Genomic DNA, 115,343 nt, shown 5'->3' with positions numbered 1-115,343 from the left:
GAGAGAATTCCGAAAGTTTAGACTGAATTTGTTCATTCGACAAGACCACTTCATTGCTTGTAACATCAGAAGTTTCTTCAGCAAAGGCGTTCGGGGCTAAAGACATGAATAACACTACAGTCATTAGTGACAATATGATTTTTTTCATCTTCCTAGCACCTCATATCTTTTTATTGTGAATGCTGGCCAGCAATTCAACCTTCTGTATAAAATACCTTAAATGGATACGGATATATTATATTGCCATAAAAATGAAGATACAAGAATATATATGTTAAAAAGATAGTTTTCTTTTTTGGCTAATTCGGTAACCTAAATTTAAAAGATCTAATCCCTAAAGCAAGTAAATCTCAAACGCTTGGGATTTTGAATTACAGATTGCCCCATCAGTGATAATCTATTATCGTCCGATAGCCATCGGCAAAAGCCCTGTCTACCTTAACTGGTGGGCGGGGCTTTTTTCTGTCTATACGATAAACCCTGTAAACACTGGACTCCGCAGCATGCCGGATTTGGTCCAGTTCCTCATTCGTACCCTCGCTCGCATCTGCGGCTCCAGGTAAACAAACTCTTTATCCTCGCTTTTAATCAACTGCCGAGCCATCCCGCGAAATGCCTGTCTATGGATCGTTGACGTTCCGTACTTAATAACCCCTGCAGGGCGCAGTCTACCGGACGGATCAGGTACTGCAGCAAGCCACCCAAATTCTTGCTTACGATAGCCTGTAATATACACCTCTGCATAGGTCCAGTTAATGATCTTCTGCCAGGCTGCAGATCGGCGGCCAGTTTCATATAAACTGTTCTTGCGCTTTGCGACTACACCTTCCATCGCACGGGCTTGCATTTGCGCAAATAACGCCTCGCCCATGCCCTCAACGTACGGGATCACGCCGAAATGGGCATTTGGAAGCGCCAGGCTTGCGAGGATCGCTTTGCGCTCCATCAGCGGCCTGTTGCGCAAGTCCTTGCCTTTATAGCGCAAGATATCAAAGACAACGTATGTTACCGGCAGCCTCTCCATAAGCCTGCGTATTTTATCCACGCGTTTTGTGTTTAATCGAGATGTGACAGCTTCGATATCTACCGCGCCGGTGACTGGATCAACGCATGCGATTTCGCCGTCAAGCGTTATATCGTGCGGGAAGAGTGCGCTTGTACTTCCATTTATTTCGGGGTACTGGCGTGTACATTCGTTGTTATGGCGCGTGTAAAGGTGGACGTGGCTGGCGTCAGGTTGATCATATATTAAACGATGGCCATCGATCTTTGGCTCATATATAAAAGCGTTTTGCGAAAACGGCCCTGGAGCCGTTTGCAGCAGCATAGGGGATATAAACATAGTTTCACCTCTACCTAATTATAAATGGCATTGGTAGAGGAAAGGACAGGGAAGTAATGGGTATAAAAATACCCGTCAACCTTCACCGGCGGGGTTTCTCCAATGTATTCAATTATTTCGGATATATCCCTGATCCCCAAAGCCACCATTACCTTTTAATAGAACCGCAGCATTGCCTGCATGAAAATGCTCTACTTCTGGGAGTAGTTACGACAGTTGTAAAATTACCAAGTTTAATACTAACTAAATTCCCTTATATTAACATTTTATATAAGGGAGTTTTTGATGATACTCAGTAATTTATCTACCTATTCATCTACCGCCTTACAAGTACTTTTAGAACCTTAGAGGGACTTATAGGCGTTTAAGTACTGATATATCCAACTTACAAGTACTTACAGAACCTTATAGAACCCTAGGAAACGCACTCGTAATGCGTAGGCGGGGGACAATTCACTAGCATCCTTAAGAAACCATACACAATGCGAAAAAGAGCCGTCGAGGATTGACCTGAAGCGGCTCTTTGTTGTTTTTAATTACCCACACTGTACCCACAAAATACCTTGTAGATTGATGTTTTTGGGTGTAGTTTGTACTCTTTGAGAAATCGCGGAAACCCTGATTCCATATAGGTTTATCTCGACTCTACTCGCATGGTGTAGGTGTCGAAATCTACATGTTCTATATATAGAGGGATTGTCGGGAACCCTTGGGGGACAAGGGCTTATTCAGACTGGATTGAAGCCTCTGCCTCATCCAACGAAAAATGGAAGCAAAAACAAAGCGGTAATGGCACCAAAGGGTATGCGTCTCGGAAAAAAGCGGCGGCGCGGATAGAAACCCGGATAGTACCCAAATTGCCTGTAAGTAGATGCATTGGCGGGCATTCCGTTCATTTGACCAATCATTTCGTTTGAGGGTACGGCCAGCGTAACGTAATCCTGGTCAACATGCGCAATAAACCCGTCATATTTCTGACCGTCAGTGGTAGTCACGCCAACATACTTGTTCATACAGTTCCAGGCGAGTTGTTGATAATTTGTATCCATGGATAACCTCCTCAAATGATATCTCCACAACAGTCTATGGACTTCAACCTATTGTGTTCACGGCGAATGCCTATATTTCAAAGATATCGGGATTATGGAGGTCTATTTATGGACTTTTTAGCCAGCGCTTTCATTCACCTCATCAACCAGTTCCTTAGCGTCATTCCGCACATTGCCCACCGCTGACGACACGGGATACGCGCGCATCTGCTCCGCGGCATAGGGCCGCAGCAGTTTCATCAGGTCCGGAACCTGACGGTTATTGCGGTCAAGCCACTCCGACTCTGCTTCGCGGCTGAGAATAACCGGCATCCGGTCATGGATATCCGCCATCAGACTGTTGGCCCCGGTGGTGATAATGGTGCAGGTGCTGAGCCTGTTGCCGCTGGCATCCATCCATATGTCGTACAGGCCGGCCATGGAAAAAAGCTCCCCGCTTTTCAGCGTAATCCGCATCGGCTGCTTCCTTCCGTTCTGCTGTTTCCATTCATAGAATCCGTCTGCCGGGATGATGCAGCGGCGCGTACTGATCAGGTTTCTGAAGGCAGGCTTGTCCTGGAGCGATTCACTGCGTGCATTGATCATTTTGCTGCCGATTTTGTCCTCTTTGGCCCAGGAGGGAACAAGCCCCCAGCGCAGCTCTCCGAGCCTGTTCTGTTTGCCGTCATGAATGACCGCCGGGATAGACTGCATCGGGGCCGCGTTGTATTTCGGCGCATAATGGACAATCGTGGTGTCCTCAATCAAATACCACAGCATCAATTCTTCCAAGCTTACGGTAATGGTATATCTTCCGCACATTTTGCAGTACCCCCTTGTGTCTCTGAAGGTTATATTGTTCTATTATAAATGAAGTTATGGAATAAATGCGAAGGAGAGAAATTCCATGATAATCGTGAGCTCCTGCCTGGCAGGAATGAAGGTAAGGTACAACAGTACAGATTGTTTGGATGAGACGATTCACCAGCTGCTGGATAATAACCGGGCGGTGGCGGTATGCCCCGAGCTTCTTGGCGGGTTCTCCACTCCGAGAGAGCCGGCGGAAATTGTTGGCGGTGATGGGGGAGCCGTGCTGGACGGAACTGCGAAGGTGATGGACCGGCTGGGTAACGATGTCTCCGAAATGTATATCCAAGGTGCCTATAAAACGCTGGAGCAGGCACGAAACGCAGGAGCGTCGATTGTAGTTCTCAAAGAAAACAGCCCTTCCTGCGGGAGCTCCATGATCTACAATGGCGCATTTGCGGGGCAGAAAATTCCGGGTGAGGGTGTGACCGCTGCGCTGCTCAGACGAAATGGCATCGAGGTGATTTCTGAGGAACAGCTCCCCGCCAGATTGGGAGAAATGGGATCCCTGGATAAATAACGAGCCGTTTCGTACTAAAAGGCTGTTTCAGGTGCACGTATGCTCGCAACAATTTTTAGGATATTGCTCCCGGCAGCCCCCGGCTACTTATTACAATATTGTGTTTATTGACAGGTGGTAAAAGAACAGGTTCAGCGTTATAATCGAGTAGTCCTGTATGAAAATCCTGAATAAAGAAGAAGCGGAGAACCATCGTCATGAAACCGATCTATTTGGACCACGCCGCCTCGACCCCGGTGCATCCGGAGGTGGCGAAGGTCATGTACAATATGCTGCTTGAGCAGTTTGGCAATGCATCCAGTGTGCATACATACGGGCGTTCTGCCAAAAAGATTATCAATAGCGCGCGCGACACTATTGCGGGCTTTTTGGGCTGTGCGCCGGATGAATGGGTATTCACCAGCGGCGGCACCGAGAGTGATAATCTCGCCCTTTTCGGTGCGGCTTCGGCTTCGGCCCACAAAGGGAAACATATCATTACGACAGCTGTAGAGCATCATGCGGTCCTGCACACCTGTGAAGCGCTGGAGAAGCAGGGCTTTTCGGTTACTTATCTGCCGGTCAATACGGAAGGGCGTGTATCTGCTGCCGATGTAGAAGCGGCTTTGCGGGAAGATACGGTGCTGATCAGTGTGATGTTTGCGAATAATGAGGTAGGAACTGTAGAACCTATACAAGAGATTGGCAGATTAGCCGCAGAGCGCGGCATCCTGTTCCATGTCGACGCCGTACAGGTTCTTGGTTTACTGCCTGTTACTCTTCACGAGCTTCCAGTGGATTATATGAGCTTCACCGCTCACAAGATCAATGGCCCTCAAGGGATCGGCGGTCTCTATGTCCGGCGCGGCGCTCCCTTGCAGCCAAGACAGCATGGCGGACTGCAGGAGCGCGGCAGACGGGCAGGGACCGAAAGCCTTGCAGGTGCTGCCGGATTTGCCAAGGCCGTAGAGCTTGCGGTTACGGGGCTGGAGCAGCGGAGGGAGAAGGCGGTAACGCTGAGGACAGTGCTGCTGCAGGAACTCGACCGCCGGATCGGCCGAGAGAGCTACGTCATCAACGGGGACAAGCAGCATTTTTTGCCGGGGATCCTGAATCTGAGCTTTCCTGGAGTGAGCACCGATGTAATGCTGATGAATCTGGATATGGAGGGGATTGCAGCCGCAAGCGGTTCGGCCTGTACTTCAGGCTCCCTGGAAATCTCACATGTGCTGCAGGCGATGAAGCTTCCGGATGAACTTTTGAATTCGGCGATTCGTTTCAGCACAGGTTTGGGTAATACTAATGAAGAAATGGAGTACGTGGCCCAAAAAGTTGAAACCATCCTGGAACGGCTGCGTAAGTAAGACTGGGCTGTTTTGCAGCCTTGTCGCCGTTTTAGGGTTTGAGTGTTCTTCAACTGTGAGGGAAACCGTAAGTACACTCAAAGTGAGGGGACATTAACAGCCATGAAACTTCAAGAAATGATCGGCTTGGCTGTATACGAGGTTGAAGAAGGTAACGAAATCGGCAAAATTGTCGACATATTACTGGATTCAAATTGGAATATTACGGGTATTGAACTGGAAAGCAAAGCTTTTTTCTCCAGTCATGTGAAAGTTGTGGCATGGGAAGATATTGTCGCTTACGGCGAGGATGCTGTCATGATCCGCAGTAAAGAGTCGATTGTCAAGGCCGATACTGACCATATACCCTATACATTCCTTCTGGGAAAAAAGAAATTGAAGGATCTTCAGGTGCTTACGGCATCCGGAACGATTCTTGGCCGGGTATCCGATGTTTATTTTGACCAGAAGTTGGGAAACACAATAGTAGCGCTGGAAATCAGTGACGGGCTAGTAACTGATTTGATCGAAGGCCGCAAATGGCTGCCTTGTTCTGAAGGAATGTCCATTGGGGAGAATTCGGTGCTGGTTCCCGCGATGAGCGAAGAACGGCTTCAAAAAGCCATTAATATTGTTAACGGATAGGTGGAATGTATTATATGAAGTGTCCAAACTGCAACTCCAAGGATATCGGCAAGATTGGTTCCCACCAGTTCTATTGCTGGGGCTGCTTCATCGAACTGACAGTCAACGGCGAGAAAATGTCGGTGTATCAGGTGGAAGAAGACGGTACACTCAGCTCGCTTGACGATCTGTTCTCCGGGAAGAGATTGCCCAGGATTATCCGCAGATCCATGCATCTTCCTGATCCTTAGCCTGGTTCATGCTCCAAATGAGTTACATAGACTCACCGCGCCCAATCCCTGGCGGCTGCTGCAGCCGCTTGAGGATTGGGCTTTTTGCTTTTTTTTACGGAAGTTGCATCTTTGTTATACGCCCTAAGGAATTGGTATGTTACCTGCAGGGAGCGGACCCTATACTGAAATCGACCGGCAGCAACGCCGGAATTCTATCAGGATCTTACCGTAAAGGAATATCCAAATTTCTAATTGCGGTTATGCTGCTGTAAGGGCTTCAGTTTCCGGGAAACACGGACCGGCACAAGCAGCAGCGGGGATGGACAGGTTTCCCGGATCAGCCGCAAGCGCAGGCGGCACTCCTGCAGCCGGAACGGCAGCGTTTGCCGATATGAACGGGCATTGGGCTGCGCCGGCGGTGGACAGGCTGGCAGCCACCGGGATTTTGCAAGGCGACGGCCAGGGACAATTTGGGCCGGGCAGTCTCCCGCGCAGAAATGGCAGTCATACTGAGCCGGGCTTTTCGGCTGGAGGCTGCCTCGCAGACGGTGCTGGCCGCGCAGGCGGACGGGACAGCGGTCAGGAATAGCCGTCGGCTTTTTGCCAGGTTACGGGATTGAAGTAGGTCAGAGGCTCATAGAAGACGGTGGCCGCCGAAACAGGCGGAGTTCCTGCCAGCATTCCGGCAAGCAGCAGAGTCAGAGCAACGCTGTACAATTTTTTCAGCATTTTCATAGAAAAACATCCCTCCTTAAAATGAAAGCGTTTTTACAATATGATTTTAGCCAGCGCCAGCTCCGTCCGCCATACCAATTTCCGAACCTGGATAACAAAAAAACAACTTTTGTTTGAAAAAAAGGTTATTTCGTCCCCCTCCCACACATACTGATATTGCATGCCTGTCTTAGGGTGAATACATCAGGAGGGATAATATGGAGGAGTGGTCCCACAGTAAATGGTTCCGCTGGATGATCGGAGTCCTGCTCGCCCTGATCATTTTATATTTTGTATGGCTGCTCCGTCCAATGCTGCAGGGAGTCTTCCAGTTTCTAAAAGCCATCCTTGCGCCGTTTCTGGCAGCTATGATCATTTCATATGTGCTGAACCCGGTAGTCAGTATGCTTGCCGGACGCAAAATGCCGCGCAGTGTGGCCGTGCTGCTGATCTATGCTGTATTTCTGACCTCGCTGGCGGTTATCCTCATCAATCTGATTCCCATGTTCATCGAGCAGCTTGAAGAATTGAACGAGCATTTGCCGGAAATAACGCTGCATGCGCAGGGCCTGATGCGGAACATGAATACCAGGCTGATTCCGCCGGGAGTCGAGATGGGTATGAACAACTGGTTCTTTAAGCTGGAAAGCCGTCTGGCCGGCGGCATCTCCCATTTTCTCGATAACATTGGTTCGACTATTGGCGTGCTGTTTGACGCCTTTATCGTGCCTTTTCTGGTGTTCTACATTTTGAAGGATTTTGATGTCTTCGAACGGACCGTGGTCTCCTGTCTGCCGCGCTCGCGCCGGAAATCGATTGTCAAGATGCTGAGGGATATCGATGACGCGCTTGGTAACTATATCCGCGGACAATTTCTGGTCTGCATCATCATCGGGGTGCTGGCCTATATCGGCTATGCGATCATCGGTATGCCCTATGCGCTGCTGTTCGCCTGTGTGGTGGCGGTGTTCAATATCGTTCCGTATATGGGACCGTTTCTGGGGGCGGCGCCCGCGATTGTGATGGCTTCCACCCTATCGCTGCGCCTGGTGCTGCTGGTTGCCGTCGTAAACACCCTGTGCCAGATGCTGGAGAGCAATGTCATATCGCCGCAGGTGGTGGGCCGCAGGCTGCATCTGCATCCGCTGCTGATTATTTTTGCGCTGCTGGTGGGTGGGGAGGTGGCCGGAATGATTGGCCTGATTCTGGCGGTGCCGGTTTTTGCGGCCGGAAAAGTCGTAATTCAGCACATAATGGCTTATTATATTAAGCGAAAGCCGGTTTAGGCGGAGAGGCTTTTGCTTGAAGACGAAGCGCCATTGCAGAGCTGTACAAGCCGTTGCGCAAGGACGTTATTGAGCGGGTGCGCGAGGCAGGCAGGATTCTGCAGCAGCGGATGGAGCAGCCCCCTTCTCTGCTGGAATTGTCCGGGCTGGCCGGAATCAGCGATTCCAAACTCAAATTCGGCTTCAGAGAACTGTACGGTACTACAGTCTTTTCTTTTTATTTCACCTGTATTACATAAAGCCGGCCTTTCCATTGCGCTTTCCATCAACATAGAAACGATAGTCTGGCTCACACCGGCCATGCTTGGGATTCTGCTCTATCAAGCCCGGAGGCAGACCGGTACATTTTCATTAAAGGGCATTATGTCATACCGTCAAAAGCTGCCTCTGCGGCATTATCTCATTCTCGTCCCCGTAGTCCCCATGTACCTCGTCGTATGGCGGACCAAAACATTTACACCGGCATAGTTGCCCATGTACTGCTCAACCTGATTTCCCCTCTGTCGCTATACAGCTTGTATTTCAGATAATTCCAACGTTGACTATAGTCAAAGCTTTTAGTTATAATGTTGTGTAATATTACAGTTAGCATTTGAATAGTTGTTCGAAGAAGAGGATTATTAATTCGCGGAACGTTATGGCAGAGAGCCGGTGCTGTGGTGCAAGCCGGTTAACGGAACGGATGAACTCACCTCCGAGTAACGGCGCAAGCCGCAGGCCCCGCAAGGCAAATGATGCGGAAGCCAGTGTGTGAACTGTCGTCGCCTCACCCCCGTTACAGGGTGTCAAAGTGAGTGGCAGGTAAAGTATACCCAGCCGCTAACTAGGGTGGTACCACGGGAATTCAAACCTCTCGTCCCTAGCGATCATACGCTAGGGATGGGAGGTTTTTTTGCAAGAATTTATATGTTTAGGAGGAAGGTTTACCCCTTATTTAATTGGAAAACTGAGGTTTCCTATTGTGGGGAGAGCTAGGGAAGGTGAAGTGGAATTAGTACACTTAAATGAAACAAAAAAGCCCCTAAAAGAGGGAATAGTGGGAAAAAGTAAACTTAAAATGAACAAATTTCCGGGTAAGCGTGCGAATGGGGCAAATTAGTTGTCCTTTTTCCACTTAACATTAGCGGGGAAGCGGGATGGAGGGATTTAAGTTTACTTTTTCCACTTGAATTAGTTACAGGCCCGGCCGGGAGAAGTGTGGGAGGTAATGTCTGGCTAGGCGGATTGCGCTTCAACACCAGCAGAAATGCCGTTGTTGAAGCGGCGAAGAAATTTTGGAGCTGGAGCAACATAGTGGCTGCCTGAAAGCTTTCCGCAGGAAAGCTCGCATCGGAAGCATACGCTATACTCGGATTTCAACCGCTTAGTGTGAGATCAGAAATCCGGGTATAACAGCGGGCGGAAGCCCAAACATTTCTGGTAGTGACCCTCCTCTACAATGTTTTTTAAAAATTTGCAGGTTTAACTAAGTAAGCAACACTCCAAGGAGGAGCATAAGATGAGCGACAACAACACAGCAAACACAGCCCCAGGCTACCGTGCCCAAACTATCGAGCCTAAATGGCAGAAGTTCTGGGATGAGAACAAGACTTTTAAGACAGGTGAAGATGCAGGCAAACCGAAATTCTACGCACTGGATATGTTCCCGTATCCATCAGGCGCAGGGCTGCATGTAGGACACCCGGAAGGCTACACGGCGACGGATATCGTCTCCCGCTACAAGAGGATGCGCGGCTACAACGTGCTGCACCCGATGGGCTGGGATGCCTTCGGACTTCCGGCTGAGCAATATGCGATGGATACCGGGCAGCATCCGCGCGAGATTACATTTAAGAACATCGATAATTTCCGCCGCCAGATCAAATCGCTGGGCTTCTCCTATGACTGGGACCGCGAGATCAGCACAACCGATCCGGAGTACTACAAATGGACACAGTGGATTTTTATTCAGCTGTATAACCGCGGACTGGCCTATGTGGCAGAGGTGTCGGTCAATTGGTGTGAGGCCCTGGGGACAGTGCTGGCAAATGAAGAGGTTATCGACGGCAAAAGCGAGCGCGGCGGCCATCCCGTGGTCCGCAGACCGATGCGCCAGTGGATTCTGAAAATTACAGAATACGCGGAACGCCTCCTGGAGGATCTGGAAGAGCTGGACTGGGAAGAAAGCATTAAGGATATGCAGCGCAATTGGATCGGCAAGTCAACCGGCGCTGAAGTAATCTTCGCCATTGCAGGCCATGATGCCAGCCTGGAGGTATTCACCACCCGCCCGGACACCTTGTTCGGCGCAAGCTACTGTGTGCTGGCACCCGAGCATAAGCTGGTAGATCTCATCACTACAGAAGAGCAGAAGGCGGCAGTCGCGGAATACCGCGATAAGGCTTCACGCAAAAGTGACCTTGAGCGTACGGATCTGGCCAAGGAAAAATCCGGTGTCTTCACGGGTGCCTACGCGGTTAATCCGGTAAACGGCGCCCAGGTGCCGATCTGGATCGCGGATTACGTGCTTGCCGGTTATGGAACGGGAGCCATTATGGCGGTGCCGGGACATGATTCCCGCGACTGGGAATTCGCCAAGCAGTTTGGCCTGAATATTCTTGAAGTGGTACAGGGCGGCAATGTTGAGGAAGAAGCTTACAGCGGCGACGGTCCGCATGTGAATTCCGGCTTCCTGAATGGCCTGGATAACAAAGAGGCCATTGCGAAGATGATCGCCTGGCTTGAAGAAAAGGGCAGCGGCAAAGGGAAAGTAACCTACCGCCTGCGCGACTGGCTGTTCAGCCGCCAGCGCTATTGGGGCGAGCCGATTCCGATTCTGCACCTGGAAGACGGCACGATGAAGACAGTCCCTGTAGATCAGCTCCCGCTGCTGCTGCCGGAAGTAGATTCGATCCGGCCTTCAGGCACGGGAGAATCCCCGCTGGCCAATGTGACGGAGTGGGTTGAAACGATTGATCCGGAGACCGGCATGAAAGCCCGCCGCGAGACGAACACCATGCCGCAATGGGCCGGCAGCTGCTGGTATTACCTGCGTTATATTGATCCCCGCAACGACAAGGAGCTGTGTTCGCCGGAGAAGCAGAAGGAATGGCTGCCCGTTGACCTGTATATCGGCGGAGCTGAGCATGCGGTATTGCATTTGCTCTATGCCCGTTTTTGGCACAAGGTGCTGTATGATATCGGTGTTGTGGATACGAAGGAGCCGTTCCACAAGCTGGTGAACCAGGGCATGATCCTGGGCAATAACAATGAAAAGATGAGTAAATCGCGCGGCAATGTCATCAATCCGGACGAAATTGTGGAAGCTTATGGCGCGGATACGCTGCGTGTCTATGAGATGTTCATGGGGCCATTGGAAGCAACAAAGCCATGGAATGAAAAAGGCGTCGAAGGCATCCACCGCTTCCTCTCCCGCGTATGGCGTCTGTTCGTGAATGAGGACGGCAGCATCAGCGCGAAGATTACCCAAGGCGGCGGCACCGACGAGTTCAAACGGACCTGGCACAAGACGCTCAAGAAGGTTACTGAGGATTTCGAGCAGCTGCGCTTCAATACGGCGATCAGCCAGCTGATGATCTTCATCAATGATGCCTATAAGCAGGAGACCTTGTCCACCGAAGCGGCAGAGCATTTCGTGCAGATGCTGTCGCCGCTTGCACCGCATATTGCGGAGGAACTGTGGCAGCTGCTGGGACATGAAGGCAGTATCAGCTATGTGGCTTGGCCGGCTTATGATGAAGCCTGGACAGTGGATGCTGAAGTGGAAATTGTTGTTCAGGTGAATGGAAAAATCGTGCAGCGCGCGCTGATCCCGCAGGACATGGGTCAGGAGGATATGCAGAACCATGCGCTGTCGCTTCCGAATGTGAAGACAGCCGTAGAGGGCAAAACCGTACGCAAAATCATTGCGGTTCCCGGCAAGCTGGTCAATATTGTAGTGGGTTAAGCGAAGAACGCATTTTTGCCCGCAGCAACGGAGTCATCCGTGCTGCGGGCTTTCTTGGTTTGGGGCGTTTTACTCTATCCTCCCCCCTTTAGTTAAGGTGGATTTTAGCGGTCCAGCGGAGCCTGAATGATGCCGCCACGGCCATATAATGCGTCCAGCTTTTCGACATCCTCATCATATTTATCATGTGTTGTGAGGATCAGCCGTTCAAAAACCCCCTCCAGACTGGTACGGAGATGGCTCAGCGCTTCCGCTGTAATGCCGCCGGGCACGGCGACCCTCTCCTGCAGCTCCTGCGGAGAGAATTCGCCTTCCGTCAGCAGCTTGCCTGTGCCGAGCAGCATCTCTCCCGCCAGCCGGGTGATCAGCTCTTCATCAATGCCCGTAGCTTCTACTGCGGCTTCAATCCACCGCTCAAGAAAAAAACTGATGAATGCGGGACCGCAGCTGGAGAAATCAGAGGCAATCCGGGTATGCATCTCCTGAATTTCTATTGGCACGCCTATAAAAGACAGCAGCCGCTGCAGCATGAGCCTGTCTTTTGTATTAAGCCTGCTGCCAAATATGCAAAGCGAAGTCCCGCTTTTGACACGGTGGGTGATACTGGGAATGACTTTGGCTATTTTGGATGGCAGAGCGGATTCCAGATGGTGGAGCATTACTGGGCTGGTGATAGACACGACAATCTGCTCGCTGCGTAAAGAAGATGAGATTTCATCCGTAAGAGTTTTGAATTCCAGCGGTTTTACACAGATGAAGACAATATCGCTTCCTTGTGCAGTCTCTTGGTTGCTGCCGATGGAGATGCCAGGATGGCGCTGTTGAAGCTGCAGAAGCCTGTTCGGGCTGCGGTTGCTGGCCAGCACATCACATGGCTCAAGCGCACCCGAAGACAGAAAGGCGTCAATGAGCAGACTGCCCATGCTGCCTGTTCCGATAAATCCCACCTTCATCTAGGGTACCCTCCTTTCTGGTGTGGCTGTAGCCTTGCAGGAATACTCTTCGTTAAATGTATGCGCCGGGGTCTTGGACAAATGACTGGTTTCAATCATAACTTTGTATAAAATTCCAGTATGGTATAGGGGGACAGGTTCATGAATGTAAAAAAGATAACTTCTATGATGGCTGCTGCACTGCTTGGCGGTGGATTGATCTGGGCGGCCGGCCGGGAAGAGGATAACGGCATTGCTGGCTGGGAGTCAATGAACGTCAGTATGGCCCAGGCGCTGGGGGTGGCGGACAAGCCAAATACAACAGTAGCCGCCGGGGCTGAAGGGGGAGAGGCAAGGAACACGAAGGAAGCTGCCGTGGACAAGGAAGCTGATGTGGACAAGGAAGCTGCCGTGGACAAGGGGGCTGCAGTTGGCGGAGGGGAGACGGGCTCCGGTTTGAAAGGAACACCCGATACAGCGGAGGCGGGGTCTGCGGGCGATATGGTGAACGGAAGTATAGCTGGAGCCGCTGGGGGCGGCGGCGCAGCGGCAACCGCAGCAGGGAATGCGTCGTCACCCATAGCGGAGGCCAGAGATGCAGCTGGGACCGTCTCCAGCAGTGCGGTTTCCACTAGCGCAGCTTCCACCAGCACAGCTTCCAATAGCACGACTTCTACCGGCCAGGCTTCTACTGACGGCAGAATCAACGTCAACACTGCGGATGCTGCAGCGCTGATGGATCTCCCTGGCATTGGCGGGAAGAAAGCGCAGGCGATAATAGATTACCGCAGCAGCAAAGGGGCTTTTCACAGCTTGTCGGATTTGGGTGAGGTGAAGGGGATCGGGCCGAAAATGCTGGAGAAGCTGGAGCCGCTGGTTAGTTTTTAAGCTGGACGGAGCAGCGCCCGGAGGGCAGCATTCATTCGTGAGACAGCTAAAGGATTAGCTTCGTAAGCAGGTTTTCCGTCTGTTTTTCCGTACCGGATGTCCTAGTGAAAGCCTGCTGCAATATGCTACAATAATGAACAACTATTGAAGAGAAAGTGGAGATTGCTGATGACTGTAGCCTACCGCAAGAATTGGGATACTTATTTCATGGATATTGCCTGCATGGTCTCCACACGCTCGCGCTGCCCCCGCCGGCATGTCGGCGCGGTCCTCGTACAGGGCAAGAAGCTGTTGGGTACGGCGTATAATGGAGCACCTATGGGTGTGCCGGATTGTTCCGAGGCGGGATGTATGGTTTCGGAGCAGTATGAACGCGAACTCGTTAACGGTGTGGAGACGATGGTGAAGAAGCAGCGCTGCATCCGCACCATTCACGCTGAGCAGAACCTGCTGCTGTTCACGGACCGGAGCGACCGGGAGGGCAGCACCGTCTATGTCACCGATGAACCCTGCTGGACCTGCGCCAATATGCTGGCCAACAGCGGGATTGTCGAGATCGTCTATCTGCGTCCTTACCGCAAGGACATGGAGAAGGTGGAAGCTATGCTGGCCTCCAAAGGCATTATTTTCCGTCAGTTGGAAAACTATGAACCGCCGAAGGAAACGATGATCACCGTATCGGAATAGCAGGCAGGCGACGTTAGCCGAAAGAATAAGCTGCAAGCTTCAGGGAAGAACCTCTGCGCACACGACTTTTGTGTATGCAGGGGTTCTTTTTGCTGTATTCGGACTTCGGCCTATGAGCATCTGTGTGAGATCGGCGGAAACAGTGGGAGCGGAATATAGCTTATGTGGGAAAAAGTACCACTAATTCGGTTAAAAGCAGCTGTATGGGAGGATTAGGCATGAATTAGGTAGGGAGGGATATACATGAAAAAAAGACCGTTGTTAAGCTTTACGGTGTGCTGGGTCATCGGAAGTGCGGCAGGCTGTCTGTTCTCTGGATATAAGCTGCTGATTTATTCAGCGGGTTGTCTGCTGCTGCTTGCAATCTGTGCTGTCAGCGGGAGAAGCGGCTGGAAAATCTCAGTTATGCTGGGGCTGTCACTCGTTGCTGCCACCCTGTATTGGGAATGGAACGAAGGAAGAAATGTCAGCCTGCTCCCGTTGGCATTCGGGCAATCCACGGCTGAGCTGAACGAATCTTATGTAACTGCAGAAGGGCAAATTGTCTCTCCCGTGGAACGGGATGGGGACCGGGTGGATTTTACTGTGAAGCTGTCGCGGATGGGGCTGGACCGGAAAAAAGTTGAAGGCGAGCTCATCGCTGTACAAATCACGCTCCAGGCTGAGTCGGAAATCGCTGTTGCCGCCGGATGGAAGAGGGGAGACCGGGTGGCCGTCCAGGGAGAACTGAAGCAGCCGGGGGAAGCGCGAAACTTCGGCGGGTTTGATTACCGCGCATATCTGCTGACGCAGAGAATTCACTGGCTGCTCAAGGGGGAGGGGACGGCAAGCGTACAGGCTGTTCCGCCGGATTCCTGGGGTCTCTCCAGCATTCTGCGCTGGAATGATGACGTGCGGGCCGCGCTTGGAGCCGGGATGGACCGTCTGTTTCATGAGCCGCATGCGGGGTACATGAAGGGGCTTGTCCTTGGCTTGCAGGACGATCTGGATGAAGAAACGTTCAAGCAGTTCTCGCAGCTGGGGCTGACGCATATACTGGCGATCTCGGGAATGCATGTGGCAGTGGTGGTCGGAGTGATTTTATTTATCCTAAGGAGATTACGTTTCACCAGAGAAACAGCACTGACTGTGACGATAGTATTGATACCTGTATATGTGCTGCTGTCCGGTGCCGGGCCGTCCATTGTGCGGGCAGGAATTATGAGCATGATTGCCCTGCTCGCTGCACGGTTTGGCATGCTGAAGGACGGAATGAATATTCTCGCGGCCGCAGCGCTGATGATGCTGGTCTGGAATTCGTATCTGCTGCTCAGCGTAAGCTTTCAGCTGTCTTTTCTGGTGACCGCAGGACTCATGGTGTATGTTCCCCTGATGAACCCGCTGCTGTGTAGGCTGCCCCGCTGGCTGAGCAGCACGGTTTCAGTCACACTGGTGGCACAGCTTGTGTCTTTTCCGCTGACCGTCTACTATTTCAACCAGTTTTCCTTGCTTTCCTTCGCCGCCAATCTGCTGTTTGTGCCCTTTATTACCTTTCTGGTACTGCCGCTCGGGACGGCAGCCCTGCTGCTTGTCTGCTTCTGGCAGGCTGGTGCAGGTGTGCTTGCACATGCTGTGGAACTGATGAATGATGCCACATTTAGCGCGGTGGGGTGGATGAACGGGTTTTCGGGCGGTGTGCTGATCTGGAGTTCACCCTCCTTGCTGTGGATCTGCAGCTATTATGGCCTGCTCTATGGAATTCTCTATGCCATGAAGCGGCGTGCCGAGGCCCGGCTGGCCCCGCAGGTCATGGAGGATGAGACCAAACCGTTGACGGAGCTGGATCAACTTCAAGACAGCAGAGGAAGAAGTGTACGGGATGCTGGGATATGGAGCGGAGCCGGAGGAAACCTGCAGCCTAACCCCTTCCAGATGCCAGAGTCCATGCGCTGGAGCGGGCCGTCAGCTCTCTTATGTGCAGTTGGATTAGCACTGCTGCTGTACAGGGGGTATCACTCGGAGCAGCTTGGAGGTGCCGGAGCCGTCAGCTACCTGGATGTGGGGCAGGGTGACAGTATTCTGATTACCACCCCCGGCGGAGCCCATATTCTGGTTGATGGCGGCGGCACGGTCAGCTTTGGCAAAAGGAAGCGTGGCGCGTCCGCCGCAGTCCGTTTGAGGTTGGAGCCAAAATCCTGCTGCCGCTGCTGAAGCAGCGGGGCATTCACCGCCTGGACGCCATCATCCTGACCCATGGCGACCAGGACCATGCCGGGGGACTCCAGGCAGTATTGGAGGGAATGCCTGTTTCGGCGCTGCTGTTCAATGGAACGCTCGCCAAGGGGGATTCCTACAGCAAGCTGATGAACACAGCGCTCGCCGCAGGTGTCCGGCTGTATCCGGTGAAGCAGGGACAGGCGCTTGCTCCGGATGATAAGACGGAGCTGATGTTCCTGTGGCCGGACCCGCACAAGGCAGGGGAGGCTAAGCTCCTGGAGGTGGGGGACCAGAATCACAAGTCGGTGGCCTTCCGGCTGGAGATGAACGGGCGGAGCTTTCTTTTTACAGGGGATATGGACAAGGCGGCAGAGGATGCGATCCTGCTGGACGGGAAGAAGGCCGGAGCTATACAAGGTGGTCCGATTGATGTACTGAAAGTGGCCCATCACGGCAGCAAAACCGCAACAGGTGCAGACTGGCTGGAATTCTGGAACCCCGGCGCAGCCGTAATTTCGGCAGGCGTTAACAATCTGTATGGGCATCCCAATGGCGATGTGCTTAGGCGCCTGGCTGACAGCAGCACTGCTGTATACCGGACCGATCTGCAGGGGGAGATCCAGATGGAGGTCCGGCTGGAGGGGATCGCGGTGCGTCATAAGCTGGAGCCGGGAAAAAGAGCCGCAGAATGACACCGCCAAGGTATATTGCGGCAGTGGATTTTGATGATAACACGGGCGTTGAAGAGTATTCGGGGCTGAATTGCAAAGAATCCCCTTCTGCTAGAGGGGGACCCGGATTTGTATTGCTGGTTATATTCGTTCTTATTGCGCCACGGAGACAGCTCAGACTTTCCGCACCCTGAGAAGATCCGGTTTGCTTTCTATGATTTCCAGCTGTTGCGGGGCGAGGCCGGGGGATTCATAGGAGACATGGATCACTTGATCCTTCGTTTGCTCCCATTCGCCCTTTATGATAGCTGGAGCCTCACTCCGGCGGGGGACAAGTCTGGAGAAGGTTCCGTCCTGTCTGATTTCTATCTCTTCACGATCTTGGAAAGAAGCAAACGAATTACCGGCTGGGCGATAGACTGCAATGCCATTGGCATCTTCCTCATAAGCATGCTGCCATGTTCCAAAAACCTCTAATGGGGGCTGTTCCATCATCGTATCCTCCTCATAGTTTTAATAATGGATGGTCTAATCTGGCTTCTGGGCATTGCTGCTATAATCATCGCCTTTATTCATCCCTTCCGGCCTGGAAAATATGCGGATTCCGGACCGGAAATTGACCTTCTATGGGGAGGCAACTTCTTCATTCACGAAGAATACACATGATCCCGGCTTTCCTGCAGCAGCTTCGCATAATACCCGCCGCGTTTATTTTGGTACATATATCTTTTCGTTTTGTTTACGTCGAAAATTTCGTTAATTATCCCTTAAATCCGAGGGAACCATTTGCGGCCTGAAGAGTCTTATTGGCAAGAGGTGAGAAAGATGCAGAGCAAAGAACTGCCCTATGCCGTGGCCTATGTGCCGATCATGACGCTGCGGGAGATGATGGAGACTTACGGGTCGGATGTGTGGCATTATGCTTTTTTTCTGACCCGCAGCCGGGAGCAGGCAAATGATATCAGCCAGGAGGTGTTCTTGAAGGCTTACAAAGGCATCGGCAAATACCGCGGCGAAGCTGCGCTAAAAACCTGGCTGCTGACGATTACACGCAATACGGCGTTCAGCTTCAGGCGGAACAGCTTCTGGCGCAGATTTATTCCGCTTGGCGACCGGCAAGGGCCTGGACAGGCCCCTTCCGCAGAAAAGGAAGCGATCGGCAACCAGTATGTCAGCCACATCTGGGAGATTATTATGATGCTGCCGGATAAGTACCGGGAGGTGCTGGTGCTGGATATCCAGCAGGATCTGTCCGTGGCAGAGATGTCTGCCCTGCTCGGCATTGCCCAGGGGACAGTCAAATCCCGGCTGGCCCGGGCCAGGGACAAGGTAAGAACGGCGATGAAGGAGGAGGACCTATGACCACAGGACATAAAGAGGAAGAGAACATGATAATGACCGGAGAAAAGGAATGGTATGCTCAAGCCGGCCGAAGTCCTTTTGCGGAGGATGGATTTACTCCGGAGCTGATGGCCCGGATTGAAGCAGCTGCGGACAGCAATGGGACGTCTAAGTCTAAATTCCGTTCCGGCAAAAGCCTCGGCCTCACCTGCCTGGCCGCTCTCCTGCTGTTCGGCGTTCTGATATGGCCTCTGGGCGAGTGGGACAAAGGGGACTACGTAGCGAAGCTTTCGTCGCTCTGGAACACTGCTACTGGCGCGGCGGTTCAGTCTACGGCGTCTCCACAGACGTATAACCCGCCCGTTGGCTCTGCGGAGTTTGAGATTAACGGGTTGAAGTACTACATGCCTCTGCCGCTGGACAGAAGCAAGGAGCGTGCTTTTGCTGTAGAAACATCCTTAGGCATTGTATGGTCACCGCCTCCGCCAAGGGTGGATTACCTCAAACCGAAATATACGCACAATACAGAACCCTACACACTTTATTTGACCCCTAAGGGCCATTCCGAGTTGTCGGCCAATTCGGCCAAAAGAATATATACATTCCCTCTGTATGCAGGAGGGGCGCAGACCTATTTTGATTTGGGATACATTTATGGGGCCGGAGATTATCTTTTGTTTTCCCACAACGCTTATACACTGGGAGCGGAGCGGAAGCCTAACACAGGCAAGTTTTCCGTTATAGATCTCAGAAAGGCTGAGGCAGGGGAGTTGATTGTTCCCAGAGAGCTCCTGACGGTTGACTCAGCTTATGGTTTGTACAAATCCTTCATGGCTATTGACCAGGACAGGGAGGAATTACTGCTTGTTGATTACACTGAGGATGGAAAAGGCGGATATACGCAGCATAATAAGCTGTATGATATTGCAACAGGCAATTTTCAGGTACTCACTGGGGACATTACTACGTTGAAGAACGAACGGCCTGCTAAGACTCATTACGGCGAAATCAGTACAGATAAGAAAGCGGATTATTTCGTGGCACATTATGAAGTAAACGGGGAGCAGCGTTCGGTGGAGATTAATATGTTAACCGGCCGGCAATGGTTCTACGACTGGTGGTACGAGGAATACGGTGAGAAGATAGATCCGTCTGTAATGTCTAATCAATAGCCCCATCCGCAACTTCTAATAATGATTACTAGATAATTTACTAAAAAAAAGCTATACTTTTTGATGAGTTCAGAAAGTATGGCTTTTCTGCGTAGTCGCTCTTGCCGGGCGGTTTGGGGAAGCCGGTGTTTTTTTATACAGAGTGGAGCGGAAAAGATGAAGAAGCTGACGATTGAAGATGTCGCCCAAAAGGCGGGAGTGTCGAAAAGCACGGTCTCGCAATTTTTGAATAAACGGTTCAAATATATGAGCGAAGCGACCAAAAACCGCATCGCCGAGGTCATTGAAGAGCTGAATTATCAGCCGAACGGCCTCGCACGCAGCCTCAAGCAGAACCGTACGCATATGGTTGGCATTATTGTGGCGAATATCGATTATTCGCTGTCGGTCCAGTGTATCCGGGCGATTGAGAATGAGCTGCAGCGCCATGGCATACAGGTGATTATCTGCAATAGCGACGAGAATGCGGACAAGGAGAACACTCACGTAGAGGCGCTGGTAGCCCGCCAGGTGGACGGGTTGATCATTTTTCCGGCCGGGGACAATCCGTCTCCCTATTCCCGTCTGATCGAAGCGGAGTATCCCCTTGTCTTTATGGACCGGCTGGTGGAGGGGATCACCACTCAGAGTCTGCTGCTCGATAACGAAATGGCCGTCAAAACAGCCATCAAAGAGCTGACGGGGAAGGGTCATGAGGCGATTGCTATTTTGTCGCTTCCCCTCGGCGAACATGCGATTACCCCCGCAAGGAGCGGATGAGCGGCTACAAAAAGGCCATGGAGGAAGCGGGCCTCGCGATGAATGACCGGTACGTGCGCAGTGTGCCCAGAGAGGCGATTGCTTCGGCGCTGGACGAGCTGCTGAGCCTGCCGCAGCCGCCGACGGCGCTGCTTGCAGCCAATGATCTGGTGCTGGGGGAGATCCTGAAATATGCAAACCGCCATTCCATAACGATTCCCGGCCAGTTGTCCGTGATCGGGATTGATGATGCCGAGTTTGCCCGGATCTACAATCCGGCGATCACAACGATCCGTCAGCCTGCCTATGAGATGGGGATGCAGGCTGCCAAAATCATGCTCTCCCTGATCGAGGCACAGGAGGCTGCTGTGCCGATTACCTACCGGTTTCCGCCTGCGCTGCAGCAGGGACAATCCGTGCAGGCTCCGCCGGGGACCAAGTAAAACATATGTTTCAAAGCTTCACAGTGTTCACCGCAACAAAAAGCCCTTCACAGCCTGGCTAAGACTGTGAAGGGCTTTTATCTGCGCACATAAACCATGAGGGAGATGTGGTTTGCTTATACGCTGGTCTTCATAAACTTTTCCAGGCTGTCCCGGTCCGGCAGCCCATCCATATCCCCAGGGGACATCACGGCGAGCGCGCCGATGGCGTTGCCGCGCTTCACAGCTTCCGCTACAGTCAGCTTCTCAAGCATAGCGCTGATCACGCCGACTGCGAATCCGTCTCCAGCTCCTACAGTATCGACTACAGTCTCAACCTTGAATCCGCCGACATACCCTTCTTCACCGGAGGAGGTCTTGTAATAAGCGCCCTCAGGTCCAAGCTTGATAACCACCAGGGATACGCCGCGTTCCAGATAATAGCCGGCAATTTCTTCCGGTGTATCCAGGCCGGTAAGGGTTTTGCCTTCGCTGTGGCCCGGCAGGAACCAGTCGCAGCGTGCTGCCAGATCGTTGATGGTGTTCACCATGGTTTCTGTATCCGGCCAGAGTACCGGGCGCAGATTCGGATCGAGAGAGACGGTTTTGCCGCTCTTTTTCATAAATTCCATAGCATGCAGGGAGAATTCATGGCAGGTCTTTGACAGTGCCGCAGAAATACTGGTCACATGCAGATGCCCGGCGGAAGCGAAATAGGACTCATCAAAATCGGACAAGCTCAGCTTGGAGGCAGCAGAATTTTTGCGGAAATATTCAACCTTGGGGTCTCCGGTAAGCACCTTGGATTTGACCAGCATACCTGTCGGGAATTCCTTGGTATAAGTGATGCTGTCGGTGTTAATCTGTTCTTTGTTCAGCGCACCGGCGATAAATTGGCCGAAGTTATCTTCGCCAAGCTTGGTTACATATCCGGTCTTGTGCCCCAGGCGGGATAATCCGGTTGCCACATTGCTCTCCGCCCCGGCCAGAGCTTTGGAAAAAGAAGTCACCTCGTTCAGCGGGCCCGCCTCATTGGCATAAAACATCGCCATCGGTTCCCCGAACGTAACTGCATCCAGCTGTTTGCTCATGAATAGTTCCTCCTCAGGGTAAAGATGCAACCCCTGTATAAATGAATTATGATTAGTAATTTGAAATTATCACATAAATCGGTTTTCTACAATAAGACATCCCTCATTTCGGTTAAATAAATTAGCCTTATGAAATCACGAGGAATGTGTTAATCCTTATTTCATAAGGAGATTTTCGTTTTTATCGAGATTTTACGGTCTGTTCACATAAATATATATTGACGGCAGGAGACATTATTATTACTATCTTCTTAGAGGATTTTGGCTTATGGTTAGTAAATTAGATAAAATAGTTTATCTAAATAAATATTCTTATTTCGGGGATTGACCAAGAAAGGGAGTTTATGATGAAGAAAATAAAAGTATTGCAGAACATTACATCCGTTGGTGTGGTAGCTGTAATCCGCGCCGACAATGCCGATGATGCTGTCAAGATGTCCGCTGCCTGTATTGAAGGCGGGCTGAACAACATTGAAGTTACCTTTACAACTCCGGATGCCGATGTGGCGATCAAACGCCTGGCAGCCGAATACGGCAGCCGTGCGGTGATCGGCGCAGGTACGGTACTTGATCCGCTTACTGCAAGAATCGCCATTCTGGCCGGTTCGGAATTTGTCGTCAGCCCTTCTTTTGAAGAAGAAACCGCCAAAATGTGCAATCTCTACGGTATCCCCTATATGCCGGGCTGCATGACATTAAATGAAATGAAGGAAGCGCTGAAGCTGGGCGTGGATGTGCTGAAGCTGTTCCCGGGCAGCGCCTTCGGACCGGATTATGTGAAGGCCGTCAAAGGGCCGATGCCGCATGTGAACATTATGCCTACCGGCGGTGTGGATCTGAACAACATGGAGAAATGGATCGCGAACGGCTGTATCGCTGTGGGCATCGGAGGCAACCTGACCGCTCCGGCCAAGGAAGGGCGCTACGATCAGATCACCGAGCTGGCCGCCAAATATGTGGCGAAGTTCAAGGAAATCAAAGGCGCTTAAAATTCAGCTTAAGTGACAAAAATTTTAAATGTTTGGTTGAACAACAGCCGGTTTTCACCTGAAAAAGGTGCAATCGGCTGTTTTGCGTGCTTTCTGATTTCATTATTGTAACCATCTTCACTAAAAGAGTATTTGAATGATTCGAGCTTCCCCTGTATGCTTAGTAAGGATTATGGATTAACAAAAATAATGATTACAGGCTTGCAACAATTTCGCAGTCTTGCGCGTCAGTAAGATTGCATAGAGAGGGGGAACCTTCGTGGTGGAGCAGGGACTCATCAGAGCCGCTCAATCGGGCGATCGCGACGCTCTAATCACCCTATTGCGAGAAATTGAAGGACATGTATATAAGACGGCCTTCTACATTCTTCATAATGAACAGGATGCTTTGGATGCTTCACAGGAGGCGCTTATCCGCGTGTATACCAAAATCGGTTCCTACGAGGAAAAAGCCCAGTTCAAAACATGGGTACAGCGGATTGTGACCAACATATGCATTGACAAGTTCAGAAGAACCAAACCTACAGTTTCCATTGATGAACATGAAATGGTGTTTCCGGATAAACATGATGTGGAACGTGAAGTGTTGTCCGGTTACCTGGCGGAGGATATACGAGAGGCGATTGACCAGCTTCCGGAACATCACCGGACAGTAATCGTTCTGCGGTATTTGCAGGATTTTTCTTACAACGAGATTGCAGACTCGCTGGATCTGCCTCTGAACACGGTAAAATCGTATTTGTTCCGGGCCAGGCAGCAGCTGCAGAACAGACTTCAGGAGTATCAGAAAGGTGGTGTATCAGGATGAAATGCGCGGAGGTGATGGAATGGATGCACCGCTATCTGGATCATGATTTGAGCCAAGAAGAAATAATTGAAATGTTCCGTCATATCGACAATTGTCCTTCGTGCGCGGATGTCTATGACCGTCTGAGCACGCTCTCCCGGCAGCTTGAGCAGTTGCCGGACGTGAAGCCCCCTTTCAGTCTCGTTGACTCGATCATGCCACGGCTCGATGAGCTGGACCGCGGCGTTCAGGAACCGGTCATGACGAGCACCGATGAATCCAATGTCGTTCCGCTCTCTCGCAAAAGCAGCCATAGCAAAATCCCGAAGGGATCTTCAATGGCGGCACGGACAGGCATTGGTGCAGTGGCGGCGGCAATTATCCTGCTGATTGCTATTTTCAACATGCCTGAGAACATGCCGGCGGCAGATGTCGAGCAGGCGCTTAATCAGAGTGCAGATACAGGTTCCTCTTTGCAAAAAAGTATAGTGTCCACTGAACCTTCCCAGGAGGCGGGCCAGGTGGGCAGTGCGGATGGTGCGACAGGCTCCGCAGGTCAGGAAGACCCGGCGCAGGACAACATGTTTTCAGCCGGCGGCAGCGGCGATAATACTTCCGGCGGGACTGAGGATCTGACTGCTCCATCCACGGCACCATCTCAAGATGCTCCGGCTGTGGCGCCTGAGACCACCAAGAAGCCGGACGCCTTGAAGAGACAGACGCAGAAGCCCGACAAGGCTGCAGCCACACCTGCTGCTACACCTGCGGCGAGGAATTATGTAATTAGCAGTCCTGATACCAACGGAGATACCAATGCACAGGACAGCGCGCCCAAGAAGGGCAAAATGGAGGCCGGCGATTCGGACTCCGGCAAAGATATCCAGCCTTCACCAACAGAATTCGGGATCATGAACATGATGCCCGCAATGGTTGCGGCTTCACCTGCAACATCGCCGGATGGACGTTTTGACGCCGAGCTTGCGGGACAGCAGCTTGTAATCTATTCCGTACCGGAGGGTGCTTCCAGAGACGAGAGGAAGGCGCTGACCTCCCTCCCCCTGGAGGGGAATGGGTTTCCGGTGAGTGGTCGGAGGACAGCCGTGAGTTCACCTATGTGACGACCCAGAACGGCAGCGAAATTAGGAAGACCTACACTGTGCCGGATTCGGCTGCGACCGGGGCTCCTTCTGCTTCGCAGACGGTTTCTCCTACTGCAACTACAACACCTGTGCCTACTCCGGACCCATCACCGTCTGCAAAATAATCGCAGAGTGGAACTTTTTATGCGGCAGTGGAATATGCTATGGTAAGAGGACAGGAGATACAGGGATCGTGAGAACCATCGGTATGACCGCCGGTCGGAAAGTTTCTAGAGCTTTTCCTTCCGTCGTTTATATAGATGCGCCGCGGGAACGGAGCAACTTTGGCCATAGCTGCCGGAGTTGCTCCGTTTTTGCGCAGAGATAAGACTTTGTATGCTTCACGCTTTTTGTTACAATAATCAGAGACGAAATGGAAAAGGAAGTGGCGGGATGGATGCCAAAGCGGCGGCCAAAGACATCAGACAAGGGAAAATTTCGCCGCTCTATGTGCTGTACGGGAGCGAGAAGTTCCGGATGAATGAATTTGCAGCCTTTCTGGAGGAGCACCTGATTGCCAAAGAGGACCGGGATTTTGCTGTCATCCCCTTTGATCTTTCCGAGACGCCGGTGCAGGCGGTCGTGGAGGAAGCGGAGACTGTGCCGTTCATGGTGGAGCGGAAGCTGCTGCTGGTGCGTGATGCCTCTCTGTTCACCGCAGGAAAGGACAATGCCAAGATAGAACACCGGGTGGAGGTTCTCAGCGATTATATGCAGCATCCGGCGGAGTTTAGCGTGATCGTCTTCATGGTCAACAGTGACAAGCTGGATGAGCGCAAAAAAATTGTCAAGACGGTCAAAACCGCAGGAACGGTGCTGGCTTTTAATCCGCTGGGAGCAGAGGAGCTGCTGCGCTGGGTCGAAAAGGGCGTGCGTGACCGCGGCTGCGAGCCGGCACAGGGAGCCGCTGCGGTTCTTGTAGCGAACGCCGGAACCGGACTGCAGGGGCTGTCGGCAGAGATGGACAAGCTGTGCCTGTTCGCCGGCAAGGGCGGAATTGTGGATGCCGCAGCCATAGAGAGCCTGGTGCACCGCGGGACGGAGCAGAATGTGTTCACACTGGTGGAGGATATCGCTAATCTGCGCCTCGACAAGGCGCTCAATACGCTCTATGAGCTGCTGAAGCAGCGGGAGGAGCCGATCAAGATTGCCGCGCTGATTGCCAGGCAGTTCCGGATTATTTTGCAGGTCAAGGATTTGTCTGCCCAGAGCTACTCGCAAGGCCAGATCGCTTCACAGCTGGGGCTGCATCCGTACGCCGTCAAGCTGGCGGGGGAGCAGGCCCGCAAGTTCGAGAGCCAGCGCCTGCGGCAGATCCTCAGCTTCCTGGCCGATCTGGATTACCAGATGAAGACCGGGGCCATCGACAAGGTGCTGGGCCTGGAGATGTTCATGCTGCGTTTGGGTGCCTAGCAGCATCTGTGGTCTGAGTGAATAGCATTGAGCCTGTCCGCAGCGCCGGTATGTGCTGCGGACAGGCTTTTGATCTTTTCTATTATAGATAAGATGTATGTAAACTTAGGGGAAATAGCATCGGCTAGTGTGCAGCGAAATAACAGCAGAATTGCTGTTGTTGGAGCGCCGGCGCACAAAAAAACCTAACCGTATGCAGCATAACGGTCAGGTTCTTAAAGTGCGCATTATTAATGTCGCCCTTGGCTTAGGCTTGAGCCTTAAGAGCGTTCAATTTCTTCGCCAAGCGGGATTTTTTGCGGGCAGCCGCATTTTTATGAACCAGGCCTTTGGTTACAGCCTTGTCCAGCTTTTTGGAAGCAGCTTGGAAAGCAGCTTGAGCAGTTTCCACTTCTGTACCAGTCAGAGCTACATCAGCAGTTTTCACGGCTGTACGAAGCGCGGATTTCTGGGAAGCGTTCAGTGCACGGCGTTTTTCGGTCGTCTTGACGCGTTTTACCGCGGATTTGATATTTGGCATTGCATTCACCTCCTGAAAGACATTCGAAATCATCAAATGATTCACAACTTAAAATAGTTTAGCATGACCTCTCATAAAATGCAAGACTAAAGCTTTGAAATTTAACCTTTCCGGGCTGTATAAACCATGGCCTTCTCTCGCACACTATCACCAATATGTAAAAGGAGGCTGAACTTATAATGGAACTGGATCTTCAGCTGTATTCGGTACGCACAGATTTGGCGCTGGAAGCAAAGGAAATGGCCCAGGGACCGCAAAAAACGCCCATTCCCGGTGTGAACGAAGAGGTGGAGGAGGCGGATGGCATCAAGGTTACCCGTCTTGCCGTGGCTAATGATGCGGGTTCGCAGGCCATCGGGCGTGCCATCGGAAATTACGTAACCCTGGAGGTTCCCGCGCTGCGCGGCGGTGATACCGGACTGCAGCAGAAGGTGTCCGTGGTTTTTGCCCGTGAATTTGAGCATTTCATGGACAGAATCGGCATTGACCGCAACTCTTCTGTTCTGATTGTTGGTCTAGGCAACTGGAACGTGACTCCCGATTCACTGGGACCGCTCGTTGTGGAGAATTCGCTGATTACCCGCCAGTTCTACGAATTGGTTCCCGATCAGGTCTCCCCGGGCTACCGCAATGTAAGCGCGATTGCGCCGGGCGTGCTGGGTCTTACCGGTATTGAATCCAGCGAAGTGGTTCAGGGGATCATCGACCGTACCAAGCCGGATGTGATAATTGCTATAGATGCGCTGGCATCCCGCTCACTGGAACGGATCAATACGACGATTCAAATCGCCGACATCGGCATCCATCCCGGATCAGGAATCGGCAATAAACGCCGGGGGCTGACTAAAGAGATACTGGGTATCCCCTGCATCGCTATCGGCGTTCCTACGGTCTGCTATGCTTCGACCATTGTGAACAACGTGCTGGAGATGATGAGCAGGCATTTTGGGCAGGCTGGAGCCGGGGCCACGCAAACTAAAGAAATCATGGGCATGCTGGACGACATCTCTGAGCACGAACGGCTGTCGCTGGTCAAAGAGGTGCTGGAGCCGCTTGGACATGATCTCATTGTGACCCCAAAGGAGATTGATGAGTTTATTGAAGAAATCGCTAATATCGTAGCCAGCGGACTGAACGCTGCGCTGCATGAGGCTGTTGATCCGGGGAATGTAGGGGCGTATACCCACTAACCAGCCTAACGGTTCAATCTTTCCTGCCCCCTGTCTGCCTTTTCCTGGTCCCCCCTGTCCGGGTCCGCAGTTCAAATCGGTCTGCCCCAGTCTGCCTATCCGCAGATTGAGGCGGGCTTTTTTACATATCAAGATGTATATATCGGGTTCCCCATCACATAGAGAGCGTCCGGCTCTTCTTTTTGTTCTCTCATTTCCGGTTCTAGCATTCCTTTTCCGCTCATAGATTGGGAGTATAAGAGATTACAGAGGGCTGGAGGAGGACATAACAATAATGAACAGAAAATGGTTTCAGCTATGGAATATCGGCCGGCTGCGGAGCAAGCTGCTGGATGTTCTGTCGCTGGGGAAAACGATGCTGCTGCTGGCCGGAGGTTCACTTGTATTTTTTATGCTGCTTGGCGCCGGCGGATTGGCCGGACAGAAGCTGAACTCTTCGCCCGTTCCTTCAATGAAGGGTCTGGCGGCTTCCTTATCAAGCGGGTTTTTTATGGAGCTGCTGGGCATGGAGGTTCCGCATCTGCCGAAAAGTGAAGAGCCGTCTGCATTTTCAGGCAGGAACGTAACCTCCTTCGTCTTTCGGATGCTGACCAGTGTGGACCCCGGGGACCCGAAAAGCCTGCTCTCCCGCGAGGTTCCGGGCCTGGCTGCCGATGATCCGTTTCTGCTGCGGCTTGGCTCAGGCGGTGCTAAAGATGCTCCTGCGGACTACCATCCGGGAACGGATGAATTGGCCGCCGGAGATTCAGAGGCCCATGGTACCGGAGACGATGCGGCAGGAGGGACCGGAACAGAACCTTCACATGGCGATGGGGTGGACGAGCCTGGCGGAGAAGAGACTGAACCTACTGCAGCACCGGACGCGGCAGGCGGCAACGGCAGTGCAGCTACACCCGGCAGCAGCAGACAGGAGGCTTCGACCAAACGGATTTTAATCTATCATTCCCACCCCGCGAGGCCTACAACCCGCTGCTGGGCGTTGAGAGTGACAACCCAAGTTCAGCTGTTCCTTCCAAAAATGTAATGCTGGTAGGCTCATATATTGCCAAAAGACTGGAGCAGCGCGGAATTGGTACAGTTCATGCGCAAGAGGATTACGCTACGACAGTGCCGGATTATAATTGGAACTTTTCCTATAAATATTCGCGCATGACTGTCAAGGCAGCGATGAGCACCCATCAGGAGATGACTGAAATGATTGATATTCACCGTGATTCACAGCGGCATGGCAAAACCACTGCCGTCATTAACGGAAAAAGTTACGCCCAGGTGTATTTTATCCTCGGACATGCGAATAAAAATTGGAAGAAGAACGAGGCGTTCGCCAATAAAATCCATCAGCTGCTGGAAAAAAGCTATCCCGGTGTTTCCCGCGGCATTTGGGGGAAATCTTCCGGCAACGGCAACAACGGGGAATACAATCAGACGCTTTCGCCTAACAGTGTATTAATTGAAGTGGGCGGGATCGATAATTCAGAGGATGAGCTGAAACGGACAGCGGATATCCTGGCCGATGCCATTGCCGATGTCTACTGGATCAGCCAGGATGCGGAAAAAGCGGCTGCGCCTGACACTGGTGCAGACACAGTGCAGCAGAGTAATTGATTACACGAGGCAAAGGAGGCGTATGAAATGACGCGGTTCGGTAAAAATCTGGTTATGGTCGGCTTGTGGGCCGGCATCGGCATATTGATAGGCATGCAGTTCGGCAGCAGTGGAGGTGGCAGCGGCGGGGGGAGCGGAAGCCCCAGGGCTTCTACAGTTTTGCCGGGCTGGAGCGGTGCAGCCGGGACGGCCCCGACTGCACCAGCCGGTCAGACGGCAGGTACCCGCACCGTTCCCCCGGCAGGTGCGGTACAAAGCGGGCAGGCTTATGTGTATGTTCCCGTGTCTGTTGATCCTGTAACGGGTGAATATACAGTTGTCCCGGTGCAGCCGCAAACCACGGCGGGACCTGCTGCGGGCGGGAATCTGCCGCAGCAGGAGGTTCCGGACTACAGCAGGATGAGTCCGGAGCAGATTCTTATCCCGGAAGAGCAAAAGCCGACAGTAGACAAGCTGGCTGACAAAACAGCAGGGCTGCTGCAAGAGGCCTCGCAGAAGAGCATCCGCTGGGTGGTCTCGCTGTTCGACTCCGCTGAGAAATAAGCTGCTTATACCGTACTGCGCAGTAATTTTTGGAAAACAATTGGCGGCTGCGTCTCCCCGGAGGGAGCAAGTCCGCTTTTTTCTGTGCTCCGGACCTTTTCTTTACGTGTCCGGCGCAGGCGGGATTGATGGGTGAAGCGCGTACTGTTATAATAAGTGGATTAACATTAGGCTGTCTGTGGGGTAAGGAATGACTGACGTTCAGAAAAGACAACAACAAATCCGCAATTTCTCGATTATTGCACATATAGACCATGGCAAATCGACACTGGCCGACCGCATTTTGGAATACACTGGTGCGCTTACTTCGCGCGAAATGCAAGAGCAGGTGCTTGACCAGATGGACCTGGAGCGCGAACGCGGTATCACCATCAAGCTTCAGGCTGTGCGCCTGACTTATCGTGCTGACGACGGTCAGGAGTACTTGCTGAACCTGATTGATACACCGGGGCACGTCGATTTCACCTATGAGGTTTCCCGCAGCCTTGCCGCCTGTGAAGGCGCGCTGCTCGTAGTGGATGCAGCCCAGGGAATCGAAGCACAGACACTGGCTAACGTATATCTGGCCTTGGATAACAATCTGGAAATTCTTCCGGTGATCAACAAAATCGATCTGCCGAGCGCTGACCCCGAACGGGTGAAGCAGGAGATTGAGGATGTGATCGGACTGGATGCCAGCGAAGCTGTGCTGGCTTCTGCCAAAGCAGGCATCGGGATTAAGGAGATACTGGAGCAGGTGGTCAAGCAGGTTCCGGCGCCTTCCGGCACCTCCGACGCTCCGCTGAAGGCGCTGATTTTTGACTCCCACTATGATCCGTACAAAGGTGTTATCGTCTATGTCCGCGTTATCGACGGCAAGATCCGTGCCGGCTCGAAGATTAAGATGATGGCCACCGATAAGGTATTTGACGTTATTGAGGTGGGCGCATTTATGCCGCGCATGAGCATCGTGGAAGAGCTGAACATTGGGGATGTCGGCTTCATCGTAGCCGGCATCAAGCATGTCGGCGACACACGGGTCGGGGATACGGTAACGGATGCCAAGAATCCGACACCGGAGCCGCTGCCGGGCTACCGCAAGATTAACCCGATGGTGTACTGCGGGCTGTATCCGATCGAAACCTCGGATTACAACGATCTGCGCGAAGCGCTGGAGAAGCTGCAGCTGAACGATGCTTCGCTCAGCTTTGAACCTGAAAGCTCAAGCGCGCTGGGTTTTGGCTTCCGCTGCGGCTTTCTGGGACTGCTGCACATGGAGATCATTCAGGAGCGTATTGAACGTGAATTCAATCTGCCGCTGATCACTACCGCGCCAAGCGTTATTTACCGCATCAAGCTGACTAATGGCGAAACACTCCAGATTGACAATCCGTCACACTATCCGGAGATCGGAACCATTGATTATGTGGAGGAGCCATACGTCAAGGCCGGGATTATTGTCCCGAACGACTACGTGGGTACCGTAATGGAGCTGTGCCAGAACAAACGCGGCGAATTCGTCAATATGGAGTACCTGGATTCCAACCGGGTTACCATCACTTATCAGATTCCGCTGTCGGAGATTGTGTATGACTTCTTTGACCAGTTGAAATCGGGTACGAAGGGCTATGCGTCCTTTGATTATGAAATTTCCGGCTACCGCCAGTCCAATCTGGTGAAGATGGACATTCTCCTGAACGGAGAACAGGTTGATGCCTTGTCGTTCATCGTCCACCGTGACCGCGCCTATAACCGCGGCCGCATCATCTGTGAGAAGCTGCGCGGAATCATCCCCCGGCAAATGTTCGAAGTGCCGATCCAGGCTTCTGTCGGCACGAAGATTGTGGCCCGCGAGACCGTTAAGGCGATGCGCAAGAACGTACTGGCCAAATGCTACGGCGGCGATATTTCGCGTAAGCGGAAGCTGCTGGAGAAGCAGAAGGAAGGCAAGAAGCGCATGAAGCAGGTCGGCAGCGTTGAGGTTCCGCAGGAAGCGTTCATGGCGGTGCTTAAGATTGATGAGTAAGTCAAGCTAAGCACCGGTGCCTGACGGCCGAATGCCGGAATGCCAGTGTTAACATGCTTGATGCAGATCTACCCATAAGCGAATGCCTAAAAGGGAAGCCGCCAGGCTTCCCTTTCCGGCTAGCTGTTTGCAAGGAATAAATAAATATAGAAGAGAAACAAACGGCACGGTCCAATATGTAAATCTAAAGTTCAACTTATATAGAACAAAGGAGACAGCTATGACAAACCCGATTAATGGCCGTCCCCCTGAGGCCGTATACATTCACATTCCATTTTGCACGAATAAATGCTTCTATTGTGATTTCAACTCCTATGTCCTGAAGGATCAGCCCGTCATGGATTACCTGCGTGCGCTGGACCGGGAGATGGAAATGACGGTAAAGCACACACCGCCTGGTGTGATCAAGACGATTTTTGTCGGCGGGGGAACACCTACGGTGCTTAAACCGGATGAGATGGCTTATTTTCTGAAATCGGTCCGCACGCACTTTCCCCAGTGGGATGAGAATATAGAGTTCTCGATGGAGGCCAATCCCGGCACCACAGATAAGGATAAGCTCGCAGTTATGAAAGAGGGCGGCGTCAACCGGGTCAGCTTCGGCGTGCAGGCATTCCAGAATGAACTGCTGAGCGGCATCGGACGCATCCACAATGTGGATGATGTCTACCGCAGTCTGGAGAATGCGCGCAGTGTCGGACTGCATAATCTGTCAGTGGATCTGATGTTCGGTCTCCCGAACCAGACTGTGGATATGCTGAGAGAGAGCGTCGGCAAAGCGCTGGAGCTTAATCTGCCGCACTATTCCATCTATAGCCTTAAGGTTGAGGAAAATACTTTGTTCCACACCCTGTTCAACAAGAACAAGCTTCCGCTGCCCAGTGAAGAGGATGAGCTGGAAATGTATCTTCTGCTAATGTCCACGATGGAGGCTGCGGGCTATGGGCAATACGAGATCAGCAATTTCGCCAAGCCGGGGATGGAGAGCCGTCACAATATTACGTACTGGCGCAATGAGGATTATTATGGCCTCGGTGCGGGAGCGCATGGATACGTGAAGCGGCAGCGGCATATGAATATCAAGGGTGTCAACCCGTATATCGAGGCTTCGCACAGCGGGCTGCCGCGTCTGGACACCTTCCGGATTTCCGAGCAGGAGGCGATGGAGGACTTCATGATGGTCGGGCTGCGGATGCGCGAGGGCGTGTCGGATCAGGCGTTCCGGGCACAGTTCGGGAAGTCTTTGCAGGATATTTTTGCGGGATCGCTGAAAAAAATGCTGGCCGCCGGCCTGATCGAGCAGGATGGAGATGCCTACCGTCTAAGCAAGCAGGGCATCCTGTTCGGGAATGATGTGTTCGGTGAATTTGTCGGAGTTCTGACGGAAGTTTAATTTTAAAATACCCCTTGAATTGTAATTCACCCTGTTGTATATTTATTCATATTAACAACAAGGGGTGAGTCAAAGTGCTTGTCAAAACGGATGGGGTCCGCCAGCCAGCTCCTGCGGGAGACCATAAGGTGATATGCAGAAATGCTACAGTGGAGGATGTAGAGCCGCTGTATTTAATGATAGAGGAATACGCCCAGCGCGGTATTATGCTTCCCCGTTCCAGGCAAGCACTGACCCGCCAGATCGACCAGTTCGTGATCGCGGAATTGGACGGCAAATTCATCGGCTGCGGATCGCTGTTCAGACTGGGCGCTGATCTCGTAGAGGTGCGTTCCATTGGATTGCGCGATGAGGGCAAAGGCAAAGGCGTAGGCTCGATGATTCTGGAGAAGCTGACGGAAGAGGCCAGACGCCAGAAGATTCCCAAGATCATGGCGCTGACCTATGCAGTGGATTTCTTCCTTAGAAACGGCTTTACCGTCGTGGAGAAGGAGATTTTCCCGGAGAAGGTCTGGACCGATTGCGTGAACTGCAAGAAGCAGCATGCCTGCGATGAGATCGCCGTGCTGAAGAAGCTGGATTAAGAACCGGAGCGGACATCAGGCCTGCGGAATGGACGATTCCTCCCAATTAACGGATTTCCTGTCCGCATCAGCCGCGGATCGGTCATGAAGATAGCTTATCGAGTCCGCAGAGAAACCCAAGCAAAATTGCCCAGTCAACCATACATGTTTTAACCACGGTATATCATCGAGAGTTATGCATGCTGCAAAACAATGTGAACTCTAAGCAAGTTAAAAGACGCTAATACAGCAACCACTTTTCAGCAGGGCATAAGCCCTTTGCGGAAAAGTGGTTTTTTTTAAAAGATAAGGATAGCGGACAGAGGAGACTTTATTTTGCCAAAAACCTTGCTTTTTCAGCGGATGCGGACTCAAGAGTCGTTATATCGTTCGATGGAGCCTGGAGTAAAGGGGAAAGGGACAAATAAAGGCATCTCAGTCCGCTCCCTGCAGAATGGAAGAATTCTCCGGAATAACGGCTTTCCTGTCCGTAATGGCTGCGGATAGATCATGAAGGCATACAACGATCAGTCTTCAGCATGCCCCCGTTGATTTTGGAGCGGTTGGGAATCCCTGGGGCCATAAGCCCCGTGTTATTGTGCATAAATCAGCTTGCGCTGCGCTTCCACCAGCCGGGCCAGCTCAGGTGTGGCATAGCCGGAAGGATGGAACGCCGCAAACATCGCGTTGTAGACCATTCTTCTGCTCGAACCGTCGTTCAGTTCCAATTCCAGCCAGTATTTATCTCCGACCCACTGTTTGGTTTCTTTGGCCAACTGGCGAAATGGAACATATTTCAGCTTAGGATATTCCCGGATGAATACGGCAGAGGCTTCCGGTGTAAAATCCTTCAGCGGACTCCCGTCCATACCGCTGACAAAACGTACTGTTTTGATTTTGCCTTCAATATCCAGCAGATCGTTAAGGGTCCGGGCAGAGGGATTATCAGTAGCCTCATACAGCCTGTCCCCTGCCATCAGCCGGGCTGCGGCTTTGTAGCCCTTCACCTCGTAGAGCTGCGTACCCACTTCCAGCAGCGTGGCATCCCCATCCTGCATGGGATCACGCGGACAAGTATGGTCTGCTTTGCGGTAGCGGATTTTGCCGACCTTATCCCCTGTTTTCAACCCGCTGATATCTCCATCGCTATTTTCCATATAGATAATGCCGTTCCACCGGAGGACAGAGGCGTAATCAACGTCTCCGTAATAGCACTTATATGGACCTGCCTTCTCCGGCATCCCACCCGGCCCCCGCTCCCGGATGCAGCCAGACAGCATAAGCACGGTCATCATTAGAATGAATGCAGCCAAGATCCGTTGCCTTGGTGACTTCATGGTACATCCCCCCTGAAAGAACAGACGAAGAAGCGGGGAATTGGTTGCATTATCCATCCGGGAAATATGGTTTTCTCTTGAATAAAATATAAAGCCGCTGTATTCTATTAATTAGGACGTTCGTTCAATTTCATCAAGGATGGTACGGCTATGAATAAAAGGCATTATGATAGTGAAGAAACAAGGTCACTCATCGCGGACAAGGCGGGAAGGCTTTTTGCACAAAAGGGTTTTGCCGGAACCTCGATTGCGGATATTTCCAGGGAGTCCGGCTGCAGCAAGGGGCATATTTATTATCATTTTGAAAATAAAGAAAAGCTTTTTGTTTATCTCGCGCTGGAAACGATGCGTTCCTGGAAAGAGCGCTGGGAGGCAGTATCCGTCAATTATGGCACGGCTGTGGAGAAGCTGTACGCCATGGCTTCCTTTGTTCAAAACAACTACAAAACGCCGCTGCTTCGGGCCGGACAGGAATTGGGCAGCAATCCGGCCACTTCACCGGAGACAGTGACACAGCTGAGAGGGCTCGCTTCAACACCCATGCAGGCTTATAATGAAATTTTCAGGCTGGGCATGGAGACAGGAGAGTTCGACCTTGGAGAAGAAGAACTGGAGTCCACAGGGTTCTTGTTTGGAACTTTACTGGGCGGACTGTGTCAATACCTGTATACAATGGAGAATGAGCCGCTGGAGGCGCTGTTTCAGCGCAGTGTGACTATTTTTGTAAACGGGATTAGCCGGAAAGGGTAAAGGGAAGCAGATTCCCTTCTGCTTGACTTGATTAGAACGAACGTACTATTTTGTTCCAATGTGATATAAAGTTTACCACCATACATAAGAATAGGGGAGATAATGAATGGATCAGATTCAGCGGGTTGGAATCGTTACCGGGGGTGCTTCAGGGATTGGCAAGGCTTTGTGCAAGGAACTCCTAAAAAGAAGGGTGTACATTGTCATTGCTGATCTGAATGCGGAGGAAGGGGTTAAGACGGTGGCTGAGCTTGAGGGCTTGGGCGGAGCATGCCGCTTTGTTCAGGTGGATGTCGCGGATGGTCCGGCGGTGGGGGAAATGGTCAGGGGCGTTTACCGGGAATTTGGGCGTTTGGATTATATGTTCAACAATGCGGGGATTGCGATGTACGGCGAGATCGGGGATATGACGCAGCAGAACTGGCAAAGGATTCTGGATGTCAATCTGTGGGGAGTAATCCACGGTGTGCAGGCAGCTTATCCTTTAATGAAGGAGCAAGGTTCCGGCTGTATAGCGAATACAGCATCTGCGGCGGGACTGGGGCCGGCTCCGGGCAGCGGTGCTTATTCGGCCGCGAAACATGCGGTGGTGGGGCTGACGGCATCCCTTCACTATGAAGCTGAAGCTTATGGGGTTAAGGTAAGCTGCTTGTGTCCGGCGTTTGTCGACACTCCGATTTTTGAACGCGGCGAGGCCGTGCATATGGATAAGAAGAAGGTCCTTGCCCAGGTAAAAAAGCAAAAGCTGATGACTCCTGAACATTTTGCCGGTATTGCTTTTAAAGGAATAGAGAGGAATGAAGCGCTTGTCAATCCGATGCCGCTGCGCCGGACGATGGATGTTGTGTTCACCCTTTTTCCTTCTCTTCACCGTAAAGTAATGCGGCTGGTCTGCCGTACAACACGGGAAGCCCGGCTAGGCTGAAATGGGCGCAGCCAAGATACTGAACTGACTTGACAATGTCAAGGTCAGTTTGGTATTTTTGTATTAGTGGTTAGCACTCATCTAACCAGAGTGCTAACGAATCAGGAGCCGGAGCCGACAGGAGGGGATTTTGCATGTTAACCGAACGCCAGAAAATGATATTGAATGCCATCGTAGATGATTACATTACTTCTGCCGAGCCGGTTGGTTCGCGAAGCATTTCCAAACGGGGAGATGTGGGCTACAGTCCTGCAACGATCCGCAACGAAATGGCCGACTTGGAGGATTTGGGCTACCTGGAACAGCCGCATACTTCAGCAGGACGAATTCCTTCCCATAAGGGCTACCGCTACTATGTGGATCATCTGGTCCCGTGGAATTCCGCTGAATCGGCTGAATTGGACACGATCCGCGCCTTTTTTGCTGAGAAGCTTAATGCAACGGAGCAGGTTATCCAGCATGCGGCGATGATTCTTTCCAATATGACGAATTACACTTCCATCCTTTTGGGGCCGGAGGTTTTTCATACTTCATTGCGCCATTTCCAGCTGCTGCCGCTGGATGACAGAACCGCTGTGGCGATCATTGTTACCAGTACCGGCCAGGTAGAGAATAAGACCGTAAGTATCCCGCCGGAGATTTCTCTGTCCGAGATGGAGAAAGTGGTTAATCTGCTGAACAGCAAGCTGGTGAATGTACCGCTCTACAAGCTGAAGAGCCAGCTCTATTCCGAGCTTGGGGAGGAAATGCAGCGCCATATCTCCCACTACGAAGAATTAATGAAGGTGCTGGATACAGCACTGGAGAGTGACCATGAACAGCGCATCTATCTCAGCGGAGCGACCAATATGCTTACCCAGCCGGAGTTCAAGGACGTCGACAAGGTGAAGGATATTCTCGATTTGCTGGAAGAAACACCTACTTTGCTCAAAATGCTTGCTCCCGCATCCGGAGGAACCGGCATGCAGGTGCGTATCGGCATGGAGAATAAGCATGAGGCTTTTGCCAACTGCAGTCTGATTACAGCCACATATTCGCTGGACGGCAAGGCGCTTGGAAGCATCGGCATCCTGGGTCCGACCCGGATGGAATATGCACGCGTAATGGGAATACTAGGGATTCTGTCCCGGGATTTGACAGCGATGCTGGCACACTGGTATAAGTGAACAGAGCGTAAATGTTTTCGTGACTGATATTAAGGAGGTGAAGACAACTTGAAAGAGGAAGAGATTCAGGATTCCAATGAAATTAAAGATCAGGTAATACATGAGAATCAGGCAGCCGATGAGGCTGAAGCAGTCCGCGAGGACGGTGCAGCAGCTTCAGAAGAGGCCATCGGGGAGGCTTCAGGCAAAGGTGAAGAGGCCAAACGCCTGCAGGAGCTGGCAGATGAATATCAAGGGCGTGTGCTGCGTGTGCAGGCTGATTTTGACAACTTCCGCCGCCGTACCCAGAAGGAAAAAGAGGAACTGGCGCAGTATGCCACCTCTAAGCTTGTAGGTGAGCTGCTTCCGGTGCTGGACAACTTCGAACGTGCCATTGCCACAGTTCCGGCTACTCCGGAATTCGAAGCTTTTAACAAAGGCGTGAATATGATTTTCCAACAGCTGGAAGGGGTATTGAAGTCTGAAGGCCTTGCAGCTATGGAAACGGTAGGACAGCCTTTCAACCCTGAATATCATCAGGCCATCATGCAGGTGGAGAGCGAGGAGCACGAGGAAGGCATCGTGACGGAGGAAGTCCAGAAGGGCTATCTCCTGAAGGATAAGGTGCTTCGTCCCGCCATGGTTAAAGTCAGCATGTAGTCCTGTCTATATATGCCGGATGTTAATGAAATGAACAAATTACTTAATCCAAAATCCAACTGGAGCCATGGCTCCATATCATTTTGAGGAGGCACTTACAGTGAGTAAAGTTATCGGTATTGACTTAGGAACCACCAACTCTTGCGTTGCCGTAATGGAAGGCGGCGAAGCTGTCGTTATTCCGAATCCGGAAGGCGCACGCACAACCCCATCGGTTGTCGGCTTCAAGAAGGACGGCGAACGTATTGTCGGCGAAACAGCCAAACGCCAGGCGATTACGAACCCTGACCGCACCATCGCTTCAATTAAGCGCCATATGGGCACGAACCACAAAGAAAGCATCGACGGCAAAGACTACTCGGCACAAGAGATCTCGGCCATGATTCTGCAAAAGCTGAAATCCGATGCCGAAGCATATCTGGGACAACCGGTTACGCAAGCGGTTATCACGGTTCCTGCGTATTTCAATGACAGCCAGCGTCAAGCTACCAAGGATGCGGGCAAAATTGCCGGTCTGGAAGTTCTGCGTATCGTCAACGAACCAACCGCAGCGGCGCTTGCTTACGGTCTGGAGAAATCCGAAGACCAAACGATCCTCGTCTATGACCTTGGCGGCGGTACGTTCGACGTATCCATCCTTGAGCTGGGCGACGGCTTCTTCGAAGTAAAAGCTACAAGCGGCGACAACCGTCTTGGCGGCGACGACTTCGACCAGGTGGTTATGGATTATCTCGTGGCCGAATTCAAAAAAGAGCAGGGCATCGACCTGAGCAAAGATAAAGCAGCAGTACAACGTCTGAAGGATGCTGCGGAAAAAGCGAAAAAGGAACTGTCCGGCGTACTGACCACGACAGTATCCCTTCCGTTCATCACGGTCGTTGATGGCGTGCCTCAGCACTTGGAAGTTAACCTGACCCGTGCCAAATTCGATGAGCTGACTGCAGGCCTGGTAGAACGCACGCTGGGACCTACCCGCCAAGCGTTGAGCGATGCAGGCATGACTCCGGCCGATCTGAACAGAATCGTGCTCGTGGGCGGTTCCACACGTATTCCAGCCGTACAGGATGCAATCAAGAAGCTTACCGGCAAAGAGCCTCACAAAGGCGTTAACCCGGATGAAGTGGTAGCCCTTGGTGCAGCCGTACAAGCGGGTGTATTGACCGGTGACGTAAAAGACGTGGTCTTGCTGGACGTAACTCCGCTGTCTCTGGGTATTGAAACTGCAGGCGGCGTGTTCACGAAGATGATCGAACGCAACACTACGATCCCTACAAGCAAATCACAGGTCTTCTCGACCTTTGCCGACAACCAGCCAAGCGTGGAAATTCACGTGCTGCAGGGTGAACGCCAGATGGCGAACGGCAACAAAACCCTGGGACGTTTCATGCTGAACGAGATTCCACCGGCACCGCGCGGCGTACCGCAAATCGAAGTAACCTTCGATATTGACGCCAACGGTATCGTAAATGTATCGGCAACCGATAAAGGCACTAACAAGAGCCAGAAGATCACCATCACTTCCTCCAGCGGCCTGAGCGACGCGGAAGTAGAACAGATGATGAAGGATGCCGAGCTGCATGCTGAGGAAGACCGCAAGCGCAAAGAATTGGTGGAAGCGAAAAACTCTGCGGACCAGCTCGTGTATTCTACAGACAAAGTAATCAAAGACCTGGGCGACAAAGCCGACGCTTCCGAAGTAGACAAAGCTAACGCTGCCAAGGATAAGCTGAAAGCAGCTCTGGAAACCGACAATCTGGAAGAAATCAACGCAGCTACAGAAGCGCTGACCGAGATTGTACAGCAATTGTCCGTGAAGCTGTATGAACAGGCTGCACAGGCAGAGCAAGGCGCAGAAGGCGGACAGGGAGCCGCTGAAGGCGCGAAGAAAGACAATGTCGTAGACGCTGACTACGAAGTTGTTGACGACGAGAAGAATCAAGGGTAACCTTAAACGATAAGTTTATTCTGTACAAAGGGAAGGTCAAGACCGGGCATCCCGTGTTTTGACTTTCCTTTTAACATGTTACAGGGAAACCTGAGTATTAGAGTATTGATGTACGGAGGTGAAAGCAGTGGCAGAAAAACGCGATTATTATGAGATTCTAGGGCTTAGCAGAGATGCGTCAGATGACGAAGTGAAGAAGGCATACCGCAAGCTGGCGCGCCAGTACCACCCGGACGTCAATAAGGCCAGCGATGCGGAGGAGAAATTCAAGGAAGTGAAGGAAGCCTACGATGTGCTCAGCGACGGCCAGCAGCGCGCGCGGTATGACCAGTATGGGCATATTGATCCTAACCAGGGTATGGGCGGCGGCTTTGGCGGCGGCGGAGACTTCGGCGGGCTTGGCGATATTTTCGATATGTTCTTCGGCGGCGGCGGACGCCGTGATCCGAACGCACCGCAGCGCGGCGGCGATTTGCAGTACACTATGACCATTGAGTTCAAGGAAGCGGTATTCGGCAAAGAGACCGATATCACCATTCCGCGCACCGAAACCTGCGACACCTGCTTTGGCTCCGGTGCCAAGCCTGGAACCAAACCGGAGACCTGTTCCGTATGCCACGGCAGCGGCCAACAGGAATTCGTGCAGAATACACCGCTTGGACAGATGCGTAACCGCAGACCTTGCTCCCATTGCTCCGGCACAGGCAAGATCATCAAGGAGAAATGCACAACTTGCGGCGGTCAAGGGAAAGTCAAGAAGCAGCGCAAGATCCATGTGCGTATCCCGGCCGGAGTCGATGACGGCGCTCAGCTGCGCATGACCGGCGAAGGCGAAGGCGGTACACGCGGCGGCCCTCCTGGGGACCTGTACATTGTGATCCGTGTGAAGTCGCATGATTTCTTCGTCCGCGAGAACGATGATATTATGTGTGAGGTTCCTCTGACCTTTGCCCAGGCGGCACTTGGCGACGAGATCGAGATTCCGACACTGACGGAAAAAGTGAAGCTCAAGATTCCGGCAGGCACTCAGACCGGAACCTTCTTCCGGCTGAAAGGCAAAGGTGTTCCCCGCCTGCGCGGCTCCGGAACAGGCGATCAGCATGTACGGGTGATCGTCGTGACGCCAAGCAAGCTCAGTGACGAGCAGAAAGACCTGCTCCGCCAGTTTGCCTCTTATGACGGTGAGAATACACATGAGCAGGAGCAATCCTTCTTTGACCGCGTGAAGCGTGCGTTCCGCGGAGACTGATGGGTGAGCATAGGCTTACCCGGCAATAAATATAGAATACAGCCAAAAGGCTGTGCATCCTGTTTCAGGACGCACAGCCTTTTGGCTTGATACAATGATTCACCATAGGTCTTGAAGCCTTCGGGATGCGCTTCAGGACTCTTTGTGTTGTATAAAGCGCCAGGGTTTCTCCGTTCAACCTGGAGAAACCCTGGGCTTATTTCAACTGCTAGATCAACCCAACTTTGCTCAGCAATGTGAAGAGAGCGGCAGCTGCCGTCTCGCGTGTTGCCGGAGCAGTAGGATTGAAGGAGTTGCCCACATCACTGCCGATGACGCCAGCTTGGGACAGGGTTTGCAGGCTGTCCTTCGCATAAGGTGCTACTTTGGCACTGTCGGTGTACGTAGTGAATGAAGGGTTAGCAGCCTTCAGTTCTGTTCCTGTCAGCTTGAGGGCTCTGTCCAGAATGACAGCAAGCTCTTGACGGGTTACTTTTTGAGTTGGAGCAAATTTACCTTTGCCAACGCCCAGGATCAGGCCTGCTTTGGAAGCAGCAGCAACATCTTTGGTGTACCAGTCAGATGATTTCACATCGGAGAAGGTTGCATTGGCATCGGTGCGCAGACCGAGTGCACGGGTCAACAGTGCTGTGAACTCAGCGCGTGTCAGATTGCTCTGCGGTGAGAATGTTGTGGCTGAAGTGCCTTGGATAATCAGCTTGTCGGCCAGAGTCTTAATGGCATCGGCCGATTTGGAAGAAGCGATATCCGTAAAGGCAGCAGCCGGCTTACTCACTGCAGCGTATACCGAGAAGCCTGGACGGCTTACGGTAACGATTGTGGTTCCATCCGTCTGAGGAGTGAAGACGGAACCAACCGGGGTAACCAGTCCATTGTCCTCAAATAGCACACCGGCAGTATTGTTTTGAATAGCACCAGGTACTGTAAAGGATCTCTTGATGAAAACATTATTTGGAACGTTCAAGTAAGTGCTGCTTGTAGCTGTAGACCATGAAGCTTCGAAGGATACTGGTGTTCCAATTACTTTTGAACCGGCAGTATTTGCCGTCAGCTTGCTTGCGGCGTCTGGCTCTTGCTTAATAACGAGCTTCAGGCTTTGGCCGGCAGGAGAAGCTGCCAGCAGGGATACCGGCAAGGATACTGCAGAACCGCTAATGCTTACAATAACCGAGCTGCCAGCTTGAATGCCGGCCAATAGTTTCACTTGATCTGCAGTCAGGCTCAGTTCAGCAGCTTTGTCAGTGATAGTGCCCACGGATATCACAACCGCTGTCTTGGAGGCAGCCGCTTTTGCCAGAGCGGTCTTCAGATCGCTGTCGCTAACGGTTACTGTCGTCACGCCATTCTTCGAGGAAGTTACAGGCGTTACAGTTACCTGTTGGGCTCCTGCTTCTACAAGGGATTTAACTGTGCCTGGGACCACAGGTGTGCTTGGCGTTACAACTGTACCGCCACCGCCACCGCCTCCACCGCCGCTGCCGCCACTGGAGACCGTTATATAGCGGAATGAGGTGTAGGTGCTGTAGTAAGTGTCATTGTTCAAATCAATCTTAATCGGCGTCTTCGTGTTGTCTTCCGCGGTGATTCCGAGAATTTCAAGCTTGTAGACCCCGTCCGTAATGTTTGCTACTGCAGGGTTGCCGTTGGCATCAACGATAGGATCACCATTGAGGTCATATGGATGGTAGGTGGCACCTATAACCGTGCTGTAGCTGCCAGGTGCAAAGAATTTATCTGGTGAACCCGTAGTGGATACCTGGAAGGAACCTTTCTTCACATCATCAAGACCAACCAGATTTACTTCATAGTAGTTAATATCTTTAGCTTTCAGTTTGTAGTTCAGAACAGCACTTGCATTGGAGTAGACGATCGGCTGGCTGATCACTGCCTCCTGTATGCCTGTGCCCCAATCCGGTTGTTCAGCCTTATCATTTACATGGACTGTAAATGGAAGGTGCAGCGTCGGCTGTCCTTCGGCTGTCAGAATAACATTACCTTGATAAGCCTGTTTTGAATTGGCGTCAGGTGCAACAGCGACATTCAAATTAAATCCGCTTGTGCCGTGTGCGGAAGCTGTTACGGTTGTTTTATCCAATGCAGCAGTAACCTTTCCATCTCCATAATTCCATTTAATGGAGGCGGTGTAAGCGACATCGCTGCTGCTGAGGTTCTTTAACTGCAGTGTTTTGCTGCTCTTCGAGCCTGGAGTCAACACCCCAAAACCTGTTGAAGGGTTGTAGTTGGTGACACTCTGGGCAACATAATTCTTGTCCAGAATAGTAATTGGCTCAACAGCTTCGAGCAGAGCCGGCGTCAAAATTGCATTCTCAACATTGGCCCGTCCAGGACCTTGAATGTACAGGTCTTCCGGAGCATTATCGTACAAGATAGGATCTGCAGTGTTTGCCAGAACGGCACGAATGTCAAACGGTGTATATTCCGGATGCGCCTGCTTGATCAGGAGGGACAAGCCCGCCACATGGGGGGTTGCCATGCTTGTACCGCTGATTCGGCTGTAAGCTTTGGAATAATCTCCGCCATATGCTGGCCATGTGGACAGCACTCCGTCACCAGGAGCAACAATGTCAGGTTTGATGCTCAGATTGCCATCAACATTTGGACCCCAGGAGGAGAAGCTGCTCATGGTATCGCCTGTTGTCATTTCATGGTTATATTCTGAACCAAAAGTGAAATAGGTAGGGTTGTTTCCATTTTCCTTAATCGCTCTGGCTAACTTGCGGCCTTTCAAGCCTTCAATGTCGAACGTCGGAATATTGTCGTATCCATTGCCCAGATTCACACCGATGAAGCCGGAACGCTCGGTGTAGCTTTCGTCCAGAATAGCTTCACTCTTACCGTCCACCTTCTTGGCATTGCCGTTGAAAATTACAATTGCTCTGGCATGATGCGCCTTTGCATTCGCAATTTTGTCTACAAAGCCCAGATCACCGCGGGATACCAAAACGATGGAACCGCTGATGTCTTCATCAGGATAATCTTCCTCTGCCCCGAGGTCTGCATACACCACGCGGACAGGCTTTGTGCCAATGATATTGGTGAAATCATCGTTTGCCAGCTCATATGCCATCATGTTAAACGGAAAATAGGTATCATAAGTAACGGAGGTTACCGAGTTTGCGATTTCCGCCTTGAATTCGCCAGAGTAAGCATCGATAGGACTGGTTACTGAACCTACAGAGATTGCCAGCTGGGAAGCTGCAGGGGAACCGAGTGAAAAATATCCGGCTTCACCATTGTTGCCATTGGCAATAACGGCTGTTACGCCTGAAAGTACAGCATTATTAATGGCGATGGAATCCGGGGAGTTCACATCTTTTTCGGAATCAGAACCCAGGGACAGGTTGATAACATCCATGCCATCCTTTACCGCATGCTCGATGCCGTCGATGACTTGGGCGGATGATCCGGAAGAAGTGCTCGGTTTCTCAAGATTGCGTCCCAGTACCTTGTACACATAAAGCTCGGCTCCTGGAGCTACGCCCTTTTGGGCAACATCGCCTTTGGCTGCATATTGTCCGATAATCGTACCGGATACATGCGTGCCGTGATAGGTACCGGCATACCCTACGCCGTATTCATCCTCCTCAGGGGTCAGAGGCACTTCTTCATAAGGATCATTGTCCTGATAAAAGGAGTCATAGCCGCCTTTATAGGCTGCTGCGATGTCCGGATGCTTATAGTCTACACCGGTATCGATAACACCGACTTTCAGCCCGGCACCGTTAAATCCCTTAGCTTCGGCCCAATCCGCATGGATTTGCTTAAGTGGAGCGTTGTCGTTTCTGTAAGTGGCTTCGGTAACTGTCTGATCAGGGAGGGCGTACCAGGTGCTGTTAGGATAAATGGAAGTAACGCCGGAAATCTTAGCCAGCTCCGGAATCTTGTCCGCCGGAACAGTGACTTCGAAACCGTTGAGTATAGTGTCATACTTGTAGTTGACGGTCAGGTCAATGCCTTTGGCTTCTGCCTGGTCAAGCACATCGGCCTGTTGGCTTTTCACCGCAGCTTCAGTAGCTGTTTTGGCTAGAGCCGAGATTCCCTGCTTGGCGGCATATTTGCCCACAGCAGCAGGCTGGCCGCTTAATTGGACAATGACACGAACATTACTTGAGGATTTGGTGTTGATCTGTGGAGAAATAAAAGTCTGGTTTGATGGATTCAAAGATGCAAGATGATTGCTGGTTGATGGTGTCTGCAAGCTGCTGGCGGCAAATGCCGCTCCCGGAATCATACCGGCTGTCACACCGAGTGACAATGCCAATATAGACAGCTTACGAGGTAGTCTTGTCCACTCCAAATGTAATCCCCTCCATGTTATGTTGTTGGTTCTGGCCACATCTCTCCTGCAACAGACAGCGGTTCGGATTCTCCTTTTCTATTGATCCATTTTATTTCCGTCTAATATACTAGGAAAAATATTAAGAAGATTTTACCACCGGTAAAATGTAAAATCTACATTAAATTTATAAAGTTTTTTGAGAGTGTTCTTTTTTGATGAAGCAAAATATGACATATAAATACTATATAGGACATTTGGGGGGCAGGAAAAGCCAAGAAAAGCAAAAAAACAACAAATAAATTGCGACTTAAGTCATAAAATATGACATAAATTAGGGATGTGAAACATTTGGAAAATGATATCGGGTGATACGGATTGAAAGCTGTATCTAGCGTTTATCATCCCCCTTGGCAGATTGAATGTCGGGGTAAAGATGTGGACTTCCCTGTTAAAAATTACATTTATTTTATAGTTCAGCGGCGGAATGTTATATACTACTTTTGTACCATATTCAGGCAGAAATGCAGCGGGAGCCTGCTGTTCCAAGTTCTTTTGCAGGAAAATTAAGATTTAGATGATGGCGCTTCATGGCCATGCGCATAATTTTCTCCCTTTGAATGCAAAATACAAAGACACATTTGTGTATGGCATTCCAGAAAGAAAGCAGGGGTAGAAATGTCCGAAAAAAGTATACTGGCTTATTTCAAAAGTCCCGAAGAAGCGGAGGCAGTATCCCGTAAGCTCCAGTCACTCCGGGTCATTGATATGTCGATTAACCGTTTCAGCAAATATCCGGGCGATGATCAATATTCCGGCAATAATCCGCTGACGGGGGATATTCCCAGTCTGGCAACCATGACGCTTAATTCAACACCCGATACCCGCTCGGCCGGGATTCTGGCGGCTGCGGATGCGAGTGCCAGCGGCATGAGCCATGGCGGGGAGGGCGGACCTACGGGACGGGACATTTTGCTGACGGTTGTATTAGATGCAGGGGTTTTTGATCAGGCCTTATCGCTGATTGAAGAGGCTGGCGGGATGATCTGATGCCTGAAGTAAACTTCTCATATAAATAAAGCATGGAGGCTGGAGCTCAAATGGACAGAGAAAACTCAAAAATCTTCTCCAAGACTGACAAGATGAAAATGCTCTATGAAGCAAAAGCGGAGGATGTAGTCTATTCTGCCGCAGATGCGGACGAGGATGATCTCGAGGCACAGGACCGCTCACTGGAAGCGGACAAACGCCAGCTTCATGAAATTATGAAGAAGGAATAGCCTGAAGAGGCTTATCGATGCGCCAAGCTTGAATTTTTCCGGGTCAATGTAAAAGTCGATATAATGAAAGCGCCCCACGCCTGTGGGGTATTTTTGTGCTTAAGGCTGAGATTTCTGCCTATCAAAGTTCACTGCCGCCGAAGCCGTTCTTGATGGAGGAAAAAGAAGCTGAAGTTTCTGCTTGCCTGACGCTTGGGCGTGTATAATTGAGCAGAGAGGTTAAGTGGAGGGATAAATATGGATAACATGATGTTATGGGTCGGACTGGCGCTGGTTGTGGCGCTGCTCACTTTTTTGAACCAGAAGCAGGTGTACTCCCCGGGAGTCAAACGGGCGTATCGTGAACTGCAGGAGCTTACGGGCAAGGTCCGCAGCGGGCAATCCGGGGACGCCGATGCGGACCGGTGGGAGAAGGCGCTTACCGAAATGGACAAGCATCCGAATGAATTCAATAAGCTGGAAGCGGAAATTGGCATAAGGCGGGCTTTTGTCACATATCTTGAGCAGCATTATCCGCAGGACCCGCGGCTTCCTGAACTCAGGGAAACGGCATCTTACCAGAAAGACTCTGTCTGGGGCATCAAAATCGGAGATTATGGCTCAAAAAAGTAAAGGAAATTCAGGAAATTATATAGTGTAAAAAAGTGTGTATATTTTGGAAGCTTGACTATGTTCACCCGCCAGGGTGATCCGACAATAACAGTGAGTGGTTTCACTTCCTGCCGATGAAGACAAGGAATCAAGAGCTACGCCGCAAACCGCTGAAAAGCGGTTTTTTTATGCTGGAGGCCCGCTTTGCTTAAAGTGTAAGAGTAAAAGATCATAGGGGACAAAAAGTATCCATATGCTTAGATGTAGGTGAATTAAAATGTCCGCGGGGAGGGATTGAATTGAATGAATTTGTTGCCCGGTCGCTAGATGAAATACGCTTTTGGTCCAGGATCATGAAGGAGCATTCATTATTTTTGGGTCTGGGGTTTAGAGCGGAGGATACGCAGCTAAAGAATGAAGCTAACCAGTTTTACGCTGTTTTTGAGGATATCGAGAGAAGAGCCTATGAATTTCAGCCCGATACTGACCCTCACATCATTCAGGCTTTTAACACAGAGGTTCGGGTTGCGGCTACTAACATTTGGGCATTCAAAAGAAAGGTGCTCGGCCTTATATTGCAATGCAAGCTTCCGGGACAAACCAACTTCCCTTTGCTGGTAGACCATGTGAGCCGGGAGGCTAATTATTTCCGTAACCGCTTGGAGGAGCTTAACTCAGGAACACTCGAACCGCTGCCTGATGCCATTATTGACGAGAATGTCTTTTTCCTGAAGATCATGGCCGATCATGCCAAATTTATCAGTCATTTGCTTGACCCGTCGGAACGGAAACTGGTGGATCAAGCGCGGGAATTCAGCAATGACTTTGATAAGCTGGTGTTTCAGGCAGTGGATTTGAGCCACATGCGTCCTCAGTCCCAGACGGTTCCGCTCCTCAGCCAATTCGTGGACGAAAACCGTGTCTCTGTAAAATCATTGCGTGACTTCAAGAAAACAGCACGTGACTTGATCGAGGAATGCCGGATAAAAAGCATCATCCATCCTTTGTTGGCGGACCACGTATTCCGGGAAGCCGAGCGGTTTCTCTTTATTCTTGATATGTTCGACCAATCCTTATCCGGGGTTAAAGTGAACAAGCGGGAAATTTTATTTTAGACATTCAGAAAGTGGATGAAACCGTCGGGGATAGTTAGATCAGGTGAAAATCGGGGAAGCCCCGGACGAGATGTTCAGACCCGTGGGACTCCCCTGACTTTTGGTTTCTTTATGCTTGGAACCTTGGAGCTGTACTCAATTCGGAGAACCGGAAATCAAGGTAATGTACTGCTCTTCCGAGAATACTTTGGCTGTTCCTGTTCCGTCAGCATCCGCTCTGTATTTAATCAAGTAAGTTCCGGCGGGGGGATATTCTTGCTTTGAAGCTCGAAGGAAATATCTGAAGTACCGGATGCGCTGCCCGTGAAAGTAAGTGTGTGCCCGTCATTGCTGATCTGATCTGCGGTCGGATGAACCCAGCCGCTGATGTTATAGTAATCATTGGTGCTGAAGGTCAGCCCCTCCAAGGTTACTTCTATAATCGCATTGGTGAATTTTTCACTGCTGAAAAAATCGAAGCGGATTGTAGATACTGTGCTTCCAGGTGTAAAATACTTCGTTTTGCTGCCACCGCCGCCATCAAATCCGTAGATTAGGGAAGGCAGGGTCGGAGCTGCCGATTTTTGCAGTGTGATTTCTATAACATGTTCCGCATCCTTCGCTGATTCGTTCCCGGACGCATCCGTGGCTGTAATCACAAAATGATAGTTGCCTGCCGGAAGGTCACCGATGTTCGCTGCAGCCACAGAGCCGTCTTCAGCGCTTGTGCCCACAGAAAGGGCAGCCCCTAATTCACCCTCGTCAACCTGACTGTTTTCGTTCACGTCATTCCAGCTGTACACTTTCACTTCTGCGTCTTGTTCACTAATTGCGGCAACGGCACCGGTAAGCTGGTCCTGCGTTCCGTTATAGTTATCAACAGCCGTAAACTTGAGTACATCCACTTTAGGAGCGGTTATATCAGGAACTTCATTTTTGGTCAATGAAAAGCTGAAAGCATGTTCCGCATCTTTGGTAGATTCATTTCCCTCCGAATCAGTAGCGGTAATTACGACAGTATAGTTTCCGGCTGAAAGATCACCGATGTCCGCAGCAGGCACGGAGCCATCAGCAAGGCTAACACCCAGTGGCATGGCTGTGTAAAGCTCATCTGCATCAACCAGACCATTTTCGTTAAAGTCATTCCATGGATAAGCTTGGACCACTGCTCCTTCTTCGCTCACGGCAGATTCAGCCCCGAATAATTGATCCAAGGTTCCGTTGTAGTTGTCAACGGCCGCGAATTTTGCTGTGTCGACTTCAGGCGCTGTTGTATCGGGAGTCGGCGTCGGCTCCGGCGTAGGAACAGGTGTCGGCTCCGGCGTAGGAACAGGCGTCGGCTCCGGCGTAGGAACAGGCGTCGGCTCTGGTGTAGGAACAGGTGTAGGAACAGGTGTCGGCTCCGGCGAAGGAGTGGCGGTCTGCTCCGGATAATAAACAGATGTGTACACTGTGGAAGGAGTGGCGGTCGGCTGTGGTGAAGCTGTAACGGTTGGTGTCGCAGTCACAGTAGGCGTAGCTTGGGTGCAGGAGTTGCAGCCGCCTCTTTGACCTTAATGAACTTGGAGGCAACCAGGGCTACGCTTTGGCGGTCCGCATTTGCGGCCGGGTTGAATAAATTGCCGCCCTCTCCCTGGATGAGGCCATATTCTAGTGCGGCAGCAACTGAAGCCTTGGCATAATCGGCGATTTTTGCGCTGTCGGCAAAGGGCAGGAGGGAGCTTTTGTCCGAAGCCTCAATACCCAGAGCCCTTACAAAAATTACGATCATATCTTGTCTGGACAGCGGGCTGCCGGCGGCGAACCGGCCATTTCCCGGACCATTAATCCATCCGGCCTGATAGACAGCCTCTACAGCATTGTAGGCATAGCTGCTCTTAGGCACATCGGTGAATGTGGGAACGGAAGGTACAGTTGTGGTATCGAGGCTTAGCGCTTTTGCCAGAATAATTGCAAAATCCTGCCGTTTAAGCTGGCCTGCGGGATCAAACCTGTTGTCCCCGATTCCGCTGATGATGCCTTTATCAAGCAGCTCCATAATGGCTTCCTTTGCATAGGAGTTGTTGATATCAGAGAACAGGGCTGCGGCATTCGCCTTTGGCGATGCCAGGGGGACCGCCAAAAGCGTGATGGCCAGCAAAGAACGTGCAATCTGTTGTTTGTTCAAAAAGCATCCTCCTCAGTAGTAGAAATAAAGTAGTAGAAATAAATAAGTAAGTGTAATCACTTTATCAGATGGCTCTAAACAAACTCTAAACAAATTTCGACAATGATAGACAAAAGTTTCGGCTGCTCGCACCCTTAAGAATCATGCTGGCTGTATCATCCGTCATTGGACAGGCTTAATACATACATCCAGGGGCTTTAGTTAGAGAATATTCTTACTTTTGTAAACCAATCGGTCGAATTTACCGTTAATATGGAATATAGCCTGATGATGTTAATAGGCGAACCGCAGTTATTTAAAATTGAGTTTACGGGGAGAAATCACAGATGGACAATGTATTAGCCCAGGAAGTTACAGATGCCCTCGTTGTTAAAGCCTTGGAGAAAAATCTCGCCCTGATCCGCTTCACTCTTGACCGCAGAGTGGCTTATGTCAATGAGGTGTTCGCCAGTACAATGAAATACAGATCGGAGGATATGTATGGGATGCAGCACCGGGATTTCTGCTTCCCGGCATTTGTGAACAGTCCGGACTATGAAAACTTCTGGCAGGACCTGCTTGCCGGCAAAAGCTTTCAGGATAAAATTGAGCGGATGGACTCGGAGGGCGGTTCGGTTTGGCTGGAAGCTACTTATATGCCCATTTTTGATGAGGCGGACAAGCAGATCATTGGTGTGACGAAGGTCGCTACCAATATTACCAATAGACAAACTAACATGAGCAATCTGGTGGAACGGATGCAGCAGATGGCCGACAGCCTGAATCAGCGCGCGGAACAAGGCATTGGCCGGAGCCGGGAGCTGCTGCTGAGCATTGACAAAATTGCCGGGGTCTCCAGTGAGAACAGCCTGACGCTGGCCAATCTGCAGAGTAAAGCCGGGGATATTCAAGGCGTGGTCCAAACGATCCGTGATATTGCCTCACAGACTCACCTGCTGGCTCTCAATGCTGCGATTGAAGCGGCCCACGCCGGAGAATTCGGCCGGGGATTTGATGTGGTGGCCAAGGAGGTCCGGAAGCTGTCGGCCATGGTGCAGGATTCCATCAGCGAGGTACGGGAAAGCGTCAAGGGGATCACAGAGGAGATCGGCAGAATGTCTACGGGAATGGACCAGGTCCAGGGTACAGTGGAAGAAAGCCAGCGGCAGATTGAAGTAGCTCTCCGCGAGTTTACAGAGATTGCCGCCTCCGCCCAGCAGCTGGACAATCAAGCGCGTGAAGTACTGGATATCATCTGATGCTTCCGCAATGTACTTAAATACCGGTTTTGAATACTACATAGGCAGCATGGGCCCTTTAACTGAAAGGAGGCCATGCTGCTTTTTTCGCAAGAAATGAACCTTTTTCCAAGCTTGTTTGTTAAATACTTAGGCAGACAAGAAAGGAGGGCCCGTGAATTGGAGAGCAACCGGGAATTGTTCGAAACCTACAATAAGGATGTGTACCGGACCTGCTATTACATGGTGCATGATGCGGCGGATGCCGAGGATCTGTGCCAGGAAATTTTCATTACGGTTTTTCGCAGCAACTGGCAGAGTGTCGAATATCTCAAGTCCTGGATGATGAAGATCACGGTAAATACCTGTCTGAATCATTTGAAGCGGCGGCGGAGCCTGCAGCAGAAGGTGGCGGCGAATCTTCATTTTTTTCAAGGGAAAAGTGTGGTGAACACAGTGGAAGGACTTATTGAGCAAAAGGAAACCTCCCAGGAGTGGATGATCCATCTCTCGCGGCTCCCGGTGAAAATCCGGGCGGTGCTGACCTTAAGGTACATGCATGACTTCAGCCTGGCTGAAGTATCTGAGGCGCTGTCCATTCCGCTCGGAACGGCCAAATCAAGGCTGCATAAGGGTCTGAAGCTGATGAAGAATGTGCTGCTGGAAACTGGAATCCCGGAACAGGAATGGAAAGGAGAACACTATGAACAAGCTGGAGCATGTACTCAAGCATCAATTAAATGAAGATAAGGCTGTCAAATATCCCGATTTCGAGGAAATGTGGACACGCATAGAACAAGCAGAGCGCAGCTCTTCCGGGCTCCGGGGCAGCAGCACATCTGCGGGCTCCCGCCGGACCCGAAGCTGGAGCAAAATTGCTGCGGCTGCTTCGCTTAGTGTGCTGGTGGTTGCGGCTCCTGTATATGCAGCGATTCATTATAATTGGGGCAGCCTTTTAAGCAGTAAAGAGGGAATTCAGACGGCATTGGACCAGAACCTGGGACAGCGGCTGGGTCAATCCATAACGAAGGACGGGGTAACGCTTACGCTTCAGACAGCCGTTGTGGATGAGAACCGCACGGTTATTCTTTATAGTCTGGATGTCGGAAAACATGTAAGCACCGATTTTTGGAGTGTAAAAGGCATGACCTTGAAGGGGACAAATGAGAATTCTAAGGAAGAAGAGTATAACTACGAGCAATGGGATGAGGAGAACCAGCGGTACAACGGCTATTTCGAAAGTGACTGGGTGCCCGGGCAGGATACAGAGCAGGTAACCTTGTCTGCGGAAGCGGTGACAGCCACAAGCACGCAGGATCTGGAGATTCCGCTGGATATCGGGTCCCTGGAGATGCAGAGCTTTCCAATAGGCAAGGAAGGCATGAAAAAAGTGGAAATCAGGCCCTTTGCCCAAAGCAAAGACAAGCTGCTGCTCTCCTCGGCGGTTACATTCGATGATCCTATGAACCCGAAAGGGATCTTTCCGCGGATTGTTGCCTACAACGGCACAACCAGGATAAAAGATTTGTCTGGCGGCACTTTCGGTGAACCGGGAGAGCACGGGGAATACAAGATGAATCAGTATTTAAAGACAGACGATATTGCTGCAGGGCAGACGGCCTTCAAGCTGGAGTACACTAAGCAGGAACAGAACATTTCCGGGCCATGGAACTTTGAGCTGGAATTAAGTAAAAAACAGATGGAAAGCGGAACGCATATACAGGCTCTGAAGCTTCCTCTGGAGACGGGCGACACCGATAACACCATCGAGAAATTGTCGGTTACTCCCACGCAAATCCGTCTCTCCATAAGAACAGAGGGCAAAAGCTTCAGACGGCAGATGCCATATCAAAAATATTATTTAGAGGTAAGCGGCAAAACCCTTGAGGGGAGATACTTTGGATATTCCAAGGAGGACTCCAAGCTGCTTAATCTTCGTTTTGAGCGTCCTCCAGGACTGTTGGTTAACGAGAGCACGCCGATTACTTTTGTCGGCAAATATAAAGTCACGATTCATACCGAAGATAAAGCCCCGACGCTTTTAACGAATATATCTACGGAGAAGCAGACCTTGATCCGCGAAGTTGGCGGTTATCCGGTGAAGTGGACGTATTACATGCAGGGAAAAGATCTGTACATCGAAACGGGCAGTGAAGATCCTCATTTTGGCGGGATCAACCAGACCCATCTGGGCGAGAGCTACGATAATCTTCCCGGCAGGCCTGTAACCCCCGGTTTCAGCGGGGACGGGAACAATAAATCCATTGATGTCTATAAAGACTTCAAAGACACAGAGGCTTCTGTCTATATGTACTATTACACGGCTGACGATCCCGATAAAGAGACGCGGGTTCAGCTGCAGCCTTAAATTCTCAGTGCTGATGAGGATAAGGAAGAAACTGTTTTTTAAAAGCTTGGAGGTGTCCAGAACCCGTGGCGGGTGCGGACGCCTCTTTTTTTGCCACGAATCGCTGCTGCGTGCGTATGGTAAGGGAGGCTTTTGAGCTGGTATTATTAATTTGATTCTGAGGCATATAGCTGAAAAAGGAGAGAGCCCAATTTTGCAGATTACACGCTGTGCCTGGGTCAATGAAGACCCGCTGTATATTGCTTATCATGATGAGGAATGGGGCAAGCCCCTGTACGACGACCGGAAGCTGTTCGAGCTGCTGATGCTGGAGGGCATGCAGGCCGGGCTGAGCTGGTATACGGTTTTGAAAAAACGGGAGCACTTCCGTGAAGTGTTCGACGGATTCGACCCCGGGAAGATTGTGCTGTATGACGAAGCCAAAATCGAAGCCTTAATGCAGGACACGGGAATTATCCGCAACCGGCTGAAGATTCAAGCGGTCATTCAAAATGCTGCGGTGTTTCAGGAGATTAGCCGGGAAGCGGGCGGTTTTGCAAAATATCTCTGGAGTTTTACGGGCGGAGAGCCGGTGATTAACCAGTGGAAGACAAGATCCGAGGTTCCGGCTACAAGTCCGCAGTCCGACCAGATGAGCAAGGCGCTGAAGAAAAAGGGGATGAAGTTTGTCGGCTCCACCATATGCTATGCGTTTATGCAGGCGTCCGGCATGGTGGATGACCATACGGCGGATTGCTTTTGCCGCAGCAGTCAACAGGGTCCGGGCAACTGAGGGGCAGTTTGGCGCTACCCGGGCAAGTAATGGTATACTGTTAAATGTTCAATGGTTACAAAACTTTTAGGAGGACCCACACACATGTTATGGCACGAACTGACGGTACATACAACAGAAGAAGCACAGGAGATGATATCCAATCTGCTGTATGAAGCCGGAGCAGGCGGTGTTTCCATTGAGGAATCGGGGACGCTGAACAAAGCACGGGACACCCGTTACGGTGAATTATACGACGAACCGCTCAATGATATCCCTGAAGGGGAAGCTGTGATTAAAGGCTATTTTGCCGAAGCTGTCTCCATGGATGATATTATAGAAGAACTTGCTCCGAGAGTTGCAGAGCTGCGCGGGTTCGGGATTGATCCCGGCAAGGCGCTGATTTCCTGGAAAACGGTGGATGAGGAGGATTGGGCGCATGCCTGGAAGCAGTATTTCAAGCCGCTGCGTGTATCGGACAGGCTGACGATTAAGCCGACCTGGGAAGAATATACCCCTGTAGACGCTGCTGAAAAGATTATTGAACTTGATCCCGGCATGGCCTTCGGAACCGGAACCCATCCGACCACGGCGCTGTGCCTGCGCGCACTGGAGCAGCATATCCAAGGCGGCGAAGAGGTGATCGACGTTGGCACGGGCTCCGGCATCCTTGCCGTAGGTGCAGTTCTGCTGGGGGCAAAGTCGGTGCTGGCGCTGGATCTGGACCCGGTGGCAGTGAACAGTGCGCGCGAGAATGTGGCGCTGAACCGGCTGCAGGATAAGATTGCCGTTAAGGAAAGCGACCTTCTGTCGCTGCTGGGCGGCGGCGAACGGGCGCTGGATACGGCGGCCGGAGAGATGTGGCCTTCGGCCAGACCTGGCCATCCGGTGGATACCGGGTTGGATTCATCCGGTTTGGCGGGCGAAGCGGCGTATGGCGTTACCCTCCCGGTGAAGATTGTGGTCGCCAATATTTTGGCGGAGATTATTGTACTGTTCACGGATGATGTCTACCGTGCCCTGCAGCCGGATGGAATCTATATTACCTCCGGTATTTATAAGGATAAGGAAGAGGTCGTGGCGAAAGCGCTGGTGTCTTCCGGTTTTGAGATTATGGAAGTATCCCGTGAAGAAGACTGGGTGGCGTTTACAGCCGGAAAGAGGTAAAGATGGATTCACTTGATCGAATTCTAGTATATCCCCTGCAGCAGCTTCCGTTTTTTCTGATTACGATTGTGATCGCATTTACTGTGCATGAGTTCGCCCACGCGTACTTTGCCAATAAGTTCGGCGATCCGACAGCTAGGCTGCTTGGCCGCATGACGCTGAACCCGGCCGTTCACTTTGATCTGTTCGGTATTATCCTGCTGCTCATTGCCGGATTCGGCTGGGCACGTCCGGTTCCGGTGAACCGCGACAACTTCAGCCGGCCCCGGCTGATGGGGGTTATTGTGTCCGCCGCCGGACCGCTCAGCAATTTTTTGCTGGGGATTATCGGTGCGCTGATCTATGCTGCACTTTATGCAACGGGGGTAATGGATTCCATTGCCAATGAACAATTGTTAAGAGCAGTTTACTGGTTCTTCGGCATGTTCATTCCGTTCAATTTCTTCTTGTTCCTGTTTAATCTGATTCCGCTGCCGCCTCTGGACGGCTACCGGATTGTAGAGGATATCGCACCGCGGCCGATCCGCGGCAAGCTGCAGCAGTATGAGCAGTGGACGGTCTTTATCTTTTTGCTTATTGTCTTTATTCCCGGATTAAGCGCTTATACGATCGGGCCATTGAATTCCTGGTCCCTGCAAATAGCAAATGATTTCATTAATATGTTTCTTAGCCTGTTTGGATATGGAAAGCTGTAACCGGGACTGTTCACAGCCAGGCAAACGTTGTATGATGTAACGTGGTATTTTTAGCGGGGAATTGATGTGTGCAGAGCGGCGGCAGGGAACCTGGGAAGCAGGAACGCTGCCGCTTTAATGCTGAACAAGGGACAGGATGATGAGTAGATGCAGCGTTATTTTGTAACACCGGAACAGTTTCATCCGGACATGGTAGTGATCGGCGGAGAGGATGCCCGCCATATCGCCAAGGTTATGCGCGGCAAGGCCGGAGACAAGCTCATCGTCAGCGACGGAGTCTCCCGGGAGGCGCTGGTGGAGATTGCCGGGATTGAACCCGGTGAAGTGACCGTAAATATCCTGGAACTGCTGGATATGACGCATGAGCCGCAGATCAAAATCACAGTGGCCCAGAGTCTGCCCAAAGGAGACAAGCTGGAGACGGTGATTCAAAAATGTACCGAAATCGGCGCGGTAGCCTTCGTTCCTTTTCTCTCGGAGCGTACGATTGTGCAGTATGACGAGCGCAAGGAGAGCAAACGGCTGGAGCGCTGGCGCAAAATCTGCAAAGAGGCCGCCGAGCAGGCACACCGGAACATCATTCCGGACGTGCACCCGCCGCTCAGCTGGAAGCTGCTGCTGAAGAGCTTCAGCGGGTATGACGCTGTGTATTTCTGTTATGAAAAAGAAGAAGGCCTGCAGCTCCGCAGCGCGGCTGCTCCCTGGTTGTCCGCCCTGCCGCCGCAGTCAACAGGCAAGGTCATGGTTGTTGTCGGCCCTGAGGGCGGCTTCAGTCCGGAGGAATGCCGTGCGGCTGAAGAGGCCGGGGCGGTGTCCGTCGGGCTTGGACGGCGCATTTTGCGCTGCGAGACGGCAGGCATGGTAGCCGCAGCCTGTATTTTATATGAATCCGGAGAAATGGGGGGAGCTTGAACAATGCCATCCGTAGCATTTTATACTTTAGGTTGTAAAGTGAATTTCTACGACACTGAAGCAATCTGGCAGCTTTTCAAAAATGAAGGTTACGAGCAGGTTGACTTCGAAGGGCCCGCCGATGTCTATTTGATCAACACCTGTACAGTAACCAACACCGGCGACAAAAAAAGCCGCCAAATGATCCGCCGCGCCGTGCGCCGCAATCCGGAGGCGATTGTGGCTGTAACGGGCTGCTATGCACAGACCTCGCCCGGTGAGATTCTGGATATTCCGGGGGTTGATCTCGTGATCGGGAACCAGGACCGCGAGCATATCATGACCCATGTGAAGAACATCCAGGAATCCCGCCAGCCGGTGAACGCTGTCCGCAACATTATGAAGACACGGGAGTTTGAGGAGCTGGATGTGCCGGGCTTTGCCGACCGGACGCGGGCTTTTATGAAAATCCAGGATGGCTGCAACAACTTCTGCACCTTCTGCATCATTCCCTGGTCGCGCGGCTTGTCGCGCAGCCGTGATCCGAAGTCGATTGTTGCCCAGGCGCATCAATTGGTGGAAGCCGGATACAAGGAATTCGTCCTGACCGGAATTCATACCGGAGGCTACGGGGATGATCTGGAGAATTACCGGCTTGCCGATCTGCTGTGGGAGCTGGATCAGGTAGACGGGCTGGAACGGGTGCGCATCAGCTCGATTGAAGCCAGCCAGATTGACGGGAAGCTGCTGGACGTGCTGAACCGCAGCTCCAAAATGTGCCGTCATCTGCATATTCCGCTGCAGGCCGGACATAACGAAGTGCTGAAGGCGATGCGCCGCAAATATACGACAGAAGAGTATTACGCCAAAATGGAGCTGATCCGGCAGGCGATGCCGGATGTAGGCATCACGACGGACGTTATTGTCGGCTTCCCGGGTGAAACCGAGGAAATGTTCCGCGCCGGCTACGATTTCATGAAGGCGGTCAACTACTCGGAGATGCATGTATTTCCGTATTCCAAGCGTACAGGGACTCCGGCAGCACGGATGCTGAACCAGGTGGATGAGGACATCAAGAACGCCCGCGTTCAGCAGCTGATTGACCTCTCCGAAGAAATGCAGCTGGCCTATGCCCGCAGGTTCGTCGGCAAAACGGTATCCGTCATTGCCGAGAGATCGGCCAAGAATGCTCCCGGACGCAGCATACAGCATGGCTTCAGCGATAACTATCTGCAGGTATTCTTCAACGGCGATGACTCCCTGCAGGGGGAGCTGTGCCAGGTGAAGATTACCGAAGCAGGAGTGAACGAATGCCGTGGTGAGCTGGTCAGCGTGAACCGGAGCGGGCTCCGCCGGATTGTGCAGTAGGGCTTCGTCCACAATCTTTGGTATAACTTTTTCCACTTCGCTGCGTGGTTTTACGAAACGCCCCACATTGTGGGGCTATTTTGTTATTAGGGTAATATATTCAAGAAGAGCATAAGCTTACGAAGCAAGTTTTGCCCGAAGTAAATCGATGATGCAACACAGGCAAAACCAAGCATAGGCTTACGAAGCAAGTTTTGCCTGAAGTAAATCAATGATGCAACACAGGCAAAACCAAGCATATGCTTACGAAGCAAGTTTTGCCTGAAGTAAATCAATGATGTAACACAGGCAAAACTTTTAGGAGGATGAATATGGCATATAAGCAGATTTCAGCGGGCGGAGTGGTCTACCGGCAAGGGGCGGACGGTCTGGAGGTTCAGCTCATTGTAGACCGGTATGGCAGAATTGCGCTGCCCAAAGGCAAGATGGAGCAGGGGGAAACTGTGGAGGAAACCGCACTGCGCGAAATCCGTGAGGAGACAGGGACAGTCGGGGCAATCAAAGCGCCGATTGATGTGATTAAATATACGTTTCAGCATCCGGTTCACGGCTTAGTGAATAAGGAGGTTCATTATTTTCTGGTGGAGTCTGTAGGCGGTGAGACTAAGGCACAGACTGAGGAGATAAACGCTGTGGAATGGCATGATCCGGCGGCTGCCTGGATACGGGGAACAGGCAACTCGTACTCGAATAATATCCAGGTTTTGCGAAAAGCTTTATCGCTGCTGGGAGTGAAGACGTCTATATAAAGCGAACTTGAAAAACTAACAAAAGGGAAAAGGGGTGTAGGGGAAGTTTGGAACTGTAGGAGCGTTAGCGACCGCCTTTGTATCCGGATTTCATCCGCTAAAAACAGCATGAATCAAGAAATCTGGATACAACAGCGGCCGGAAGTCCAAACATTCTCCGTAGTCCCGACTAAGCCCCTAATGTAAATATCTTAAGTTCACTCTATATAGTTAGAAAGTCCCGAATTTGGCTGCTGCTGAAAAAAATTTGGAAATAGGGTAAACACTCAGGCCGTAATTGTCGATATAGGTGGAAGAGTGTGGAAAATGAGCACCGACAATTTTAATGCCTAAGGAGAGAAACAATGACTGTGTACAGGAAAATGACGAAAATGATCCTCATTATGATATTGCTGACCTTTGCAGTTTTTCCGGTAAACGTCTTTGCAGCTACTGGCGACCTCAATTCCATTGAATTCGACAGCTCCGCAAAAGTAGAGCTTACCGTTGGACAGACACCCAAGCAGCTTAAGGTCTATGCCAGCCTGGAGGGGTCTTCTTCCAAAAGGGATATCACGGCTGCAGCGATCTGGACTTCTTCCAATACGAATGTTGTCAAAGTAGCCAACGGACTGCTAACAGCGGTAAACAGTGGTACTGCGATGATTACAGCAACGTACAACAATGCGATCGCTACCCTTGAGGTATCCGTAACTCATCCCTTCAAGGAATTAACATTGGAGCGCAGCTCCGATGGCAACTATAAACTCGGCGACAGTGAAGAGTCTCTGCGGGTCAAAGCCAAAGTCGTTGGCGGAGAATCAGCCACATCTGTAAAAGATGTGTCAGCCGATGCGGACTGGACCAGCTCCAATCCGAATGTACTGACGATTGAGGACGGCAAAATCACGCTTGTGGGTGAAGGGAAGTCGACAATTACGGCCAAATACAAAGGGTTGACTGCCACTTTCAAGGCCGTGGTGCAGCTCCCGTATTCAGCCATTGTGCTGAAGGATAAGGCGAAAGACACTGCCGTCAAGGAAATGGAACTGCTGGTCGGCGACTCACCTGTGCAATTGTCCGCAATGACCAAAGCAACCGAAAGCAGCCCGGAAAAGGATATTGCTGCGGATGCGAACTGGACAACCTCCAATGAGAGCATTGCCAAGGTGGATGCCGGTAAAATTACAATAGAAGGAACAGGCAAGGCTGTTATTACAGCGAGCTATCTTGGGGTTTCCAAATCAGTAGATATCTATGTGCGTGCGCCATATGAGGCGCTGCTGCTGAACCCTGAGGGCGATCAGACTCTTTTTCTTGGGGAAAGCCTTAGGGTTAAGTCTTTCGTCCGGGATGCCGTGAATTCGTCCCAAAATCAATCTGTACGTACGGTCTGGAGCTCTGACAATCAGCTGGCAGCGACAGTGACAGCCGATGCTGTGGCTTCAGAAGATGCCGCAGCTACCGTAATGGCCAAGGCAGTTGGGACTACAGTGATCAAAGGGGAGTATCTCGGTGTCAGCAAGTCATTCAAGCTTACGGTATTGCCGACCCTTACTGAATTAACTGCAGATAAAACCGAGCAGGAGCTCTTTACGGCGGACTCCGAGAGTCTGCCAAAAGTAACCGGAACAAAGTATGACGGCACCAAGCTTGAGATTAGTGATCAAATCGAGTGGACTTCCGCCGATGAAGAGATCGTCCGGATCAAGGACGGCAAGCTTGTCGGCGGCAAGGCAGGCACGGTTACCCTTACCGGTAAGATCAAGAATAGCACTGTTGCAGCATCCCCTTCGGCCATCCGCAGTAAAAGTGTGGAACTGAAAGTGACGGTTCTGAATAAAGTGCTTGTGCTGATCGGGCCTGAAGATCCGCAGAGTCTGGTCATTGGCGAAGAGAAGCCGCTGCCTGGTGTTAAAGCGGTGCTGGAGAACGGGGATGAGCTGGATGTCACCCCGACGATTAAATGGGAGTTCAGCGGCAGCAATGCAGTGGTCAAACAGACAGCCGCCGGCAAGACAATGAAGGGATTATCCAAAGGCTCGGCGACTCTGAAAGGTACGTATTCCAATAAGACCATCAGCATTCCGGTAACTATTGAGCAGAAGGTTGTGAAGCTGCTGGTAGAGCCAAGCGTGCTTGAAATGAACATTAAAGCCTCCAAATCGATCAAAGTGACAGGAACCTTCTCGAACGGTAAAACAGCGAATTTCTCCGGCGCTATGAACTGGGAGTCCTCCAATACAGCAGTGGCTACAGTTAGAGGAACTTCGGTAAAAGCGGTTGGTGAAGGTACAGCGACACTGACAGGGTCCTACCAGGGAATTACGGCAACGGTAAAGATTACTGTTGTGCCTAAGCTGACCAAGCTTACGGTCAGCGAAACCAGACTGAAGCTGGCGCCGGGCGCTTCGCAAGGAGTAGTGGTAACTGCTCTGTATGATACCGGCAATACAGCCACGGTCACAGGAAGCACGGTATGGACAAGCTCCAAGCCTTCCGTAGCCAAGATCAGCGCTTCCGGAATCATCACTGCTGTTGGTAAAGGCACAACCTCAATCAAGGGCAAATACAATAACAAAACGGTAACGGTATCTGTTACCGTGAAATAAATGGATTCTCCATTCGATCGGTGAATCTGTCCACAAGAAATTTCACAGACCCGCAGACCCGCCTTTAAGGGGGTGGCGGGTTTTTTCGTTCCCCTGGCTGCTTCTCTGAAGCGGTCAGGGGAGAATAGCATTAGAACTGCAGAGCGGATTGAAGTATAATGATACAGCATCATACAGCACCCGCATGCTGGCGGAAGCACAAGCAGTTACGGTTGCAGCCGTTCCTCCAGCCGGGTCCATACCGGCAGGTAGCACAGCGGCAGCACACCAAGGGAGCAGACGACATTGAAGATTGTCTGGGCATGGGCGAGCTGGGCGGCGGGACCGCCGCCCATCCAGGCGGACAAGACCTGCAGCTGCTGAATAAAGGGCAGGAACAGCAGGGCGCCGCCGACATTAAGCGCTACATGCGACCCGGCGACGAATTTGCCGGAAGCCGAGCCGCCGATTGCAGCGATTACGGCTGTGACGCAGGTGCCGATGTTGGCGCCAAGCACGATGGCGATGCCAAGTCCGGGCGGCATGACACCGGAGCTGGCAAGGCCCATAGCCATGCCGATGACCGCCGCGCTGCTGTGGAGCATCGCCGTCAGGCAGGCTCCGGCAGCCAGCCCCCAGAGCGCGCTGGTTGCGGCATGGTCCAGGAACCAGCGGAAGAGGCCGCTGGCCTGCAGGGCGGGACCGATCGACTGCATGACCGCGATGCCCCAGAGGACGAGCGAAAAGCCGGCTGCGGCCAGGCTGATGAACTGCAGCGGTGTGGCCAGCTTGCGGCAGGAGGCGGCTATCCGTGTGCTTGGGGCTGGCAGCTCGCCGAGCAGGACGGCCGCCGCCCACAGGCACAGCGACAAGACCAGCAGCGGCGCGGCCATCCGGCTGATCTGCAGGCCGATCAGCTCTGTGGTCAGGCAGGTGCCGATGTTGCTGCCAAGGATAATGCCCAGTGTCCGGGCATACGTCAGCAGTCCGGCATTAACCATGCCGATGGTCAGTACCGTTACGGCGGTGCTGCTCTGCAGCAGTGCCGACAGCAGGCTGCTGGCGATCAGGCCTTTTAACGGTGTGGAGGTTGCTTTATGCAGGGTCCGCGTGAGCAGGGGACCGGCGAGCTTCGCCAGCGCCGCTTCCATCAGCTTCATGCCGGCGAGGAAGATTACAAGACCATATATGACAGGGAACAGCACATCACGGATCATAAGGGCAGGCTCCTTTGAACGGGGTTGTACACCAATATATGAATGCAGCGAAGTGGACATGTATAGAATCCATCAACAAGAACAGGGAGTTGAAAGTATTGGCATCAGTTATCTTGGAACGCAGCCGTAAAAAAAGACTGGAGCAGGGCCATCCTTGGGTTTACGCCAGCGAGGTAGCCTCTGTAGACGGCGATCCGCAGCCTGGCGGATTAGTGGATGTGTTTAATCATCAAGGGAGATATCTGGGGACGGGTTATTACAATCCCGTTTCGCAGATCCGGGTGAGAATTCTCGCCCGGAGTCCGCTGGCGGCTATGGATACCGCTTTTTTTGCCGGGCGGTTGGCAAGCTGCCTGCGCCATAGACAGCGGTTTCTGCCGGGAGCGGATGCCTACCGCCTGGTATATGGCGAAGCGGATTTTCTGCCCGGCCTGATTATCGACCAGTTTGGCGAGGTCCTGGTAGTGCAGCTGTTGACGCTGGGAATGGACAAGTGCCGCGATCAGATTGTGCAGGCGCTGGTAGAAGTCGTTGCCCCGCGCGGCATATATGAGCGCAGCGATGTCAGCGTGCGCGAGCTGGAAGGGCTTGAACAGAGAACCGGAGTGCTGTACGGGGAGTGCCCGCGCCACATTACGATGAGTGAGAATGGCCTCAAGGTGATCGTTGATATAGAAGAGGGGCAGAAGACAGGATACTTTTTTGACCAGCGCGAGAACCGGGCTTCCATTGCTCCGCTGATCCAAGGCTGGGGCGGGCGCAGCGGGATCACGCTGCAGGAGGTGGCGGCAGAGGACGGAACCGTTCAGACGCTTCCGGTCAACAAAAGCGGCAAGCCGGTTACCTTCCCTTATTGGGACGGTGCGACGGTGCTGGAATGCTTTGCGCATACCGGCAGCTTCACTCTCCATGCCTGCAAATATGGGGCCAAGAAGGTGACCTGCCTGGACGTTTCCGCACATGCCATCGAAAGCGCCAAAGCCAACGTAGAGTTGAACGGCTTCAGCGACCGGGTGGAGTTTGTGGTAGACGATGCGTTTGCCTTCCTGCGCAATCAGGTAAAAGGCCTTGAAGAGCGCTCCGAGCGGGCCACCGGTACATTGGATGCCAAAACAGGCACCAAACCTGCCTCCAAAACAGATACAGCCAAGCCAATGACCGCCGGCGGCGGGCGCACCTGGGATGTTGTTATTCTCGACCCGCCTGCTTTTGCCAAGACCAAAAGTGCGGTGGCTGGAGCCTGCCGCGGCTACAAGGACATTAACCTGCACGGCATGAAGCTTGTCAATGAGGGCGGCTATCTCGTAACGGCAAGCTGCTCCTACCACATGCAGCCGCAGCTGTTCCTCGACACCATCGCCGAAGCGGCGAAGGATGCCGGCAAAGTGCTCCGCCTCATTGAGTGGCGGGCCGCCGGCAAAGACCACCCGCAAATTCTCGGTGTGGACGAAGGCCACTACTTGAAATTTGCCATTTTTGAGGTGCGCAGCAAATAAACGCCGTATTTTATGAGTTCAACTGGAAAACCTGAAAGCTTGGGGAACGTGAGTGAGGCTCATCAGGAACTAAATCTTAGTGGAAAAAGTAAAACTAATTCGCCGAAATTCGGCCTACAGCAGATTTAAGGGAAAAGGCTCTTTTGACGCTAAATCCCCGAAATCTGTTGTATGAAATGCAGCAGAATATTGTTTACTGCAGTATGCCAAGGAATTCTGTTGCAGATAATGCAATCAAGTCAGAACATCGGTGCAGTAAAAGCTTATTTATATCGACCGAGAAGATGAAATTACAGAGGAGGCCCGTGTTGATCATGGGGCTCTTCTTTTTTAACTCATATATGAAAAGAATGGCAAACATATGTTCTAGATGGGAGAGGTATGTTATACTATTGGGACGGATTCATATGAAAATTTTCGAAATTAGACCAGCAATATATTAATATAGTATAAGTGTTCTACTTCTGAATGCAGAGGATTAGCAGGGGCGGGCAGCGGCGGCGGAGTGAGCGGCAGAAATGCCGTTACATAGGCTCGAAGAAACTGCTGCGGTAAAAGCAAAAGCAGAAATACCGTTGAATAAACGAATAGCACACATAACGGTGAGAGCAAATGTAAAAGTACCTTTACATTAAGTTGATAGGCGTGGCCGCCAGATACGGCCTCCCAAAACTTGATTGTAGTTAAGATGCGCATATACCTACCTTACTCTCGTAAATAAATGCAAAGCCATTGTAGGGTTAACCAAATCGATTGGATAATTTCGGAAGGAGTCTACTGTGATGACGGTACACTTTTTGATTGGCCGCTCAGGCAGCGGAAAGACTACGAATATATGGAGGGAAGTAAACTCCGCTCTGGAGCGGGAGCCGCTGGGCCCCCCGATGATAGTGCTTGTTCCGGAGCAGGGCTCCTTTGGTGCGGAGCAAGGGCTGCTGAAGACGGGCAAGAGTAAGGGCAGCATCCGTGCCCAGACCCTGAGCTTCTCGCGGCTGGCCCACCGGGTGAAGCAGGAGACCGGCGGCAGCGCCAGCCTGCCGATCAGCGAGGAAGGCAAGAAGATGCTGATCTACAAGATTATCAGCCGCCGCAAGGAAGAGCTGAAGCTGTTCGGGGCATCAAGCGACAGACCGGGTTTTGTGGAACGGCTTAGCCAGCTGCATACGGAGCTGAAGCGCTGCTGCCTCGGCGCAGCTGATCTGGAGGAACAGTTGTCGGGGATGCGAGATTCCACGCTGCGGAGTCCTATTCTTGCCAGCAAGCTGGATGATTTACATATCGTGTTCAGCGAGCTGGAACAGGAAATGTCCCAGCTGTATATCGATGAAGAGGACCGCCTCGCCGAGCTGGCTGAGCATATTAAGGAATCCTCATATATTCGTGGTTCGGAAATCTGGGTCGACGGCTTTCACGGGTTCACCACACAGGAATTTGCTGTGCTGCGGGAGCTGATGCAGTATGCCGCCAAGGTTACGGTCTCATTGACACTGGACCGGATTTATCCTCCGGGATTGCAGCCGCATGAATTGGAGCTGTTCCATCCTGCCGCAGTAACCTACATCAAGCTGCGTGGAATGGCTGAGGAAATGGGGCTGACGGTATGGGACGAGCTGCTGGCGCCGCCGGTGCTGCCGCGTTTTGCCGGGAATCCTGTCCTTGCCCATTTGGAGCGGGGATTTGGACGCCGGAACCGCTGGACCGGTACAGCTTCTGCCGTTGCAGAGGCCATTACCCTTACAGCGGCCGCTTCGCGCAGAGCCGAGGTGGAAGGAAGCCTGCGGGAAATGCTCCGGCTGGCCCGTGAGGAAGGGGCCAAATACGGGGAGATGGCTGTATTCATGCGCAATATTGCCGATTATGAGCAGCTTGTGGCCCCCCTGTTCCAGGATTACGGGATTCCGTTCTTCCTTGACCAAAAAATGAATGAGCTGCATCATCCGCTGGTGGAATTTATCCGCTCTGCCTTTGATGTGGTGCGGCGCCGGTGGCGGTATGAGGATGTGTTCCGCTGTGTGAAGACAGAGCTGCTGCTGCCATTGGACCGCAGTGTGACCCGTGCGGATATGGATGCGCTGGAGAATTACGTGCTGGCCTGCGGCATTCAGGGCTACCGCTGGACGGATGGCCGGTCCTGGAAAGGAATTCCGAGCCTTTCGCTGGAGGGTGCCCGAGTTGTGGATGAAGAGCTGCTGGCGAAAATGGAGGCATGCCGTAGGGTTATTACGGGTCCGCTGCAGGCTTTTGAACAGCGGATCAAAAAAAGCCGCAGCGGTCTGGAGCTGTGCAAAGCGGTATATTTTTTATTGCAGGATATGGATGCCGCCCGCAAGCTGGAACAGTTGAGTGCCCGGGCTTTGGAGCTTGGACAGCCTGAGGCAGCCCGGGAGCACACGCAGCTGTGGGGTGCGGTGCTGGACCTTCTGGATCAGATTGCGGAGATGATGGGCAATGAAAGAATGGAGTTTGAAGTTTTCGCCGGGGTGCTGGAGACAGGTCTGGCTGAACTGAAGATGGGGCTTGTGCCTCCCGCACTGGATCAGGTGCTGGTAGGGAATATGGACCGCACCCGGGTATCGGGTGTCAAATATGCCTTTTTGCTGGGATTTAATGAAGGTGTTGTTCCTGCCCAGTTCAAGGAAGACGGCATTCTCTCGGAAGGGGAGCGTCTGCTGCTGGAGAATGCGGGAATGGAGCTTGCTCCCGGCTCTTCCCGCAAGCTGCTCGATGAGCGCTTTCTGATCTACAATACACTCACTACGGCGAGCCGCAAGCTCTGGATCAGTTACGCGACAGCGGATGAAGAGGGCAAGGCGCTGCTGCCATCGGAAATTATCCGCCAATTGCACGGCATGTTTCCTGGAGCACTGAAAGAGTATTTCGTTTCCGGATTTCCATCGTCTGCAGCTGGAGTTTCAGACGATGCAGAGACTCTAGAAGCGCTGCATCTGAGCTTTGTCAGCCAGCCGGAACAGACGCTGCGAATGCTCATTATGCAGCTTCGGCAGTATCGCCAGGGGGTGGAAATTCCCGCATTTTGGTGGGATGTCTATAACTGGTTTATCACCGATGCGGAGTATGGACCGAAGCTGGAACGGCTGCTCGGCTCCCTGTTCTACCGCAATGAAGGAATCCGGTTGAAGCGGGAGACCAGTCTGCGCCTGTACGGCGGGACAACGCTACGCGGAAGTGTGTCACGCATGGAGAAGTTCGTGGCCTGCGCCTTCTCGCATTTCGCTTCGTACGGACTGAGACTGAAGGAACGCCAGCTGTATAAGCTGAAGGCACCGGACATTGGACAACTGTTCCATGCCGCTCTCAGCGATATGGCTCTGCGGCTGCAGAAGCAGGGACGGAGCTGGGGAAGCATGTCTGCGGAGGAATGCCGCCGTGAAGCCGGCGAGACCGTGGACCGGCTCTCTCCGCTCCTGCAGGGCGAAATTCTAATGAGCAGCAAACGCTACGGATACATCTCCCGCAAGCTCAAAAACATTGTCGGCCGCGCCTCAGTCATCCTCGGTGAACACGCCAGGAGGGGCAGCTTTGAGCCGGTGGGGCTGGAACTGGACTTTGGCCCGGGCAAGGATCTCCCGCCGCTGAGGATTACACTGCCGAACGGCTGTGTGATGGAGGTAGTGGGCCGGATCGACCGTGTGGATATGGCTGAAGGCGAACAGGGCATCCTGCTGCGGGTCATCGACTACAAATCAAGCCAGAAGGATCTCAAACTGCATGAGGTCTATTACGGACTGTCCCTGCAAATGCTGACCTACCTCGATGTTCTGCTTACGTATTCGGAGCAGTGGCTCGGCCAAACCGCCCTGCCGGCCGGAACGCTCTATTTCCATGTGCATGATCCGCTGCTGACTTCAGCGAACGGCATGAACCGCGAGCAGGCAGAGCAGGAGCTGATGAAACGGTTCAAGATGAAGGGGCTGCTGACGGCGGACCGTGAAGTGGTCTCCCTGATGGATACCACTCTGGATAAGGGGTATTCCTCAATCGTGCCGGTGGCGCTGAAGAGCGACGGGAGCTTTTACAGCAGTGCTTCGGTAGCCACTCCCGAGCAATGGGGGCATTTGCTGTCCTCAGTGCGCAGCACCATCTCTGATATCGGGACACGCATTACTGAAGGGGATGTAGCGATCCAGCCTTACCGGATACAGCAGGAAACAGCTTGCACCTTCTGCTCTTTCCGGCCGGTATGCCAATTCGATGAGGCCGTGGAAGGCAATGCCTACAACAATCTCGGCAAGCCGGGCAAGGAAGTCATCTGGGACCTGCTGTCCCGCGAAGGAGGAGAGAAGCCATGATACGGAGAGCGGAAATAGAACCCAAGCCGGAAGGCAGCCTATGGAGCGATGACCAGTGGCGCGCCATTGCCGAGAGCGGTGACGATATCCTGGTCGCGGCGGCGGCGGGCTCCGGCAAAACAGCGGTGCTGGTGGAGCGGATTATCCGTAAAATCAGCAATGAGGAGAACGGGTTCAGTGTGGACAGGCTGCTGGTGGCTACCTTTACCAAAGCAGCGGCTGCCGAAATGCGGCAACGCATCCGCGAGGCACTGGAACGGAAGCTGGAGGAAGAAAGCTCCGGGAAAGAGGAAGAAAGCCATGGCAATGAGCATCTGCGCCGTCAGCTTGCCCTGCTTGGCAGAGCTTCGATTACGACGCTGCATTCCTTTTGCCTGGAGGTGATCCGGCGTTATTACCAGCTCATCCCCATTGATCCGGGCTTCCGGATTCTGAATGAGCATGAGGCGGAGATGATGCGCCAGGAGCTGCTTGAAGAGCTGCTGGAAGAGAAATATGGGGAGGTTGCCGGAGACGGGGAGGATACAGTGTTTGTGCGGCTGGCTGACTGGTTCAGCGGCGAGCGCAGCGATGATGCTGTCCATTCCCTGGTGCAGCGGCTGCATGATTTTGCGCGCAGCCATCCCTGGCCGGCACAGTGGCTGCGGGACACCGCAGCGGATTTCTCGCTGCCGGATACGGAGGCCCTGAGCCGCACGCCATGGGTGCAGAGCATCCTGGCGGAAGCGAAGCTCACGCTGGACGGCGCGGCGAGTCAGCTGCGCCAGGGCCGGGAAATTGCCCTGCAGCCCGGCGGCCCCGCTCCTTACGCAGACAATCTGGCTGCGGATCTGGAAATGGTGCAGGCGCTGCAGGAAGCGCTGGAATTCCGTCCGTGGGCCGAGCTGTATAATATTTTTATTGAAATATCGTTTGGGAAGCTGAAGGCCTGCAAGAAGGATTCGACCGACCCGGGGCTGCAGGAGCGGGTTAAGGAACTGCGTGACAATGTGAAGAAAAGCTTGCTGGAGCTGCAAAAATCGCTTTTTGGCCGCCCCGCTGAAGCCTTTTTGGCTGAACTGCATGAGGCCGCTCCGCTGATGCGGGAGCTGGCTGAGACGGTCATCGAATTCGGGGAACGCTACCGGATCGAGAAGGCAGGCCGGGGAATAGTCGATTTCAGCGACCTGGAGCATTATTGCCTGCAAATCCTGCGGCATGAAGATTCAGAACCCGGACATTCGCTGCCTTCGGATGCGGCGATGGAGTACCGGGACCAGTTCGACGAGGTACTGCTGGATGAATATCAGGATACGAACAGCGTGCAGGAGGAAATTGTGCGGCTGATTTCCCGGGAATCGCCGGGGAACCGGTTTATGGTCGGAGATATGAAGCAGAGCATTTACCGGTTCAGGCTGGCGGAGCCGGGATTGTTCCTGGATAAATATAAGAGCTTTGGTTCAGCCGCGGACCGCGGCAATGATGCCTTAACCGGCAGCCATGAGGCTGCCGGGGCTGTTGAAGCCCTTGAACCAAGCAAGCCCGGCGGCTCCGTTATTGATCTGGCCCGCAATTTCCGCAGCCGTCTGGAGGTCGTAAATGCCGTGAATATGATTTTCCGGCAGATTATGGACAGTACGGTTGCTGAAATAAGCTATGATGAGCGGGCGGAGCTGGTTTACGGAGCCCATTTTCCGGGTGCGGCGGAGAAGGGGCCGGACACTTATTTTGCCCCTGAGCTGCTGCTTATTGACCGGGGAGCATCATCGTCTTCACGTACAGAGGAATCTGCTGAGGACGGGGAGCTTCCTGCGCAAGAAAATGAAGCAATGGAGAGTGAAACCGCACAGCTTGAAGCAAGAGCTATCGTCCGGCGCATCTCCCAGATGACCGGCATGAGCGGCGGTGAGCCGCTGATGATCTATGATAAAGCCTTGAAGATCATGCGCCCGGTTGTTTACGGGGACATTGTGATTCTGCTGCGGTCTGCCCGGATCTGGACTCCGCTGATGGTCGAAGAGCTGCGCCTGGAGGGTATTCCGGCATACGGGGATCAGAACAAAGGCTATTTTCAGGCTACCGAGGTGGAAATTGCCCTTTCACTGCTGCAGATTGTGGACAATCCCCGGCAGGACATTCCTCTGGCCGGCGTCCTCCGGTCGCCTGTGGTGAATCTGCGCGAGGAAGAACTGGCAGCGGTGCGTCTCTGCAGCGATGGTTCATTTTTGGATGCAGTGCTGGCGGCTGCCGGAGAGCAGACTGAGACAGGGGATGCGCCTGGCGGCCATCATGCGCTCAAGTCAGGCGCTTCCAACTCTGATGATCCGGCTGCACCTAATGAAAGCCCGGCGGGAGACGGCCCGTCTGCAGACCATATGGCAGGAAAAGCGGCAATGCCGGAGATTTCCGGGAAGCTGCGGAAGAAGCTGCAAGTTTTCCTGAGGCAGCTTGAGGGCTGGAGAACTGCTGCCCGCCAGGGAAGCCTCAGCACATTGATCTGGCGTATCTACACAGAGAGCGGTTATCTGGAATGGGTCGGCGGTCTGCCTGGCGGCTTCCAGCGCCAGAATAATCTTACAGCGCTGTATGACCGGGCTGTTCAGTTTGAGAATGATACCAATGCACGCGGCTTGTTCCGCTTCCTGGTATTCATTAACCGGCTGAGAGAAAACGGCGGCGACCTGGGCGCAGCGGGAGGAACCGGCGAGGAAGCCGGGGGGGTCCGCATTATGACCATCCACAAGTCCAAAGGTCTGGAGTTTCCCGTGGTCTTCCTGGCAGGAATGGCCAAGCCGTTCAACCGCCAGGATTTGCATTCTCCTTTCCTGATGCATGAAGAGCTTGGATTCGGGCCGCGTTTTGTAGAGCCCAAAACCCGGGTCACTTATCCAACACTGCCTTATCTGGCGATTAGCCGCCGCTCCCGTCTGGAACTGCTGGCCGAGGAAATGCGTGTACTCTATGTCGGATTAACCCGGCCGCGCGACAAAATGATCCTGGTCGGCACCGTGCGGGATTTGCCCCGCACCCTTGCGGGCTGGAGCAGTGTGCAGGGCCGGGAGCAAATGCTGCTGGAAGACCATATGCTGGCCCGGGGCCGCAGCTATTTGGATTGGGTGGGGCCGGCGCTGATCCGCCATCCCCGCGCGGCTATCCTGCGCAAGCTGGCAGGTGCCGATGGGCCTGTATCTGCGGTGCTCCATGGCGATGCTTCCAATTGGAGCATCTCTGCGGTGAACGCGCAGGAGCTCAGTTCCGGGTCAGCTCTGGCTGGATCGGGTACTGCGGATCAGAATGAGGAACGGCAGGCTGCGCTTGAAGCCCTCCGGCACGGCCGCCGTGTTCCCAACGGGAGCGCTGCAAGAGAGGCCGAAGTAACCGGGCGCTTGAAATGGGTGTATCCTTATGCAGCCGCATCCGGGATTCCCGCTAAAACCTCAGTCACCGAACTGAAATCGATGCTGTCCATGCAGGAGCAGCCGTCATACGATTTGCTGGAAGAATCCCTGTATGGTGATGCAGGGCTCAGCCTGACGCGCGGGGCGGCAGGGACGGACAGTCTGCATCTGCAGCGTCCGAAGTTTATGGAGAAGCGGGGCTTGTCGCCTTCAGAGCGGGGGACGGCCTATCATACCGTGATGCAGCATATGCCGCTGGAGGGTGTGGTAGACCGGTCTGTTCTGGAAGCCACAATCGCACGCCTTACGCGGCTGGCCATACTTACCGGCGAGCAGGCTGAGGCTGTAGAAATTAGTGATATTGAGGCGTTTTATTCAGGGGAAATGGGCCGCAGACTGATCGGAGCCTCCTGGAAAAGAAGAGAGCAGCCGTTCAGTTATATGGTACCGGCCGGTGAAGCGTATCATGGCCTTGAGTATCTGAATGAAGCGGCAGCGGGGCTTGAAGCTCCTGCAGGAAACGAGGCCTTTGGTGAATCTGTCCTGATTCAAGGTGTTATCGACTGCCTGTTCCGGGAAGAGGGGCGGCTGATTCTGCTGGATTATAAGACCGATGCTGTGCTGGAGCATCAGGGCGGATTGGAAACCCTTAAGGAGAAGTACCGTTTTCAGCTGGAGCTGTACAGCAAGGCGCTGCTGGCCATTCTGGGGGAGCCGGTCTCCGAGATCTGGCTGTACTTTTTTGATGGCGGACATGCAGTGAAGCTATAAATCTATCCTTGGATATGACTGGAATCTATAAATCTATCTATTATATAAATCAATCTTATTAATCTATCAAAGCCGCATGACGGGCGGGGAAAAGAGGGCGTAAATGCGCATTTTGCATACGGGAGACTGGCATCTGGGGCGGACGCTGGAAGGAAGAAGCCGGCAGAAGGAGCAGGAGCAGTTCATCGATGAGCTGGTGGAGATTGCCGATGCATCCCAGGCAGATCTTATCTTGATGGCGGGGGATGTCTATGACTCTGTGAATCCGCCGGCAGCGGCGGAGCAGCTGTTCTACGATGCAGCCGCCCGGCTGACTGCGGATGGCAGGCCGCTTGTGGTCATCTCCGGCAATCACGATCAGCCGGAGCGTGTCGCGTCCGTATCCCCGCTTGTCCGCAGGCAAGGCATTACACTGGTAGGCATGCCTACCTCCGAACCGGTGACGGTTCATGCCGCACGTACAGGCGAGGTTGCCAAAATCGCTGCGCTCCCTTACCCCTCCGAAGCACGGCTTGGCGAGCTCCTTGCCGGGGATGCGGGAGAAGATGAGCTTCGCCTTGCCTATAGTGCCCGGGTCGGCAGGCTGATGAATCTGCTGGGCCGGGAATTCACGCCGCAGACCGTCAATCTGGCGATGAGCCATATCTATGTGCTGGGCGGAGTGGAGAGTGACTCCGAGCGGCCTATTCAGGTCGGCGGAGCGTACACTGTAGATCCTTCAGCGTTGTCATGCGGTGCACAGTATACAGCGTTGGGGCATCTGCACCGCGCCCAGCGCGTAAAAGGCGACAGCATGATCCGTTACAGCGGATCGCCGCTGGCCTACAGCTTCTCCGAAGCCGGCCAGGCGAAGTCCGTGGCATTGATAGAGGTTGTGCCCGGAGCCGAACCCTCTTTCGAGGAAATTTATCTCCGCTGCGGCCGTCCTCTGGTGAACTGGAAGTCCTCCGGAGGCTTGCAGGAGGTCTACGGCTGGCTGGATGAGGGCCGGGACGCCACAGCTTTTATTGACCTGGAGCTCCGCCTCACGGAAGCGATGTCGCTGAATGATATCCAGCGGCTGCGCAAATCCCGCGAGGGGATTATACATATCCGCCCGGTTTATCCGCAGATGGAGCAGGAGCTTGAGGAGATGGCCCGCTCGCGCATGCCGGTGCAGGAGCTGTTCCGCAGATTTTATCAGCGGCAGACCGGCGGGGCAGAGCCTGAGGACAGCCTGATCGAGCTGTTCCTGGAGCTGGCGGAAGAAGAGCGGCTCGAGTCTGCGGAAGGGGAGGAGAACTGAAGTGAAACCAATTCTACTAAAAGTAGCCGGACTCCAAAGCTATAGAGAGCAGCAGGAGATTGATTTTGGAAGTCTGACGGAGACGGGGCTGTTCGGTATTTTCGGACCGACGGGAAGCGGCAAATCCAGCGTGCTGGACGCGATAACCCTGGCAATGTACGGGAAGGTGGAACGTGCGGTCAATGGGACCCAGGGCATCATGAACCATTCCGAGGACCAGTTAAGCGTTGCTTTTACTTTTGAGCTCACTTCCTCTTCCGGTCCCCGCCGCTACAGGGTGGAACGGAAATTCAAACGGACCGGAGACCAGTCGGTGAGCAATACGATCAGCCGTTTCATTGAAGTTGCCGCAGACGGTGATCATGTGCTGGCCGACAAGCTCGCGGATGTTACCCGGTGCGTGGAAGAGCATATCGGGCTCAAAATGGATGACTTCACCCGTGCCGTTGTACTGCCGCAGGGGAAATTTGCCGAATTTCTGTCGCTGCGCGGCGTGGACCGCAGACAAATGCTGCAGCGTCTTTTTCATCTGGAGCAGTATGGCGACGGGCTGGCGCTGAAGCTCAGCCGCCGGGTCAAGGAGAATGAAGCCGCCCTGCGGGCGCTGGAAGCCGAGCAGCAGGGGCTGGGCAGTGCAGGCAAGGCGGATGTTGAGGCTGCCGCCGGACGGCTGCAGGAAGCGGTCCGGCAGGCGGCAGACTGCCGCAAGCGGCTGGATGAGGCGGTGCAGCGCGCGGAACGTTATGCCCGCATCCGCGAGCTGCAGGACGAGCGCGCCCGGCGCGAGGGGCAGCGCCAGGCTTTGCTCGCGCAGGAGGCAGACATTCTCCTGCTGGAGCAGAAGCTCGGCAAGTCTGACGAAGCCGAGAACATGCTGCCCGCGCTGAAAGCCTGGCGCAGCGCGGAAGAGGCCTGGAAGAGCCGCCTGGCCCGCGCGGAGGGCCAGGAGGTGCAGGCCGCCGCCGCCGAGCGGAAGGCGGCGGAGCTGGCCGCAGCTGAAGCGGCCGCGCAGGCCGCGCTGGCTGCGGAGGAACCCGCCCTCCGGCAGGGGGCGGATACGTACCGCCGCGCGCTCGAGCTGGAAGCTGAGCTCGGCGGGCTGCGGCGCGAGCGCGCGGCGGTGCTGGAGCGCCGCGACGAGGCCTCCCGCGGGCTGGCTGCCCGGCGGGAGAGCATGGCCCGGGAGCGTGAGCTTTTGGCCAAGGGCCAAAAGCGCCAGCACGAGCTGCAGCAGAGCCTGCAGCCGTTAGCGGTCCGCTCCCAGGAGCGGCAGTCGCTGCAGGAAGCCATGCAGCGGCTGCAAGGCCTGCGTTCCGCCTCCTCCCAGCGGGAGACGGCGGAACGTGAACGCGCCGAGCGCGCCGCGGTACTCGCGGCGGCAGAGGCGCGGCTGGCTGCCGCCGGGGATCGGCAGCGGTCGCTTGAGGCGCAGCGCGGCGGGGGAATCGCCGCCGCAGCGCTGCACCTGGAACAGCTGCGCGCCGGGGAGGCCGCAGCAGAGGCCGCCGCCGGTCAGCTGGAGCTTCATGGAAGCACGCTTGCGGCGGCGCTCAAAGGCCAAGAGCTGCACCGGCTCTCCCTGTCGCTCGCCAGTGAACTGCAGGACGGGCAGCCTTGTCCGGTCTGCGGCAGCCTCCACCACCCGCGCCGGCGCTGGCAGAGGACAGCGCCGGGCGGGAAGAGCTGGAACGTCAGCTCGAACAGTCCAGGACCCTGGGCAGACGGGCGCTTGAAGCGCGGCATTGGTTCCGGGGCCTGCTGGAGCAAGACATGGCCTGGCTGGAGCAGGTATACGGCGCAGAGGCGGCAGAATCCTTCGCAGCACCTGCGGCTGCAGGAATGGAGCAGCGCGGCGGTACCGCGGCTTCTGCGGCGCCTTCCAGCCTTGCAGCGGCTCGGAACTCTGATGACCCATCGCGTCCTGCGGCCCTTTCCAGCTTTGAAGCTGCCCAGGGCTCTTTTGACCTATCGCGTTCACCGGCCCCCTCCAGCCATGAAGCAGTCCAGGACTCTCTTGATCCATCGCAGGCAGCGGCTGCTTCGGGTCCCGATGCAGCTTCCGGTTCCCCCACAGTTCCTGATGAGCAGGCCCTGTCCCGCTTGGAAGCTGAATTTTCTGCGCTGAAGTCCCGTTCCGGTGAATTGCGCCGGGTTGCAGCAGAGTGGCAGCGTTCCTTGCAGGAGCAGCAGCAGCTGAGCCACAAGGAAACTGCGGCGGTGGAAGCCGAAGCAGTGTGGCTGCAAGGCCTGACAGCCAAGGCCGGAGATCTGGACCGGCAGCTGGAAGAGCTCCGGGAGGAATGGTCACGGCTGTTTCCGGAGCTGGCACCGGAAACAGCCGAACATGCCTACCGTGAAATGCTGAAGAAGGATGAGCAGGCTGAGGAGATCAGAGGACGGCTGGAGATCAGTGTCAAGTTTCTGGATGACAAGAGCACTTCCGTGCAGGCGCTGCAGGAGGAGATTGCAGCTTTGGACAGAGACTTGGCCCAGTGGAACGCGCAGCTTGAAGGCAAAGAAGCGCTGGAGCGGGAGAAGGAGCAGCGCCTGCTCCAGTGGACCGGCGGCCGGGCGGCCGCTGCATTGCTGGCAGAATGCGAGAAACGCCTGCAGGAGCTGCAGACAGGACTGGAGAGCAGCAGACAGCTTCACCGCTCGGCAGCAGAACAGGCACAGCATGCGGTGAAGGAAGCCGCTATCAGCCGTCAGGCGGCGGAGTCCGCCCGTGAGCATTCCGAGGCCGCAGTCTCGATTTGGCAGGATTGCCTCCAGACCTCAGCGTTTGAATCCGCCTCCGAGGTGGAGGGCGCTGCACTTGCGCCGGAGGAACGGGCAGAGGCTGCTGCCCGGGTGCGGGCTCACCGTGACGGTGAAGCTGAAGTTGCGCTCCAGCTGCGGAATATTGAAGAGAAGCTGGAAGGGGCTGTGCTCAGCGCAGAAGAGTGGCAGGAAAGTCAGGAGACTCTGCGCAGATGCAAGGAAGACGATGAGGCTGCACTGCAGGGCCGGGCCCGCGCTGAACGCGATCTGGAAGATCTGCAGCACCGGCATATCCGCTGGATGGAGCTGGAAGGCGAGCGTGCGGAGCATGCGGCCCTTCAGGACCGGCTGTCCAAGCTGCAAACTGTGCTGCGCGGAAATGCTTTTGTGGAGTATATTGCCGAGGAGCAGCTGATGCAGGTATGCCAGGCCGCTTCACAGCGGCTGCGTTTCCTGAGCAAGCAGCGTTATGCGCTTGAGGTTGATTCCGGGGGAGGGTTTGTGATTCGGGATGACGGGAATGGCGGCGTGCGGCGTCCTGTATCCACTTTGTCCGGCGGGAGACCTTCCTGACCTCTTTGTCCCTGGCGCTGGCGCTTTCGGCGCAGATTCAGCTTCGCGGGCAGTACCCGCTGCAGTTCTTTTTTCTGGATGAAGGCTTTGGCACACTGGACCCGGATCTGCTCGATACCGTTATCACTTCGCTCGAAAGATTGCATAATGATCAGCTCTCTGTAGGCATTATCAGCCACGTTCCCGAGCTCAGAGCACGCCTGCCCCGCAAGCTGGTTGTCATCCCGGCAGAGCAGGGAGGCGGGGGATCGCGGATTATACTGGAAAAAATGTGATGTCCGGCATTTAGTGTGATAACTGTCACAGATACAGCATCATCCCGTTGTTATAATACAGCTAAGCCGACATCATTTGAAACACCTCGGCGGACGTATGACCGGGAGCATTTCTCCTTTTCATACGTCCGCCGCCGAATCAGCTTTCTAAGCTGAGCAGGGTGTTTCTTTTTTTGTGCAAATAAACTTCTAGTTAAGCCATAAGCCGCTTAGCGAGGGCCTTCGGCGGCTGCTATATCTTCATTGAGTGAAGCAGCAGCTAAATCGGCTTTTAAATAATCATCATTGTGCGGTAGCTTCAACCGGAAATCCTCACTGCTGCAAATCGATATCGTGCAGTGCTCCACTATAAAGTCAAGAACATGTCCTCCTCCGTTGCGGGCATCGTTAATATAATGCAAATGATATCCTGAGACTCCGATCCCCTGGGCAAACGCTGGCATCCAGAAGCCGGCGATCACTCCGTCCTCATTAGAGAAATGGAACGGCGGCTCGTTCTCCGTCACCTCAACAAAGGGCTTGTAAGGCTTGTCTTGATGCGAAACAGTGCGTGTGTGCACCTCGCGGAAATGTCCGTCGATTCGGATCGCATAAAATATATTTGGACTCGGCAAGAGCGTATGGATCACCTGTTCAAGCTCGCTCCGGGCCAGGGGTGTGTGCACCAGCAGCGTCTGATCCTGCTCAAAGAAGGTCACGGTAGAGAAGGGGGTGCTCTCTTCCAGACTTGCTGGTCTGGCGCTGCCGTCCGGGTACAGATGATAGAAGCCTCCGTCGAAGGCAATCATTTCACCGTCCAGCTGATGGAAGGTCCCGATGCCGAAATCTCCGTATTCTTTCAGCTTGCCAAAACTCACTGATCCGTCATACTGGCCGCTCAGCAGGGCAATCATTGTGGAAACCTGATAAATCACATGATTTTTCATGAGGGAAAACTCCTTTTTGGAAGATGGAATCGGTTCATGGAATGAGGCAGCAGCTATTCACCGAGCTTGGTATTGTCCGAAAATAGCAGTATCTTCTGTTCCTGTACTCATTTCTTAACAACCCCCTTCTTTTTCTGGATTCAATATTTTTTCTTATTTTCATGGAGTTGTGGAAAAGAACGCCCCTTTATTTTATTACCATAAAAAGTAAAATCAATAGTTTTATTTTTGATTAACAAATGTAATTAATAACATATTATGGTTATTTTGAGGTTTGCAATAATAATCCGGACAAATTATAGGCCCAGAAGTGACTTATACAGTGCATGTTCCCCGGCGCCTTTCCCAATCCGGAATTATCCTGTATGATTATAGACATCAATTATGATGCCGCGAAGAAAGCCGTTCCCAAGCATAGCTTGCAGAGGCCAAATGAACTTGCTGGACTTTCACCAAAACTGACAGGAGGAAGCATTCCCATGGAAACCGTGTTTAGCAAAATTATTGAGGGTTCAATCCCTTCCAAGAAGGTCTTCGAGAATGAACGGATTCTGGCTTTCTATGATATAGAGCCTGCAGCCCCGGTTCATGTACTGATCATTCCTAAGAAGTTCATTGCTTCCATGAATGATGTTGCACCGGAGGACCTGCCGCTGATCGGGGAGATTCACGCTGTAGCACAGCAAATTGCTGTAGAGCTCGGGATTGCGGACAGCGGGTACCGTCTGATTAACAATTGTGGACCGGACAGCGGACAAGCCGTGCCTCATCTCCATTATCACTTGCTTGGCGGTACCAAATTAGGCGCGCTTGTCGGCAGCTCGACATCCCACGCTTAACAGAAATCAAATACGGAAGCACCCGGCCCAAAAAAAGAATGACACGAAGGTTGACACCTTATTTCGCTTTGACCTATAATGAAATTTGATGAACCGTGTTGTTATGCTCTTGGACGGTCTGGTCGGAGGGAGGGAAAACTGGTGTCTGAAACGAAAGTTCGCAAAAACGAGACAATTGATGCTGCACTTCGTCGCTTTAAACGTTCCATTGCTAAGGATGGTGTCTTGGCTGAGGTGAAGAAACGCAAGCATTATGAAAAGCCAAGCGTAAAGCGCAAGAAGAAGTCTGAGGCTGCTCGTAAGAGAAAGTTTTAGGAGGATTACCCACGCATGAATCTTAGCGAACGATTGAACGAAGATATGAAGCAAGCGATGAAGAGTAAGGACAAGTTCACACTCTCCACGATTCGAATGGTTCGTTCTACAATAAAGTATCTTGAAATAGATTTGAAGAGAACATTAGACGACAACGAAGTGCTTGATATCCTTAGTCGTGAAATCAAACAGCGCAAAGATGCCCTCCAAGAATTTGAATCAGCGGGTCGCGACGAGCTTGCCGCGAGTACGAAGGCAGAAATCGAGATTATCATGAAATACCTTCCAGATCAGCTTTCCGAAGAAGAAATTAAAGTAATTGTACAGCAGACCATCCAGGAAACCGGTGCTTCTTCGAAAAGTGAAATGGGTAAGGTGATGAGCGCACTGATGCCTAAGGTCAAAGGTCGCGCCGATGGTAAACTCGTGAACCAGGCGGTTCTGCAATTTCTGCAATAATATAACGCTAGCACCCCTTTGATAAGGGGTGTTTTTCATTTTATTGAGAAATAACTTGGAAGCTTCAGATGAACATGAGATATTTATGGATATGTTTATCGGATTATTTTAGGGATACAGTATATGATAGGCATAAACGGTATCCCTTTTTCCGCTGTTCTGTCTGGTTTCGTTTATGAAACGCTTATGCCTGCAGGGCGTACTATAGCATTATGGCTGGAAATTGGGGAGGAAGGGAGAGGAGTCCTTGAACGGATTTCGAAAAATGGCTGCAGCGGGTATTTCTATACTTTTACTGATGCTGTTTTTGATGCCTATGGCGGGGAGGGTCAGCGCCGATAACACTGCACCCCGCGCACCGGGAACGGGTCCGGCAGAACCTAAGAGCGGTCCGGTATTTATCATACCGGTTGATCAGGAGATCGAGCGGGGGCTGCAGAGCTTTCTTGCGCGCGGGTTTCAGGAGGCGGCGAACTACGGAGCTGTTCTGATTCTGCTGGAAATTGATACTCCAGGTGGGCTTGTGAGTTCGGCCGAGCAGATCGGCATGATGGTGCGAGACAGTACAATTCCGACGGCTGCCTTCATTAACGGCGATGCGGCTTCAGCAGGCAGTTACATAGCGCTGAATGCGGGCAGCATCATCATGAAGCCGGGCAGCATGATCGGCGCGGCTTCCCTGGTGGACGGCAAAGGCGGCAGTGTGGACGATGCCAAGCTGGTATCCTACTGGAAAGCAAAAATGGTCGGTGCCGCTGAGCTGAACGGGCGTGACCCGGAAATAGCCGCCGGAATGATGGATAAAAATATTGTGGTGAACAAGCCTGAGCTTGGTGTGAACAAGGCACAGGGCCAGATTATCGCACTTAGCAGCGATGAAGCGCTCAAAGCCGGTTACGCAGACAGCATCGCCAGTACACCTGAGGAGGCCATCACCTCGCTGGGCTATTCCACAGACGACATTTTTCGAGTAGAGCACACGGGTGCGGAAAAAATGTCGCATTTTCTGACAAATCCGATTGTGATGACGATTCTGCTCTTCGTCGGTATAGCGGGAATTGTCATCGAAATGCTGGTGCCGGGCTTCGGTGTTCCTGGGATCCTTGGCACATTGGCTTTTGCGCTGTATTTCTTCGGCAACTATGTGGCAGGGTTTGCCGGTTCCGAAACCTGGCTGCTGTTCATTCTGGGACTTGTCATGCTGGTTCTGGAGCTGTTTGTCCCGAGCTTTGGCATACTTGGACTGCTTGGTTCAGTATTCCTTGTTGCAGGCGTGGTAAGGGCTGCTTACAACTATACGCATGCATTATTCAGCCTGGGCATTGCTTTTGCCGCAGCGGCAGTGGTCATTGCAATAGTAGCCGTCACTTTTAAGGAGCGGGGGATCTGGAACAGGTTTATTTTACAGGACAGTCTCACTAAGGAGCAGGGATTCGTTCCTGTGCTGGAGAAGCTAAGTCTGGTCGGAGCCTCAGGCATCAGCATCACACCGCTCCGCCCGGCCGGCACAGCCAGTCTGAATGGTGAGCGGGTAGATGTGGTTACTGAGGGCTCTTTTATTGCCGCAGGAGCTTCGATTTCCGTGATCAAAGTCGAAGGCGGACGTGTGGTCGTGAAGGAAACTGCAGAGTAGGAGAACGGAATACAAATTGTAACGGAGGTCGGAAGAGGTATGATTGAAGCGTCAACAATTACTATTTTGCTGATCGCGGTTGTTGTGATTATCGTGCTGAGTGTGTTTTTCAGTTTTTTCCCGGTCATGCTGTGGGTTTCAGCTTGGGCTGCAGGTGTAAGAATCAGTATTATAACCCTGGTAGCGATGAGACTGCGGCGGGTTACGCCAAGCCGGATCGTCAATCCGCTGATCAAGGCCACCAAGGCGGGGCTGGGTGTGAACATCAATCAGCTTGAGAGCCATTATCTGGCGGGCGGGAACGTCGACCGGGTCGTCAATGCGCTGATCGCTGCGCAGCGTGCCGATATTCCCCTGGAGTTCACGCGGGCGGCTGCGATTGATCTGGCCGGACGCGATGTGCTGCTGGCTGTGCAGATGAGTGTTAATCCACGGGTCATTGAGACGCCGATTGTAGCCGCTGTTGCCAAAAACGGCATCGAGGTCAAGGTGAAGGCGAGAGTGACTGTACGGGCCAATATCGACCGTCTCGTCGGCGGTGCCGGTGAAGAAACGATTATCGCCCGTGTCGGCGAAGGGATTGTAACAACCGTAGGTTCGAGCAGCACCCATAAAGACGTGCTGGAGAATCCCGATTCTATCTCGCGGACCGTTTTGTCCAAAGGGCTTGATTCCGGAACCGCTTTTGAGATTCTTTCCATCGATATAGCTGACGTTGATGTGGGCAAGAATATCGGTGCTTACCTGCAAACGGAACAGGCTGAGGCAGACAAACGCATTGCCCAGGCCAAAGCTGAAGAGCGCAGAGCGATGGCGGTCGCGCATGAACAGGAAATGAAGGCCCGCGTCGTTGAGATGAAGGCGCTTGTCGTCGAGTCCGAATCTCAGGTGCCGCTGGCTATGGCGGAAGCGCTGCGCTCCGGCAAGCTTGGGGTCATGGATTACATGAACCTCAAAAATATTGAAGCCGACACCCAAATGCGCGGTTCGCTCGGCAAACTAAATGATGGTGACGACAGCAGCCGTCCAACCAATAAATAAGGGGATGTGAGTTCCCATGGGCAGCCTGATCTACGTAGCCGCGATTATCATCATCGCAATCATTTCCAGCCTGAACAAGGCGGGTAAAAATAAAGGGGGTTCCGCTCCGCGCGGGGGAATGCCAACCTTCGGCGGAGGGGAAGGGTATCCCCTGAACCCCGGCCGGCGTGCGAAGCGCGAGCCGGAATACGGGGACAGCACCAATAAGCGCAGCGGATTCCCTGTTCCCGGAGACAGTGCCCCGTACCCGGGGCAGCCTGCCGCTTCCCGCGCTGAGGCGGATTATGACGCATCTCCGGCTTGGCCGGAGTCTTCGGAGCGCCCCTCTCCCGACTATGAAACCGGCGAAGGCCTTTCGCTGGAGCAAGCCGGGGAAGAGGATGGGGTGCAGGCACGTGCCGAGCGGCTGCAGCGGGAATTGGAGCGGCTGCATCTGCATTTTGACGGGGCTGCAGCCGGTGCGGACTCGGGAGAAAAAGGGACCCGGCCTGATTCCAGTCCTGCCGGCAGCCGTGAATTTGCCGCTGACCGCAAAGCGCTGCGGGAGGGGCTCATATGGGCGGAAATACTGGGTCCGCCACGTTCCCGGCAGCCCCGTTCTAACCGTAGGCAGATCTGACCGGCCTGATGAGAGTTTTGTGGTTCTAAAGCCCCGGTTGACTCCGGGGATAAGGTTTCATTACAAGGGTGTCCCAAGCAGCCGTTACTTGCCGCTGCTTGGGGCACCTTTGTTGTTTTTGAACAAGGCTCCGATTAAAGTCACGAGTGTTCCCGCCTAATTCATAAACAATAGCGTTCCCGCATAAGGTGTACAGAAGGCAGGAAGGGGGAGAAGTCTACTTATGACCCGTATTGGCCGCAGGCTGCGGGGATGGACAAACGGGGTACTGGATCTTCCGCAGGATGTGCTGCAGGAGCTGCCCCGAATCACCCTGATCGGCAATAAAGAACTGTATATTGAGAACCACCGCGGCGTGCTGCATTTTTCTTCCGAGCAGCTGAGGCTTGCGTTAGTAAACGGCTCGCTGGAAATCTCCGGCGAGGGGCTTGTGATCCGGAATATTCTGGGCCAGGAGCTGGCAGTAGAGGGGATTATCGGGGAGATCAGATATAAGGGAAGCGAGGAGAACTCATGAAGCAGCCGCCTTTGGCATCACTGCGGGGGTTCGTTACACTGCATGTGACGGGACCGCAGGTGGAAAAGTTTATCAATGCTGTTACTGAAGCGGACATCGTCATCTGGGATGTGAGGCCTGCCGGGGACGGCGCTTCCCTGAACCTGCTGCTGGATGACTTTTTTGCCCTTCGGCCGCTTTTGAAAAAGACAGGCTGCCGCACCCGCGTCACGGCCAGAAACGGGCTGCCCTTTAATGCGGCCAAGCTGTGGAAACGGAAGTTTTTTGCTGCGGGATTGCTGTTGTTCGGCATTGGCCTGGTGCTGCTGTCTTCAATGATATGGACTGTCAAGATTGAAGGGAATGACCGGATTGCCTCCGAGGATATTCTGCAGGCTGCACGCCATGAGGGGGTATATCCTTTCCAGTGGATTTGGCGCATGGATGATCCGGACAAGCTCTCCAAAAAGCTGACCTCAACGCTTCCGGGTGTCTCCTGGGTGGGGGTGCAGCGGACGGGGACGAGCGTTAAAATTCATATTGTTGAATCCGACCAGCCGGAGAACAAGCCGCTGCTCAGCAAACGCCACCTGATCAGCAGGACGGATGCGGTGGTGACCGAAATCTACGCGGAGCAGGGCAGGCCGGTGGTAACCCGCAATACCCGGGTCAAAAAAGGGCAGATCCTGATCTCCGGTGCGATTGGGGATGAAGAAAATATGGAATATGTCGTTGCCAAAGGCGAGGTGAAAGGCCTGGTCTGGCATGAATACAATATTGAAGTGCCGTTGAACCGGACGAGAAGCTCATATACAGGAGAGCGGAAGGACCGCACCTATCTGGTGCTGGGCAAATGGGCGGTCCAGTTATGGGGTTACGGTAAAGCAGACTTTGCGGAATCGCGTACACTTACGGAGCATGATCCGCTGACCTGGCGTTCTTTTCAGCTGCCGCTGGGGCTGCTGACCGAGAAGGAAATGGAGGTCCTGGATACTGCCGAAACATTGACGCCCGAGGCTGCACGCGAGGAAGGGATTACGCAGGCGAAGAATGATATTTTGGCCCGTTACGGCACAGACAGCGCCATTAAAAGTCAAAAAATTTTGCATGAGAAGAAAGAGAATGGTAAAGTTTATATGAAAGTGCTCTTTGAAGTGGAAGAGAGAATTACGCAAGAACTTCCAATAGTAAACAACTGAGGAGAATGAGGCTACTTGTCAGAACAGACTGCAAGCATTCGTATATCTTTGCAAAATGCGGGAGAAGCGCAATCCCTGTTCGGCCCGCAGGATGGTTTTCTAAAAATAATCGAAAGTGAGATTCCGGCCGTAATCGACTCGCGTGAAGCTGAAATTACGATTCGCGGTGCGGAGCGGGAAGTGGACATGCTGGGGCAGCTCTTTGGTGTGCTGCTCTCCCTGATCCGCAGCGGCTATATACTCAGTGAGCGGGATATTCAGTATGCGGTGGAGCTGGCAAAGGATTTCCGGGCCGATCAGCTGCTTGATTTGTTCAAGGGTGAAATCACGACGACCTTCCGCGGCAAGCCCATCCGGGTCAAAACAATCGGCCAGAAGCATTATGTGACTACGATCAAAAAGCGGGACATCGTCTTCGGCATCGGGCCTGCCGGTACCGGCAAAACCTATCTTGCAGTGGTGCTGGCCGTTACGGCGCTGAAGGAAGGGTCCGTGAAACGAATCGTGCTTACGCGTCCGGCAGTGGAGGCGGGAGAGAGCCTGGGCTTCCTTCCAGGGGATCTGCAGGAAAAGGTAGATCCATATCTCCGTCCGCTCTACGACGCTTTATACGACGTTATGGGCCCCGATCAGGTCGCCAAAGCGCTGGAGCGCGGGCTGATTGAGATTGCTCCGCTTGCATACATGCGCGGGCGCACGCTGGATGATTCTTTTATCATTCTCGATGAGGCCCAGAATACGACTCCGGAACAAATGAAAATGTTTCTGACCCGCCTAGGGTTCGGCTCCAAGATGGTGATTACGGGGGATGTGACCCAAATCGACCTGCCCCGCGGCAAAAAATCGGGATTGATTGAAGCCAAAACGATTTTATCCGGCATTGATGAGCTGGGCTTTGTCTATTTTGCAGAACAGGATGTAGTCCGGCATTCCCTGGTGCAGAAAATTATCGTCGCCTATGAACGCTCTGCCGAAAACCTCGAATAAAAAAGGGGACTGTCTTCATGGCCTCAAAGCAACCATCGAAATTAAGCGGATTTGTATACAATAGCAACGGGTGGAAGTATAGCGCGGTGACGCGCTATGCTCTTTTCCTGTTATTGGGGCTTGTTTTCTACTTCAGCCTGTCCTCAGACCTGGTACCCAAGAAGTATGACATCAAAGAGGGAACCCACAGCGCCAAGGAAATCACTGCCCCCAAGCAAATCCTTGACACCAAAGCCAAGCTAAAAGCCCAGGAAGAAGCGGCTGAGAATGTGACCAACCGCTATGCGATTATTCCAATGAGAGCAGACACTCTTGTGACTTCTCTGCTGGACCGGATCGACCGCCTTAATCAGGATGACCTGATCTCGCAAAGTGACAAAACGGCGATTTACCGTGAGGAGATCCCGCAGCGGGCCAGTGATTTTATTCTGAATTTTGTAGCCTCCAGCCGGAATGCAGGCACCTATTCCGATACGCTGCTGGATGAGATGCAGTCGGTGATCAAGGATCAGACTTATGTTATTCCGGAAGAGACTTATATCAAAATTCCGCGTCTGACCTCGCAGGACATTATCGAGATGAAGCCGGTGGCCCGGGATATTGTCACCAAGCTGATGAACGACCAGATTACCGATGCCCAGTCCGCGCGCGCCAAGGTGGCCGAGCAGGTGAGCGTCAGTTCGCTGAGCCAGCGTACGGCCCGTGAGGTGGTGCAGGAACTGGTACGGCTGGTGATTACGAGCAACAAGTTCTACGACGAGGAAGCAACCAAGGAAGCGAAAGTGCAGGCCCGCGAAAATACACCCGATGTGTTCATTGAGCAGGGGGATGTGCTTGTCGCAAAAGGGGAGCTGATCACTCCTGAGCTGTATACCCTTCTGGATGACAACGGACTGCTGAGCAACGAAGTCAACTACTGGCCGCAGTTCGGCCTGCTGATTTTCTCTGCTTTGTTATCTTTTGGCCTGTTTACATTCATCCGGTATTCAGGCGGAGCTTCCGGCTTCAAGTATAATAACTCCCAGCTGCTTATGCTGGTGCTGGTATTTGTAATTACGATTATTACGGTTAAGCTCGCTGCGTTTCTGCAGACGGATGCACGCGCATACGTCGGTTTCCTGGCGCCGGTAGCGATTGGCGCGATGCTGATCACCATGCTGCTGGATATGACGCTGGCCTACTTCTGTTCCATTTTATTCAGCATTCTTGCCAGTATTATGCTCAATGTGCAGCAGAACACGATCTTTGACTTCACCTTCGGTTTCTTTGCGCTTATCGTTAGCTATGTCGCCATTTTTGCCACTCACCGTGCAGGGCAGCGCTCCACGCTCCTGAAAGGCGGGATCATGATATCCCTGATTGGAAGTGTGACTGTATTTATGCTTAATGTGCTGGCCGGAGGTGTCTGGAACCAGACGCAGGCTTTATATGCGATTGGCTTCTCTTTTGCCAGCGGTCTGCTGACTGCAGTGCTGGTTATCGGCCTGATGCCTTTCTTCGAGGCTACCTTCGGTATCTTATCGGCGCTGAAGCTGGTGGAGCTGTCGAATCCGAACCATCCCCTGCTGCGCAAGCTGCTTACGGAAACGCCGGGAACCTATCATCACAGCGTGATGGTCGGGAACCTGTCGGAAGCGGCGGCGGAGGCGATTGGCGCAGATGGATTGCTCTGCCGGGTAGGCTCTTATTATCACGATATCGGCAAGACCAAGCGGCCGTTTTATTTCATAGAGAACCAGAACAATATGGAGAATCCGCATGATTCGATTGAGCCGATGCTCAGTAAGTCGATCATTGTGGCGCATGCCCGGGACGGGGTGGAAATGCTGAAGGAGTACAAGCTGCCGAAGCCGATCCGGGATATTGCCGAACAGCATCACGGCACGACATTCCTGCATTATTTTTATCATAAAGCACTGAAGCTGGCTGAGGAAAAAGGTGTGGAGCCCGATTTCACCGAAGAGGACTTCAGATATCCGGGACCAAAAGCCCAGTCCAAGGAATCGGCCGTAGTCGGAATCGCCGACAGTGTGGAAGCAGCCGTCCGTTCGCTCCGCAAGCCTACAGTTGTACAGGTGGAGACGATGATTGAGAAAATCATCAAGAGCCGTCTGGATGATCACCAGTTCGATGAATGCGATCTGACGATCAAGGAGCTGGATATCATAGCGCGGACGCTGAAAGAAACGGTAATGGGGATTTTTCATTCACGGATCGAATATCCCGAGGATGTGAAAAAACCGAAAAAAGAGGAAGGGGCCGTAACAACATGAGCCTTGCAATCGTCTGGAATAACGAACAGGAAGAACACCCAATAAGCGATGAGCTGATTACTCTGCTGGAGAGTATTTTGCAAAAGGCCGGCGAAGCGGAAGGGATTGACGAAGGCGAAGTGGATCTTACTTTTGTCAATAACGAACGCATTCATGAATTGAATCTGGAATACCGGGGGATTGACCGTCCGACGGATGTGCTTTCCTTTGCCATGAACGAAACCGGGGAAGACGAGCCTGAAATTATATATGCTCTTGAAGAAGATGAAGAAGGAGAGGATGTTCCTTATGTATTGGGCGACATCATTATCTCCGTAACCCGGGCGCAGGAGCAGGCGCTGGAATATGGCCATTCGCTGGAACGGGAACTGGGCTTCCTGTTCGTCCACGGTTTCCTGCATCTGCTGGGCTATGATCATCAGGATGCGGTTTCGGAAGCCGAAATGATGTCCAAACAGGAAAAGGTGCTGGCTCAGGTTGGGTTGACACGCTAATGGTCAAGAATACGGCGGTAGGCCACAAAAAATTCTGGCACTCTTTTCGGTTTGCGGCGCAAGGTATTGCCTCTGCGTTCAAGTCTGAGCTGAATATGAAGGTGCACAGCACTTTGGCTGTACTCGTGCTTGCTGCCGCCGTCATCCTCAGACTCCCCCGTCAAGCTGGATGCTGCTGCTGCTCGCCATTACGCTCGTTCTGGCCGCTGAGCTGCTGAACACAGCTATTGAAGCGACAATCGATCTGGTCTCTCCGGAGATTCATCCCTTGGCCAAAAAAGCGAAAGACACCGCCGCAGGGGCTGTATTGCTCACGGCGGTCTTTGCCGCCATCGTGGGAATCTACGTATTTTATCATCCTGTGATGGACTGGATCACCGGACTTATGTCATAATCAGTTTACAACTTCAGCTTATGGGAGAGGCGGACCCGCGTTTTGCGCTCCGTCTTTCATTGTCTTCACTCTCGGAAAAGCGTATGCTTCCGAAGCGAGTTTTATTGCGTAGTAAAAACATGTAGCATAGCTTCATAAAACTTTTAGGAGGACAACAATGGAATCTGCTCTTCTTTTACAGGAAGCGATCAAAGCACGGGCCAATGCCTACATTCCCTATTCCCGTTTTGGTGTCGGGGCAGCCTTGCTGGACCAGGACGGCCATGTTCATCATGGCTGCAATGTCGAAAATGCCGCCTTCGGTCCGACGAATTGTGCAGAGCGGACCGCGCTTTTCCGCGCCATCGCCGACGGCCATAAGGCTGGAACGTTCAAGGCGATTGCGGTGATTGCCGATACGGACGGTCCGGTGTCTCCTTGCGGCGTGTGCCGCCAAGTCATGGTCGAGCTGTGCGCACCGGATATGAAGGTCATTCTCGGCAACCTGAGAGGCGATATTCAGGAGACTACCGTGCGGGATTTGCTCCCCGGCGCGTTTGGCCCCACTGATCTGGAACAGGGGCAGGCTCCCGAGTAATTCTGCGGTAAAATAATGGATTGAACCCATTAATGCCCTTAGTTCCTGTTAAAACACTGAAGCTCCATAAGTGCCTCTATTCTGGCAGAACTAACTGTGTTATATTGCGTGCTGTCTGGCTTAACTGCATATCGTACAGCTAAATAACGGATATTTGTGCTCCGAAAGAATATAATTGCAGTTAGTGCAGTTAAATTCGCTAAATGTAGGAAAAACAGCCCGTATTGGCAAAAATAATTGCGCGAAATACAGCTAAAATGGCAAAGTTGTAGTTATAGACTGAAATAACTGCACAAAATACAATTAAGCTGTTGGAATAGCAGTTGCTTTCAACTAATTTGGCTTTGTGCCACAGTCAAGCGTGTTCCGCAAGGAACGTAAGCGCTCGATCCTCCGACTTTTCTTCCCATACGCGAATGCCGCTCTCACGCCCATTTCCGGGTGTCCAGAGGGCCGGGGCCCTTGGGGTCCCCCTTGGCTAAGGGGGATTTAGGGGGATCGAAAGCCTTAGGGTGGATCGAAAGCCTTAGGGTGGATCGAAGCGCCTTTAGGGTGGATCGAAGCGCCTTTAGGGTGGATCGAAGCGCCTTTAGGGTGGATCGAAACGCTTTTTGTGGAAATGAGACGCCTTAGAGACTGAATGCATCTTTAAATGTTAATTTTCGAAAAAAGTTCCAAGAAGGAAGCAGGAAGGAAGATCATATGAAATTCAAATCAGGGTTTGTCGCCATTATCGGCAGACCGAACGTAGGCAAATCTACACTTATGAACCAGGTGATCGGACAGAAGATCGCCATCATGTCGGACAAGCCGCAGACCACCAGAAATAAAATCCACGGGGTATACACGGCGAACAATTCGCAGATTGTATTCCTGGACACACCGGGTATCCATAAAAGACAGTCCAAGCTGGGCGATTACATGAATCAGACGGCGATGAGCACATTGCATGAGGTGGAAGCCGTACTGTTCCTGGTGGATGCTTCTGAGGGCATGGGCGGAGGTGACCGCTATATTGCCGAGCAGCTCAAGGACGTCAAAACGCCGGTCATCCTCGTAATGAACAAGATTGACAAAATCGAGCCGGAAGCCCTGCTTCCGCTGATTACCGAATACAATAAGCTGCATGAGTTCGCCGAAATCGTACCGATTTCCGCCAAGCTCGGCAGCAACGTAAATACACTGCTGGATCAGGTAGTGAAATACCTGCCCGAAGGCCCGCAGTATTATCCTGAAGATCAGATTACCGACCATCCGGAGCAGTTCGTCTGTGCAGAGCTGATCCGCGAGAAAATCCTGCATTTGACCCGCGAGGAGGTGCCGCATTCCATTGCGGTAGCCATCGAGGACATGCGCGTCGAATCCAATGGGGTTGTGCATGTGTCGGCCGTTATTTTTGTCGAGCGCGATTCCCAGAAGGGGATTATTATCGGCAAGCAGGGGGCGATGCTGAAGGAAGTCGGCAGACGGGCCCGTACCGATATCGAGAACCTGCTGGGCTCGAAGATTTTTCTGGAGCTGTGGGTAAAAGTGAAAAAAGACTGGCGCAATCAGGAACGCGTTCTGCGTGATTTGGGCTTCCACAAAGACCTTTAAGCTCCGCATTTGCAGCTTCCTGGCAGGAATTGCAAGGATAGATCCTGGCCTATCGCACATCCTATTTCTGAAGAGACATCGTGTTTCCGAAGAAAGGATGAATACGAATGCGAGACTTTTCGTGGAAGTATTTTGCAATGACTGGGGATGTCGATGCATATCTGCTGTACAAACAAGCTGCAGATCCGCTTGAGGGCAGCCTGGAGCTGCCTGCGGAGGAAGAGAAGGTCCTGGATGAAGAAGCGCAATAAGGACTGGTTGCTTGCCGAATGGTTGGGGGAAGAGGCATGCTATACAGGGTGGAAGGGATCGTCATCCGCAGCATGGACTACGGCGAGGGGAACGCGATTATTACGCTTTGCACCGAAAACGCCGGCAAAGTAGGTGTCCTCGTACGCGGGGCCAAAAAGGTTAAAAGCCGCCATGCTGCCCTGATCCAGCTGTTCACTACCGGGGAATATGTGTTTTTCCGCAACAATGGGGGGCTCGGAACACTGAATGCCGGTGAAATTACGAAGTCCCACCATCCGCTGCGGGAGGATCTGGTCAAAGCCGCTTATGCTTCATACGCCTGCGAGCTGCTTGACCGTGTGCTTCATGATGAGGAGACCGGCAGTTTTTGGTTCCGCCAGCTCACAGCCTGTCTCAATGCGCTAGAGGAAGACAAGGAGCCCGGCATCATTATAAATGTCTTTGAGATGAAAATTCTGCAGGCGGCAGGGTACGGACCGCAGCTGGACAACTGCATTGTTTGCGGTCTGGACAAGCCGGATGAGGAACTGCGGGTAAGTCCCCGCCTCGGGGGCGTGCTCTGCCGCAGCTGCAGGCATAATGATCCTCCTGCAATGGAGATTTCTCCCCGCGCACTCAAGCTGCTGCGCTTGTTCGCTGCGCTTGATCTCACACGGCTTGGCAATGTGAACGTGAAGGAAGGCACCCGTGCTGAACTCAAAAAGATCATGCGGGCCCTTATGGACCATCAGCTGGGGCTGAAGCTGAAATCGCAGAATTTTCTCGACCAGCTTGATAAATACGATATTTGACGAAATGCAAAAAATCCGTTACTATAGGTTCAGTTTCTTGTTATAAATATGCCGTTATAGCTCCTAAGATGGAGAAACGTGCAGTGATCGGGAAAGTAATGAACAGCATTGCCCTTAAGCGAGCCGGGGAGAGTGGAAGCCTGGCAGGACAACGTTCATGAACATGGCACCCGGGAGTGCGAATGCGGCGAATGAAAGTGGATTTCGTCATTTATTGATGAGATCAAGTAGGGTGGAACCGCGGGAGTATATTTCAGGCTCTCGTCCCTATGTCTGTATATCAGGCATGGGGGCGGGAGCTTTTTTGCCTTGTGGTCGGCAATAAGGATCTCATGTGAGACACCGCAAGGATAGAAGAGTGCCGCCTCCATCGACAGCAGGCAAGATGAACCATGGCAAGAGGCGCAGTTAAACTTGTGAAGCGAAGGAGTCGGTAGTATGAATTTTCAGCAGATGATTTTGACGCTGCAGCAGTTCTGGTCTGCCCAGAACTGTATTCTCGTTCAGCCGTATGACACGGAAAAAGGGGCAGGAACCATGAACCCCATGACCTTCCTGCGTTCGCTCGGACCGGAGCCGTGGAAGGTAGCTTATGTGGAGCCTTCACGCCGTCCCTCGGACGGACGTTACGGAGAAAACCCGAACCGTCTGTATCAGCATCACCAGTTCCAGGTGATTATCAAGCCCTCGCCGGACAACATTCAAGAGCTGTATCTGGATAGTCTGAAGGCGCTTGGCGTAGATCCGCTTTTGCATGACATCCGTTTTGTTGAAGACAACTGGGAGAACCCTTCGCTGGGCTGCGCGGGCCTCGGTTGGGAAGTATGGCTGGATGGTATGGAAATCACACAATTTACGTATTTCCAGCAGGTCGGCGGCATTGAGACCAGTCCGGTGGCTGTCGAAATCACTTACGGCATGGAGCGTCTGGCCTCCTACATTCAAGAGAAGGAAAATGTGTTCGACCTGGAATGGGTGGGCGGCATGACCTACGGTGACGTGTTCCATCAGCCGGAAGTAGAGCACTCCACCTATACATTCGAAGTCTCCGATGTCAAAATGCTGTTCACCCTCTTCAACACCTATGAAGAGGAAGCGCGCAGAGCGATGGAGCAGCATCTGGTGTTCCCGGCTTACGACTATGTGCTGAAATGCTCGCACACCTTCAACCTCCTGGATGCGCGCGGAGCCATTAGTGTGACCGAACGAACGGGTTTTATTACCCGAGTCCGCAACCTAGCCCGCACCGTAGCGGCGACATATCTTGAGGAACGCGAGAAGCTCGGCTTCCCGCTGCTGAAGAAAGAAGGTGCTGACCTTGTCTAAAGATATATTGTTTGAGATCGGACTCGAAGAGGTTCCGGCCCGCTTCATCCGGGCTGCGATGGAGCAGCTTAAGGACAGAACCGTCAAATGGCTGGAAGCATCCCGCATTTCCCATAGCGGAGTCAGCGCCTGTGCCACACCGCGCCGTCTTGCCGTTCTGGTAAAGGATGCCGCCGAAAAACAAGAGGATATCAGTGAAGAAGTGAAGGGCCCTTCACGCAAAATCGCACTGGACGCCAGCGGCGAATGGAGCAAGGCTGCACTCGGTTTTGCCCGCAGCCAGGGGGTATCGCCGGAGCAGTTCACCTTTAAAGAGCTGGCAGGAGTCGAATATATTTATGCCACCAAAAACAGCGAGGGTGTAAACACCTCTTCACTGTTGTCTGAAGGGCTTAGCGGCATTGTCAGCGCAATGACCTTCCCCAAGAACATGCGCTGGGGAGCCTATGACTTCAAATTCGTCCGCCCGATCCGCTGGCTGGTGGCCCTGTTCGGCCAAGAGGTGATTGATCTGGAAATCACCGGCGTCAAAGCCGGAAATGTAAGCCGGGGTCATCGTTTCCTGGGAACGGAAGCGGTTATTGCCGAGCCTGCACAATACATGGAAACGATGCGCAGCCAGCATGTGCTGGTCGATGTGAAGGAACGCGAAGAGCTGATTCTGAGCCAGATCAACAAGCTGGCAGAAGAGAAGGGCTGGACGATCGCCATCAAAGACGACTTGCTGGAGGAAGTTTTGTTCCTCGTAGAAACGCCGACGGTGCTGTTCGGTACATTTGATGCATCGTTCCTTAACATCCCGCAGGATGTGCTGATTACCTCGATGCGCGAGCATCAGCGCTACTTCCCGGTTTTTGACGCAGCGGGTGCGCTGCTGCCTTTCTTCGTCACAGTCCGCAACGGTAATGCGGAGTCGCTGGATGTCATCGCCAAGGGGAATGAGAAGGTGCTGCGTGCCCGTCTGTCGGACGCGAAGTTCTTTTATGAAGAGGATCAGAAGCTGCAAATCAGCGATGCGCTGGCCAAGCTTGAGAACATTGTGTATCACGAGGAACTGGGCAGCGTCGGGGACAAGGTCCGCCGGATTCGCGCGGTAGCTGACCGGTTAACGGTGAAGCTGGGACTATCCGCAAAGACAGCTGCTGAAGTCAGCCGGACGGCTGATATCTGCAAATTTGATCTGGTTACGCAAATGGTAAATGAGTTTTCCGAACTCCAGGGTACCATGGGCGAGGATTACGCCCGCAAAGCCGGTGAACCCGAAGCGGTTGCAAAGGGAATCTTCGAGCACTATCAGCCACGCTTTGCCGGAGACGCTGTTCCTGCTTCGGAAGTCGGCCTTGTGGTCAGCCTTGCGGATAAAATCGACACGATTGTCGGATGCTTTTCCATCGGCATTATCCCGACCGGTTCGCAGGACCCCTACGCCCTCCGCCGGCAGGCGGCAGGCATTGTGCAAATGATCCTTGAGCATAAGCTGACGGTCTCTTTACAGGAAATTTTTGATGCTGCCTTGGAGGTGCATGAAAATTTACGCACAGAGAAACCTTTTGCTCCTGATCTGCGTATAAACCTGTACGAGTTCTTCGGTCTGCGTGTAAAACGGCTGTTATCCGACAATGTCCGTTATGATGTTGTGGATGCGGTAATTGCTGCAGGCTTCGATGATATCGTGGCAGTAGTGGGCAGAAGCCGTGCGCTTATGGACACTGTAAACAGTCAGGCTGATTTCAAAATCACCGTGGATTCACTGACACGGGTCAGCAATCTGGCGGCCAAAGCCGCAGAAGGAACGGCTGTAGTGCCTTCTTTGCTGAAGGAAGAAGCGGAGCGCAAGCTATATGAGACTTGGCAGGCTATACACACACCGTATCAGGAAGCGCTCCGTGCCAGAGATGCGGAGGAAGCTTTACGGATTCTGTCCGGCCTGAAGGATGCGGTTACCGGATTTTTCGATTCCGTAATGGTTATGGCCGAAGATGAGCAGATCCGTGCGAACCGCCTGGCGCTGCTCGCCGGCATCGATGCCGATTCCAAGGCGTTTGCCGATTTTGGCAAGCTGGTGTGGTAGTCTCTTTAGGAGATCCTGATGTAAGTATCCCCTAAAGTGTACGACTTTGTACAGTTTATGGTATAGATCGATGGTTTAGGGTATAAATATACGGAACGGTGCCAATGCGTAAGTTGACATTCGTTCCGTATTTATGCTTTGTAAAGAAGGATTTCAGTTGGGCAAAGCGTATATATATTACACGGGAAATTGGTGATGAGCATGGAAAGGTCACAGGAAAGGAAAATCATGGTCGACGGGGATGCCTGCCCGGTGAAGGCAGAAATTATTGCCGTGGCCCGGAGCTTCGGCATCCCGGTAATCATGGTCTCTTCATACGATCATGTGCTGAGGGGTGAGGAAGGCGTCTCAATCGTTCAAGTGGATCGTGGGACTGACAGTGCCGATCTGTACATTGCCAATCACATTAATGCAGGTGATATTGTCGTCACGCAGGATTACGGCCTGGCCGCGCTGGCGCTGGGCAACCGCTGTAGGGTTTTGTCTAACCGCGGACAGGAATATGATGATCTGGGCATGGATTTTATGCTGGAAAGCAGGCATGCCAGAGCCGTGGAGCGCAGGCGCGGCCATTATTCCAAGGGGCCGAAAGCAATCACCGCGGAAGAGAAAATTTATTTTCAACATAAACTGACAAAACTTTTAATGATTTTGCAGGAGAATGTCCAGCTATAGCGAATTATATTTATTTGTTAAGAGATGAAGGTGGTTGAAGTGGCTAGCGGACAAGGTAATATTCCGGAAGAAGTGATCGAGAGTGTCCTCGCACGGCATGACATTGTCGATACGGTCGGTAAGGTTGTCCATTTGTCCAAGCAGGGGAAATATTTATGGGGCCTCTGCCCGTTTCATTCGGAGAAAACCCCTTCCTTCACTGTAACCCCCGAACGGGGCGTCTTTCATTGCTTTGGCTGCGGCATGGGGGGCAATGCCATCAAATTCAGGATGGAAATCGAAGGGTTATCCTTCCCCGAAGCAGTCAGAATAATGGCGGAAGAAAGTGATATCCCTGTTCCCGAGGGAACAGGAGGCGTTCTCTCCCCTCCTGATCCAGAGCGTGACCGGTTGATTCAGGCGTATGAACTGTCGGCCAAATTTTATCATTTTCTGCTGAAGAATACGGAATACGGCACTGCCGCCATGGATTATTTGAGATCCCGGGGCTTCAGCGGCAAGATGATCGACCAGTTCCAGATCGGCTATGCACCGGACCGCTGGGATACACTGCTCCAGTTCCTGGACAAAAGGAGCTTCGATCTCGCCGAGATGGAGAAGGGCGGACTGCTGTCGGCCAGAGGCGAAGGCAAAGGGTATATTGACCGTTTTCGCGGACGTGTCATTTTTCCGATTGCGAACCGCACAGGGAAGGTGATTGCTTTTGCCGGAAGAATTCTTGGAGACGGTCAGCCGAAATACTTGAATTCCCCGGAGAGCAGGTTGTTTAACAAAAGCCGGATTCTGTACAACTTGCACCAATCCAAAGCATCCATCCGCAAAACGCGGCAAATCGTCCTTTTTGAAGGTTACGGTGATGTCATTTCGGCTTGGGAAGCAGGTGTGCATAACGGTGTGGCTACCATGGGAACCTCGCTGACAGAGGGGCATGTGGCTCTAATGAAGAGTCTGGGTGATGAGATTGTTCTGGCTTATGACGGCGATAAGGCGGGACAAGCCGCAGCAATGAAGGCGATCCCGATGCTGGAGGACAATGGCCTGCGGGTTAAGGTGGCTGTGCTTCCCAGCGGGCTCGATCCTGATGAATTCATCTCCCGCCACGGGGGGAGCGGTTCAAGGAGCAAGTCATTGATTCAGCGGTTTCATCCATTAAATTTAAGCTTATATATCTGAAAAAAAACCATATACTGCTAGAGGAAGACGGCAAAATAGCCTATGTCAAGGAGGCCCTGGAAATTATCGCCTCACTGCATTCCTCCACAGAGCGCGAGGTCTACCTGCGCGAAATCGCCTCCGAGCTGGAGCTGTCATATGATAGTTTGAAGCAGGACTGCAATTTACTTCGGGCGTCCATGCAAAAAAACCTTCCCGAAGGGGATAATAACGACAAAAGGTGGAATAATGGTAGGCATAAAAAAGGGCAGGTGCAGGCGCCGACTTTGCTGCCGGCTTATCATGTTGCCGAACGGCGGCTGTTGTCCTGGATGATACAGGACCCGGATGCCGCGGCATATGTAGGCGAACGCCTCGGAGAAGAGTTCAACATCGATGATCATGCGGCAATTGCCGCTTATCTATATGCCTATTACGCGCAGGGCAAACCCCCCGGCATCAGCCGGTTTTTATCATCGCTTCAGGATGACCGTCTGGAAAAAACCGCAACCGCAATTTCCATGATGGACACTCCTCCGGACTGGAATACACAGGTTCTGGATGACTGCATCCGTGAAGTGCGGAAATACCCCGTGCAACGCGGGATGGAACAAAAACGCGAAGAGATGATTCAGGCTGAGAAGTCGGGCGACTTTTTGCGTGCGGCACAAATAGCAAGTGAGATTATAGCCCTAGAGAGACAATGAGCAGTTGACAGGATGTACCTAGGGAGGAGGGAGTCGAATTATGGCGAACGATCAGCACACTGAACTGGAAGCGGAATTTACTCTGGATCAGGTTAAGGATCAGCTTATTGAGCAAGGCAAGAAAAGATCATCATTGAACTACAAAGATATTATGGAGAAATTGTCGCCGTTTGATCAGGACCCCGAGCAAATGGAGGAATTCTACGAGCAGCTGAGCGATTTGGGTATCGAGGTTGTGAATGAGAATGACGAAGAGGTCAATACCCTTCGGCCAAGCGAGGACAATGAAGGCAGCGACAATGATGACTTCAGCTTCGACGACGATTTGTCACTCCCGCCTGGAATCAAGATCAATGATCCTGTCCGGATGTATCTGAAAGAGATCGGGCGCGTGCCGCTGCTGTCGGCTGATGACGAGGTAGAGCTGGCGATGAGAATCAAGAACGGCGATGAAGAAGCAAAACGCCGGCTTGCTGAAGCCAACCTGCGGCTCGTAGTCAGTATCGCCAAACGTTATGTTGGGCGCGGCATGCTGTTCCTCGACCTGATTCAGGAAGGCAACATGGGTCTGATCAAAGCCGTTGAGAAATTTGACCACAACAAAGGCTTCAAATTCAGTACGTATGCGACTTGGTGGATTCGCCAAGCCATCACACGGGCGATTGCGGACCAGGCCCGGACGATCCGGATTCCGGTACACATGGTGGAAACTATCAACAAGCTGATCCGGGTATCCCGCCAGCTGCTGCAGGAGCTTGGACGTGAGCCGTCGCCGGAGGAAATTGCCGCCGAGATGGAGCTGACGGTTGAGAAGGTCAGAGAAATCATGAAGATTGCCCAGGAGCCGGTATCGCTGGAAACCCCGATCGGTGAAGAAGATGATTCGCATTTGGGTGATTTCATTGAGGATCAGGAGGCGCTTGCGCCTGCAGACGCAGCTGCTTATGAGCTGCTGAAGGAACAGCTGGAGGATGTGCTGGACACGCTCACAGAGCGTGAGGAGAATGTGCTTCGCCTGCGCTTCGGTCTGGATGACGGACGGACGAGAACGCTGGAGGAAGTCGGCAAAGTGTTCGGTGTTACCCGTGAGCGGATCCGCCAGATTGAAGCCAAGGCGTTGCGCAAGCTCCGGCATCCAAGCCGCAGCAAACGTCTTAAGGATTTCCTCGAATAGTGTCATAAACCGGACCTTCTGCTGCACGGTGGCAGGAGGTCCTTTTAGCTTAGGCCGGAGTCAAGGTCTGAAAGAGGGATGAGCCATTGAATTTGGAAAAACGTGAAATTATTTTAAGAGAAATTCAGTACTGGAGAAGAAGCAAGGTTTTGCCGGAGCAGTATTGCGATTTCCTGACCAACCTCTATGATGATGAGGCCGGGGTGAAGGACAGCAATCCGATCTCACTCCGTAATCTTCAGCAGGGAAGCATCAAAGTATGGCTGTTTGGTTTTGGAATTATTTCCTTGATTTTCTTGATTAGTCTTTATTTTAGCGTTTTTCCCTGGCCATTGCAACTTGCTACCGCACTCTGTGTCCTGATTGTTTGTTATGGCTACTCATACATTTACCGGGACCGGAACAACATGATCAGTGTTGTTCTGGCGGGGATTGGAAGCGTGCTGACGCTGGGCTTCGGATTATGGCTTATTGCGCTGCATGACCTCGATCCGGATTTCTGGAGGCCTCTGCTGATTGCAGGCTGCGGACTGCTGTGGGTCGTTCTCGGGTTTTTTCTGCGGATCAGCCTTTTGCATTTCTGCGGTTTTGCCTTTTGGGCCTTGCTGTATGCGGGGTTCTTCGGGCAGCAGCGGCCGGATGCCTCCATTCTTGAACTGGAGCTGCTGTATCTGCCGCTCTGCGTGCTGATGGTATGGCTGAGCTGGCTGCTGCATCACCGGGTGAATGGCGTTTCCGGAGTCTATCTGGGCGTAGGCGTCTCACTCTGGATTATGCCTGAAGTTGACGCTTTGCTGCTGAGACAGGATTTTCCCCAGTGGGTTTCGCTAATACTGATATTGAAGATTGCGGCAGGTCTTGCCCTGCTGTTTATTTTCCGCAAAAAATGGATAACGTGGGTGACCTCATGAATAACAATAAATTGTCAAACCGGCTTCAGCTTGTGCTGGAGCAGATTCCGCAGGGCAGCATTGTCGCTGATATCGGCTCTGACCATGCCCTGCTGCCAGTGGCGGCTGTAGCGAGCGGGCGCGCACCTTCTGCCGTTGCCGGAGAAGTGAACCCGGGACCGTTCGAAGCTGCCCGCAGAGGGGTAGCAGAGGCTGGACTGGGGAAGGTGATTGCCGTCCGCCGCGGAGACGGTCTTGAAGTACTGGAGCCTGGAGAAGCCGATTGCATTACCATCGCCGGGATGGGCGGCGCGCTGATCGCCTCAATTCTGGACCGGGGCTTAAGCCTCGGCAAGCTTGAAGGCGTGAAGACACTGGCACTTCAGCCGAATGTAGGTGAGGATATTTTGCGCCGCTGGCTGTTGAACCATGGCTGGGTACTTACTGCCGAGCATATTCTGGAGGAAGACGGCAAAATTTATGAAATTTTGAAGGCCGTCAGGGAACAGGCTGCTGAGGGGATCACGAATGAACAGTTGTACCGTGATTTACAGCTGGCCGGAGGAATGGTGTGCGACCATGAGCTGCTGCTGGAGATGGGGCCCTGGCTGCTGCAGGCGCCGAATGCTGCGTTTTTCGCCAAATGGCAGGGAGAGATTGCCAAGCTGCAGGGGATTCTGACTTCGCTGTCCCGCTCCGACCAGGCCCCAGCCGAGGAAAGACGCCATCAGATTTCGGCGCAGATCAACCGAATTGTGGAGGTGCTGGCATGTTTGCCAAAGGACAAACTGTAATCGGATATATGGAGCAGCTTGCCCCCAAACATTTAGCGGAGGAATGGGACAACGTCGGGCTGCAGCTTGGGTCTCTGCAGAAGGAGATTACCGGTGTTCTTGTGGCGCTTGATGTCAATGACGCGGTAGTGGATGAAGCCATAGCGCAGGGCTGCAATCTGATCATCGCCCACCATGCGATTATTTTCCGCCCGATTAAGGGAATCCAGACCGATACCCCCATGGGCCAGCTCTATGAGAAGCTGATCAAACATGATATTGCCGTCTATATCAGCCATACGAATCTGGACGTGGCCGAAGGCGGCATGAATGATTGGATGGCGGAAGCGCTGGGCATCCTGGAAGGGGCGCCGATTAAGGATATCCATACTGAGCAGCTGTCCAAGCTGGTGGTATTTGTGCCGAAGGACCACCACCAGAAGGTGCTGGATGCCATCCTGAACGCCGGCGCGGGCTGGATCGGCAATTACAGCCACTGCAGCTTCAATATTGAGGGCTATGGAACCTTCATCCCGAGAGAGGGATCGGACCCCTACCTGGGTGAGAAAGGCAAGCTGGAGCGTGCTGAGGAAATCCGGATTGAAACGATTGTACCTCAGCCGATCCGGAATAAAGTTGTGCAGGCGATGCTGAAGGCCCACCCTTACGAGGAGGTGGCGTATGATCTCTATTCCATGGACCTGAAGGGCCGCAGTTTCGGGCTGGGCCGCGTAGGGAAGCTTAAGGAGCCAACTACGCTGGGGCAGTTCGTTGAGAAGGTGAAAAGCGGGCTTCAGGTGGACCATGTACGTGTCGTTGGGGATTTGAACCGTCCTATCCGCAAAGCAGCGGTAATGGGAGGCTCCGGGGCTAAGTATTACAGCAGCGCCATCTTCAAAGGAGCCGATGTGCTTGTGACCGGAGACATTGACTACCATACGGCACAGGATGCTTTTTTGGCCGGCATTACGCTGATTGATCCCGGACACAATGCGGAAAAGATTATGAAAGTGAAAGTAGCTGAGTGGATCAGTGCTAAGCTGAACGAGCATAAATACCAAACCGCTGTACATGCCTCTAAGGTGAACACGGAGCCGTTTGCTTTTCTATAATTCCCTCTTATTTACACTTGTGCCGCAGGATGCAAGTCTGTATAATATACAATGTTGATCGGAAAGTTTGACAGACAATCGCCGGCGCGCGTGAAGACGCCGCGGGAGGAAAGTCCGGGCTCCACAAGGCAGGGTGCTGGATAACGTCCAGTCGGCGCGAGCCGAAGGATAGTGCCACAGAAATGGACCGCCGATGGCCGCTTTCGGGCGGCACAGGCAAGGATGGAACCGAGGTGTAAGAGACCCCGAGGAACGCTGGTGACTTCGTTCCTGGTAAACCCCATCTGGAGCAAGACCTAATGAGACGCAGCTTCGCCTTAACCGGAAGAAGCAGCCTTCGCCTGAGGCGCGTCTAGGTTGGTCGCTGGAGCTGTGCAGTAATGTACGGCCTAGATAGATGATTGTCGCTTATGGTGGGAGGGTAGTTCCCGTTCGAACCACGACGAGCACAGAACCCGGCTTACGGCAAACTTTCCTAACTGACAACTTGTTAGCAATAATGTTGAATTGAACTGGTGTAATCATAAGACAGCGGCCCTCCTCGGAGGGCCGCTTTTAGGTATGCCACTGGTTATTTTGCTTGAGATATCTGCTGCGTAAGTTCTTCACTCTGCGAGTAAATCTTCAGGGCTTCGTCCAGCCGCTGCACGGCAGTCTGCATCAGCGCAGGAGGGGTATGCGTGAAATTAAGCCGCATCGTATTCCTCCGCGGCTGCTCGGAATAGAACACCTCGCCCGGTACAAAAGCTACCCCTTGCTCTACGGCATAAGGAAGCAGCTGTGCGGCGTTAATAGGTTCAGCCAGGGTCAGCCACAGGAACATGCCGCCGCGCGGCTCAAGAAAATGTGTGCCTTCCCAGCGGCGGGAAGCCAGTTCGCCGGAGAGCAGTTTCATCCGCGAATGGTATTCGCGGGAGATCAGGCGGATATGCCCTTCAAGGTCAAAGGTCTGCAGCAGTTCAGCGAGTGCCCGCTGGTCAATCGTGCTGGAATGCAAATCCGCAGCCTGCTTGGCTTTGGCGATCACCCGGATCAATTCAGGGGGCCCGATGATCCAGCCGGTGCGCACTCCCGGAGCAACAATCTTGGAGAAGGTTCCTGTGTAGACTACACAGGATTCGCCTTCGCCGCTTCGGTCAATAGCTGCCAGCGTAGGCGGATAAGCGCCTGGGGATTCATCGAAGGTGATCTCACCATACGGATTGTCTTCGAGAATGAGCACATCATAGCGCCGGCATAAATCTACAATCTGTTCACGGCGTTCTCTGCTCCAGGTGGCCCCGGACGGATTATTGAAGGTAGGTACGGCATACAGCAGCTTGGGGCGCCGTATGCGCAGCTGCTCTTCCAAATGCTCCGGCAGCATGCCGTGCTCATCGCTCTGGACCGTATGAATATCTGCACGGTAAGAGCCGAGCACTTGCAGCGCGGCCAGATAGGTAGGGGCTTCTACAAGCACAGCATCGCCGGGGTCGAGCAGAACTTTGCACAGCAGGTCCAGCGCCTGCTGCGAGCCTGTGGTCAGAATCATATCGGAAGCGGATACTGAAATGCCTTGCCCGGTCAGCCTGGCGGCGAGCTGTTCACGCAGCGGCAGGTAGCCTTCCGTCAAGCCGTACTGCAGGGCTGAAGTATCAGCGGAGAGTGCCTTGTTATAGGCATCGCGGACAGCCTGCATTGGAAACAGGTCTTCACCGGGAAGCCCGCCGGCCAGTGAGATGATGTCTTTGCCCTGGGTAACCTTCAGAATTTCACGGACTGCCGAAGATCCCAGATGATCCGCTGCTGTAGAAAAATTTATCTTCATAAAAAGTACTCCCCGCCTTGGTTTTTGTTGTATCATAACGGCATAGCGGTATAACAGTAAAGCGGTGAATATAACAGTTGGGAGGACGGAAAAATGCATATCGATTTGCTTCGCAGCGGCAGCAAATCTCTGCCGCAGCAGATCAGCGACACGCTGGCCCAGCGGATTACTTCCGGGCTGCTGCAGCCGGGCTTCCGCCTGCCTTCTGTCAGAGGTCTGGCAGCTACGCTGAAGGTAAGCCAGGTCACCGTGAGCAAGGCCTACGCCGACCTGGAGAAGAAGGGACATCTTATATGCAGCCAGGGCAAGGGCTGCTTTGTCGCGGAGCATGAGCGGAGCAGGCCCGGTAACGGTGCAGACTGGCGGGACGGGTACGAAGATTATTTACCGCGCGCCCAGCTCTGGCGCAATTTCGGCTACTCTGAGGTGGAGTATCCGTTCCATCTTGCAGCGATTCACGGCGAACTTCTTCCGTTGGAGCCGATTGGTACAACTTTGGCTGAACTGGTAACAGGCCAGCCCGAACTGATGGCATCCTACGGTAATTTCCAGGGCGACCCGGAGCTGCGGGAAATCATGCGCAGGCATTTGCAGCCGCGCGGCATCCGCCTCAGCGCCGATGATCTGATGATTACCAGCGGAACACAACAGGGAATCGATCTGGTGACACGGACGTTTGTCGGTCCCGGAGATACCGTCTACCTGGAAGCTCCGAGTTATACCGGCGCGATTGACGTATTCGCCGGAAGAGGGGCAGAGATGATTTTTGTACCGATGGATCATGAAGGGATGCGTGTAGATGTGCTGACCAGGCTATGCGATGCGAGGCCGCCCAAACTGATCTATACGAACCCGACGTTTCAGAATCCGAGCGGTGTCACGATGAGCATGGCAAGAAGACAGCGGCTGCTGGAGCTTGCCCGCAGCTACCGCTGTCTCATTGTAGAGGATGATCCGTTCAGTGACCTCTATTTCCGCACGCCTCCACCCCCTCCGATCAAATCGATGGATGAGGACGGGCATGTGGTATATATGAAAAGCTTCAGCAAAGTTATTGCCCCGGGCTTCCGGATTGCCTGTGTTGCAGCCGAGGGCAATATCCTGTCCAGGCTGATTGCCGCCAAGTCGGCCAGTGATCTGGGCAGTCCGCTGCTGACGCAAGGTGCGGTGCTTCCGTTCATTGCCCGCAAGTACGAGGACTATGCCCGTACGCTCCGTGCTGCCCTGCGGAGGCGCATGGAGAAGGCCGCCGGGCTGCTGAAGCAGTACGCCCCGCCGGGCGTGACCTGGGTGCTGCCCGAAGGGGGTCTGAACCTTTGGCTGCAGCTTCCTTCCGCCTCCGGCATTGCACAGCTGCATGAGCTGGCGGAGCAGGAGGGCATTTCTTTTCTTCCCGGCGATGTGTGTTACGCCGGGGATCTGCCCTCACGGCATATCCGCCTGTGCTATTCGCAAATGACAGAAGCCGAGATGGAGCGGGGACTGCGGCTGTTCCTGATCCTCCTGGACAAGCACCTCCGCTCATTGAATCAATAACTGCTCTTCAGGCTCTGCCGGAGGGTTTTGAGCTGGCGGCCGACATGCTGCGGGAACAGCTGCAGCGGAACCTCGCCTCCGCCTGCGGCCTGCAGCGTTTTGTAGATATCCACCTGGCCCCAGCCGTAATATTTGTCCTGGCCGGGATCACCAAGATCCACAGCATTGGAGGTCATCAGCGCCATCACTTCTTTATTCGTCAGAGCCGGGTTCAGGGAGCGGACCAGTCCGGCCAGCGCCGCCACATGCGGGCTGGCCATGGAGGTGCCGGACAGCGCCGCATACTGGCTATCGGGGTAGGTGCTGGCGATGCTCTCCCCGGGAGCGGCAACATCAATATAGTCGCCGTAATTGGAAAAGGAGGCTTTTTCGCCATTGGCGCTGGTCGCTGCGACGGCAAGGACCTCCGGATAAGCGGCAGGGTACCCCGGACGCTCAGTGTTGTCATTCCCGGCAGCGGATACAACCACTACATCGCGGTCGTAGGCGTATTTAATCGCATCATGCAGGAACTGTGAATCGGCATAATTGCCCAGACTGAGGTTAATGACTTTGGCGCCTTTGTCAGCCGCCCAGATGATCCCTTCGGCAACGGAGTAGGTGGTTCCTGCCCCCGAGTTGTCGAGCGCTTTTACCGGAAGGATCTTGTTGTACCAGCTGATGCCGGCCACACCTTCCCCGTTATTGGTCAGTGCACCGATAATTCCGGCAACATGGGTGCCGTGGCCTACGTCATCATTAGGCGGCGAGGTGTTCGTAATCGCATTATATCCGGCAAGCAGCTGGCCTTTGAGGTCAGGATGATTGGCCTGCACACCGGTATCCACCACTGCTACAATGACCTCTTTGCTGCCTTTGGACAGATTCCAGCCCTGTTCGGTTTCGATAGCCGGCAGATTCCATTGGTAAGTGGAGAACAGCAGATCATTTGGTGTAATTACTGCAGCCCCGGTATTTTCGTCCGCGGTATCATTGGTTAAATACATATAGTGGGGTTCAGTATATTGCGGGTGCCACTTCTGGTCAAAATAAGCTTTCAGCTGTGTGTAATTCATCTTCCCGGAGCGGAAAATGTAGGCGTAGCCCAGCTTGCGCGGCTCCTTGGAGCGGATATCGGCGGCGATGGTCTGCAGCTGCCCTGCGGTGGGATGGCCGTTTTTGAAGCGGACGACGATCTCATTTTCGTAATAATGGCTGGCATTCTCATTATCGTGGCCGGTCTTGACGGTAAGCTCCTTCAGGGTATCGGCATGAATGGATTCCACCCGGTATTTTCCTTCCTTCGGATAGGGGATCAGCCGCAGGTTTTTGAGCTGATGCTCGGCCACCCGGTCGAGAATCCTCTGATTAATCAGGGCAATGACACCATAATGTCCCTCCCGGTCGCGCTGGGCTGTGAAATAATATTTTTTATTTCCGATGATAAAGGAAGGAGATTCATAGCTCTGATGCCTCTGGATGGCCGTTTTTGCGGTGTTCAGGTACTTCAGCAGCCTTTTATTCTCCTGGTCGCTTCCTTCGGGAAAAGATGACTTGAACGTGCTGGACTGCTTCGTGCGGAAATCAATCCACATCAGCATGGCAATATGTCCGTGTCCCTGCTGCAGCTGTTTGGCATATGCTGAAATATCCTCGGGCGTTTTGCCGTCCGTCTCGGATAACATGGTCCGCAGATGCTTGCTGACATCTGTTCTGTTCAGACGGTCGGTGGAGCTGACATCCTGGGTAAGGGCTGTTTTTTTAATTGTTTTTTCCTGCTGCGGGTTCGGTACGGAGGCTTGTCTCAGCGCAGGGCCCCCATCCGGCCGAAGTGTGTACGTGAACACGGCTATAGTAAAAGCGGCGGTGATCAAACCGGCTATCATTGCATTTTTGCGTGACATATTTTCCGCTCCTTTATGGCATGGTATAGCTGTAGGTTTAGGAGAGAGCGCAGGTTTTATGCATTTCAGAAAAGGATACCGTCGTCCAAGGTTTTATGTTAATATCAGAAAGTAAGTGCTTACGATGTAAAAGCACTTGGAAATGCCTCGCTGTGATTGTATGGATTACAACTACAAGAGCTAGGACTAATAAGGGGGAGCAATCGCCATGTCAGCAGCCAATGTGCAGAAATTGTGTGAAACGACGAGAGAAAAGCTTAAATCCGTAATCGGAAAAATGGAAATATTCCTGAATCAGCATGCGCTGCCGCAGCTGGTCACGGAGGAAGATGAGGAAACGCTGCTCTTTTATCAGGGCTTTTTGTCCGATCTCCGCCATTTGCTGGTGTTCTCGGAAATGTCATATGAGAAACTTGGGGTTGCCCTGCGCCGTGCCACTTTTGATGATGCGTTTGCGCAAAAAGCCCTTTATAACGTATACCACTTTGGTGTAAACAACTTCTTTTATCCCAAAAATGAAAGTTATTCGGAAGACGGACGTTATGCCTACACGGGCCAGGATGCGATCCGTTTCCGCAAAAAGCCGGTCCGCCCGGCACGGGACATTATTTTGGATATTACCAAGGTTTATGAAGAACTGCGGGATGACCTCAGTTATTATGAGAATGACTATCTGACCGAAAAACGCATGCAGAATCAGGTATAATCTGAGTTAAGCTGCTCCGTTTCCAGAAGATCGCATTTGCCGTTTAGTTAGGGCAGGTGCGGTCTTTTTTTTGCTTATCACCCCCAAGGGAGCTGTGAAGATGAATTGGAAACCCTTGTGCAGCATAGGGTGCGCTTACAGCGGACATAATGAAGCCGAGGTGATAACTATGACAACCGCAAAAACGCTTGTGAAATGCAGTGTGAGCAACTGTCATTATTGGGGAGAACAGAACTTGTGCCGTGCAGACGAAATACTCATCGAGATCGACAAGCATTCGGGTAACGCCTTCAAGGAAGAATATGCCGAAGAAATGACTGAGCGGGGCCATCACGATTATGCCGGTAATTCCTCCGCTACCTGTTGTCTGACGTTCAAGCCTAACGATTAGGAGGACGCGCCATGGACAAGCAAAGTGATGACTCCAATCTGGACCGCTATCAGCGCAGAAAAATTGTCCTGCGTCCACGCCGTGTAGATTACCCCCGCCGGGACAAAGCGCATAATGAGGAATACGCCGCTGAAATCAGCCCGCTGCCCAGTCATGTGCACAGGGGACAAATCAATGGGGCAGAAGCTAATACGGAAACAGGAACCAGCACTGAAAGCCGCTCTATTGGTTATGTAGGCTTAGGCTTTGGAGTAGTTTCTTTGTTTATCTGGTCGATTATTATGGGACCCATTGCTGCAGTCCTTGGCTATTATGCATATGCCAGAGGGCAAAAAACAGCCGGTGCCTGGGCCATGGGACTGGGGATTGTCTCCACACTCAGCTATTTTGTCATGATTCCATTTGCCCGCTAGAAGCCTTAACAACCGTAAATCCAGATTCAAAACAGGCTTTCAGACCTATCTATGCAGGTCTGAAGTCTGTTTTTGCGTGTCCGTATATAGCAATTGCTCTGAAAAAATTGTAAAATAAAGGCGTATTTTAAATTTTAATTGGTGATGAATTGAACTTGGGTCCAAACATTCCCCGCAGTCACGACCAATAACCCCAAAATCAAATGTCAAGATCAGTTCACTATAAACATATAAAAACAACCTCTGAAAGAAGGAATGCTCAGCATGGTGATCAACCCCGCAGCTGGAGCCGGGACCGGGCAGCTGAAATGGATTAATCTGCGAAGTTCCACCCAAGTTAACAACGGGACGGATAACGCAAAACCGGAAGTGACAGGAAGCTCATCGGCAGAATTTGCCGCACTCCTGCAGGAGCTGGCGCTCCAGAATGCCAGCGGAAACCCTGGCAGCTCATCAGCTTCGCTTGACAGCTCTGCCCTAAGCGGACTGTTGTGGCAGCAGCTTGGAGGGATGGAGGAAGCCTACAACGCCATTTCCGGGGAAATAACGGAGACCATACCTACGGATTATGAAGAGCTGATTCAAAGTGCCAGCGCGAAATACGGAGTTCCCGTTGACCTGATCAAGGCCGTAATCGACACGGAATCTTCCTTTAATCCCAATGTTGTTTCTTCAGCCGGAGCCAAAGGGCTCATGCAGCTGATGGATGGAACAGCGAATGGATTGGGCGTATCCGATCCCTTTGATCCGGCGCAGAGCATCGACGGCGGAGTGCGTTATCTGTCTTATCAGCTGAAACGGTATAATGGGCAGGAGAACATGGCGCTTGCCGCATACAATGCGGGTCCCGGACGGGTGAACAAGCTGGGAGTAAGCACTGATCTGGAGCTGCTCGCCAATCTGTCGCAGCTTCCGGAAGAAACACAGGCCTATATCAGCAAAATAGAACGCGCCCGCGCCAAATACGCGGTATAATAAAAAGGATCAAACGGGTATACCCTTTAACCACAGAGGTGGCAGAGGACCGTTTGGTCCTTTTTCGCCATTTGGGATGAAGCAGGAGGATTCCCGCAGAAATGAACAAGCAGAAGACGCAAAGGAGACTTCCGATATATGCTTTATTGGGATTACGCTGCTGCTGCCCCGCCGTATGATGAGGTCGTGCAGACGGTGGAACAAATTATGAGGCTGCATTATGCCAACCCTTCTTCCCTGCACCGTGCCGGGATGGAAGCAGAGCGGCTCATCACACGCGCACGGGAGGTATGTGCAGCCGCGCTTGCTGTACAGCCTCACGAAATTTTGTTTACCTCGGGAGCCACCGAGAGCAATAACCTGGCCATCAAAGGCGCCGCCCTGCAGTATCAGGGAAGAGGAAGGCATATTGTGACAACACAGTTGGAGCATCCGTCGGTATATGAGAGCTGCCGGCAGCTGCGCGAGCTGGGCTGGGAGGTAACTTTTGTCGCGCCTAGGGGCACTGGAATTGTGGACCCGGCGGATATAGCCGCTGCCATCCGGCCGGATACCGTGCTTGTGAGTGTCATGCATGTCAATAATGAGATTGGAACGGTGCAGCCGCTGCGGGAAATTGGCCAAGGCATCAAAGCGGTGAACCGCCGGACGCTGTTTCATGTCGATGGAGTGCAGGGTTATGGCAAACTGGAGACAAGGCTGAAGGAGTGGCAGGCCGAGCTGTATAGCCTGTCGCCGCACAAAATCCGTGGTCCGCGCGGCACAGGGATACTGGTGGTCCGGGAAGGAACCGCATTGTTCCCGCTGCTGACGGGAGGCTCCCATGAAAATGGAAACCGTGCCGGAACCGAAAATGTAGCGGGAATTGTCGCTTCCGCCAAGGCCGTTCGCATGAGCGGTGAACGGCGGGAGGAATTGGTAAGACAGCTGATTCCGCTCCGCAACCGGCTGCTGCATTGTATTGCGGCCATGCCGGAGCTTGTCCTGAACAGCCGGGAGGACGGCGCACCTCATATTGTCCATTTCTCCTACCCTGGCATGAAGGGGGAAGTGCTGGCGCGGAAGCTGGAGGAGCTGGGGATGACGGTCTCGACCCGCTCCGCGTGTTCTTCGCGGCTTGCTGAACCGAGCCGGGTCCTGCTGTCGATGGGCAGAGACGTCCAAGCGGCTCTGGGCGGCATCCGGATCAGTCTGGGGGACATTCATACCGAAGCGGATGTAGCTCTGCTTGAACAAGCCCTGCTGGCTGCTGTACAGTCATTGAAGAAAGCTGAAGGAGGCATGAAATAACGAATGAAAGAGATAGAGAACGGGCTCGCAGCCGGATCTGGGCCAGGCACCACAAGAAGCATCGAATATGCAGACATGCTGCTGCTGCGGTTCGGAGAGTTTACTTTAAAGGGGAAAAACCGTTCCCGGTTTGAGAAAACAGTGCTGCGCCATGTGAAGGAAATGGTCAGGCCCTTTCCCAAGGTGAGCTTAAGCAAGGAGTTCGGCCGCATTTACGTGCAGTTGAACGGGGAGCCTGCGGAGGAGCTGGCCGGTGTGCTGCGCAATGTTTTCGGCATTGCTTCGATAAGTCCCGTTAAGGTTTCGCTTTCGGACTTTGATGATATTTTATCGGTCAGCCGGAACTTCCTCCGCATAGCAGCCCCGCCGGCCGGCACAACCTTCAAGGTGAATGTGCGCCGGGTATGGAAAGGTTTCCCTTATGGCTCGATCGAAATGAACAAGCTGATCTCTACTCCGCTGCTTCAGAGCTATCCGGGGCTGCTTGTGGATGTGAAGTCGCCGCAGATGGAACTTAAGATTGAAATCCGCGAGGGGCACACGTACATTTTCTGTGAAAATATCGCCGGTGTCGGGGGTTTTCCGCTCGGTACCAACGGCAAAGCCATGCTGCTGCTGAGCGGCGGCATTGACAGCCCGGTAGCGGGCTGGTCATCCATGCGCCGGGGACTTGAAGTGGAGTGTGTCCATTTCTACAGTTTTCCCTATACCAGCGAGCTGGCCAGGCAAAAGGTCGTGGATCTGACCCGGGTATTGTCCCGGTATGCCGGCGTCATCAGACTGCATCTCGTTCCGTTTACTGAAGTGCAGACCTCTTTTACAGGAATTGGGCAGGATAACCTGATTATTACCCTGATGCGCCGGGCCATGCTGAAGATTGCCACGCGGCTGGCTGAGCGGGAAGGGGCACTGGCCCTCGTTACAGGCGAAAGTCTGGGTCAGGTTGCCAGCCAGACGCTGTCCAGCATGAACGTCATTGGCCGTGTGACTCCGCTTCCGCTGCTGCGGCCCCTCGTGATGATGGACAAGAGCGAAATCGTGGAGCTCTCCAAAACGGTCGGCACCTACGACCTTTCCATCCTCCCATACGAGGATTGCTGCACGCTGTTTGTCCCGAAATCGCCAACTACGAATCCTAACCTGCGGATTGTGGACAAGATCGAAGCGACCCTTCCTGGTTACAGTGCTCTGCTGGATGCGGCGGTCGCCGGTACGGAGACGGTCACCATAACCCCATACGGGGATGAGAAGCCCAGCGATGTGGTACCCGCGCAAGCCGGGCTGCAGGAAGAATGGTTCTAACCTTGCGAAATCTTTTTTTCATCCGCCGGCCCGTCTGCCGGTATGTGCTGCTTTTTGGTGGTCCCGGACCCGTTTCCAGTGCCCTGCCACCAGGATTCCGCCAATCACCAGAATAATAAAAAGAATGCGCAGCAGCGGATGCTCCTCCACAAAAGGGGCAATCCGCTTTTCTTCTGTAATCATGCCGGAAGCGGTCAGCCCAAGCACGGCGGAGCCGATATAGATGATCCAGGGATACCGGCCCATCAGCTTGATGAACAGGGTGCTGCCCCAGACTACGATCGGCACGCTGATCAGCAGTCCCAGCACAACCAGTGCAATATTGTGGTTGGCAGCTCCGGCTATCGCAATCACATTATCCAGCCCCATGGCCGCATCAGCGATGATAATCGTACGTACCGCCGACCATAACGTCCCGCCTGCCTGAATGTTGGGCCCTCCGCTGTCTCCGGTCAGCAGCTTATAGGCGATCAGAATCAGCAGCAGGCCGCCGAATAACAGCAGCCAGGGAATCTTCAGCAGCCAAACGACCAGAATAGTGGCAATAATCCGCAGTACCACAGCCCCGCCTGTGCCCAGCAGGATTGCTTTTTTCTGTGTCCGCCCCTGTAAGTTCCGCGCAGCCAGGCCAATGACAATGGCATTGTCGCCAGCCAGAATCAGATCCAGAAAGATAATATTCAGCAGCGGCAATATGAAATCCAGAACGGATGTGTTCAAGAGTGGGTCACTCCTATTAGCGTTTTCTGAACGGTATAGTGTTGTATACGCAAAAAAAGCGCCGGACATTCCCTCCCCTTGGAAAAAAGCCACTGACTGTAG

Annotated in this window: 98 protein-coding genes, 1 other RNA gene and 4 pseudogenes (1 of these 103 cut by a window edge); 84 read left to right on the top strand and 19 right to left on the bottom strand. The window is 52.8% G+C overall.

Going from position 1 to position 115,343, the window contains the following annotated elements:
• The 4 genes from JI735_RS01350 to JI735_RS01335 all read right to left on the bottom strand — a co-directional run.
• Window positions 1-148, bottom strand: partial view of a hypothetical protein gene (locus tag JI735_RS01350; RefSeq protein WP_039832784.1) — the start only. Its footprint begins 476 nt before the window's first position; only the first 148 of its 624 coding nucleotides appear in the window; it begins with the start codon at window positions 146-148; its stop codon lies off the left edge, out of view.
• A 318-nt stretch (window positions 149-466) separates the two neighbouring features.
• Window positions 467-1,327 carry an ATP-dependent DNA ligase gene (locus JI735_RS01345; RefSeq protein WP_325175569.1) on the bottom strand — a complete coding sequence of 287 codons (861 nt, stop codon included), beginning with the start codon at window positions 1,325-1,327 and terminating at the stop codon, window positions 467-469.
• Window positions 1,328-2,094: 767 nt separating this feature from the next.
• The gene (locus JI735_RS01340) at window positions 2,095-2,391 is read right to left on the bottom strand and encodes a hypothetical protein (protein ID WP_039832782.1); all 297 of its coding nucleotides are present in this window, start codon (window positions 2,389-2,391) and stop codon (window positions 2,095-2,097) included.
• A gap of 117 nt (window positions 2,392-2,508) precedes the next feature.
• Window positions 2,509-3,192: an SOS response-associated peptidase gene (locus JI735_RS01335; protein WP_039832781.1), complete on the bottom strand. Its 684-nt coding sequence runs from the start codon at window positions 3,190-3,192 to the stop codon at window positions 2,509-2,511.
• 85 nt (window positions 3,193-3,277) lie between these two features.
• Between JI735_RS01335 and JI735_RS01330 the strand changes: the two genes are divergently transcribed.
• The 5 genes from JI735_RS01330 to JI735_RS01310 all read left to right on the top strand — a co-directional run bounded on the left by JI735_RS01330 (window position 3,278) and on the right by JI735_RS01310 (window position 6,525).
• Window positions 3,278-3,757: a 2-thiouracil desulfurase family protein gene (locus JI735_RS01330; RefSeq protein WP_039832780.1), complete on the top strand. Its 480-nt coding sequence runs from the start codon at window positions 3,278-3,280 to the stop codon at window positions 3,755-3,757.
• Window positions 3,758-3,954: 197 nt separating this feature from the next.
• Window positions 3,955-5,100 carry a cysteine desulfurase family protein gene (locus JI735_RS01325; protein ID WP_039832779.1) on the top strand — a complete coding sequence of 382 codons (1,146 nt, stop codon included), beginning with the start codon at window positions 3,955-3,957 and terminating at the stop codon, window positions 5,098-5,100.
• A 102-nt stretch (window positions 5,101-5,202) separates the two neighbouring features.
• Entirely contained in the window at window positions 5,203-5,724 is a 522-nt protein-coding gene (locus JI735_RS01320; protein ID WP_020428076.1) for a PRC-barrel domain-containing protein, read from the top strand.
• Between the two features lie 14 nt (window positions 5,725-5,738).
• Window positions 5,739-5,954, top strand: a complete 216-nt coding sequence (locus JI735_RS01315; protein ID WP_202676951.1) for a hypothetical protein — start codon at window positions 5,739-5,741, stop codon at window positions 5,952-5,954.
• A gap of 301 nt (window positions 5,955-6,255) precedes the next feature.
• Window positions 6,256-6,525 (top strand): S-layer homology domain-containing protein, encoded by a 270-nt coding sequence (locus JI735_RS01310; RefSeq protein ID WP_202676949.1) that lies wholly within the window; start codon window positions 6,256-6,258, stop codon window positions 6,523-6,525.
• Here the strand turns inward: JI735_RS01310 and JI735_RS01305 are convergent.
• The gene (locus JI735_RS01305) at window positions 6,516-6,671 is read right to left on the bottom strand and encodes a hypothetical protein (protein ID WP_157771235.1); all 156 of its coding nucleotides are present in this window, start codon (window positions 6,669-6,671) and stop codon (window positions 6,516-6,518) included. The two genes, JI735_RS01310 and JI735_RS01305, sit on opposite strands and share 10 nt — an antisense overlap.
• 197 nt (window positions 6,672-6,868) lie before the next feature.
• Here JI735_RS01305 and JI735_RS01300 point away from each other — a divergent pair, with 197 nt between their 5' ends.
• From JI735_RS01300 to leuS, 4 genes are all read left to right on the top strand, one after another.
• Window positions 6,869-7,936 (top strand): AI-2E family transporter, encoded by a 1,068-nt coding sequence (locus tag JI735_RS01300; protein ID WP_039832774.1) that lies wholly within the window; start codon window positions 6,869-6,871, stop codon window positions 7,934-7,936.
• A 53-nt stretch (window positions 7,937-7,989) separates the two neighbouring features.
• On the top strand, window positions 7,990-8,175 hold the full coding sequence (locus JI735_RS01295) for an AraC family transcriptional regulator (protein ID WP_039832773.1): 186 nt from the start codon (window positions 7,990-7,992) through the stop codon (window positions 8,173-8,175).
• Between the two features lie 653 nt (window positions 8,176-8,828).
• On the top strand, window positions 8,829-9,035 hold the full coding sequence (locus JI735_RS01290) for a hypothetical protein (protein WP_039832772.1): 207 nt from the start codon (window positions 8,829-8,831) through the stop codon (window positions 9,033-9,035).
• Between the two features lie 399 nt (window positions 9,036-9,434).
• A complete protein-coding gene (leuS, locus tag JI735_RS01285; protein WP_039832771.1) occupies window positions 9,435-11,882 on the top strand; it encodes a leucine--tRNA ligase in 2,448 nt (815 codons plus the stop codon).
• A 104-nt stretch (window positions 11,883-11,986) separates the two neighbouring features.
• Here the strand turns inward: leuS and comER are convergent, their stop codons facing one another.
• On the bottom strand, window positions 11,987-12,835 hold the full coding sequence (gene comER, locus JI735_RS01280) for a late competence protein ComER (protein WP_039832770.1): 849 nt from the start codon (window positions 12,833-12,835) through the stop codon (window positions 11,987-11,989).
• Window positions 12,836-12,976: 141 nt separating this feature from the next.
• On the opposite strand from comER, the gene JI735_RS01275 reads away from it, so the two are divergent.
• The 4 genes from JI735_RS01275 to JI735_RS35165 all read left to right on the top strand — a co-directional run bounded on the left by JI735_RS01275 (window position 12,977) and on the right by JI735_RS35165 (window position 17,277).
• Window positions 12,977-13,702, top strand: coding sequence for a ComEA family DNA-binding protein (locus JI735_RS01275; RefSeq protein WP_051051437.1), 726 nt, complete (start codon window positions 12,977-12,979; stop codon window positions 13,700-13,702).
• A 168-nt stretch (window positions 13,703-13,870) separates the two neighbouring features.
• A complete protein-coding gene (locus tag JI735_RS01270) occupies window positions 13,871-14,389 on the top strand; it encodes a deoxycytidylate deaminase (RefSeq protein WP_020428096.1) in 519 nt (172 codons plus the stop codon).
• A gap of 243 nt (window positions 14,390-14,632) precedes the next feature.
• Window positions 14,633-16,579 (top strand): ComEC/Rec2 family competence protein, encoded by a 1,947-nt coding sequence (locus JI735_RS01265; protein WP_233476201.1) that lies wholly within the window; start codon window positions 14,633-14,635, stop codon window positions 16,577-16,579.
• The gene (locus tag JI735_RS35165) at window positions 16,561-17,277 is read left to right on the top strand and encodes a ComEC/Rec2 family competence protein (protein ID WP_325175612.1); all 717 of its coding nucleotides are present in this window, start codon (window positions 16,561-16,563) and stop codon (window positions 17,275-17,277) included. The genes JI735_RS01265 and JI735_RS35165 overlap by 19 nt, the downstream gene beginning before the upstream one ends.
• Window positions 17,278-17,430: 153 nt before the next feature.
• Here JI735_RS35165 and JI735_RS01260 read toward each other — a convergent pair whose 3' ends face one another.
• On the bottom strand, window positions 17,431-17,751 hold the full coding sequence (locus JI735_RS01260; protein ID WP_157771234.1) for a hypothetical protein: 321 nt from the start codon (window positions 17,749-17,751) through the stop codon (window positions 17,431-17,433).
• Window positions 17,752-18,081: 330 nt separating this feature from the next.
• Here JI735_RS01260 and JI735_RS01255 point away from each other — a divergent pair, with 330 nt between their 5' ends.
• The 4 genes from JI735_RS01255 (at window position 18,082) to JI735_RS36770 (ending at window position 20,950) form a co-directional block, all read left to right on the top strand.
• Window positions 18,082-18,618, top strand: coding sequence for an RNA polymerase sigma factor (locus JI735_RS01255; protein WP_051051436.1), 537 nt, complete (start codon window positions 18,082-18,084; stop codon window positions 18,616-18,618).
• Window positions 18,615-19,769, top strand: coding sequence for a hypothetical protein (locus JI735_RS01250; RefSeq protein ID WP_039832768.1), 1,155 nt, complete (start codon window positions 18,615-18,617; stop codon window positions 19,767-19,769). The genes JI735_RS01255 and JI735_RS01250 overlap by 4 nt, the downstream gene beginning before the upstream one ends.
• A gap of 156 nt (window positions 19,770-19,925) precedes the next feature.
• A complete protein-coding gene (locus tag JI735_RS36775; RefSeq protein WP_267919105.1) occupies window positions 19,926-20,528 on the top strand; it encodes a LacI family DNA-binding transcriptional regulator in 603 nt (200 codons plus the stop codon).
• Complete coding sequence (locus JI735_RS36770; RefSeq protein WP_267919104.1) at window positions 20,525-20,950, top strand: substrate-binding domain-containing protein; 426 nt, start codon at window positions 20,525-20,527, stop codon at window positions 20,948-20,950. Before JI735_RS36775 ends, JI735_RS36770 begins: the two co-directional genes overlap by 4 nt.
• A gap of 116 nt (window positions 20,951-21,066) precedes the next feature.
• Here JI735_RS36770 and JI735_RS01240 read toward each other — a convergent pair whose 3' ends face one another.
• A complete protein-coding gene (locus tag JI735_RS01240; protein ID WP_039832766.1) occupies window positions 21,067-22,020 on the bottom strand; it encodes a sugar kinase in 954 nt (317 codons plus the stop codon).
• Window positions 22,021-22,367: 347 nt separating this feature from the next.
• On the opposite strand from JI735_RS01240, the gene JI735_RS01235 reads away from it, so the two are divergent.
• The 4 genes from JI735_RS01235 to holA all read left to right on the top strand — a co-directional run bounded on the left by JI735_RS01235 (window position 22,368) and on the right by holA (window position 26,348).
• Window positions 22,368-23,009 (top strand): bifunctional 2-keto-4-hydroxyglutarate aldolase/2-keto-3-deoxy-6-phosphogluconate aldolase, encoded by a 642-nt coding sequence (locus tag JI735_RS01235; protein ID WP_020428108.1) that lies wholly within the window; start codon window positions 22,368-22,370, stop codon window positions 23,007-23,009.
• A gap of 259 nt (window positions 23,010-23,268) precedes the next feature.
• Complete coding sequence (locus JI735_RS01230) at window positions 23,269-23,817, top strand: RNA polymerase sigma factor (protein WP_020428109.1); 549 nt, start codon at window positions 23,269-23,271, stop codon at window positions 23,815-23,817.
• Window positions 23,814-24,914, top strand: a complete 1,101-nt coding sequence (locus JI735_RS01225) for an anti-sigma factor family protein (RefSeq protein WP_202676948.1) — start codon at window positions 23,814-23,816, stop codon at window positions 24,912-24,914. Before JI735_RS01230 ends, JI735_RS01225 begins: the two co-directional genes overlap by 4 nt.
• 414 nt (window positions 24,915-25,328) lie before the next feature.
• Window positions 25,329-26,348: a DNA polymerase III subunit delta gene (gene holA, locus JI735_RS01220; protein WP_039832764.1), complete on the top strand. Its 1,020-nt coding sequence runs from the start codon at window positions 25,329-25,331 to the stop codon at window positions 26,346-26,348.
• A gap of 247 nt (window positions 26,349-26,595) precedes the next feature.
• Here the strand turns inward: holA and rpsT are convergent, their stop codons facing one another.
• Window positions 26,596-26,868, bottom strand: a complete 273-nt coding sequence (rpsT, locus tag JI735_RS01215; protein ID WP_020428112.1) for a 30S ribosomal protein S20 — start codon at window positions 26,866-26,868, stop codon at window positions 26,596-26,598.
• A gap of 179 nt (window positions 26,869-27,047) precedes the next feature.
• Between rpsT and gpr the strand changes: the two genes are divergently transcribed.
• From gpr to JI735_RS01185, 6 genes and pseudogenes are all read left to right on the top strand, one after another.
• Window positions 27,048-28,058 (top strand): GPR endopeptidase, encoded by a 1,011-nt coding sequence (gpr, locus tag JI735_RS01210; RefSeq protein WP_039832763.1) that lies wholly within the window; start codon window positions 27,048-27,050, stop codon window positions 28,056-28,058.
• A 274-nt stretch (window positions 28,059-28,332) separates the two neighbouring features.
• Window positions 28,333-29,663, top strand: a pseudogene (locus JI735_RS37660) (stage II sporulation protein P).
• Between the two features lie 27 nt (window positions 29,664-29,690).
• Entirely contained in the window at window positions 29,691-30,206 is a 516-nt protein-coding gene (locus tag JI735_RS01200) for a hypothetical protein (RefSeq protein ID WP_202676946.1), read from the top strand.
• Between the two features lie 190 nt (window positions 30,207-30,396).
• Window positions 30,397-32,211 (top strand): translation elongation factor 4, encoded by a 1,815-nt coding sequence (gene lepA / locus JI735_RS01195; RefSeq protein ID WP_020428117.1) that lies wholly within the window; start codon window positions 30,397-30,399, stop codon window positions 32,209-32,211.
• Window positions 32,212-32,431: 220 nt separating this feature from the next.
• Complete coding sequence (hemW, locus tag JI735_RS01190; protein ID WP_039832758.1) at window positions 32,432-33,604, top strand: radical SAM family heme chaperone HemW; 1,173 nt, start codon at window positions 32,432-32,434, stop codon at window positions 33,602-33,604.
• A gap of 74 nt (window positions 33,605-33,678) precedes the next feature.
• Entirely contained in the window at window positions 33,679-34,188 is a 510-nt protein-coding gene (locus JI735_RS01185; RefSeq protein WP_085979222.1) for an N-acetyltransferase, read from the top strand.
• A 572-nt stretch (window positions 34,189-34,760) separates the two neighbouring features.
• Here the strand turns inward: JI735_RS01185 and JI735_RS01180 are convergent.
• The gene (locus tag JI735_RS01180) at window positions 34,761-35,504 is read right to left on the bottom strand and encodes a hypothetical protein (RefSeq protein WP_051051428.1); all 744 of its coding nucleotides are present in this window, start codon (window positions 35,502-35,504) and stop codon (window positions 34,761-34,763) included.
• A 150-nt stretch (window positions 35,505-35,654) separates the two neighbouring features.
• Here JI735_RS01180 and JI735_RS01175 point away from each other — a divergent pair, with 150 nt between their 5' ends.
• From JI735_RS01175 to dnaJ, 6 genes are all read left to right on the top strand, one after another.
• Window positions 35,655-36,254, top strand: coding sequence for a TetR/AcrR family transcriptional regulator (locus tag JI735_RS01175; protein WP_039832757.1), 600 nt, complete (start codon window positions 35,655-35,657; stop codon window positions 36,252-36,254).
• 106 nt (window positions 36,255-36,360) lie between these two features.
• The gene (locus tag JI735_RS01170; protein ID WP_039832756.1) at window positions 36,361-37,179 is read left to right on the top strand and encodes an SDR family NAD(P)-dependent oxidoreductase; all 819 of its coding nucleotides are present in this window, start codon (window positions 36,361-36,363) and stop codon (window positions 37,177-37,179) included.
• Between the two features lie 134 nt (window positions 37,180-37,313).
• A complete protein-coding gene (gene hrcA / locus JI735_RS01165; RefSeq protein WP_020428122.1) occupies window positions 37,314-38,345 on the top strand; it encodes a heat-inducible transcriptional repressor HrcA in 1,032 nt (343 codons plus the stop codon).
• Between the two features lie 48 nt (window positions 38,346-38,393).
• Complete coding sequence (gene grpE / locus JI735_RS01160) at window positions 38,394-38,984, top strand: nucleotide exchange factor GrpE (RefSeq protein WP_039832754.1); 591 nt, start codon at window positions 38,394-38,396, stop codon at window positions 38,982-38,984.
• A 100-nt stretch (window positions 38,985-39,084) separates the two neighbouring features.
• Complete coding sequence (gene dnaK, locus JI735_RS01155) at window positions 39,085-40,929, top strand: molecular chaperone DnaK (RefSeq protein WP_039832751.1); 1,845 nt, start codon at window positions 39,085-39,087, stop codon at window positions 40,927-40,929.
• Window positions 40,930-41,056: 127 nt separating this feature from the next.
• The gene (gene dnaJ, locus JI735_RS01150) at window positions 41,057-42,178 is read left to right on the top strand and encodes a molecular chaperone DnaJ (RefSeq protein WP_039832750.1); all 1,122 of its coding nucleotides are present in this window, start codon (window positions 41,057-41,059) and stop codon (window positions 42,176-42,178) included.
• Window positions 42,179-42,386: 208 nt separating this feature from the next.
• Here dnaJ and JI735_RS37170 read toward each other — a convergent pair whose 3' ends face one another.
• Window positions 42,387-46,496, bottom strand: coding sequence for a S8 family serine peptidase (locus tag JI735_RS37170; protein ID WP_039832749.1), 4,110 nt, complete (start codon window positions 46,494-46,496; stop codon window positions 42,387-42,389).
• 657 nt (window positions 46,497-47,153) lie between these two features.
• On the opposite strand from JI735_RS37170, the gene JI735_RS01140 reads away from it, so the two are divergent.
• From JI735_RS01140 to JI735_RS01125, 4 genes are all read left to right on the top strand, one after another.
• Window positions 47,154-47,525, top strand: coding sequence for a hypothetical protein (locus tag JI735_RS01140; RefSeq protein WP_039832748.1), 372 nt, complete (start codon window positions 47,154-47,156; stop codon window positions 47,523-47,525).
• A 50-nt stretch (window positions 47,526-47,575) separates the two neighbouring features.
• A complete protein-coding gene (locus JI735_RS01135; RefSeq protein ID WP_020428128.1) occupies window positions 47,576-47,755 on the top strand; it encodes a YfhD family protein in 180 nt (59 codons plus the stop codon).
• 237 nt (window positions 47,756-47,992) lie between these two features.
• The gene (locus JI735_RS01130) at window positions 47,993-48,367 is read left to right on the top strand and encodes a hypothetical protein (RefSeq protein ID WP_039832747.1); all 375 of its coding nucleotides are present in this window, start codon (window positions 47,993-47,995) and stop codon (window positions 48,365-48,367) included.
• A gap of 278 nt (window positions 48,368-48,645) precedes the next feature.
• Window positions 48,646-49,461 carry a DUF2935 domain-containing protein gene (locus tag JI735_RS01125; RefSeq protein ID WP_039832746.1) on the top strand — a complete coding sequence of 272 codons (816 nt, stop codon included), beginning with the start codon at window positions 48,646-48,648 and terminating at the stop codon, window positions 49,459-49,461.
• Window positions 49,462-49,688: 227 nt separating this feature from the next.
• On the opposite strand, the gene JI735_RS01120 is transcribed toward JI735_RS01125, so the two are convergent.
• The gene (locus JI735_RS01120; RefSeq protein WP_202676945.1) at window positions 49,689-50,948 is read right to left on the bottom strand and encodes a hypothetical protein; all 1,260 of its coding nucleotides are present in this window, start codon (window positions 50,946-50,948) and stop codon (window positions 49,689-49,691) included.
• Entirely contained in the window at window positions 50,945-51,607 is a 663-nt protein-coding gene (locus JI735_RS01115; protein WP_202676944.1) for an S-layer homology domain-containing protein, read from the bottom strand. The genes JI735_RS01120 and JI735_RS01115 overlap by 4 nt, the downstream gene beginning before the upstream one ends.
• A gap of 326 nt (window positions 51,608-51,933) precedes the next feature.
• Here JI735_RS01115 and JI735_RS37165 point away from each other — a divergent pair, with 326 nt between their 5' ends.
• The 10 genes from JI735_RS37165 to JI735_RS01065 all read left to right on the top strand — a co-directional run bounded on the left by JI735_RS37165 (window position 51,934) and on the right by JI735_RS01065 (window position 63,404).
• Entirely contained in the window at window positions 51,934-52,845 is a 912-nt protein-coding gene (locus JI735_RS37165) for a methyl-accepting chemotaxis protein (RefSeq protein ID WP_039832744.1), read from the top strand.
• 159 nt (window positions 52,846-53,004) lie between these two features.
• Window positions 53,005-53,568, top strand: coding sequence for an RNA polymerase sigma factor (locus JI735_RS01105; protein WP_039832743.1), 564 nt, complete (start codon window positions 53,005-53,007; stop codon window positions 53,566-53,568).
• A complete protein-coding gene (locus JI735_RS01100) occupies window positions 53,528-55,192 on the top strand; it encodes a DUF4179 domain-containing protein (protein ID WP_039832742.1) in 1,665 nt (554 codons plus the stop codon). Before JI735_RS01105 ends, JI735_RS01100 begins: the two co-directional genes overlap by 41 nt.
• A 193-nt stretch (window positions 55,193-55,385) precedes the next feature.
• The gene (locus tag JI735_RS01095) at window positions 55,386-55,964 is read left to right on the top strand and encodes a DNA-3-methyladenine glycosylase I (RefSeq protein WP_039832741.1); all 579 of its coding nucleotides are present in this window, start codon (window positions 55,386-55,388) and stop codon (window positions 55,962-55,964) included.
• 84 nt (window positions 55,965-56,048) lie between these two features.
• Window positions 56,049-57,110 (top strand): 50S ribosomal protein L11 methyltransferase, encoded by a 1,062-nt coding sequence (prmA, locus tag JI735_RS01090; RefSeq protein ID WP_039832740.1) that lies wholly within the window; start codon window positions 56,049-56,051, stop codon window positions 57,108-57,110.
• A 2-nt stretch (window positions 57,111-57,112) separates the two neighbouring features.
• The gene (locus JI735_RS01085; protein ID WP_039832739.1) at window positions 57,113-57,805 is read left to right on the top strand and encodes a site-2 protease family protein; all 693 of its coding nucleotides are present in this window, start codon (window positions 57,113-57,115) and stop codon (window positions 57,803-57,805) included.
• A gap of 147 nt (window positions 57,806-57,952) precedes the next feature.
• Entirely contained in the window at window positions 57,953-58,717 is a 765-nt protein-coding gene (locus tag JI735_RS01080; RefSeq protein ID WP_202676943.1) for an RsmE family RNA methyltransferase, read from the top strand.
• A 3-nt stretch (window positions 58,718-58,720) separates the two neighbouring features.
• Window positions 58,721-60,064, top strand: coding sequence for a tRNA (N(6)-L-threonylcarbamoyladenosine(37)-C(2))-methylthiotransferase MtaB (gene mtaB / locus JI735_RS01075; RefSeq protein WP_039832736.1), 1,344 nt, complete (start codon window positions 58,721-58,723; stop codon window positions 60,062-60,064).
• Window positions 60,065-60,375: 311 nt separating this feature from the next.
• Window positions 60,376-60,813, top strand: coding sequence for an NUDIX hydrolase (locus tag JI735_RS01070; RefSeq protein ID WP_020428140.1), 438 nt, complete (start codon window positions 60,376-60,378; stop codon window positions 60,811-60,813).
• Window positions 60,814-61,157: 344 nt separating this feature from the next.
• Window positions 61,158-63,404 (top strand): Ig-like domain-containing protein, encoded by a 2,247-nt coding sequence (locus JI735_RS01065; protein ID WP_202676942.1) that lies wholly within the window; start codon window positions 61,158-61,160, stop codon window positions 63,402-63,404.
• 206 nt (window positions 63,405-63,610) lie between these two features.
• On the opposite strand, the gene JI735_RS01060 is transcribed toward JI735_RS01065, so the two are convergent.
• Window positions 63,611-64,600, bottom strand: coding sequence for a Na/Pi cotransporter family protein (locus JI735_RS01060; RefSeq protein ID WP_202676941.1), 990 nt, complete (start codon window positions 64,598-64,600; stop codon window positions 63,611-63,613).
• Window positions 64,601-64,698: 98 nt separating this feature from the next.
• Here JI735_RS01060 and JI735_RS01055 point away from each other — a divergent pair, with 98 nt between their 5' ends.
• The 5 genes and pseudogenes from JI735_RS01055 to JI735_RS37655 all read left to right on the top strand — a co-directional run bounded on the left by JI735_RS01055 (window position 64,699) and on the right by JI735_RS37655 (window position 79,447).
• Entirely contained in the window at window positions 64,699-66,096 is a 1,398-nt protein-coding gene (locus JI735_RS01055; RefSeq protein ID WP_202676940.1) for a class I SAM-dependent rRNA methyltransferase, read from the top strand.
• Window positions 66,097-66,878: 782 nt separating this feature from the next.
• Window positions 66,879-70,406 carry a helicase-exonuclease AddAB subunit AddB gene (gene addB, locus JI735_RS01050; protein ID WP_202676939.1) on the top strand — a complete coding sequence of 1,176 codons (3,528 nt, stop codon included), beginning with the start codon at window positions 66,879-66,881 and terminating at the stop codon, window positions 70,404-70,406.
• Window positions 70,403-74,554, top strand: a complete 4,152-nt coding sequence (locus tag JI735_RS01045) for a UvrD-helicase domain-containing protein (RefSeq protein WP_202676938.1) — start codon at window positions 70,403-70,405, stop codon at window positions 74,552-74,554. Before addB ends, JI735_RS01045 begins: the two co-directional genes overlap by 4 nt.
• 103 nt (window positions 74,555-74,657) lie before the next feature.
• Window positions 74,658-75,839: an exonuclease SbcCD subunit D gene (locus tag JI735_RS01040; RefSeq protein WP_039835748.1), complete on the top strand. Its 1,182-nt coding sequence runs from the start codon at window positions 74,658-74,660 to the stop codon at window positions 75,837-75,839.
• 1 nt (window position 75,840) lies between these two features.
• Window positions 75,841-79,447, top strand: a pseudogene (locus JI735_RS37655) (AAA family ATPase).
• A gap of 209 nt (window positions 79,448-79,656) precedes the next feature.
• Here JI735_RS37655 and budA read toward each other — a convergent pair.
• Window positions 79,657-80,373: an acetolactate decarboxylase gene (gene budA, locus JI735_RS01020; RefSeq protein ID WP_039836975.1), complete on the bottom strand. Its 717-nt coding sequence runs from the start codon at window positions 80,371-80,373 to the stop codon at window positions 79,657-79,659.
• Window positions 80,374-80,852: 479 nt separating this feature from the next.
• Between budA and JI735_RS01015 the strand changes: the two genes are divergently transcribed.
• From JI735_RS01015 to ybeY, 11 genes are all read left to right on the top strand, one after another.
• Window positions 80,853-81,212 (top strand): histidine triad nucleotide-binding protein, encoded by a 360-nt coding sequence (locus JI735_RS01015; RefSeq protein WP_039836976.1) that lies wholly within the window; start codon window positions 80,853-80,855, stop codon window positions 81,210-81,212.
• A gap of 141 nt (window positions 81,213-81,353) precedes the next feature.
• Window positions 81,354-81,527 (top strand): 30S ribosomal protein S21, encoded by a 174-nt coding sequence (rpsU, locus tag JI735_RS01010; RefSeq protein ID WP_005547957.1) that lies wholly within the window; start codon window positions 81,354-81,356, stop codon window positions 81,525-81,527.
• Between the two features lie 15 nt (window positions 81,528-81,542).
• On the top strand, window positions 81,543-81,986 hold the full coding sequence (locus tag JI735_RS01005; RefSeq protein WP_020426367.1) for a GatB/YqeY domain-containing protein: 444 nt from the start codon (window positions 81,543-81,545) through the stop codon (window positions 81,984-81,986).
• Window positions 81,987-82,296: 310 nt separating this feature from the next.
• The gene (locus JI735_RS01000) at window positions 82,297-83,619 is read left to right on the top strand and encodes an NfeD family protein (protein WP_408638024.1); all 1,323 of its coding nucleotides are present in this window, start codon (window positions 82,297-82,299) and stop codon (window positions 83,617-83,619) included.
• 39 nt (window positions 83,620-83,658) lie between these two features.
• The gene (gene floA, locus JI735_RS00995; RefSeq protein WP_020426369.1) at window positions 83,659-84,660 is read left to right on the top strand and encodes a flotillin-like protein FloA; all 1,002 of its coding nucleotides are present in this window, start codon (window positions 83,659-83,661) and stop codon (window positions 84,658-84,660) included.
• A gap of 16 nt (window positions 84,661-84,676) precedes the next feature.
• The gene (locus JI735_RS00990) at window positions 84,677-85,279 is read left to right on the top strand and encodes a hypothetical protein (RefSeq protein ID WP_039836978.1); all 603 of its coding nucleotides are present in this window, start codon (window positions 84,677-84,679) and stop codon (window positions 85,277-85,279) included.
• Window positions 85,280-85,502: 223 nt separating this feature from the next.
• A complete protein-coding gene (gene yqfC, locus JI735_RS00985) occupies window positions 85,503-85,796 on the top strand; it encodes a sporulation protein YqfC (protein WP_020426372.1) in 294 nt (97 codons plus the stop codon).
• Window positions 85,793-86,974: a sporulation protein YqfD gene (gene yqfD / locus JI735_RS00980; RefSeq protein WP_039836979.1), complete on the top strand. Its 1,182-nt coding sequence runs from the start codon at window positions 85,793-85,795 to the stop codon at window positions 86,972-86,974. Before yqfC ends, yqfD begins: the two co-directional genes overlap by 4 nt.
• 15 nt (window positions 86,975-86,989) lie before the next feature.
• Window positions 86,990-87,961: a PhoH family protein gene (locus JI735_RS00975; RefSeq protein WP_020426374.1), complete on the top strand. Its 972-nt coding sequence runs from the start codon at window positions 86,990-86,992 to the stop codon at window positions 87,959-87,961.
• Window positions 87,962-87,978: 17 nt separating this feature from the next.
• Window positions 87,979-90,234 (top strand): HD family phosphohydrolase, encoded by a 2,256-nt coding sequence (locus tag JI735_RS00970; RefSeq protein ID WP_039836980.1) that lies wholly within the window; start codon window positions 87,979-87,981, stop codon window positions 90,232-90,234.
• Window positions 90,231-90,728 carry an rRNA maturation RNase YbeY gene (ybeY, locus tag JI735_RS00965; protein WP_020426376.1) on the top strand — a complete coding sequence of 166 codons (498 nt, stop codon included), beginning with the start codon at window positions 90,231-90,233 and terminating at the stop codon, window positions 90,726-90,728. The genes JI735_RS00970 and ybeY overlap by 4 nt, the downstream gene beginning before the upstream one ends.
• On the opposite strand, the gene JI735_RS37160 is transcribed toward ybeY, so the two are convergent.
• Window positions 90,725-90,892: a hypothetical protein gene (locus tag JI735_RS37160; protein ID WP_325175568.1), complete on the bottom strand. Its 168-nt coding sequence runs from the start codon at window positions 90,890-90,892 to the stop codon at window positions 90,725-90,727. The genes ybeY and JI735_RS37160 overlap by 4 nt on opposite strands.
• Here JI735_RS37160 and JI735_RS37155 point away from each other — a divergent pair.
• The 14 genes and pseudogenes from JI735_RS37155 to rnpB all read left to right on the top strand — a co-directional run bounded on the left by JI735_RS37155 (window position 90,824) and on the right by rnpB (window position 104,696).
• A pseudogene (locus tag JI735_RS37155) lies at window positions 90,824-91,122 on the top strand (diacylglycerol kinase family protein). The gene JI735_RS37160 and the pseudogene JI735_RS37155 sit on opposite strands and share 69 nt — an antisense overlap.
• A 157-nt stretch (window positions 91,123-91,279) precedes the next feature.
• On the top strand, window positions 91,280-91,699 hold the full coding sequence (gene cdd / locus JI735_RS00955) for a cytidine deaminase (RefSeq protein WP_020426378.1): 420 nt from the start codon (window positions 91,280-91,282) through the stop codon (window positions 91,697-91,699).
• Between the two features lie 702 nt (window positions 91,700-92,401).
• Complete coding sequence (era, locus tag JI735_RS00950) at window positions 92,402-93,295, top strand: GTPase Era (RefSeq protein WP_020426379.1); 894 nt, start codon at window positions 92,402-92,404, stop codon at window positions 93,293-93,295.
• A 107-nt stretch (window positions 93,296-93,402) separates the two neighbouring features.
• Entirely contained in the window at window positions 93,403-93,546 is a 144-nt protein-coding gene (locus JI735_RS00945; RefSeq protein WP_020426380.1) for a YqzL family protein, read from the top strand.
• Between the two features lie 36 nt (window positions 93,547-93,582).
• Window positions 93,583-94,338: a DNA repair protein RecO gene (gene recO / locus JI735_RS00940; protein ID WP_039836982.1), complete on the top strand. Its 756-nt coding sequence runs from the start codon at window positions 93,583-93,585 to the stop codon at window positions 94,336-94,338.
• A 438-nt stretch (window positions 94,339-94,776) separates the two neighbouring features.
• Entirely contained in the window at window positions 94,777-95,664 is an 888-nt protein-coding gene (gene glyQ / locus JI735_RS00935; protein WP_020426382.1) for a glycine--tRNA ligase subunit alpha, read from the top strand.
• Window positions 95,657-97,735, top strand: a complete 2,079-nt coding sequence (glyS, locus tag JI735_RS00930; protein WP_039836983.1) for a glycine--tRNA ligase subunit beta — start codon at window positions 95,657-95,659, stop codon at window positions 97,733-97,735. Before glyQ ends, glyS begins: the two co-directional genes overlap by 8 nt.
• A 228-nt stretch (window positions 97,736-97,963) precedes the next feature.
• Window positions 97,964-98,410, top strand: coding sequence for a YaiI/YqxD family protein (locus JI735_RS00925; RefSeq protein ID WP_085979299.1), 447 nt, complete (start codon window positions 97,964-97,966; stop codon window positions 98,408-98,410).
• A 39-nt stretch (window positions 98,411-98,449) separates the two neighbouring features.
• Window positions 98,450-100,269: pseudogene (gene dnaG / locus JI735_RS00920) on the top strand (DNA primase).
• 40 nt (window positions 100,270-100,309) lie between these two features.
• The gene (gene rpoD / locus JI735_RS00915; RefSeq protein WP_020426386.1) at window positions 100,310-101,443 is read left to right on the top strand and encodes an RNA polymerase sigma factor RpoD; all 1,134 of its coding nucleotides are present in this window, start codon (window positions 100,310-100,312) and stop codon (window positions 101,441-101,443) included.
• An 86-nt stretch (window positions 101,444-101,529) separates the two neighbouring features.
• Entirely contained in the window at window positions 101,530-102,354 is an 825-nt protein-coding gene (locus JI735_RS00910) for a hypothetical protein (RefSeq protein ID WP_039836985.1), read from the top strand.
• The gene (locus JI735_RS00905; protein ID WP_233476199.1) at window positions 102,330-103,127 is read left to right on the top strand and encodes a tRNA (adenine(22)-N(1))-methyltransferase; all 798 of its coding nucleotides are present in this window, start codon (window positions 102,330-102,332) and stop codon (window positions 103,125-103,127) included. The genes JI735_RS00910 and JI735_RS00905 overlap by 25 nt, the downstream gene beginning before the upstream one ends.
• A complete protein-coding gene (locus tag JI735_RS00900) occupies window positions 103,103-104,218 on the top strand; it encodes a Nif3-like dinuclear metal center hexameric protein (RefSeq protein ID WP_039836989.1) in 1,116 nt (371 codons plus the stop codon). The genes JI735_RS00905 and JI735_RS00900 overlap by 25 nt, the downstream gene beginning before the upstream one ends.
• A 62-nt stretch (window positions 104,219-104,280) precedes the next feature.
• Window positions 104,281-104,696, top strand: an RNA gene (gene rnpB / locus JI735_RS00895) — RNase P RNA component class A.
• 93 nt (window positions 104,697-104,789) lie between these two features.
• Here the strand turns inward: rnpB and JI735_RS00890 are convergent.
• Window positions 104,790-106,025 carry an aminotransferase-like domain-containing protein gene (locus tag JI735_RS00890; RefSeq protein WP_202676934.1) on the bottom strand — a complete coding sequence of 412 codons (1,236 nt, stop codon included), beginning with the start codon at window positions 106,023-106,025 and terminating at the stop codon, window positions 104,790-104,792.
• A gap of 93 nt (window positions 106,026-106,118) precedes the next feature.
• Here JI735_RS00890 and pdxR point away from each other — a divergent pair, with 93 nt between their 5' ends.
• On the top strand, window positions 106,119-107,561 hold the full coding sequence (gene pdxR / locus JI735_RS00885) for a MocR-like pyridoxine biosynthesis transcription factor PdxR (RefSeq protein WP_039836992.1): 1,443 nt from the start codon (window positions 106,119-106,121) through the stop codon (window positions 107,559-107,561).
• Here the strand turns inward: pdxR and JI735_RS00880 are convergent.
• Window positions 107,555-109,444: a S8 family peptidase gene (locus JI735_RS00880; RefSeq protein ID WP_039836993.1), complete on the bottom strand. Its 1,890-nt coding sequence runs from the start codon at window positions 109,442-109,444 to the stop codon at window positions 107,555-107,557. The two genes, pdxR and JI735_RS00880, sit on opposite strands and share 7 nt — an antisense overlap.
• A 208-nt stretch (window positions 109,445-109,652) precedes the next feature.
• On the opposite strand from JI735_RS00880, the gene JI735_RS00875 reads away from it, so the two are divergent.
• The 6 genes from JI735_RS00875 to thiI all read left to right on the top strand — a co-directional run bounded on the left by JI735_RS00875 (window position 109,653) and on the right by thiI (window position 114,521).
• Window positions 109,653-110,150: a YpuI family protein gene (locus JI735_RS00875; RefSeq protein WP_020426394.1), complete on the top strand. Its 498-nt coding sequence runs from the start codon at window positions 109,653-109,655 to the stop codon at window positions 110,148-110,150.
• A gap of 100 nt (window positions 110,151-110,250) precedes the next feature.
• Entirely contained in the window at window positions 110,251-110,541 is a 291-nt protein-coding gene (locus JI735_RS00870; RefSeq protein WP_202676933.1) for a DUF1540 domain-containing protein, read from the top strand.
• Window positions 110,542-110,552: 11 nt separating this feature from the next.
• Window positions 110,553-110,954: a hypothetical protein gene (locus JI735_RS00865; protein ID WP_039836994.1), complete on the top strand. Its 402-nt coding sequence runs from the start codon at window positions 110,553-110,555 to the stop codon at window positions 110,952-110,954.
• Window positions 110,955-111,218: 264 nt separating this feature from the next.
• On the top strand, window positions 111,219-111,929 hold the full coding sequence (locus JI735_RS00860) for a lytic transglycosylase domain-containing protein (protein WP_039836995.1): 711 nt from the start codon (window positions 111,219-111,221) through the stop codon (window positions 111,927-111,929).
• 138 nt (window positions 111,930-112,067) lie between these two features.
• Window positions 112,068-113,219, top strand: a complete 1,152-nt coding sequence (locus tag JI735_RS00855) for a cysteine desulfurase family protein (protein ID WP_039836996.1) — start codon at window positions 112,068-112,070, stop codon at window positions 113,217-113,219.
• Window positions 113,220-113,294: 75 nt separating this feature from the next.
• Window positions 113,295-114,521 carry a tRNA uracil 4-sulfurtransferase ThiI gene (gene thiI, locus JI735_RS00850; protein WP_051052012.1) on the top strand — a complete coding sequence of 409 codons (1,227 nt, stop codon included), beginning with the start codon at window positions 113,295-113,297 and terminating at the stop codon, window positions 114,519-114,521.
• Window positions 114,522-114,539: 18 nt separating this feature from the next.
• Here the strand turns inward: thiI and JI735_RS00845 are convergent, their stop codons facing one another.
• A complete protein-coding gene (locus JI735_RS00845; protein ID WP_039836997.1) occupies window positions 114,540-115,241 on the bottom strand; it encodes a TerC family protein in 702 nt (233 codons plus the stop codon).
• Window positions 115,242-115,343 lie beyond the last annotated feature (102 nt).

This window comes from Paenibacillus sonchi, assembly GCF_016772475.1.
GTDB lineage: Bacteria > Bacillota > Bacilli > Paenibacillales > Paenibacillaceae > Paenibacillus_AQ > Paenibacillus_AQ sonchi.
Note: the sequence above shows the minus strand (reverse complement) of the source record. Positions and strands in the feature narration are given on the sequence as shown.

What these genes read in the sequence shown, in the direction of transcription:
- JI735_RS01060 (WP_202676941.1), bottom strand. Translation starts at nt 64,600, where the DNA reads ATGATCCGTGATGTGCTGTTCCCTGTCATATATGGTCTTGTAATCTTC.
- JI735_RS00905 (WP_233476199.1), top strand. Translation starts at nt 102,330, where the DNA reads ATGGATAACGTGGGTGACCTCATGAATAACAATAAATTGTCAAACCGG.
- JI735_RS01260 (WP_157771234.1), bottom strand. Translation starts at nt 17,751, where the DNA reads ATGATGGAACAGCCCCCATTAGAGGTTTTTGGAACATGGCAGCATGCT.
- hrcA (WP_020428122.1), top strand. Translation starts at nt 37,314, where the DNA reads ATGTTAACCGAACGCCAGAAAATGATATTGAATGCCATCGTAGATGAT.
- yqfD (WP_039836979.1), top strand. Translation starts at nt 85,793, where the DNA reads ATGAAGCAGCCGCCTTTGGCATCACTGCGGGGGTTCGTTACACTGCAT.
- JI735_RS01200 (WP_202676946.1), top strand. Translation starts at nt 29,691, where the DNA reads ATGACGCGGTTCGGTAAAAATCTGGTTATGGTCGGCTTGTGGGCCGGC.
- JI735_RS00990 (WP_039836978.1), top strand. Translation starts at nt 84,677, where the DNA reads ATGGGCAGCCTGATCTACGTAGCCGCGATTATCATCATCGCAATCATT.
- thiI (WP_051052012.1), top strand. Translation starts at nt 113,295, where the DNA reads ATGCTGCTGCTGCGGTTCGGAGAGTTTACTTTAAAGGGGAAAAACCGT.
- prmA (WP_039832740.1), top strand. Translation starts at nt 56,049, where the DNA reads ATGTTATGGCACGAACTGACGGTACATACAACAGAAGAAGCACAGGAG.
- JI735_RS01255 (WP_051051436.1), top strand. Translation starts at nt 18,082, where the DNA reads ATGCAGAGCAAAGAACTGCCCTATGCCGTGGCCTATGTGCCGATCATG.
- holA (WP_039832764.1), top strand. Translation starts at nt 25,329, where the DNA reads ATGGATGCCAAAGCGGCGGCCAAAGACATCAGACAAGGGAAAATTTCG.
- JI735_RS01070 (WP_020428140.1), top strand. Translation starts at nt 60,376, where the DNA reads ATGGCATATAAGCAGATTTCAGCGGGCGGAGTGGTCTACCGGCAAGGG.
- yqfC (WP_020426372.1), top strand. Translation starts at nt 85,503, where the DNA reads ATGACCCGTATTGGCCGCAGGCTGCGGGGATGGACAAACGGGGTACTG.
- JI735_RS01270 (WP_020428096.1), top strand. Translation starts at nt 13,871, where the DNA reads ATGACTGTAGCCTACCGCAAGAATTGGGATACTTATTTCATGGATATT.
- JI735_RS01130 (WP_039832747.1), top strand. Translation starts at nt 47,993, where the DNA reads ATGGATAACATGATGTTATGGGTCGGACTGGCGCTGGTTGTGGCGCTG.
- leuS (WP_039832771.1), top strand. Translation starts at nt 9,435, where the DNA reads ATGAGCGACAACAACACAGCAAACACAGCCCCAGGCTACCGTGCCCAA.
- lepA (WP_020428117.1), top strand. Translation starts at nt 30,397, where the DNA reads ATGACTGACGTTCAGAAAAGACAACAACAAATCCGCAATTTCTCGATT.
- JI735_RS00875 (WP_020426394.1), top strand. Translation starts at nt 109,653, where the DNA reads ATGTCAGCAGCCAATGTGCAGAAATTGTGTGAAACGACGAGAGAAAAG.
- JI735_RS00860 (WP_039836995.1), top strand. Translation starts at nt 111,219, where the DNA reads ATGGTGATCAACCCCGCAGCTGGAGCCGGGACCGGGCAGCTGAAATGG.
- JI735_RS01065 (WP_202676942.1), top strand. Translation starts at nt 61,158, where the DNA reads ATGACTGTGTACAGGAAAATGACGAAAATGATCCTCATTATGATATTG.
- JI735_RS01225 (WP_202676948.1), top strand. Translation starts at nt 23,814, where the DNA reads ATGAAATGCGCGGAGGTGATGGAATGGATGCACCGCTATCTGGATCAT.
- JI735_RS00945 (WP_020426380.1), top strand. Translation starts at nt 93,403, where the DNA reads ATGCGAGACTTTTCGTGGAAGTATTTTGCAATGACTGGGGATGTCGAT.
- JI735_RS00890 (WP_202676934.1), bottom strand. Translation starts at nt 106,025, where the DNA reads ATGAAGATAAATTTTTCTACAGCAGCGGATCATCTGGGATCTTCGGCA.
- JI735_RS00865 (WP_039836994.1), top strand. Translation starts at nt 110,553, where the DNA reads ATGGACAAGCAAAGTGATGACTCCAATCTGGACCGCTATCAGCGCAGA.
- floA (WP_020426369.1), top strand. Translation starts at nt 83,659, where the DNA reads ATGATTGAAGCGTCAACAATTACTATTTTGCTGATCGCGGTTGTTGTG.
- JI735_RS01330 (WP_039832780.1), top strand. Translation starts at nt 3,278, where the DNA reads ATGATAATCGTGAGCTCCTGCCTGGCAGGAATGAAGGTAAGGTACAAC.
- JI735_RS00925 (WP_085979299.1), top strand. Translation starts at nt 97,964, where the DNA reads ATGGTCGACGGGGATGCCTGCCCGGTGAAGGCAGAAATTATTGCCGTG.
- JI735_RS00855 (WP_039836996.1), top strand. Translation starts at nt 112,068, where the DNA reads ATGCTTTATTGGGATTACGCTGCTGCTGCCCCGCCGTATGATGAGGTC.
- JI735_RS01320 (WP_020428076.1), top strand. Translation starts at nt 5,203, where the DNA reads ATGAAACTTCAAGAAATGATCGGCTTGGCTGTATACGAGGTTGAAGAA.
- JI735_RS01305 (WP_157771235.1), bottom strand. Translation starts at nt 6,671, where the DNA reads ATGAAAATGCTGAAAAAATTGTACAGCGTTGCTCTGACTCTGCTGCTT.
- JI735_RS01175 (WP_039832757.1), top strand. Translation starts at nt 35,655, where the DNA reads ATGAATAAAAGGCATTATGATAGTGAAGAAACAAGGTCACTCATCGCG.
- JI735_RS01250 (WP_039832768.1), top strand. Translation starts at nt 18,615, where the DNA reads ATGACCACAGGACATAAAGAGGAAGAGAACATGATAATGACCGGAGAA.
- JI735_RS01275 (WP_051051437.1), top strand. Translation starts at nt 12,977, where the DNA reads ATGAATGTAAAAAAGATAACTTCTATGATGGCTGCTGCACTGCTTGGC.
- JI735_RS01265 (WP_233476201.1), top strand. Translation starts at nt 14,633, where the DNA reads ATGAAAAAAAGACCGTTGTTAAGCTTTACGGTGTGCTGGGTCATCGGA.
- budA (WP_039836975.1), bottom strand. Translation starts at nt 80,373, where the DNA reads ATGAAAAATCATGTGATTTATCAGGTTTCCACAATGATTGCCCTGCTG.
- JI735_RS00870 (WP_202676933.1), top strand. Translation starts at nt 110,251, where the DNA reads ATGAATTGGAAACCCTTGTGCAGCATAGGGTGCGCTTACAGCGGACAT.
- JI735_RS01170 (WP_039832756.1), top strand. Translation starts at nt 36,361, where the DNA reads ATGGATCAGATTCAGCGGGTTGGAATCGTTACCGGGGGTGCTTCAGGG.
- JI735_RS36775 (WP_267919105.1), top strand. Translation starts at nt 19,926, where the DNA reads ATGAAGAAGCTGACGATTGAAGATGTCGCCCAAAAGGCGGGAGTGTCG.
- gpr (WP_039832763.1), top strand. Translation starts at nt 27,048, where the DNA reads ATGGAACTGGATCTTCAGCTGTATTCGGTACGCACAGATTTGGCGCTG.
- JI735_RS01000 (WP_408638024.1), top strand. Translation starts at nt 82,297, where the DNA reads ATGCCTATGGCGGGGAGGGTCAGCGCCGATAACACTGCACCCCGCGCA.
- JI735_RS01310 (WP_202676949.1), top strand. Translation starts at nt 6,256, where the DNA reads ATGGACAGGTTTCCCGGATCAGCCGCAAGCGCAGGCGGCACTCCTGCA.
- JI735_RS01325 (WP_039832779.1), top strand. Translation starts at nt 3,955, where the DNA reads ATGAAACCGATCTATTTGGACCACGCCGCCTCGACCCCGGTGCATCCG.
- JI735_RS01300 (WP_039832774.1), top strand. Translation starts at nt 6,869, where the DNA reads ATGGAGGAGTGGTCCCACAGTAAATGGTTCCGCTGGATGATCGGAGTC.
- recO (WP_039836982.1), top strand. Translation starts at nt 93,583, where the DNA reads ATGCTATACAGGGTGGAAGGGATCGTCATCCGCAGCATGGACTACGGC.
- JI735_RS00970 (WP_039836980.1), top strand. Translation starts at nt 87,979, where the DNA reads ATGGCCTCAAAGCAACCATCGAAATTAAGCGGATTTGTATACAATAGC.
- era (WP_020426379.1), top strand. Translation starts at nt 92,402, where the DNA reads ATGAAATTCAAATCAGGGTTTGTCGCCATTATCGGCAGACCGAACGTA.
- pdxR (WP_039836992.1), top strand. Translation starts at nt 106,119, where the DNA reads ATGCATATCGATTTGCTTCGCAGCGGCAGCAAATCTCTGCCGCAGCAG.
- JI735_RS01085 (WP_039832739.1), top strand. Translation starts at nt 57,113, where the DNA reads ATGGATTCACTTGATCGAATTCTAGTATATCCCCTGCAGCAGCTTCCG.
- JI735_RS01180 (WP_051051428.1), bottom strand. Translation starts at nt 35,504, where the DNA reads ATGAAGTCACCAAGGCAACGGATCTTGGCTGCATTCATTCTAATGATG.
- JI735_RS01315 (WP_202676951.1), top strand. Translation starts at nt 5,739, where the DNA reads ATGAAGTGTCCAAACTGCAACTCCAAGGATATCGGCAAGATTGGTTCC.
- JI735_RS01335 (WP_039832781.1), bottom strand. Translation starts at nt 3,192, where the DNA reads ATGTGCGGAAGATATACCATTACCGTAAGCTTGGAAGAATTGATGCTG.
- JI735_RS01140 (WP_039832748.1), top strand. Translation starts at nt 47,154, where the DNA reads ATGTCCGAAAAAAGTATACTGGCTTATTTCAAAAGTCCCGAAGAAGCG.
- glyQ (WP_020426382.1), top strand. Translation starts at nt 94,777, where the DNA reads ATGAATTTTCAGCAGATGATTTTGACGCTGCAGCAGTTCTGGTCTGCC.
- JI735_RS01040 (WP_039835748.1), top strand. Translation starts at nt 74,658, where the DNA reads ATGCGCATTTTGCATACGGGAGACTGGCATCTGGGGCGGACGCTGGAA.
- JI735_RS01240 (WP_039832766.1), bottom strand. Translation starts at nt 22,020, where the DNA reads ATGAGCAAACAGCTGGATGCAGTTACGTTCGGGGAACCGATGGCGATG.
- JI735_RS01005 (WP_020426367.1), top strand. Translation starts at nt 81,543, where the DNA reads ATGAATCTTAGCGAACGATTGAACGAAGATATGAAGCAAGCGATGAAG.
- JI735_RS01100 (WP_039832742.1), top strand. Translation starts at nt 53,528, where the DNA reads ATGAACAAGCTGGAGCATGTACTCAAGCATCAATTAAATGAAGATAAG.
- JI735_RS01015 (WP_039836976.1), top strand. Translation starts at nt 80,853, where the DNA reads ATGGAAACCGTGTTTAGCAAAATTATTGAGGGTTCAATCCCTTCCAAG.
- JI735_RS00880 (WP_039836993.1), bottom strand. Translation starts at nt 109,444, where the DNA reads ATGTCACGCAAAAATGCAATGATAGCCGGTTTGATCACCGCCGCTTTT.
- JI735_RS00900 (WP_039836989.1), top strand. Translation starts at nt 103,103, where the DNA reads ATGTTTGCCAAAGGACAAACTGTAATCGGATATATGGAGCAGCTTGCC.
- JI735_RS01135 (WP_020428128.1), top strand. Translation starts at nt 47,576, where the DNA reads ATGGACAGAGAAAACTCAAAAATCTTCTCCAAGACTGACAAGATGAAA.
- JI735_RS37165 (WP_039832744.1), top strand. Translation starts at nt 51,934, where the DNA reads ATGGACAATGTATTAGCCCAGGAAGTTACAGATGCCCTCGTTGTTAAA.
- comER (WP_039832770.1), bottom strand. Translation starts at nt 12,835, where the DNA reads ATGAAGGTGGGATTTATCGGAACAGGCAGCATGGGCAGTCTGCTCATT.
- rpoD (WP_020426386.1), top strand. Translation starts at nt 100,310, where the DNA reads ATGGCGAACGATCAGCACACTGAACTGGAAGCGGAATTTACTCTGGAT.
- hemW (WP_039832758.1), top strand. Translation starts at nt 32,432, where the DNA reads ATGACAAACCCGATTAATGGCCGTCCCCCTGAGGCCGTATACATTCAC.
- JI735_RS01340 (WP_039832782.1), bottom strand. Translation starts at nt 2,391, where the DNA reads ATGGATACAAATTATCAACAACTCGCCTGGAACTGTATGAACAAGTAT.
- JI735_RS01345 (WP_325175569.1), bottom strand. Translation starts at nt 1,327, where the DNA reads ATGCTGCTGCAAACGGCTCCAGGGCCGTTTTCGCAAAACGCTTTTATA.
- ybeY (WP_020426376.1), top strand. Translation starts at nt 90,231, where the DNA reads ATGAGCCTTGCAATCGTCTGGAATAACGAACAGGAAGAACACCCAATA.
- JI735_RS01045 (WP_202676938.1), top strand. Translation starts at nt 70,403, where the DNA reads ATGATACGGAGAGCGGAAATAGAACCCAAGCCGGAAGGCAGCCTATGG.
- mtaB (WP_039832736.1), top strand. Translation starts at nt 58,721, where the DNA reads ATGCCATCCGTAGCATTTTATACTTTAGGTTGTAAAGTGAATTTCTAC.
- JI735_RS36770 (WP_267919104.1), top strand. Translation starts at nt 20,525, where the DNA reads ATGAGCGGCTACAAAAAGGCCATGGAGGAAGCGGGCCTCGCGATGAAT.
- JI735_RS01235 (WP_020428108.1), top strand. Translation starts at nt 22,368, where the DNA reads ATGAAGAAAATAAAAGTATTGCAGAACATTACATCCGTTGGTGTGGTA.
- rpsT (WP_020428112.1), bottom strand. Translation starts at nt 26,868, where the DNA reads ATGCCAAATATCAAATCCGCGGTAAAACGCGTCAAGACGACCGAAAAA.
- addB (WP_202676939.1), top strand. Translation starts at nt 66,879, where the DNA reads ATGACGGTACACTTTTTGATTGGCCGCTCAGGCAGCGGAAAGACTACG.
- JI735_RS01080 (WP_202676943.1), top strand. Translation starts at nt 57,953, where the DNA reads ATGCAGCGTTATTTTGTAACACCGGAACAGTTTCATCCGGACATGGTA.
- cdd (WP_020426378.1), top strand. Translation starts at nt 91,280, where the DNA reads ATGGAATCTGCTCTTCTTTTACAGGAAGCGATCAAAGCACGGGCCAAT.